General features: G+C 68.6%; 111 protein-coding genes and 1 pseudogene (2 of these 112 running past the window's edge). 50 read left to right on the forward strand and 62 right to left on the reverse strand.

All coding sequences use genetic code 11. The annotated features are described in order from the left end of the window. A protein-coding gene (locus tag MLJ35_RS13725; protein ID WP_243384812.1) for a menaquinone biosynthesis decarboxylase crosses the window boundary here: on the reverse strand, positions 1 to 43 show its 5' end (the start). It extends 1427 nt beyond the left edge of the window; 43 of the gene's 1470 nt are visible here — the first part of the coding sequence; the start codon lies at positions 41 to 43; the stop codon falls past the left edge of the window. A gap of 185 nt (positions 44 to 228) precedes the next feature. On the opposite strand from MLJ35_RS13725, the gene rplU reads away from it, so the two are divergent. The 6 genes from rplU (at position 229) to MLJ35_RS13755 (ending at position 4346) form a co-directional block, all read left to right on the forward strand. Continuing rightward, the gene (rplU, locus tag MLJ35_RS13730) at positions 229 to 540 is read left to right on the forward strand and encodes a 50S ribosomal protein L21 (RefSeq protein ID WP_243295560.1); all 312 of its coding nucleotides are present in this window, start codon (positions 229 to 231) and stop codon (positions 538 to 540) included. A 75-nt stretch (positions 541 to 615) separates the two neighbouring features. After that, the gene (rpmA, locus tag MLJ35_RS13735) at positions 616 to 876 is read left to right on the forward strand and encodes a 50S ribosomal protein L27 (protein ID WP_026852683.1); all 261 of its coding nucleotides are present in this window, start codon (positions 616 to 618) and stop codon (positions 874 to 876) included. Between the two features lie 174 nt (positions 877 to 1050). Beyond that, the gene (obgE, locus tag MLJ35_RS13740; protein WP_243384813.1) at positions 1051 to 2073 is read left to right on the forward strand and encodes a GTPase ObgE; all 1023 of its coding nucleotides are present in this window, start codon (positions 1051 to 1053) and stop codon (positions 2071 to 2073) included. Continuing rightward, entirely contained in the window at positions 2070 to 2687 is a 618-nt protein-coding gene (gene nadD, locus MLJ35_RS13745; protein WP_243384814.1) for a nicotinate (nicotinamide) nucleotide adenylyltransferase, read from the forward strand. Before obgE ends, nadD begins: the two co-directional genes overlap by 4 nt. Positions 2688 to 2705: 18 nt before the next feature. Beyond that, positions 2706 to 3080 carry a ribosome silencing factor gene (gene rsfS, locus MLJ35_RS13750; protein ID WP_243384815.1) on the forward strand — a complete coding sequence of 125 codons (375 nt, stop codon included), beginning with the start codon at positions 2706 to 2708 and terminating at the stop codon, positions 3078 to 3080. Positions 3081 to 3092: 12 nt separating this feature from the next. Continuing rightward, positions 3093 to 4346, forward strand: coding sequence for a Glu/Leu/Phe/Val family dehydrogenase (locus tag MLJ35_RS13755; RefSeq protein WP_243317401.1), 1254 nt, complete (start codon positions 3093 to 3095; stop codon positions 4344 to 4346). A gap of 48 nt (positions 4347 to 4394) precedes the next feature. Here the strand turns inward: MLJ35_RS13755 and MLJ35_RS13760 are convergent, their stop codons facing one another. From MLJ35_RS13760 to MLJ35_RS16035, 10 genes are all read right to left on the reverse strand, one after another. Continuing rightward, the gene (locus MLJ35_RS13760; RefSeq protein ID WP_243384816.1) at positions 4395 to 5546 is read right to left on the reverse strand and encodes a DUF4382 domain-containing protein; all 1152 of its coding nucleotides are present in this window, start codon (positions 5544 to 5546) and stop codon (positions 4395 to 4397) included. A 141-nt stretch (positions 5547 to 5687) separates the two neighbouring features. Beyond that, complete coding sequence (locus MLJ35_RS13765) at positions 5688 to 6503, reverse strand: NADH-quinone oxidoreductase subunit B family protein (RefSeq protein ID WP_243384817.1); 816 nt, start codon at positions 6501 to 6503, stop codon at positions 5688 to 5690. Continuing rightward, entirely contained in the window at positions 6500 to 8014 is a 1515-nt protein-coding gene (locus tag MLJ35_RS13770; RefSeq protein WP_243384818.1) for a hydrogenase large subunit, read from the reverse strand. The genes MLJ35_RS13765 and MLJ35_RS13770 overlap by 4 nt, the downstream gene beginning before the upstream one ends. Continuing rightward, entirely contained in the window at positions 8011 to 9468 is a 1458-nt protein-coding gene (locus MLJ35_RS13775; RefSeq protein WP_243384819.1) for a proton-conducting transporter transmembrane domain-containing protein, read from the reverse strand. Before MLJ35_RS13775 ends, MLJ35_RS13770 begins: the two co-directional genes overlap by 4 nt. 3 nt (positions 9469 to 9471) lie before the next feature. Then, positions 9472 to 10107 carry a hypothetical protein gene (locus MLJ35_RS13780; RefSeq protein ID WP_243384820.1) on the reverse strand — a complete coding sequence of 212 codons (636 nt, stop codon included), beginning with the start codon at positions 10105 to 10107 and terminating at the stop codon, positions 9472 to 9474. Positions 10108 to 10109: 2 nt separating this feature from the next. Then, positions 10110 to 11012 (reverse strand): respiratory chain complex I subunit 1 family protein, encoded by a 903-nt coding sequence (locus MLJ35_RS13785; RefSeq protein ID WP_420843046.1) that lies wholly within the window; start codon positions 11010 to 11012, stop codon positions 10110 to 10112. A 25-nt stretch (positions 11013 to 11037) separates the two neighbouring features. Then, positions 11038 to 12990 (reverse strand): proton-conducting transporter transmembrane domain-containing protein, encoded by a 1953-nt coding sequence (locus tag MLJ35_RS13790; RefSeq protein WP_243384822.1) that lies wholly within the window; start codon positions 12988 to 12990, stop codon positions 11038 to 11040. Beyond that, positions 12987 to 14957 carry a proton-conducting transporter transmembrane domain-containing protein gene (locus tag MLJ35_RS13795; RefSeq protein WP_243384823.1) on the reverse strand — a complete coding sequence of 657 codons (1971 nt, stop codon included), beginning with the start codon at positions 14955 to 14957 and terminating at the stop codon, positions 12987 to 12989. The genes MLJ35_RS13790 and MLJ35_RS13795 overlap by 4 nt, the downstream gene beginning before the upstream one ends. Positions 14958 to 15177: 220 nt before the next feature. Continuing rightward, positions 15178 to 16341 carry a DUF4382 domain-containing protein gene (locus MLJ35_RS13800; protein ID WP_243384824.1) on the reverse strand — a complete coding sequence of 388 codons (1164 nt, stop codon included), beginning with the start codon at positions 16339 to 16341 and terminating at the stop codon, positions 15178 to 15180. 134 nt (positions 16342 to 16475) lie between these two features. Continuing rightward, positions 16476 to 18965: a hypothetical protein gene (locus MLJ35_RS16035; RefSeq protein WP_275976556.1), complete on the reverse strand. Its 2490-nt coding sequence runs from the start codon at positions 18963 to 18965 to the stop codon at positions 16476 to 16478. A 19-nt stretch (positions 18966 to 18984) separates the two neighbouring features. Here MLJ35_RS16035 and MLJ35_RS13810 point away from each other — a divergent pair, with 19 nt between their 5' ends. Beyond that, positions 18985 to 20250, forward strand: coding sequence for a type II secretion system F family protein (locus MLJ35_RS13810; RefSeq protein ID WP_243384825.1), 1266 nt, complete (start codon positions 18985 to 18987; stop codon positions 20248 to 20250). A gap of 206 nt (positions 20251 to 20456) precedes the next feature. Here the strand turns inward: MLJ35_RS13810 and MLJ35_RS13815 are convergent, their stop codons facing one another. Genes MLJ35_RS13815 through MLJ35_RS13825 form a run of 3 tightly spaced genes read right to left on the reverse strand, consistent with a single transcriptional unit; the run spans position 20457 to position 22794 of the window. After that, the gene (locus MLJ35_RS13815) at positions 20457 to 21599 is read right to left on the reverse strand and encodes a murein hydrolase activator EnvC family protein (RefSeq protein ID WP_243384826.1); all 1143 of its coding nucleotides are present in this window, start codon (positions 21597 to 21599) and stop codon (positions 20457 to 20459) included. Between the two features lie 4 nt (positions 21600 to 21603). Then, positions 21604 to 22344, reverse strand: coding sequence for a hypothetical protein (locus MLJ35_RS13820; protein WP_243384827.1), 741 nt, complete (start codon positions 22342 to 22344; stop codon positions 21604 to 21606). Between the two features lie 45 nt (positions 22345 to 22389). Beyond that, positions 22390 to 22794, reverse strand: coding sequence for an arginine repressor (locus MLJ35_RS13825; protein WP_243323911.1), 405 nt, complete (start codon positions 22792 to 22794; stop codon positions 22390 to 22392). A 163-nt stretch (positions 22795 to 22957) separates the two neighbouring features. Between MLJ35_RS13825 and MLJ35_RS13830 the strand changes: the two genes are divergently transcribed. From MLJ35_RS13830 to MLJ35_RS13875, 10 genes are all read left to right on the forward strand, one after another. Beyond that, positions 22958 to 24100 (forward strand): aspartate aminotransferase family protein, encoded by a 1143-nt coding sequence (locus MLJ35_RS13830; RefSeq protein WP_243384828.1) that lies wholly within the window; start codon positions 22958 to 22960, stop codon positions 24098 to 24100. A 14-nt stretch (positions 24101 to 24114) separates the two neighbouring features. Continuing rightward, entirely contained in the window at positions 24115 to 25104 is a 990-nt protein-coding gene (locus MLJ35_RS13835) for an N-acetylornithine carbamoyltransferase (protein WP_243384829.1), read from the forward strand. Between the two features lie 188 nt (positions 25105 to 25292). Beyond that, positions 25293 to 26225 carry an acetylglutamate kinase gene (argB, locus tag MLJ35_RS13840; RefSeq protein ID WP_243384830.1) on the forward strand — a complete coding sequence of 311 codons (933 nt, stop codon included), beginning with the start codon at positions 25293 to 25295 and terminating at the stop codon, positions 26223 to 26225. Next, positions 26222 to 27283 (forward strand): M20/M25/M40 family metallo-hydrolase, encoded by a 1062-nt coding sequence (locus MLJ35_RS13845; RefSeq protein ID WP_243384831.1) that lies wholly within the window; start codon positions 26222 to 26224, stop codon positions 27281 to 27283. Before argB ends, MLJ35_RS13845 begins: the two co-directional genes overlap by 4 nt. A gap of 20 nt (positions 27284 to 27303) precedes the next feature. After that, positions 27304 to 28674 (forward strand): argininosuccinate lyase, encoded by a 1371-nt coding sequence (gene argH / locus MLJ35_RS13850; protein WP_243384832.1) that lies wholly within the window; start codon positions 27304 to 27306, stop codon positions 28672 to 28674. 124 nt (positions 28675 to 28798) lie between these two features. Next, a complete protein-coding gene (argG, locus tag MLJ35_RS13855) occupies positions 28799 to 29986 on the forward strand; it encodes an argininosuccinate synthase (protein WP_243384833.1) in 1188 nt (395 codons plus the stop codon). Between the two features lie 89 nt (positions 29987 to 30075). After that, on the forward strand, positions 30076 to 31128 hold the full coding sequence (locus MLJ35_RS13860; protein WP_243384834.1) for a hypothetical protein: 1053 nt from the start codon (positions 30076 to 30078) through the stop codon (positions 31126 to 31128). Between the two features lie 115 nt (positions 31129 to 31243). Further along, positions 31244 to 32242 (forward strand): N-acetyl-gamma-glutamyl-phosphate reductase, encoded by a 999-nt coding sequence (gene argC, locus MLJ35_RS13865; RefSeq protein WP_243384835.1) that lies wholly within the window; start codon positions 31244 to 31246, stop codon positions 32240 to 32242. A gap of 433 nt (positions 32243 to 32675) precedes the next feature. Continuing rightward, positions 32676 to 34052, forward strand: a complete 1377-nt coding sequence (locus tag MLJ35_RS13870) for a M20/M25/M40 family metallo-hydrolase (protein WP_243384836.1) — start codon at positions 32676 to 32678, stop codon at positions 34050 to 34052. A 215-nt stretch (positions 34053 to 34267) separates the two neighbouring features. Continuing rightward, on the forward strand, positions 34268 to 35614 hold the full coding sequence (locus MLJ35_RS13875; RefSeq protein WP_243384837.1) for a Fic family protein: 1347 nt from the start codon (positions 34268 to 34270) through the stop codon (positions 35612 to 35614). Between the two features lie 54 nt (positions 35615 to 35668). Here the strand turns inward: MLJ35_RS13875 and MLJ35_RS13880 are convergent, their stop codons facing one another. Further along, entirely contained in the window at positions 35669 to 36457 is a 789-nt protein-coding gene (locus MLJ35_RS13880) for an SDR family oxidoreductase (protein ID WP_243384838.1), read from the reverse strand. A gap of 100 nt (positions 36458 to 36557) precedes the next feature. Here MLJ35_RS13880 and MLJ35_RS13885 point away from each other — a divergent pair, with 100 nt between their 5' ends. Genes MLJ35_RS13885 through MLJ35_RS13905 form a run of 5 tightly spaced genes read left to right on the forward strand, consistent with a single transcriptional unit; the run spans position 36558 to position 40778 of the window. After that, positions 36558 to 37439 (forward strand): SPFH domain-containing protein, encoded by an 882-nt coding sequence (locus MLJ35_RS13885; RefSeq protein WP_275976557.1) that lies wholly within the window; start codon positions 36558 to 36560, stop codon positions 37437 to 37439. Positions 37440 to 37445: 6 nt separating this feature from the next. Next, a complete protein-coding gene (locus MLJ35_RS13890; RefSeq protein WP_243323885.1) occupies positions 37446 to 37625 on the forward strand; it encodes a type II toxin-antitoxin system antitoxin in 180 nt (59 codons plus the stop codon). Further along, positions 37622 to 38368, forward strand: coding sequence for an ABC transporter ATP-binding protein (locus MLJ35_RS13895; RefSeq protein ID WP_243384840.1), 747 nt, complete (start codon positions 37622 to 37624; stop codon positions 38366 to 38368). The genes MLJ35_RS13890 and MLJ35_RS13895 overlap by 4 nt, the downstream gene beginning before the upstream one ends. Next, positions 38365 to 39972 carry a hypothetical protein gene (locus MLJ35_RS13900; RefSeq protein WP_243384841.1) on the forward strand — a complete coding sequence of 536 codons (1608 nt, stop codon included), beginning with the start codon at positions 38365 to 38367 and terminating at the stop codon, positions 39970 to 39972. Before MLJ35_RS13895 ends, MLJ35_RS13900 begins: the two co-directional genes overlap by 4 nt. Further along, a complete protein-coding gene (locus MLJ35_RS13905) occupies positions 39969 to 40778 on the forward strand; it encodes a hypothetical protein (RefSeq protein WP_243384842.1) in 810 nt (269 codons plus the stop codon). Before MLJ35_RS13900 ends, MLJ35_RS13905 begins: the two co-directional genes overlap by 4 nt. Positions 40779 to 40823: 45 nt before the next feature. On the opposite strand, the gene MLJ35_RS13910 is transcribed toward MLJ35_RS13905, so the two are convergent. Beyond that, positions 40824 to 42173, reverse strand: a complete 1350-nt coding sequence (locus MLJ35_RS13910; RefSeq protein ID WP_243384843.1) for an outer membrane protein assembly factor BamB family protein — start codon at positions 42171 to 42173, stop codon at positions 40824 to 40826. Between the two features lie 258 nt (positions 42174 to 42431). Between MLJ35_RS13910 and MLJ35_RS13915 the strand changes: the two genes are divergently transcribed. The 3 genes from MLJ35_RS13915 to MLJ35_RS13925 all read left to right on the forward strand — a co-directional run bounded on the left by MLJ35_RS13915 (position 42432) and on the right by MLJ35_RS13925 (position 46692). Further along, positions 42432 to 43592 carry a sensor histidine kinase gene (locus tag MLJ35_RS13915; protein ID WP_243384844.1) on the forward strand — a complete coding sequence of 387 codons (1161 nt, stop codon included), beginning with the start codon at positions 42432 to 42434 and terminating at the stop codon, positions 43590 to 43592. 92 nt (positions 43593 to 43684) lie between these two features. Further along, positions 43685 to 45007 carry a serine/threonine-protein kinase gene (locus MLJ35_RS13920; RefSeq protein ID WP_243384845.1) on the forward strand — a complete coding sequence of 441 codons (1323 nt, stop codon included), beginning with the start codon at positions 43685 to 43687 and terminating at the stop codon, positions 45005 to 45007. A 350-nt stretch (positions 45008 to 45357) separates the two neighbouring features. Continuing rightward, on the forward strand, positions 45358 to 46692 hold the full coding sequence (locus MLJ35_RS13925) for a serine/threonine-protein kinase (RefSeq protein WP_243384846.1): 1335 nt from the start codon (positions 45358 to 45360) through the stop codon (positions 46690 to 46692). Between the two features lie 245 nt (positions 46693 to 46937). Here MLJ35_RS13925 and lpdA read toward each other — a convergent pair whose 3' ends face one another. From lpdA to MLJ35_RS13940, 3 genes are all read right to left on the reverse strand, one after another. Further along, positions 46938 to 48341: a dihydrolipoyl dehydrogenase gene (lpdA, locus tag MLJ35_RS13930; protein WP_243384847.1), complete on the reverse strand. Its 1404-nt coding sequence runs from the start codon at positions 48339 to 48341 to the stop codon at positions 46938 to 46940. A gap of 117 nt (positions 48342 to 48458) precedes the next feature. Next, positions 48459 to 48836 (reverse strand): VOC family protein, encoded by a 378-nt coding sequence (locus MLJ35_RS13935; protein WP_243384848.1) that lies wholly within the window; start codon positions 48834 to 48836, stop codon positions 48459 to 48461. Between the two features lie 45 nt (positions 48837 to 48881). After that, positions 48882 to 50033 carry an acyl-CoA desaturase gene (locus tag MLJ35_RS13940; RefSeq protein WP_243384849.1) on the reverse strand — a complete coding sequence of 384 codons (1152 nt, stop codon included), beginning with the start codon at positions 50031 to 50033 and terminating at the stop codon, positions 48882 to 48884. 88 nt (positions 50034 to 50121) lie between these two features. Here MLJ35_RS13940 and MLJ35_RS13945 point away from each other — a divergent pair, with 88 nt between their 5' ends. The 7 genes from MLJ35_RS13945 to MLJ35_RS13975 all read left to right on the forward strand — a co-directional run bounded on the left by MLJ35_RS13945 (position 50122) and on the right by MLJ35_RS13975 (position 58653). Beyond that, positions 50122 to 51426 carry a dicarboxylate/amino acid:cation symporter gene (locus tag MLJ35_RS13945; protein ID WP_243323852.1) on the forward strand — a complete coding sequence of 435 codons (1305 nt, stop codon included), beginning with the start codon at positions 50122 to 50124 and terminating at the stop codon, positions 51424 to 51426. 108 nt (positions 51427 to 51534) lie between these two features. Then, positions 51535 to 53130, forward strand: coding sequence for a phosphoglycerate dehydrogenase (serA, locus tag MLJ35_RS13950; protein WP_243384850.1), 1596 nt, complete (start codon positions 51535 to 51537; stop codon positions 53128 to 53130). A gap of 121 nt (positions 53131 to 53251) precedes the next feature. Continuing rightward, complete coding sequence (locus tag MLJ35_RS13955) at positions 53252 to 53899, forward strand: HAD family hydrolase (RefSeq protein ID WP_243384851.1); 648 nt, start codon at positions 53252 to 53254, stop codon at positions 53897 to 53899. A gap of 109 nt (positions 53900 to 54008) precedes the next feature. Continuing rightward, complete coding sequence (gene moaC / locus MLJ35_RS13960) at positions 54009 to 54509, forward strand: cyclic pyranopterin monophosphate synthase MoaC (RefSeq protein ID WP_243323842.1); 501 nt, start codon at positions 54009 to 54011, stop codon at positions 54507 to 54509. A 159-nt stretch (positions 54510 to 54668) separates the two neighbouring features. Beyond that, the gene (locus tag MLJ35_RS13965) at positions 54669 to 55736 is read left to right on the forward strand and encodes a LysM peptidoglycan-binding domain-containing M23 family metallopeptidase (RefSeq protein WP_243384852.1); all 1068 of its coding nucleotides are present in this window, start codon (positions 54669 to 54671) and stop codon (positions 55734 to 55736) included. Between the two features lie 146 nt (positions 55737 to 55882). Next, positions 55883 to 57817, forward strand: coding sequence for a hypothetical protein (locus MLJ35_RS13970; protein WP_243384853.1), 1935 nt, complete (start codon positions 55883 to 55885; stop codon positions 57815 to 57817). Between the two features lie 20 nt (positions 57818 to 57837). After that, positions 57838 to 58653 carry a purine-nucleoside phosphorylase gene (locus tag MLJ35_RS13975; RefSeq protein ID WP_243384854.1) on the forward strand — a complete coding sequence of 272 codons (816 nt, stop codon included), beginning with the start codon at positions 57838 to 57840 and terminating at the stop codon, positions 58651 to 58653. A gap of 197 nt (positions 58654 to 58850) precedes the next feature. Here MLJ35_RS13975 and acs read toward each other — a convergent pair whose 3' ends face one another. Both acs and MLJ35_RS13985 read right to left on the reverse strand, forming a co-directional pair. Further along, complete coding sequence (gene acs, locus MLJ35_RS13980) at positions 58851 to 60797, reverse strand: acetate--CoA ligase (RefSeq protein WP_243323834.1); 1947 nt, start codon at positions 60795 to 60797, stop codon at positions 58851 to 58853. A gap of 285 nt (positions 60798 to 61082) precedes the next feature. After that, positions 61083 to 62744, reverse strand: coding sequence for an MFS transporter (locus tag MLJ35_RS13985; protein WP_243384855.1), 1662 nt, complete (start codon positions 62742 to 62744; stop codon positions 61083 to 61085). Between the two features lie 534 nt (positions 62745 to 63278). Here MLJ35_RS13985 and MLJ35_RS13990 point away from each other — a divergent pair. Together MLJ35_RS13990 and MLJ35_RS13995 are read left to right on the forward strand one after the other, a co-directional pair. After that, positions 63279 to 64019 carry a metallophosphoesterase family protein gene (locus MLJ35_RS13990; RefSeq protein WP_243384856.1) on the forward strand — a complete coding sequence of 247 codons (741 nt, stop codon included), beginning with the start codon at positions 63279 to 63281 and terminating at the stop codon, positions 64017 to 64019. Positions 64020 to 64021: 2 nt separating this feature from the next. Then, positions 64022 to 65479, forward strand: coding sequence for a serine/threonine protein kinase (locus MLJ35_RS13995; RefSeq protein ID WP_243384857.1), 1458 nt, complete (start codon positions 64022 to 64024; stop codon positions 65477 to 65479). A gap of 57 nt (positions 65480 to 65536) precedes the next feature. Here MLJ35_RS13995 and rplQ read toward each other — a convergent pair whose 3' ends face one another. From rplQ to MLJ35_RS14165, 34 genes are all read right to left on the reverse strand, one after another. Next, a complete protein-coding gene (gene rplQ / locus MLJ35_RS14000; RefSeq protein WP_243288421.1) occupies positions 65537 to 65929 on the reverse strand; it encodes a 50S ribosomal protein L17 in 393 nt (130 codons plus the stop codon). Between the two features lie 10 nt (positions 65930 to 65939). Then, complete coding sequence (locus tag MLJ35_RS14005; protein ID WP_243288422.1) at positions 65940 to 66911, reverse strand: DNA-directed RNA polymerase subunit alpha; 972 nt, start codon at positions 66909 to 66911, stop codon at positions 65940 to 65942. Between the two features lie 9 nt (positions 66912 to 66920). Then, positions 66921 to 67553, reverse strand: a complete 633-nt coding sequence (gene rpsD, locus MLJ35_RS14010) for a 30S ribosomal protein S4 (protein WP_243323823.1) — start codon at positions 67551 to 67553, stop codon at positions 66921 to 66923. Positions 67554 to 67568: 15 nt separating this feature from the next. Next, complete coding sequence (gene rpsK / locus MLJ35_RS14015; protein WP_026852731.1) at positions 67569 to 67976, reverse strand: 30S ribosomal protein S11; 408 nt, start codon at positions 67974 to 67976, stop codon at positions 67569 to 67571. A 12-nt stretch (positions 67977 to 67988) separates the two neighbouring features. Then, complete coding sequence (gene rpsM / locus MLJ35_RS14020; RefSeq protein WP_026852732.1) at positions 67989 to 68357, reverse strand: 30S ribosomal protein S13; 369 nt, start codon at positions 68355 to 68357, stop codon at positions 67989 to 67991. A 9-nt stretch (positions 68358 to 68366) separates the two neighbouring features. Then, positions 68367 to 68483, reverse strand: coding sequence for a 50S ribosomal protein L36 (gene rpmJ, locus MLJ35_RS14025; RefSeq protein ID WP_026852733.1), 117 nt, complete (start codon positions 68481 to 68483; stop codon positions 68367 to 68369). An 18-nt stretch (positions 68484 to 68501) separates the two neighbouring features. Then, complete coding sequence (gene infA, locus MLJ35_RS14030; RefSeq protein ID WP_026852734.1) at positions 68502 to 68720, reverse strand: translation initiation factor IF-1; 219 nt, start codon at positions 68718 to 68720, stop codon at positions 68502 to 68504. Further along, positions 68717 to 69376 carry an adenylate kinase gene (locus MLJ35_RS14035; RefSeq protein WP_243384858.1) on the reverse strand — a complete coding sequence of 220 codons (660 nt, stop codon included), beginning with the start codon at positions 69374 to 69376 and terminating at the stop codon, positions 68717 to 68719. The genes infA and MLJ35_RS14035 overlap by 4 nt, the downstream gene beginning before the upstream one ends. Next, positions 69373 to 70728 carry a preprotein translocase subunit SecY gene (gene secY / locus MLJ35_RS14040; protein ID WP_243323815.1) on the reverse strand — a complete coding sequence of 452 codons (1356 nt, stop codon included), beginning with the start codon at positions 70726 to 70728 and terminating at the stop codon, positions 69373 to 69375. The genes MLJ35_RS14035 and secY overlap by 4 nt, the downstream gene beginning before the upstream one ends. 6 nt (positions 70729 to 70734) lie before the next feature. Beyond that, positions 70735 to 71196 (reverse strand): 50S ribosomal protein L15, encoded by a 462-nt coding sequence (rplO, locus tag MLJ35_RS14045; RefSeq protein ID WP_243295504.1) that lies wholly within the window; start codon positions 71194 to 71196, stop codon positions 70735 to 70737. A gap of 3 nt (positions 71197 to 71199) precedes the next feature. Next, positions 71200 to 71397: a 50S ribosomal protein L30 gene (gene rpmD / locus MLJ35_RS14050; protein ID WP_043483639.1), complete on the reverse strand. Its 198-nt coding sequence runs from the start codon at positions 71395 to 71397 to the stop codon at positions 71200 to 71202. Position 71398: 1 nt separating this feature from the next. Continuing rightward, on the reverse strand, positions 71399 to 71926 hold the full coding sequence (gene rpsE / locus MLJ35_RS14055) for a 30S ribosomal protein S5 (protein WP_243288429.1): 528 nt from the start codon (positions 71924 to 71926) through the stop codon (positions 71399 to 71401). Between the two features lie 9 nt (positions 71927 to 71935). After that, positions 71936 to 72298 carry a 50S ribosomal protein L18 gene (gene rplR, locus MLJ35_RS14060; RefSeq protein ID WP_243288430.1) on the reverse strand — a complete coding sequence of 121 codons (363 nt, stop codon included), beginning with the start codon at positions 72296 to 72298 and terminating at the stop codon, positions 71936 to 71938. A 9-nt stretch (positions 72299 to 72307) separates the two neighbouring features. Then, on the reverse strand, positions 72308 to 72844 hold the full coding sequence (gene rplF / locus MLJ35_RS14065) for a 50S ribosomal protein L6 (RefSeq protein WP_243288431.1): 537 nt from the start codon (positions 72842 to 72844) through the stop codon (positions 72308 to 72310). A 48-nt stretch (positions 72845 to 72892) separates the two neighbouring features. Further along, complete coding sequence (rpsH, locus tag MLJ35_RS14070; protein ID WP_243384859.1) at positions 72893 to 73288, reverse strand: 30S ribosomal protein S8; 396 nt, start codon at positions 73286 to 73288, stop codon at positions 72893 to 72895. A gap of 12 nt (positions 73289 to 73300) precedes the next feature. Next, positions 73301 to 73486, reverse strand: coding sequence for a type Z 30S ribosomal protein S14 (locus tag MLJ35_RS14075; protein WP_026852743.1), 186 nt, complete (start codon positions 73484 to 73486; stop codon positions 73301 to 73303). An 18-nt stretch (positions 73487 to 73504) separates the two neighbouring features. Further along, a complete protein-coding gene (gene rplE / locus MLJ35_RS14080) occupies positions 73505 to 74068 on the reverse strand; it encodes a 50S ribosomal protein L5 (protein ID WP_243323813.1) in 564 nt (187 codons plus the stop codon). Positions 74069 to 74400: 332 nt separating this feature from the next. After that, entirely contained in the window at positions 74401 to 74676 is a 276-nt protein-coding gene (gene rplX, locus MLJ35_RS14085; RefSeq protein ID WP_243384860.1) for a 50S ribosomal protein L24, read from the reverse strand. Continuing rightward, positions 74676 to 75044, reverse strand: a complete 369-nt coding sequence (rplN, locus tag MLJ35_RS14090; protein WP_026852746.1) for a 50S ribosomal protein L14 — start codon at positions 75042 to 75044, stop codon at positions 74676 to 74678. Before rplN ends, rplX begins: the two co-directional genes overlap by 1 nt. A gap of 9 nt (positions 75045 to 75053) precedes the next feature. Beyond that, positions 75054 to 75311, reverse strand: a complete 258-nt coding sequence (gene rpsQ, locus MLJ35_RS14095) for a 30S ribosomal protein S17 (protein ID WP_026852747.1) — start codon at positions 75309 to 75311, stop codon at positions 75054 to 75056. 8 nt (positions 75312 to 75319) lie between these two features. Further along, complete coding sequence (gene rpmC, locus MLJ35_RS14100; protein WP_026852748.1) at positions 75320 to 75520, reverse strand: 50S ribosomal protein L29; 201 nt, start codon at positions 75518 to 75520, stop codon at positions 75320 to 75322. 5 nt (positions 75521 to 75525) lie between these two features. Beyond that, positions 75526 to 75945 (reverse strand): 50S ribosomal protein L16, encoded by a 420-nt coding sequence (gene rplP / locus MLJ35_RS14105; protein WP_243317344.1) that lies wholly within the window; start codon positions 75943 to 75945, stop codon positions 75526 to 75528. A gap of 9 nt (positions 75946 to 75954) precedes the next feature. Next, a complete protein-coding gene (gene rpsC / locus MLJ35_RS14110; protein WP_243288436.1) occupies positions 75955 to 76602 on the reverse strand; it encodes a 30S ribosomal protein S3 in 648 nt (215 codons plus the stop codon). Positions 76603 to 76604: 2 nt separating this feature from the next. Continuing rightward, positions 76605 to 76958, reverse strand: coding sequence for a 50S ribosomal protein L22 (rplV, locus tag MLJ35_RS14115; RefSeq protein WP_043483641.1), 354 nt, complete (start codon positions 76956 to 76958; stop codon positions 76605 to 76607). Positions 76959 to 76960: 2 nt separating this feature from the next. Beyond that, a complete protein-coding gene (gene rpsS, locus MLJ35_RS14120) occupies positions 76961 to 77245 on the reverse strand; it encodes a 30S ribosomal protein S19 (RefSeq protein ID WP_026852752.1) in 285 nt (94 codons plus the stop codon). 11 nt (positions 77246 to 77256) lie between these two features. Then, on the reverse strand, positions 77257 to 78078 hold the full coding sequence (rplB, locus tag MLJ35_RS14125) for a 50S ribosomal protein L2 (RefSeq protein ID WP_243384861.1): 822 nt from the start codon (positions 78076 to 78078) through the stop codon (positions 77257 to 77259). Positions 78079 to 78151: 73 nt separating this feature from the next. After that, on the reverse strand, positions 78152 to 78427 hold the full coding sequence (locus MLJ35_RS14130) for a 50S ribosomal protein L23 (protein ID WP_026852754.1): 276 nt from the start codon (positions 78425 to 78427) through the stop codon (positions 78152 to 78154). After that, a complete protein-coding gene (gene rplD, locus MLJ35_RS14135; protein ID WP_243288438.1) occupies positions 78424 to 79059 on the reverse strand; it encodes a 50S ribosomal protein L4 in 636 nt (211 codons plus the stop codon). The genes MLJ35_RS14130 and rplD overlap by 4 nt, the downstream gene beginning before the upstream one ends. A 1-nt stretch (position 79060) precedes the next feature. Beyond that, the gene (rplC, locus tag MLJ35_RS14140; RefSeq protein ID WP_243317342.1) at positions 79061 to 79687 is read right to left on the reverse strand and encodes a 50S ribosomal protein L3; all 627 of its coding nucleotides are present in this window, start codon (positions 79685 to 79687) and stop codon (positions 79061 to 79063) included. Between the two features lie 15 nt (positions 79688 to 79702). Continuing rightward, positions 79703 to 80029: a 30S ribosomal protein S10 gene (gene rpsJ, locus MLJ35_RS14145; protein ID WP_043483643.1), complete on the reverse strand. Its 327-nt coding sequence runs from the start codon at positions 80027 to 80029 to the stop codon at positions 79703 to 79705. 336 nt (positions 80030 to 80365) lie between these two features. Further along, positions 80366 to 82474 (reverse strand): elongation factor G, encoded by a 2109-nt coding sequence (gene fusA, locus MLJ35_RS14150; protein WP_243295499.1) that lies wholly within the window; start codon positions 82472 to 82474, stop codon positions 80366 to 80368. A gap of 106 nt (positions 82475 to 82580) precedes the next feature. Continuing rightward, positions 82581 to 83051, reverse strand: a complete 471-nt coding sequence (gene rpsG / locus MLJ35_RS14155) for a 30S ribosomal protein S7 (protein ID WP_243323809.1) — start codon at positions 83049 to 83051, stop codon at positions 82581 to 82583. Positions 83052 to 83063: 12 nt separating this feature from the next. Then, the gene (gene rpsL / locus MLJ35_RS14160; protein WP_026852760.1) at positions 83064 to 83462 is read right to left on the reverse strand and encodes a 30S ribosomal protein S12; all 399 of its coding nucleotides are present in this window, start codon (positions 83460 to 83462) and stop codon (positions 83064 to 83066) included. Between the two features lie 180 nt (positions 83463 to 83642). Beyond that, positions 83643 to 83915 (reverse strand): FmdB family zinc ribbon protein, encoded by a 273-nt coding sequence (locus tag MLJ35_RS14165; RefSeq protein WP_243384862.1) that lies wholly within the window; start codon positions 83913 to 83915, stop codon positions 83643 to 83645. 127 nt (positions 83916 to 84042) lie between these two features. Here MLJ35_RS14165 and rfaE2 point away from each other — a divergent pair. Continuing rightward, positions 84043 to 84468, forward strand: a pseudogene (rfaE2, locus tag MLJ35_RS14170) (D-glycero-beta-D-manno-heptose 1-phosphate adenylyltransferase); the annotation flags it as partial. Between the two features lie 83 nt (positions 84469 to 84551). Further along, complete coding sequence (locus MLJ35_RS14175) at positions 84552 to 85127, forward strand: outer membrane beta-barrel protein (protein ID WP_243384864.1); 576 nt, start codon at positions 84552 to 84554, stop codon at positions 85125 to 85127. Between the two features lie 62 nt (positions 85128 to 85189). Here MLJ35_RS14175 and MLJ35_RS14180 read toward each other — a convergent pair whose 3' ends face one another. Then, positions 85190 to 87349, reverse strand: a complete 2160-nt coding sequence (locus MLJ35_RS14180; RefSeq protein WP_243384865.1) for a glutamine synthetase III family protein — start codon at positions 87347 to 87349, stop codon at positions 85190 to 85192. A gap of 592 nt (positions 87350 to 87941) precedes the next feature. Between MLJ35_RS14180 and nadA the strand changes: the two genes are divergently transcribed. From nadA to MLJ35_RS14205, 5 genes are all read left to right on the forward strand, one after another. After that, entirely contained in the window at positions 87942 to 88910 is a 969-nt protein-coding gene (gene nadA, locus MLJ35_RS14185) for a quinolinate synthase NadA (protein WP_243384866.1), read from the forward strand. A 427-nt stretch (positions 88911 to 89337) separates the two neighbouring features. Beyond that, positions 89338 to 90909, forward strand: coding sequence for a sensor histidine kinase (locus tag MLJ35_RS14190; RefSeq protein WP_243384867.1), 1572 nt, complete (start codon positions 89338 to 89340; stop codon positions 90907 to 90909). A gap of 127 nt (positions 90910 to 91036) precedes the next feature. Next, entirely contained in the window at positions 91037 to 91837 is an 801-nt protein-coding gene (locus MLJ35_RS14195; RefSeq protein ID WP_243384868.1) for a c-type cytochrome, read from the forward strand. Between the two features lie 96 nt (positions 91838 to 91933). Then, positions 91934 to 92647, forward strand: a complete 714-nt coding sequence (locus MLJ35_RS16170; protein ID WP_243384869.1) for a response regulator transcription factor — start codon at positions 91934 to 91936, stop codon at positions 92645 to 92647. Between the two features lie 25 nt (positions 92648 to 92672). Then, complete coding sequence (locus MLJ35_RS14205) at positions 92673 to 94001, forward strand: class II 3-deoxy-7-phosphoheptulonate synthase (protein ID WP_243384870.1); 1329 nt, start codon at positions 92673 to 92675, stop codon at positions 93999 to 94001. On the opposite strand, the gene MLJ35_RS14210 is transcribed toward MLJ35_RS14205, so the two are convergent. Beyond that, the gene (locus MLJ35_RS14210; protein WP_243384871.1) at positions 93998 to 94450 is read right to left on the reverse strand and encodes an SRPBCC family protein; all 453 of its coding nucleotides are present in this window, start codon (positions 94448 to 94450) and stop codon (positions 93998 to 94000) included. The two genes, MLJ35_RS14205 and MLJ35_RS14210, sit on opposite strands and share 4 nt — an antisense overlap. Before the next feature lie 119 nt (positions 94451 to 94569). On the opposite strand from MLJ35_RS14210, the gene MLJ35_RS14215 reads away from it, so the two are divergent. Then, positions 94570 to 95685: a serine hydrolase domain-containing protein gene (locus MLJ35_RS14215; RefSeq protein WP_243384872.1), complete on the forward strand. Its 1116-nt coding sequence runs from the start codon at positions 94570 to 94572 to the stop codon at positions 95683 to 95685. 4 nt (positions 95686 to 95689) lie between these two features. Here MLJ35_RS14215 and MLJ35_RS16050 read toward each other — a convergent pair whose 3' ends face one another. Next, complete coding sequence (locus MLJ35_RS16050) at positions 95690 to 96439, reverse strand: hypothetical protein (RefSeq protein ID WP_275976559.1); 750 nt, start codon at positions 96437 to 96439, stop codon at positions 95690 to 95692. A gap of 7 nt (positions 96440 to 96446) precedes the next feature. Further along, positions 96447 to 96842 (reverse strand): acyl-CoA thioesterase, encoded by a 396-nt coding sequence (locus MLJ35_RS14225; protein WP_243323760.1) that lies wholly within the window; start codon positions 96840 to 96842, stop codon positions 96447 to 96449. Positions 96843 to 96893: 51 nt separating this feature from the next. Between MLJ35_RS14225 and MLJ35_RS14230 the strand changes: the two genes are divergently transcribed. Both MLJ35_RS14230 and MLJ35_RS14235 read left to right on the forward strand, forming a co-directional pair. Further along, positions 96894 to 97262: a thiol-disulfide oxidoreductase DCC family protein gene (locus MLJ35_RS14230; RefSeq protein ID WP_243384873.1), complete on the forward strand. Its 369-nt coding sequence runs from the start codon at positions 96894 to 96896 to the stop codon at positions 97260 to 97262. A 10-nt stretch (positions 97263 to 97272) separates the two neighbouring features. Next, positions 97273 to 98619 (forward strand): type II CAAX endopeptidase family protein, encoded by a 1347-nt coding sequence (locus MLJ35_RS14235; RefSeq protein ID WP_243384874.1) that lies wholly within the window; start codon positions 97273 to 97275, stop codon positions 98617 to 98619. Between the two features lie 42 nt (positions 98620 to 98661). Here MLJ35_RS14235 and MLJ35_RS14240 read toward each other — a convergent pair whose 3' ends face one another. Continuing rightward, complete coding sequence (locus tag MLJ35_RS14240) at positions 98662 to 99882, reverse strand: serine/threonine-protein kinase (RefSeq protein ID WP_243384875.1); 1221 nt, start codon at positions 99880 to 99882, stop codon at positions 98662 to 98664. Positions 99883 to 99957: 75 nt separating this feature from the next. On the opposite strand from MLJ35_RS14240, the gene efp reads away from it, so the two are divergent. The 4 genes from efp to MLJ35_RS14260 are packed head-to-tail and all read left to right on the forward strand — an operon-like array spanning position 99958 to position 103495. Beyond that, complete coding sequence (gene efp / locus MLJ35_RS14245) at positions 99958 to 100533, forward strand: elongation factor P (protein WP_243323751.1); 576 nt, start codon at positions 99958 to 99960, stop codon at positions 100531 to 100533. Further along, entirely contained in the window at positions 100530 to 101666 is a 1137-nt protein-coding gene (gene rsgA / locus MLJ35_RS14250; protein WP_243323745.1) for a ribosome small subunit-dependent GTPase A, read from the forward strand. The genes efp and rsgA overlap by 4 nt, the downstream gene beginning before the upstream one ends. A 10-nt stretch (positions 101667 to 101676) precedes the next feature. Next, positions 101677 to 102681, forward strand: coding sequence for a lysophospholipid acyltransferase family protein (locus MLJ35_RS14255; protein WP_243384876.1), 1005 nt, complete (start codon positions 101677 to 101679; stop codon positions 102679 to 102681). 55 nt (positions 102682 to 102736) lie between these two features. Beyond that, the gene (locus MLJ35_RS14260; RefSeq protein WP_243384877.1) at positions 102737 to 103495 is read left to right on the forward strand and encodes a hypothetical protein; all 759 of its coding nucleotides are present in this window, start codon (positions 102737 to 102739) and stop codon (positions 103493 to 103495) included. A 23-nt stretch (positions 103496 to 103518) separates the two neighbouring features. On the opposite strand, the gene MLJ35_RS14265 is transcribed toward MLJ35_RS14260, so the two are convergent. Both MLJ35_RS14265 and MLJ35_RS14270 read right to left on the reverse strand, forming a co-directional pair. Beyond that, on the reverse strand, positions 103519 to 104295 hold the full coding sequence (locus MLJ35_RS14265) for a YiiX/YebB-like N1pC/P60 family cysteine hydrolase (RefSeq protein WP_243323739.1): 777 nt from the start codon (positions 104293 to 104295) through the stop codon (positions 103519 to 103521). Between the two features lie 18 nt (positions 104296 to 104313). Beyond that, positions 104314 to 105762 carry an NADH-quinone oxidoreductase subunit G gene (locus MLJ35_RS14270; protein WP_243384878.1) on the reverse strand — a complete coding sequence of 483 codons (1449 nt, stop codon included), beginning with the start codon at positions 105760 to 105762 and terminating at the stop codon, positions 104314 to 104316. Positions 105763 to 106044: 282 nt separating this feature from the next. Here MLJ35_RS14270 and purH point away from each other — a divergent pair, with 282 nt between their 5' ends. Together purH and alaS are read left to right on the forward strand one after the other, a co-directional pair. Further along, the gene (purH, locus tag MLJ35_RS14275) at positions 106045 to 107589 is read left to right on the forward strand and encodes a bifunctional phosphoribosylaminoimidazolecarboxamide formyltransferase/IMP cyclohydrolase (protein WP_243384879.1); all 1545 of its coding nucleotides are present in this window, start codon (positions 106045 to 106047) and stop codon (positions 107587 to 107589) included. A 112-nt stretch (positions 107590 to 107701) separates the two neighbouring features. Beyond that, a protein-coding gene (alaS, locus tag MLJ35_RS14280) for an alanine--tRNA ligase (protein ID WP_243384880.1) crosses the window boundary here: on the forward strand, positions 107702 to 109524 show its 5' portion. It continues 799 nt past the right edge of the window; only the first 1823 of its 2622 coding nucleotides appear in the window; the start codon lies at positions 107702 to 107704; its stop codon lies off the right edge, out of view.

The raw sequence follows: 109524 nt of genomic DNA on the forward strand, positions 1-109524 counted from the left end.
CGGCCTCGAGCTGCTTGAGGAAGGTCTGGAAATCACGGCCCATGGGAATCTCCGGACCCCGATCATCCCATCCGGGCTCGGCCGCCGGAACCCTATCCCCTGTCATTCAGGAATTTCCCTTGAGGGGACAGGGATTTTCCCGCATACTGATGGGCCTTGCCCTGGCCGTGGGCTCCCAAGTGCGTCCGATGGACCGCCGCCCCCGCGCCCCAACCGAATGAGGTTTCCATGTTCGCAATCATCAAGACCGGCGGGAAGCAGTACCGCGTCGCCGAGGGCGATATCCTCCGCGTGGAGCTGCTGGAGAAGGATCCCAAGCAGGCCGTGACCTTCGAGGACGTGCTCCTCATCGACAAGGACGGCGACCTGAAGGTGGGCCAGCCCACCGTGAAGGGCGCCAAGGTCGAGGCCGAGGTCATCACCCACGACCGCGCCAAGAAGGTGATCATCTTCAAGAAGAAGCGCACCACCACCTACCAGCGCACCCAGGGCCACCGCCAGGGGTACACGGAAGTGCGGATCAAAGCTATTAAGGCCTGAGCCATTTCGCTTCGCGAAATAGCTGGTGAGAACGACATCCATTTCTTCCGATTTCAAAATTGAAGAGGTACTTCCATGGCTCACAAAAAAGGCGTCGGTTCCAGCCGCAACGGTCGTGATTCCCATTCCCAGCGCCTGGGCGTGAAGGAGTTCGGTGGCGAGGTCGTCACCGGCGGCTCCATCCTCGTCCGCCAGCGCGGCACCAAGTTCAAGGCCGGCATCAACGTCGGCATGGGCAAGGACCACACCCTCTTTGCCAAGATCGACGGCAAGGTGCGCTTCCAGGACAAGGGGCAGTCCGGCCGCTTCATCCACATCGACCCGATCGAAGGATGAATGCTGTCCGGGGGTGTGCGCTGCGCGCCTCCATCTGACGCCACGCGGCGCGTGGCTCCCACTCGCCCGCAGGGCTCGTGGAGATGGAGCCTCCCCCCGAGACCCCCGCGCATAGGCCGGGCGTAGCCCGGCCTATGCTTATGCCTCCCCGATCTTCCGCAATCAAAGGCCCACATGTTCCTTGACCACGTCCAGCTCCGCGTCGTCGCCGGCCACGGCGGGTCCGGCGCCATGAGCTTCCGCCGCGAGAAGTTCGCCCCCGAGGGCGGGCCGGACGGCGGCGACGGCGGCAAGGGCGGCTCGATCTTCCTGCGGGCCAACCGGGCCCTGAACACCCTCAATCCCTACCGCCAGAAGCGCGACTTCGCCGCCGACCGCGGGCGCCAGGGAGAGGGCTGCATGCGCCACGGCAAGGATGGTCTCGACATCACCCTGGACGTGCCCCTCGGCACTCAGGTGAAGGACGCCGACACCGGCGAGGTGCTGGCGGAACTGCTGGCCCACGGCCAGGATGTCTGCGTGGCCCGCGGCGGGCGCGGCGGCCTGGGCAACACGCACTTCAAGAGCTCCACCAACCGCACGCCCCGCCATCACCAGCCCGGCGAGGAGGGCGAGGAGCGCACCCTCGACCTGGAGCTGAAGCTCATCGCGGATGTGGGCCTGGTGGGCTTCCCCAACGCCGGCAAGAGCACCCTGGTGAGCCGCCTGAGCGCGGCGCGGCCCAAGATCGCCGACTACCCCTTCACCACCCTGGAGCCCCAGCTCGGCGTGGTGAGCCTGGACCGCTTCGGCGGCGACCTGCTGGACAGCTGGGTCATCGCCGACATCCCCGGCCTCATCGAAGGCGCGGCAGGCGGCGCAGGCCTCGGCATCCAGTTCCTCCGCCACGTGGAACGCACCCGCATGCTTCTCCACCTGGTGGATCTGTCCGATCCCATCACGGAGCCCGCGGAGGCCGTGCGCGTCATCGAAGGCGAGGTGGAGGCCTTCAGCTCCGTGCTGGCCGCCAAGCCCCGCTGGCTGGTGGGCACCAAGCTCGACGCCCTGCAGGACGACGAGCGGCGGACCGCCTTCGAGACCCTCTGCGCCGGCCGCGGCCAGAAGCCCATCTTCATCTCGGGCGTCACGGGCGAGGGACTGCGCGAGTTGGCCTTCGCGGTCGATGCGGCCCTCAAGGACAAGGACGCGGCCCAGTGAAGCGCGTGGGCCTGCTCGGTGGGGCGTTCAATCCCCCCCATGAAGGTCACCTGAAGCTGGCGCGGCTGGCCCTGGAGCACCTCGGGCTGGATGAACTTCGCTTCGTGCCCACGGCCATCAGCCCCCACAAGCCCGACCCCGGCGGCCCCGCGCCCGGAACCCGCCTGCACCTCCTGGACGAGGCACTCCGCGCCTTCGATCCGCGCTGCGCCGTCGAGACCGCGGAGCTCGAGCGGGGTGGCGCCAGCTACACCGTGGACACCCTGGAGACGCTGTCCGCCCGGGAGCCCGGCACGGCCTGGATCCTCGTCATGGGCAGCGACCAGCTGGCGGGCTTCGCCACCTGGCGGCGCCCGGAGCGGATCCTCCAGCTGGCCTCCCTGGCCGTGGCCCTGCGCCCCGGCGCCCCGGCGCACGTTCCGGCCTTTCCCGGGCTGCGACCGGCCTCGGCCTGGTCCGGCGGGACCGGCGAGCTGGTCTGGCTCCCCTCCACGGACACGGACCTCGCCTCCACGGAGCTCCGGCACCGTCTGGCGGCGGATCCTGCCCAGGATCCGGGCGGCATCCCGCCCCAAGTTCTCGCTGCCATCCGCGCGGAAAACCTGTATCGTTAGCCCTGTTTCGGAGCCCGCATGACCCTTGATTCCCGGCTCGCGACCGTCGTCGAAGCCGCCCGGTCCAAGAAAGCCTTCCGCATCCGCCTCCTGGACGTGAGGGACATCGCCAGCTTCACCGACACCTTCGCCTTCATGAGCGGGGGCAGCGACCGCCAGAACCGCGCCATCGCCGAGGCGGTGGAGGATGCCCTCAAGCTCACCGGAGAGCGCCCCATCTCCCGCGAAGGCGAGGCCAACGGCAACTGGGTGCTCCTGGACTACGGGAACCTGGTCGTCCACGTCATGGACGAAGAGACCCGCCGCCACTACAACATCGAGGGGCTCTGGAGCGCCGGCCGCGAGCTGGAAGTGCCGGCCGAGACCCATCCCGCCCAAGAAGCCCGTCCGTAGGAGATGCCCTCCATGCTGACCAACCAGACCAACGCCTTCGAGGCCATGCAGGCCCGCCTCCGCGTCGCTTCCCAGCTCTACGGCCTGGATGACGCACTGTTCAAAGTCTTCATGGCCCCCAGCCGGTCGATGATCGTGAGCCTCCCCGTGCTCATGGACAACGGGCAGTGGGAGGTCTTCACGGGCTACCGCGTGCAGCACAACATCGCCCGCGGCCCCGCCAAGGGCGGCATCCGCTACGACCTGAACGTCACCCTCGACGAGGTGAAGGCCCTTGCCGCCTGGATGACCTGGAAGTGCGCCGTGGTGGACGTGCCCTTCGGCGGCGGCAAGGGCGGCATCGTGTGCGACCCTTCGCGCCTGAGCCTGGGCGAGAAGGAGCGCCTCACCCGCCGCTACATCGCCGAGATCATGGACATCCTCGGACCCGACCGCGACGTGCCCGCGCCCGACATGGGCACGGACGCGCAGACCATGGCCTGGGTGCTGGACACCTACTCCATGCACGTGCGCCGCACCGAGAACGCCATCGTCACGGGCAAGCCCCTGGGCCTGGGCGGCAGCCTGGGCCGCAACGAGGCCACGGGCCGCGGGATCCTCATCACCGCCCGTGAGGCCATGCAGCGGCTGGGCAAGCCTCTGGCCGGCGCCACGGTGGCCGTGCAGGGCTTCGGCAACGTGGGCAGCCAGGCCGCCCGCCTGCTGCACGAGGCCGGGGCGCGCATCGTCGCCATCAGCGACATCCAGGGCGCCGTGCGGAATGACCGCGGCCTGGACATCCACGCCCTCCTCAAGCATGTGGCCGAGGCCCGCACCGTCGTGGGCTTCCGGGGCGCCGAGCCCATGGACCCCAACGCCGTCCTTGCCCATCCCGTGGACATCCTGGTGCCCGCCGCCTCGGAGAACCAGATCACCGAGGCCAACGCCGCCCAGGTCCGCGCCAAGGTCATCGTGGAGGGCGCCAACGGCCCCACCACCCCCGAGGCCGACCCCATCCTGCTGGAGCACGGTGTCCTCGTGGTGCCGGACATCCTGGCCAACGTGGGCGGTGTCACCGTCAGCTACTTCGAGTGGGTGCAGAACCGCCAGGGGTTCTACTGGCGGGAGCGCGAGATCAACGAGCGCCTGGTGGACTACATGACCCACGCCTTCCAGGCCACTTTCGCCACCACCGACAAGTACAAGACCAACCCCCGCATCGGCGCCTACATCCTGGCCCTGGACCGCGTGGCCCAGGCCATGAAGTACCGCGGATTCTACGCCTGAGCTACGGGAAGGGGCGCCGGGGCCCCCCTTCCCCTATTCAGGTCGGCCTCACAGCCCCAGGTTCACCGTCAGCGTCAGCCCCGCCGTCACGGTGGCCGGCTGGACGGTGGAGGTGGTCACGGTGGTGGTGCCGTCGGCATTGAGGGTGGTCCGCACGGCCTGCACGCTGTAGGCCCCAGCGGGCACCGAGGCGAAGCCGTAGGTCTCCCCGGAGGTGCCCACGGTGGCCATGCCGCTGTCCACGATGAAGGCGAAGCTGCCCGAGCCCGTGGACAAGGTCTGGAGGAGGTTCACCACGTCGCTCTGGCTGCTGGTGGCCACAGGCGTCAGTCCGCCGGACACACCGCCGGTGGCCGCGTCCGCGGTGAAAGCCGCGCTGTAGGTGAAGACCGGCGTGGCCGCGCTGAGCGCAAAGGCATCGCTGGCCTTGGCGTCATAGGCCTTCGGCGTGGTGGTCCCCAGCACGGGCTGGCTCACCACGTAGTAGGTGGCTCCCACGGGCAGGAGGTCCAAGGTGTACGCGCCGGTGGCGTCCGTGGTGGTGCTGCGGGCGATCCGGGCGTTCCCCGCGGTGTCCAGGGTCTCCGCATAGACCACGGCGCCGGCGAGGCCCGTCGACGTCGCGGCATCCGTCAGCTTCCCGGAGATGGAGCCCGTCACGATCTTGTCGTAGGCCCAGACCGTGGGACGGAGGAGGTACTGGTTCGACATCCCGGCCTGCACCACCTGGATGGAATGGGCCGCGTCGAAGTCGATCCACACGTCCTTCGTGGTGCCGGCCGCCACGTCGAAGCTCACGATGAGCTTGACGCCCGACTGGAGGCCCGAAGGCACGGTGAGGGGCTGGACGCTGCCATCCGCCAGCTTCACGGTGTTCCCCGCGCCCAGGACCAGCCGCATCTGCTGGTAGTGGCCCGCGGGCAGGGTCGTCCCCGAGGCCAACATCTCGCTCACGCCGCCGGTGAGGCTCAGCAGGTTGTAGGTCTTGTCGGGGGTTCCAAGGGTGATCCAGCCTCCATTGCCGCTGATCTCCACGGACTGGATGTGGACGTTCACCTCCTGGTAGCCCGTGATGGGGCCATCCACCAGGTGGACGTTCATGGTGCCGGTGCTGGAGCCTGACGAGCCCCCGCAGGCCATCAGGAACGCCAATCCCAGGGTTGCCAAAACAACGATGGTGAGTCCACGCCAACGGCTCATGGTTGCCTCCTCGGGAGTTATTGAGTCCCGAAACCATTCTTTGGTTGAAGGGCGGAACGCCTTCGCCATGGCCAAGTGGCAAGAATATGAATGTTTATACAAAATCATGAACGGCGATAAAAATCGGAGCCCGCCGAGTGCCTATTTTTGTGACGTTTCGTCCCCATCCAAAGGCGTAGTTCCATCTCGACCATTGGTTCCGATCCGCCCCAGCAGGCGGAGCAGGCCATCCAGGATGGTCAGCGGGTGCGGCGGGCAGCCGGGGATGAAGAGGTCCACGGGCACCACGCTCGCGGCGCCGCCGAGCTGCTCCTCCTGGCGGAAGAAGGGCCCGCCGCCGATGGCGCAGGCCCCCACGGCGATGACGAGCTTGGGCCCCGGGATGGCGTCGTAGGTCTTGCGGACGGCCAGCGCCATGTTCTTCGTCACGGGCCCGCAGAGGAGCAGGCCGTCGGCATGGCGCGGCGAGGCCACGTACTGGATGCCGAAGCGCCCCAGATCCCAGGCCAGGGTGCCCAGCACGTTCACGTCCACCTCGCAGCCGTTGCAGCCGCCGGCGCTCACCACCCGGAGCTTGAGCGAACGGCCGAAGAGCCGCTTCAGCTCCCCATCCAGGGCCGCCGCCAGGCGGTATTCCTCCGCCGGATCCGCCACCAGCTCCTCCCGGCGCCGGGTGGCGAGGCGGTGCTCCTGCGTGAATTCGATGGCGCCCTCGGGGCAGGCCTCGGCACAGTCGGGGCAGAAGAGGCAGCGGCCGAGATCCAGGCGCGGACCTGTGGGGCTGAGCGTGATGGCCTCGGTGGGACAGGCCTCCGCGCAGGCCCGGCACCCGTCTGGGCAGCGCTCTGGGTGGATCTGCGGACGCCCCCGAAACCGATCAGGCAGGGCGGGCAACGCCTTCGGATAGGGCAAGGTGCGGTACCCCTGGCGCCAGCGGGAGAGCAGGATGTGGATCATAGGTCGTGCCCGCAGTAGGAGAGGTTGAAGCTCTTGTTGCACAGGGGGAAGTCGGAGACCTGCTCGCCCCGGAGGGCCAGGGCCAGGCCGAACCAGTTGTGGAAGGAGGGATCCACGATCTTGTAGCGGGCGAAGCGGCCCTGGGCATCGGTCCAGGCCAGGTGCAGCACCTCGCCGCGCCAGCCCTCCGTGAGCGAGACGCACAGGTGCTCCGGGGCCCTCGGCGGCAGGGGCCGGGGTCCGGGGTCGGCTTCGCGTTCCGCCAGCGAGGCCAGGGCCGCGGCGAGGAAGCGCGAGCTCTCGCCCAGCTCCAGCCAGCGCACCCAGGCCCGGGAGTGCACGTTGCCGCTCTCGGCCTGTGCCACGGAGAGGGGGCGAGTCCCGTAGGGTCCGAACGGATGGTCGCGGCGCACATCCCGATCCAGGCCGCTGGCTCGCGCCGCCACGCCCACCAGCCCGATCTCGCGGGCCTGGTCCGGATCCACGCGGCCCGCCGCCTCGAAGCGGATCATCACGGAGGCGGCGCCCCAGAGCAGCTCCACCGCGTCCTCCGTGTCCGCCCAGGCTCGCTCCAGGCGCGGCCGCATGGCGGCGGCCCGCGCCGGCTCCAGGTCCTGCCGCAGGCCTCCGGGGCGCAGCCAGTCCCGGCCCAGGCGGCTGCCGCAGCCCTCGGCGCTCAGGTTCAGCCAGTCGCCGCGGATGCGCCCGCAGAAGGAGGCCGTGGGCAGGAAGCCCACATCGCCCGACAGGGCGCCGAGGTCGCCCACGTGGTTGGCGGCGCGCTCCAGCTCCAGGGCCACGCCCCGCACCAGGTCCACGCGCTCGGGTACCTGGACGTCCGCCAGGCCCTCCAGCAGGCGGCAGTAGGCCCAGGCGTGGGCGATGCTGCTGTCCCCGGCGGCGGTCTCCGCCTGCTTGAGGCTGAGGGGATGGGGCCCGCCGATCAGGGCCTTCTCCAGTCCCCGGTGCTGGTAGCCCAGGGCGATCTCCAGGTGGAAGACCCGCTCACCGTGGCACTGGAACCGGAAGTGGCCGGGCTCGATGACGCCCGCATGGACGGGCCCCACGGCCACCTCGTGGACCTCCTCGCCCTCCACGCGGTAGAAGTCCGCCACGCCGGGAATGGGCGCCCCGCCCCGGTTCCACGGATCCGGCGCGCCGGTCCAGGGGAGGTGGAAGCGCACGGGCTTCAGCCAGGGGTGGCCTTCGGGGACGATGCCGGTCTGCTCGGCGATCTCCCGCTCGAAGAGGTGGGCCTGGGGACAGTCCGGCGTGAGGGCGGGATAGCGGGGCGCGTCCAGCTTCGTGCGGAGGACGCGGAGCGCGTGCCCCGCATCGTCGGCGAGCACCGCCATGAGCTGCAGATCGAAGCCGGCGCACAGGCAGGCGAGGCGGTCCCCCTCCTGCACGCGCCGCAGGATGGCCTCGCGGAAGTCGCGGATGGGCAGGTCGGGCACCTCCCGCAGGGGCAGGCGCTGACCGTTGCGAAGGATCGGCAAGTCGAGGCTCATCGCCGCGCCTCCCTTCCGATGGAGGGAACGCCATCGACCGAAGCGCCCGCCTGGTCGAGCATGGCCTGGACGGGCCGGGGCAGCCAGATGCCCAGGACCAGGGCCAGGCCGAGCGCCACGATGAGGGGCGCCGTGGTGGCCGGCGCGTCCTTGTAGGGTGTGCGGACGCGCTGGGCGCTGGGCGTGCCGAAGACCACCTTCACCACCGTCTCGCTCATGGCGAGGAAGATGCCGCCCAGCAGGATGAGGAAGGCCGCGCCGCCCACCACATGGCCCGTACCCAGCGCGCCCGCGGCGATGCTGAACTCGCTGAGGAAGGGCGCGAAGGGTGGCATGCCCGTGATGGCCAGGAAGGCCAGGAGGAAGAGCCAGCCCGACACCGGCGTGCGGCGGAGGGCGCCGGTGACGAAGGGCAGCTGCTTGCTGGCGTAGCTGCGGTGGATGTTGCCCGCCGACAGGAAGAGCACGCTCTTCACCAGCGCGTTGGCCGCCAGATGGAAGAGGGCGAATTTCGCCGCCAGGCCCCCGATGCCGATGCCGAAGACGAGGATGCCCATGTGCTCGACGCTGGAGTAGGCGAGCATCCGCTTGATGTCTGTCTGCCGGATCATGAACACCAGGGCCCAGGCCATGGAGAGCATGCCGAAGGCCACCAGCAGCTCACGGGCGAAGGCCCCCTCCCCCGCCGCCGCCACCACGCCGTAGATCCGAAGCAACGCGAGGAACGCGCAGCTGGTGACGCCGCCGGCCAGGAGCGCGCCCACCAGGCCCGGGGTCTCGCCGTAGGCGTCCGGCTTCCAGGTGTGCAGGGGCGCCAGGCCCATCTTGGTGCCGTAGCCCACCAGCGTCAGCACGAAGCCCGCCCGCAGCCAGGGCCGCGACAGGAGCGAGGCGTTCTCCACGAGCCGCGTGTAGCGCAGCGGCTCCTCCAGCCCGCCCATGTGGGCCGCGTAGGCGATGAACAGGGTGCCCAGCAGGGCCAGGGCGATGCCCACGGAGCCGATGACCAGGTACTTCCAGGTGGCCTCCAGCGAGCGCCGGTTCTGGTTGAAGTAGATGAGGGGCGCGGTGACCAGGGTGGTGGTCTCCATGGCCACCCAGGCGATGCCCGGGTGGCGGGCCTGGGCCAGCAGCGAAGCCAGGCCCAGGAACCCCAGGAGGCAGGTGGAGAGCACGCGGTGGTCGCGGTCCGGGCGCAGGGCCAGGTAGGCCGGGGCGTAGAAGGCGCAGATGCAGAAGAGGAGGCTGATGACCAGCAGCACCCAGCCGCCCAGGGCGTCGAGGCCGAACCAGGCGGTGGCCGGCAGGGCCCGCCACCCCGCCAGCGCCACGAGCAGGATGCCTAGATGGAGGACGCCCACGGCCGGAAGGATCCAGGCGCGGAGGGCGGGAGACGACACGGCGAAGGCCAGGGCCGCGGCCAGGAGGGGGACGAGGATGAGCAGCCAGGCCATGGGTCAGTCCTTCAGCTCGGCCAGGTGCCGGGTGTCGGTGGAGTCGAAGGCCACGCGGATGTGGTTGATGACGATGCCCATCACGAAGATGCCCACGAAGAGGTCGAGCAGGATCCCGGCCTCCACCAGGACCGGCATGTCCTCCACCAGCAGGAGGCCGAAGAGGTAGATGCCGTTCTCCAACACCAGGTAGCCCACCACCTGCATGAGGGCCTTCCGTCGCGACACCAGCAGCAGGAAGCCCGTGAACAGCGTCGCCAGCGAGGCCGGCACCATCAACACATACTCCGTGCCCGGCTTGAGCGGCAGGTTGTGGGCCAGGAGCAGGCTGAGGCCCGTGCCCAGCGCGCACAGCAGGAGCGACACGGTGTAGCCGATGGTGGGATCCACCTCGCGCTTGATCTGCACCTGCTTCAGGGCGCGGCGGAACAGGAAGGGAATGAGCCAGCCCTTCACCGTGACCGCCGCGACGGCGAGCAGGACGATGTGGAAGTGGCGGCCCAGGCCCATGGCCAGCGGCATCAGGCCCAGCAGCACGCCCTGGAGCACGGCGAACTGGATGGCCTTGGCCACGCGGCTGGTGGCCACGAGGCTGAAGTTGGACAGCATGGTGAGGGCGATGAGCAGGTCGGGCAGCATGACTACACCAGCATCAGGAGGAAGGCGAAGGCGGTGGCCAGCACGCCGGCCACGAGGAACTGGGGGACCTTCGTCATGCGGAAGCGGGCCATGGAGCTCTCCACCACGCCCACGGCCACGGCCAGGCCCGCCAGGGCCGCATAAAACGCCAGCCAGTTCTGCCAGGCGTGGGGCGCCCGAGGAAGGGCCGGCGTGAGGATGAGGGTGCCCAGCACCAGGAGCTTGAGGCTGGCGCCGTAGAGCACCAGGGCGAAGGGCCGACCCGAGTGGTCGAGCACCATCACCTCGTGGATCATGGTGAGCTCCAGGTGGGTGTTGGGATCGTCCACGGGGATGCGCGAATTCTCGGCCAGGTAGACGATCACCCAGCCCGCGAGGATGAGGATCAGGGGCCCCGTGAACCGCGCCGTGAGGCTGCCCGGGAAGGCCAGCATGGTGCTCAGCGAGAGGCTGGACGTCGCCTTGGCCAGGGCGGCGAAGCCCAGGAAGAGGGCGGGTTCCGCCAGGGCCGAGAAGGTCGCCTCCCGCGCCGCGCCCATGCCCTCGAAGCTGGAGCCCGTGTCCAGGGCCGAGAGGATCGTGAGAAAGCGGGCCAGCCCGAAGAGGTAGGCGAAGAGGATGACGTCGCCCTCGAAGGAGACCGGCGCGGGTGTGTGGCCGAAGGGGACGAGGCAGGAGGCCACCAGGCCCGCGGCCACGCCCCCCACGGGACCGGCGAGGAACACCCACGTGGTGGTGCGGCTGAAGACAGCCCGCTTGCGGGCGAGCTTGGCCAGGTCGTAGTAGAGCTGGAGCACCGGTGGCCCCTGCCGGCCGGCCATCAGGGCCTTGGTCTTGGCGATGAGGCCGGGCAGCAGGGGCGGCAGCAGCAGCACGGTGAGCCCGTGCAGCAAGAACTGGAGCATCGTCGGAAGAAGGGATCGGAGCATGTCAGGCCACCATCCAGACCAGGAGCGCGAGCAGGGTGAGCAGGACGTAGAGCAGGTAGACGGGCAGCGCCCCGCCCTGGGCCACGCGGAGGAGGCCGGCGCCCCGCACGATGAGCTGGAGCGCGGGCGAGGCCGTGCGATCCAGGACCGGATCCGGCACCTGGCTTTCGTACCGCGCCAGCCGAGGGAACCAGCCCGCGATGCGGGGCAGGTGCGCCACGGGGCGCAGGGCCCAGCGGAGACCCCGGGTCAGGCCGTCCGCGAAGGAGGAGGCGGTGTACTGCATCCGCGCGTCCGCTGCCGCATAGCCGCAGTCCCAGGTGGGCAGGTCCCTTCCCTGCGGCACCAGACGGAGCCAGCGCCCGAGCAGGAGGGCCAGGAGCCCCAGGATCACGGCCGCCCAGGTGAGCATGCGCAGAGGGGCCAGCACAGCAAGCGCCTCGCCGCCTGGCGCTGCACCCATGACATCAGCCACCCGTCCCAGGGCGGGCGCCAAAAAGACCGGGGCCACGCCGATGGCCAGGCAGGCCAGGGCCAGCAGGCCCATGGGCAGGAGCATGGTGCGTGGCGCTTCCACCGCCTGTGCCACCGACCGGGTCCGCGGCAGCCCCAGGAAGACCGCCCCGAAGGCTTTGGCGAAGCAGGCCAGGGCCAGGGCCCCGATGAGGGCCAGGGACACGAGGGTCACCAGCGGCCAGGTTTGCCGTCCCAGCCCGAGCTGGAGTCCGAGCCCCCGGAACGCCCCCAGGTAGATCAGCCACTCGCTGACGAAGCCGTTGAGGGGCGGCAGCCCGCAGATGGCCCAGGACCCGGCCAGGAACGCGGCGGACGTCCAGGGCATCGTCCGCCCCAGGCCGCCCAGGCGCTCCAGGTCTCGGGTACCCGTGGCGCGCAGCACGGATCCCGCCGACAGGAACAGCAGACCCTTGAACAGGCTGTGGTTCACCACGTGGAGCAGGGCCCCGGCATAGCCCAGGGTCTGCATCGCGGGATGACCCGTGGCCTTGCCCAGGGTGCCCAGCCCCAGGCCCAGCAGGATGATCCCGATGTTCTCGATGGAGTGGTAGGCCAGCAGGCGCTTCAGGTCGTGCTGGCCAAGGGCGAAGGCCACCCCGAGGATGCCGGACAGGGCGCCCAGCCCCACCAGCATCCCGCCCCACCAGGCTGGCGGGTCAGGCACCCAGGAGAGGAAGCGCACGATCCCCAGGATGCCCATCTTGAGCAGCACGCCCGACATCAGCGCGGAGACATGGCTGGGAGCGGCGGCGTGGGCCGGCGGCAGCCAGAAATGCAGCGGCAGGGCGCCCGTCTTGAAGCCGAAACCCAGCAGGAACAGCGCGAAGAGGGCCGTGCCCCCGCGGGTGGCCGCCAGTCCCGCCGGAAGCGCGGCGAAGGTCGAATGACCCTGGACCTTGGCCAGCAGCGCGAAAGCCGCGAACAGGAACAGGGTGCCCGTATGGGTGGCGGCCAGGTAGATCCAGCCCGCCCGGTGGGTCTCGGGCTCGCGGTCTTCGGCCATCACCAGCACGAAGGCGGCGATGGCCATGCCCTCCCAGGCCAGCAGGAAGGTCAGGGCGTGGGACGCCATCACCAGCATCAGCAGCGAGGCCGTCAGGAGCCCGTAGACCAGGCGCAGGATCGGCGTGTGGCCCCGGTGGCCCTCCCAGTAGCCCAGGCTGTAGAGCCCTCCGCAGAACGAGAGCAGCAGCACCGGAATGGAGAAGAAGGCCGCGAGCGGATCCAGCACCAGGAGCCCCGGCGATCCCAGCGCCGCCGTGCGGAGCAGGAGGGTCCCGCCGGTCCCGCCGGCGAGCACGGGCAGGGCGGCCGTCAGGCCCAGGACCGCCGCCAGGCCCAGCAGGCCCGCGGCCGCCTCCCCGCCCCGCCGCCGCAGGAACAGCCCCGGCACGCCGGAGACCGCCGCGACCAGCAGGGCGAGGAGGCAGAGGCTCATCCCAGCAGCCTCCCCCTCAGCAGCATCCAGAGGAAGGTTCCCAGGAGGGTCAGCAGCACGTAGAGGAGGTAGACCGGGAGGTGACCCTGCTGGAAGCGTCGAAACCGGAGCAGGCGCTCCGCCACCCGGACCACCCGCGGTTCCAGGAACACCTCGCCCACCGGGTCCCGGAAGGCCTGGCGGAAAGAGGCCCCGGCGGGGAACAGCCCCCGGAAGCGCGGCCTCCGTGCGCGCAGGCCCGGCTGGACCGGGGCCCAGGCATCCGCGAAGGAACTGCCGGTGTACTGGGCCCTTGCCACGGGCGCGGCATAGCCGCAGTCCCACGTGGGAAGGTCCGCCTCCGGCGCGTCGGCCTGTCGGTGGAGCCAGGCGAGGCCCACCCCGACGAGGGCCAGAAGCCCCAGCTCCACCCCGGCCAGCAGGCGGAGGTCCACGCGGAGGCCCACAGCCAGCGGCGCCGGCGGCCAGGGTGTCCCAGGCACCACCGCGGCGATCACCCGGTCCAGCAGGGGCAGCAGCAGGAAGGCCCCCAGGCCCACTGCCAGGCAGAGCCCCGCCAGGACGGCCATGGGCAGCAGCATGGAGGCGGCGGGGTCGTGGGCGTGATCCGCAAGCCCACTCCGGGGCGAGCCCAGGAACAGGGTGCCGAAGAACCGGGCGAAGGCCACGGCCGCCATCCCTCCCACCAGGGCCAGGGCCACCAGGCCCAGGGCTGAGGACCAGGGATAGCCCCGGCCCAGGGAGGCGAAGAGGCCCCGGTAGAGGAACCACTCGCTGAGGAAGGCATTGAAGGGCGGCAGGGCCGCCACCGCCAGCACGGCCGGGAAGACGGCCAGGGCCGTGCGGGGCATCCGCCGCGCCAGGCCGCCCAGCGCCTCCATGTCCCGGGTGCCCGTGGCGTGCAGCAGGGCCCCGGCTCCGTAGAAGAGGAGGCTCTTGAACACCGCATGGTTCCACACGTGGAAGACCGCCCCGCCGAAACCCAGGGCCATGAGCCAGGGATCGTGGGTGGCCCGGCCCGTCCAGCCCAGGCCCACGCCCATGGCGATGATCCCGAGATTCTCAATGCTGGAGTAGGCCAGCAGCCGCTTGTAGTCGCGCTGGGCCAGCGCGTTCCCCACCCCGTAGAGGGCGGTGAGGGCGCCCAGGGCCAAGAGCATCCCGCCCACGCCCCGGGGGATGTCCGGCAGCAGGCTCGACACGCGGAGAATGCCGTAGATGCCTGTCTTGAGCATCACCGCCGAAAGGATCGCGGAGACGTGGCTGGGGGCGCTGGCATGGGCCGAAGGCAGCCAGAAATGCAGGGGGAGCACGCCCATCTTGAACCCGAAGCCCGCCACCGCCAGCAGGAGGATGCCGCCTTCGAACCAGGGCGAGGTGGCGGTGGGGAGCACCGTCCACAGCAGCCCGCCGGAACGCTGGGCCAGCAGGATCACCATCGCGGTCAGGAGCAGGGTGCCCGTGTGGGTGCAGGCCAGGTAGACCCAGCTGGCGCGGCGGACCTCCGGCTTCTCGTGCTCGGTGCCCACCAGGAAGAAGGCGGACACGGCCATCAGCTCCCAGGCCACCAGGAACACCAGGCCGTGGCGGGCCAGGAAGAGCAGGGTCATGGCCGCCACCAGCAGGCCGTAGAAGAAGCGCAGGGAGCGGCCCGAGCCCCAGGCCAGCTGCAACGGCCAGTAGCGCTGCCCATAGATCAGGCCCAGCCCACCCACCAGGTGGAGGGGCAGCAGGAAGGCCGCGGACAGGGCATCCAGCTCCAGGCGGGCCGGGAAGCCCCAGACCCGGAAGTCCAGACCCGAGACCGCCCCCCCGAGCAGGAGGTGGAGCGCCGCGCCCAGGGCCAGGAGGCTGCCCGCGAGGCCGAGGCCCGTGGCCAGGCGTTCCGGCGCGCGCGGCACGGCCGAGATCAGGGCCCCCGCGAACCAGCACCCGGTGGACGCGAGGACCAAGGCCACATCCAGCATCTGCACGCTCCGGGTTCAGGAAACGAGCCCGGCGGCTCAGGTTTTGGCTGGGGCACCCGGATGGGGGCTCGTCATCAGATGGGCCGGGGTCGGTTGGGCCCATGCTACTCCCAAGCCGGGCGTGTCTTCAAAACCGATGCGGCCCCTGCCTCCCACCCGCGGGCAAGGCAAGGCCCGGAGACCCCGTGTCCGCGGGCCTCCGGGCCTTGAGGCGGGGGGATCAGAGCCCCAGGTTCACCGTCGTCGTCGTGCTCGCGGTCACGGTGGCCGGCTGCACGGTCGAGGTGGTCGTGGTGGTGGTGCCATCCAGGTTCAAGGTGTTCCGCACGGCCTGGACACTGTAGGCCCCGACCGGAACGGTGGTGAAGTCGTAGGTCTCCGTGGAGGTGCCCACGACGGCCATGGTGGTGCGCACGATGAAGCTGAAGCTGCCCGAGGACGTCACCAGCGACTGGAGCAGGTTCACCTGGTCGCTCTGGCTGCTGGTGGCCAGCGGCGTGAGGCCGCCGGACACGGTGCCCGTGGAGGCGTTCGCGGTGAAGGCCGCGCTGTAGGTGAACACGGGGGTCGAGGCCGTCAGGGCGAAGGCCTCGCTGGCCTTGGCGTCATAGGCCTGCGGGGTCGTGGTCCCCACCAGCGGGTGGCTCACCACGTAGTAGGTCGTGCCCACCGGCAGCAGGTCCAGGGTGTAGGCGCCATTGGCGTCCGTCACGGTGCTGCGGGCGATCCGGGCGTTCCCGGAGCCGTCCAGGGTCTCGGCATAGACCGTCACGCCGGGCAGGCCCGTGGAGGTGGCGGCGTCCGTCAAGGTGCCCTGGATGGAGCCCGTGGCGATCTTGTCGAAGGCCCAGATGGTGGGACGCAGGATGTACTGGCCGGACATCCCGGCCTGCACCACCTGGATGGAGTGGGCGGCGTCGAAATCGATCCAGACATCCTTCGTGGTCCCGGCCGCCACATCGAAGTTCACGATCAGCTTGATGCCGCTCTGCATGCCCGAAGGCACCTTCAGGGGCTGGACGGATCCGTCGGCCAGCTTGACGGTGTTGCCGGAGCCAAGCACCAGCCGCATCTGGCTGTAGTGGCCCGCGGGCAGGGTCGCGCCGGTGACCAGCGTCTCCTCCACGCCGCCCACGAGGCCCAGCAGGTTGATGGTCTTGTTGGGCGTGCCCAGGGTGATCCAGGTGCCGTTGCTGTTGATCTCCACGGACTGGATGTTGACGTTGATCTCCTGGTAGCCGGAGATGGGTCCGTCCACCAGATGCACGTTCATGCTTCCGCTGGCGACATTGCCGCCGCTGCCCGAGCCAGAGCTGCTGCACGCCAGCAGGAAGGCGAGGCCCAGACCGGCCAGCGTCAGGAAGGTTGCGCGCCATTTCAGCATGGTCACCTCCGATCTCATGCCCCGGATAAGGACATCAGGACAGCCATCATGGTCCCGGAGGGGGCGGCCCGCAATTTAAAAAACGAGTTTTAAGGCCAATCAAATAAAGATATAGATCTTTGGGTCTAACTTTCTTAGAACACCCTGAGCAGAGCGACGTACCCGTTCACGGTGCGGACGCCCGCGATGTCGCTCTGCACGCCCACGCCCAGATCCACGCGCACGGCGGTGAAGAGCCAGAAGCCCGGCAGGTCCCCTGTGACGCCGACGCCGCCCATGCCGTAGGTCTTCTGGTCGTCGAGGCTGCGGGCCCGGGCGTACTCGAGGCTGAGGGACAGGCGCAGGTTGGGCCCCGTGGGGATGGCGAGGGCCGTCTTGGCGTAGGAGAGCCGGTCCGCCGTGATGGCGTTGGCCCGGATGCCCGCGATGCGAACCACGCCGCCCAGACCGCCCACATCCAGCGCCTTGAAGCGATCGAAGGCGCGACCCGAGGCCCACCCGGCCTCGCCGTGGAACCAGAGCCCGGGCGACAGCTCGCGATCCAGGCCCAGGCTGCCGCCCCAGCGGCGGAAATCGCCCCCGTCGGGAACCTCCTGGAGATCCGCGGCCAGGCCGTAGGTACCCTCGGGACGGCGGCCCCAGCCGTGGTAGGCCCGCACCTGGAAGCCCCGGAAGAGCCAGGAGCCCTGGAGGGTGCCGAGGCGGGTCAGGCCCGAGGGCGGCAGCTGGTAGCCCGGCGTGCGGTACTTGCTGTCCCCCTCGCTGAAGTCGTCGTACTCGAAGTCGCCGCGGCCCTCCAGGCGGAAGCCCAGGCCCAGGTCCCGCCCCAGCTCCAGGCCCATCTTCCCGAAGCGGCGGCCCACGCCGTCCCGGTCCGAGAGCCGCCCGTTCACCACGGGACGCTCCGTGCCCTTGAGGAGCAGGGCCGTGGCATCGGCGCTCACGTCGAAGCTGCCCAGGCCCCGGGGGATGGCCAGGCTGGCGGTGTTGAAGAGGATCGCCGTGAGGGCGTTGAGCTGCACGCCCTTCCCGAAGGCGTTGTAGTCGAAGTAGAGGAGGCCGCCCAGGGGCGCCACCGGCGGCGTGAGGCCGGGGTCCGCCAGCACCACCGCGGCCAGGGCGCGGCCGCTGCTCTTGGGCTTCTCCTCGATCTTCCGCGTGCCGTCGCCCTGCCTGGTGAAGTAGCGGGCCCCCTCGGGCGTCACCTTGAGCATGGTGGCTCCCGAGGCCCGAGCCGCGGCGCGCGCCGCCTCGAAGCCCTCGCCGTTCACCTGGAAGTCGCGGTAGGTGAAGCGGCGCTGCACCTGCACCACGCCGCCGGCGCTCACCCAGCGCTCGAAGGTCTGCACCGAGACGGGCCGCCACAGGCCCGGCGCCGCCTCGCCGTAGGTGAGGATCTCCCGCTCGCTCTTCACGGTGCCCGGCAGGTCCGTACGCTCCCGCCGCTCCACGAGAATCCGCCCGGTGGCCTCCTCCACCTCCAGGTCCCCGGCATACAGCAGGGGATCCGCGTCCACCGGCTCGAAGCGCAGCCGCCGCCGACCAGGGCCCGCGGCGCCGGCGTCCCGGTAGCGGTAACGCTCGGTCATGCCGAGGGCCACGGGCAGGGACATGGACTGGCGGCTTTCGATGAGGGGCAGCTGCACCTCACCGTCGAGCTTGGCGGTGACGCCGTTGAAGCGGACGGCCTTCTGGAGCAGCTCCGGCCATTCTCCGGCCTGCTCGAAGTAGCCGAAGCTGAAGCCCAGGTCTCCGCCCCGCCCGGAGGGCGTCTGGAGGTGCAGATCCAGCTCCGCCTTGGCCTGGACGGTCCGCGCCATGGCGCGGGACCGGAGCTGGGCCGCCCGCACCTTGGCCAGCAGGGCCCCCACGTCGTAGGCCTCGGCGGCGCTGACGGCCACCTCCGTGCGGTCCTTGGGCAGGGGCACCGACGACCAGGCGCCGCCCGCGAAGGTCCAGCGGCGCATGGCCCCGGCGCGGTTCCGCAGGGTGAGGTCCCCGAGCCCGCCCTCCACGTCCGTGAAGCCCGCGGGCAGAGTCTCCGCCAGCCGGGCCCCGGGGCCGCCGGCGGGCACCACCACCCGCCCCCCGTCGCCCATGAGGACGGAGACCAGGGCGCCGGGGTCCGAGGGCAGCCAGAGGGTCCAGGGCCGGCCCGGGAAGCTGTCCTGGGCCCGGGTGAGCTGCGCCCGCCACTTCGCCGGGTCCAGGTTCAGGTCCGCGGGCACCAGGGCGCCGCCATCGACGGCCCCCCAGGCGGTCTCGTCCAGAAGGGGCGCGGCCTCGGGATCGAAGGCCACGTAAAGGCGCTGGGTCGGCGACTGGGCCTTGAGGGCCTGGGCCGCCGCCAGCAGGAGGGGAAGCCGCCCTTCACCGGAGGGCAGGCGCAGCCGCACGGCGGAGGCCTCCTTCAGGCCCGCCACCAGGGCGGTCCAGCGCTGCCGGGCCGCCTCCACCTGGGTCGCGTCCCGGTTGTCCCGGGGCACCAGGAGCGACCCGTCCACGGCGCGCAGATCCAGGATCGCCGGTTCCGCCACACCCGTGCGCAGGGGCGCCGAGGCCGGCGCCTGGGCTGCCAGGGTGAAGGTCAGGATAGGCAGCGCAAGAAGCGGGCGAAACGGCACGAGGCCTCCGGAGGATTCCATGAGGCTATCCGGTCGGGGGCGGAGCCTCCAGACTCCGGACTTCCTTTCCCGCTATCCTCAAAGCTCCCAGGTGCCCATGCGATTCACGGTCCGGCTCACGCACTCCAATGGCGACGTCCTCGTGCGGGACTTCGAGGCGGAGAGCGTCGATGCGCTGCGGGCCCGCGTGCTGGCCGAGGGCGGCTTCCCCCTCGAGATCACCCGCACGGACACCGCCTTCCGCAGCCGCACCCAGCTCAAGACCGAATCCCTGGTGCTCTTCAACCAGGAGCTGCTGGCCCTGCTGAAGGCCGGCATCCCCCTGCTGCAGTCGCTGGAGCTGCTGGTGGGCCACGGCAAGGATCCCCAGCTGCGCCGCGCCCTGGCCCACGTGGTGGAGCTGGTGCGGGAGGGCATGTCCTTCTCCGACGCCCTGGAGCAGGCCGGGGCCTTCCCGCCGGTCTACCGAAGCAACGTGGTGGCGGGCGAGCGCAGCGGCACCCTGCCGGAGGTTCTGGCCCGCTGGCTGTCCTTCCAGAAGTTCGCGCAGAGCAGCCGCCGGCGCATCATCGAGGCCCTCTTCTATCCCGCCTTCCTGGTGCTGGTGCTCATCCTGGCCCTGGGCGTGATCTTCAACGTGGTGCTGCCGCGCTTCGCGGAGTTCTACGCCGGCGGCGACATCGAGATGCCCCTCGTCACCCGGATCCTGCTGGGCATGGGCAAGGTGGTCAGCTCCACCCTCTGGCTCCAGGGCATCCTCCTCGCGGGGCTCGCGGTGCTCATCCGCTGGATGGCGGCCTCGGAAGCCGGGCGCAAGCTGGCGGAGCGCCTCCTGCTCCTGCTGCCCAAGGTCGGCACCCTCTACCGCATGTACCACTCCAGCGTGTTCTCGCGCACCCTGGGCGTGCTGCTCTCCGGCGGCCTGCCGGTGGTGCAGGCCCTGGAGGTCGTGCAGCGCACCAGCCCCAGCGAGCGCCTGAAGGGGGGCCTGGCCGTGGTCACCGAGAAGGTGCGCGCCGGCAGCAGCCTGCACCTGGCCCTGGAGCAGGCGAAGATCCTGGACCCCCTGGCCGTGGAGATGGTGCGCGTGGGCGAGCAGAGCAGCGCCCTGCCCGAGATGCTGGACCACGTGGCCGACTTCTTCGACCAGGAAGTGGAGAAGGCCACCACCGCCGTCACCAGCCTCATCGGCCCCGTGCTCATCCTCTTCATGGGCGTCGTCGTCCTCGCCCTCCTGCTGGCCATCTACGTGCCGCTCTTCAACGCCAGCAACGTGGTGCGCTAAGTATCCTCCGGGGGTTCCGCGCTGCGCGCACACCCCCGGACCCCCGCGCTCGGCACGGCAAGGCCCTGCCTCGCTTTAGATCTTCCACGCCCGGCCGAACCTACCGCACGACAGGATGAGAAAGCGGATCCCCGGCTCAGCCGAGGATCCGCGCGGGGGCCCGGGGGTGTTCGCGCAGCGGAGCGGAGCGTGGAACCCCCGGATCCTCACCGATACTTCGACTTCAGCCACTTCTGCGGGTCCTGCGGCTGCGCCTGGTGGCGGATCTCGAAGCCCAGGCGGGGGCCGTCCACGGTGTCGCCCACGGCGCCCACCCGCTCGCCGGCCTTGAGCACCTGGTCCTTGGCCACCTGCAGGCCCTGGAGGTGGGTGTAGAGGGTGAACCAGCCGCCGCCGTGCTCGAGGATGACCATGGGGCCGTAGCTCTGGTAGTAGTCCGCGTAGACCACCTTGCCGTCGGCCACCGCCGCCACCGGAGCGCCGCTGGCCGCCGCGATGAGCAGGCCGCTCTGCACGGTCTTGGTGTGGAAGCGGGGATGCAGGTGCTCACCGAAGCTCTGGGCCAGGGAGCCCTCCACGGGCTGGGGCAGGCTGCCGTGCAGGGAGGCGAAGGCCACGGCGGATTCGAAGACCTCGCCCTTGGGCTTGGCCAGCAGACCCGCCAGCAGGCGCTCCAGCTGGATGGCCTCTTCCGCGAGCTCCGCCTGGACCTGCCGCTGGGCCGTCTCGTCCCTCTGCAGGCCGTCGAGGAAGCTGTTGAGCTTGTCCTCCTGCAGGCGCAGCGCCGCCTGGAGCTGGGCGGCCTCCTGCTCCTCCCGGGCCAGCCGCGCGAGCACCTCCCTGAGGGACTTCTCCTTGGCGGCGAGGTCGCCCTGCAGGCGGTGGATCTGGTCCAGGCGCTTGCGCTCCTGCAGCCGCGCCCAGGCCAGGAGGCGGCCGCGCTCCAGCCAGGCGTCGGGGTCCTTGAAGGTGGTGTAGACCCCCAGGTCGCCCAGGGGCCCCAGCGCCTGCATCCAGCGCACCTGCTTGCGGAGGTCGCCCTGGAGCTTCAGCACCTCGCCCTGGATGCGGGCCTGCTCGCGGCCGATGATCTGGACTTCGCTCTGGGCCTGGTCCCGGCGCAGCCGCGCGCCGTCCACCTGGGCCTTGGCCCGGTCGCGCTGGAGCGCGATGCCCTGCATCTCCACCAGCACGCCCTTGCGCCGCTTCTTCAAGGCCTCCAGCTGCTGGTCCACCTGGCCCAGGCGCCCCTGGATGGCCGCCAGTTTCTGGCGCAGCTCCGCCGGATTCTGGGTCCCCTGGGCCGCCAGCACCGGCGGCAGGAGCAGCAATCCGACGGCGGGGCGCATCCGCTTACTTCCGCCCCCCGGCCGGCAGCAGCATGGCCAGCGTGCCCAGCACCAGCGGGCCGCCGATGGACAGGGGCAGCGCCAGCGGCGAGAAGGGGTCCGAGGGGAGCTGAGCCATGGGCAGCAGCCGCACGAAGATCTCCAGCACCTTCACCTGGCCCGCGCTCCAGCCCAGGTCCTGGCCGAAGTCCAGGAAGAAGCTCAGGCGCGGACCCAGCTCGCGGAGCAGCAGCGTGAGCAGCAGGGCCAGGCCGGCGCTGGACTTCAGGAGCCGCGACAGGAGCACCGCCCACAGCAGCATCTGGAGGCCCAGCAGGAGGCCGTGGAGGTCCGCCCGCAGCAGCTCCGGCGGCCAGGCCTGGCCGATGAGCCGCCAGCTCAAGGCCCACACGGGGAGCAGCGCCACCTGGGAGAGGAACAGCCCGTGGGCAAAGCCCAGGCCCGTGCCCGCGAAGAAGCCCTTGAGCCGTTCGCCGCGGGAGGCCGCCGCAGTCCACTGGCTCACGGGACCGAAGGCGCCCAGCAGCACCACCAGGGACACCAGCCAGTACATGACGCCCTGCAGGCCGCCCAGCGCGTAGTCCTTCAGCGAGTCCGCCCCCAGGGGGACCGCCGTGCCGAAGACCACCACCTGCGACCCGTCCGGTCCCTGCTGGCCCCGGATCGCCATGAACACCAGCCCCGCGAGGAACAGGCAGACCAGCGTCCAGCCAATGCGCAGCTTCGAACTTCCGAAACGGTCCATGCGAACTCCCAGACGGTCAGGAGGTCAGTCTAGCGGCTGAAGCCCCTACCGCGCCGCTACCACCCGCGCGAGGTGGGCCTTCACCTCAGCCAGGCGCTCCGGCAGCACGGCCACGAAGACCGTGTCGTCACCGGCCAGCGTGCCCATCTGGCCGGGAACGGGATCGGCGTCGAGGCTGAGGCCCAGGGCCTGGGCGAATCCGGGCGCGGTGCGCAGCACCAGCAGGTTGGGCGGAACCTCGGTCAGGGTGACGTCCGGAAGAACCTGGGTGGCGGCCTCCACCCGGCGGTAGCGGCCCTGGACCTTCTGAACTCCCAGGCGCTTGAGGCGCCGGGACAGGGTGGACTGGGTGAGCTCGTGGCCCTCGGCGGACAGCTTCTCCAGCAGGTCCGTCTGGTCCGCGATGGGGTGGGCCTCCAGCAGCCGGAGGATGAGCTGATCCAAATCCATGCACGGATGTTGCATGAAATTGCATGGAATAGCAAGAAATTTACCGAGCCTATCCTCAAAAGTCCTGAAATAGTTCTTGCTTCACGGAATTCATTCTGTGCATATTATGCAATTGATTGCATGGTTATGCATCCCCATGCGCGCATATGCACAGGATCTCCGCATGCTGCCCAGCCCCGCCGTCCCCGCCCTCCTGCCCACCTACGCCCCCTACCCCTTCCCGCTGGTGAAGGGCGAGGGCGACCGGGTCTTCGACGACCGGGGCCAGGCCTGGTGGGACTTCTACGGCGGCCACTGCGTGTGCGCCACGGGCCACAGCCACCCCAAGGTGGTGAAGGCCGTGGCCGACCAGGCCGCCTCGCTGCTCTTCTATTCCGCCGCCGCGGCCCTGCCTGTGCGGGACGCCGCCGCCGCGAAGATCACCGCCTTCTCGGGCATGGACTCGGTCTTCTTCTGCAACAGCGGCGCCGAGGCCAACGAGAACGCGCTCAAGGTCGCGCTGCTGCTCACGGGCCGCAAGACGCTCGGCGCCTTCGACGGCGGGTGGCACGGGCGGACCACCCTGGCCCTCTCGGTGACCGACGACCCCAAGATCACCCAGCCCTTCGCGGACAGCCTCACCCCCTGCCTGCGCCTGCCCTTCGGCGATCTGGCGGCCCTCGACACGGCGGACTTCTCGGACGTGGCCGGTGTCATCCTCGAGCCCATCCAGAGCATGGCCGGCATCAAGACCGCCTCCCGCGAGTGGTTCCGTGCGCTCCGCGCCAAGTGCGACGCTTCGGGCACCCTGCTCATCTTTGACGAGATCCAGACCGGCATGGGCCGCATGGGCACCCCCTTCGCCGCCCAGTTCTACGGTGTGCGGCCCGACCTCATGACCTCCGCCAAGGGCCTCGCCTCCGGGGTGCCCATGGGGGCGCTCCTCATGACCGCCGCCGTGGCCTCCAAGCTCAAGGGCGGCGACCTGGGCAGCACCTTCGGCGGCGGCCCCCTGGCCTGCGCGGCCCTGCTGGCCACGGTGGACGTCATCGAGACAGAAGGGCTGATGGCGCGGGCTTCCGAAGCCGCCGAGCAGCTTCGGAAGGAGCTGAAGGGATCTGTGGTCGAGGCCATCCAGGGCGAGGGGCTGCTCCTCGGCCTCCGCACGCCCCACGCCGCGGCCCTCAAGAAGCACCTGATGGCCCAGCACATCCTCCTGGGCGGCTCCGGCGATCCCCAGGTGCTGCGCCTCATGCCGCCCCTCAACGTCAGCGGCGAGGCCCTCGAGGCCCTCGTCGCCGCCATCCAGTCCTTCGCCAAGCCCTGAATCCGGGAGCCGACATGAAGCACTTCACCCGCATCGCCGACCTGGGTCCCGCCGGAGTGGCGGAGATCCTCAAGACCGCCGCGGCCTGGAAGAAGGAGCGCCCCGGCGCCATCTTCGCGGACCGCATCCTGGGCATGGTCTTCTTCAACCCCAGCCTGCGGACCCGGGCCAGCTTCGAGGCGGCCATGCTGCGCCACGGCGGCCACGCCATCGTGCTCGAAGTGGGCGCCGGCACCTGGAAGCTGGAGGACCGGGACGGCGCGGTGATGGACCAGGACCGGGCCGAGCACGTGCGCGAGGGCGTGCCCGTGCTGGGCCGGTACGCCGACGCCCTGGCCGTGCGGACCTTCAGCCACGGCGACGGCGACGACGTCGATGAGCTGGACCCCGTCATCAACGCCTTCCGGCGCTTCTCCACCGTGCCCGTGCTGAGCATGGAGAGCGCCCGGGAGCACCCGCACCAGGGCCTTGCCGACCTCCTCACCATCCAGGAGGCCCACGGCACCACGAAGGTGCCCGTGACCCTCACCTGGGCGCCCCACATGAAGCCCCTGCCCAAGGCCGTGCCCAACTCCTTCCTGCTGACGGCCGCGGCCTGCGGGGCGGAGATCCGCGTGGCCCACCCCAAGGGCTACGAGCTGGCGCCGGAAGTGCGCGCCGAGGCGGAGAAGTACGCGGCGGCCACCGGCGGCAAGGTCATCTACACGACCGACCAGGACGCCGCCCTGGAGGGCAGCGCCGCCGTCTACGCCAAGGCCTGGGGCCCCTCCACCACCTCGGGCCTGGAGGCCGCGCCCATGGCCGACCTCTCGACCTGGATGCCCACCGCCGCCCACATGCAGAAGGCCGCGAAGGAGGCCATCTTCACCCACTGCCTGCCCGTGCGCCGGAACCTGGAAGTCCACGACAGCGTCCTCGACGGCCCCTGGAGCCGTGTCGTGGACGAGGCCGAGAATCGCTTCCACGTGCAGCGGGCCGCCATCGACCACTTGCTGAATCGTTGAGGCCAGCACCTGTCTGGCGCTCCCAAAGAATCACAACCAAGACACCAAGAACTGCAACAGCCTTGGCTCCCCCATTTTTCTTGGTGTCTTCTCGGTATCGGCGCTGCCGATACACAAGGCCAAAAGACATCTGGTGCCTTGGTGGTTTTCATTGCTCTCTTCTTCACGCTGATGCCTCCGGAGTTCCCATGCCGCTCTCCCCCAATCCCTACGCCGCCCTCAAGGAAGCCTCCCGCTATGTCCGCCTGTTCCGCGGCAAGACCTTCGTGGTGAAGGTGGGCGGCGAGGTCCTCGCCGAGCCCAAGATCCGCAAGGCCTTCTGCGAGCAGATCGCCCTGCTGTGGTCCTTCTCCATCCGGGTGGTGGTGGTGCATGGCGGCGGCGCGGAACTGGACGCCGTCTGCGAGGCCATGGACATCCCGGTGCAGAAGGTGGCGGGCCGGCGGGTGACGAGCCCCGAGGTGCTGGACGCCGCCAAGATGGTCTTCGCAGGCCAGGTGCACATGGACCTGCTGGCGGAGCTGCAGGCCGCGGGTGTCCCTGCCGTGGGCCTCACGGGCCTCGATGCCGGCCTGCTGAAGGCCACCAGGCGCCCCCCCGTGCCCGTGGTGCCCGACGGCGCCACCGAGCCCCAGCTGGTGGACTACGGCCTGGTGGGCGATATCGACGCCGTGGATCCCCATGTGCTCAGCCACCTGCTCGAAGGAGGCTTCGTGCCGGTGGTGGCGCCGCTTTCCGGGGGGGAAGACGGCGCCATTTACAACACCAACGCGGACACCATTGCCGCCAGCCTGGCCACGGCCCTGGGCGCCGAGAAGCTGTTCTTCCTGCTCTCCGTGCCGGGCCTGCTGAAGGACGTCAAAAAGGCCTCGTCCCTCATCCCCCACGCCACCCTGGAAGAGCTGTCGACCTTCGAGGCCAAGGGCATCATCAGCGGGGGCATGCGGCCCAAGCTGGCCGCGGTGAAGTCCGCCCTCCAGGGCGGCGTCTCCAGCGCTCACCTGGTGAGCGGCGTCGCGCCGGACGCCCTGCTGGCGGAGATCTTCACCAACGAGGGCAGCGGGACGATGATCGTGGCGGGGATCGCCTCCGGCGCCGCCCCGGCCGGGACCAAGCCATGAGCCCCGCGGAGCTGCTCACGCTCCTGGTGGGCACGCCCAGCGTGTCCGGCGAGGAAGGTCCCCTCGCGGACCTGGTGCAGAACCTCGTCTCCACGCAGGGCTTCGAAGTCCGGCGCCAGGGGAACAACCTCTGGTTCTCCTTCGGGAAGAAGGGCGGGGCCCGGCTCCTGCTCAATTCGCACCTGGACACCGTGCCCCCCAGCGCCGGCTGGGAAGGCGACCCCTTCACGCCCGTCTGGCATGGCTCCCGCCTCCAGGGCCTGGGCGCCAACGACGCCAAGGGCTGCGTGGCCGCCATCCTGCTCTCGGCCTTCGAGCTGTCGAAGCAGGATCTCGGCGGCGAGGTGGTGGTGGCCCTCACGGCCGAGGAGGAGACCGGGGGCCAGGGCATCGCCACCATCCTCGACCCGCTCGGTCTCTTCGAGGGTGCGGTGGTGGGCGAGCCCACGGGACTGCGGATCTGCGCCGCCCAGCGGGGCATGCTGCTGCTCAAGTGCACGGCCCGGGGCCAGAGCGGACACGTGGCCAACGCCCAGATGCTGGGCGCCGAGAACGCCATCCACAAGGCCGCCCGGGACATCGCCAAGGTGGCCGCCATGGACTTCCCGGCCCATCCGCTGCTGGGCAGCCAGAAGGCCCAGGTCACCCAGATCAGCGGCGGCCTGCGCCGCAATCAGGTGCCCGACGCCTGCGAGTTCTTCATCGACCTCCGCACGGGCCCGGACCAGGACCACGACGCCTTGTGCGCCGACTTCCAGCGGCAGCTGGAGAGCGAGGTCGCCATCCACTCCAAGCGCTACCTGCCCAAGGGCACAGATCCGGGCCACGCCATCGTCCGCGCCGCCCTCCAGGCCGCGAAGAAGGCAGGTCCCGTGGGCTCCGGCACCACGTCCGACTGGGCCTTCCTTGGCGGCATCCCGGCGGTGAAGGCCGGCCCCGGCGACACCTTCCGCAGCCACAGCCCCAACGAGTACCTGACCATCCAGGAACTCGAGGCCGGCGCGGACTTCTATGCCAAGCTCGTCCCCGCGTTCTTCAAGATGCAGGTGCAGCCATGAGGCCGGACCCTAGATCCCGGATGGCGCATGCGCCATCTGGGGAAGCCACCACCCTCTGGGCGAAGGACATTCCCCTTGACGCGGCCATCCACCGCTTCACCGTGGGCGAGGATCCCGAGACAGACCTGGCCCTCCTGGCCTGGGACGCCCTGGGCAGCGCCGCCCACGCGAAGATGCTGGCCGCCACGGGCCTCATCCCCGAAGCCGATGCCGTCTCGCTGGTCCGCGGCCTGCGCCGCATCGCCAACCTGGCCAAGCAAGGGGCCTTCCCCATCCCGCCCCACATGGAGGACGGCCACACGGCCATCGAGGCGGACCTCACCCGGCACCTGGGCCCCGCGGGCGGGCGCATCCACCTGGCCCGCTCCCGCAACGACCAGGTGATCCTGGCCCTGCGCCTCTACCTGCGGGACAAGCTGGTGCGCCTGGGACTCCGGGTGGCGGACCTGGCGGAGGGCTTCCTGGCCTTCGCGAAGGCCCACCAGGACACGCCCCTGCCGGGCTACACCCACCTGCGCCGGGCCATGCCCAGCACCTTCGGCCTCTGGGCCACGGCCTTCGCCGAGGGGCTGCTGGAAGAGCTGGAGGCGCTGCAGGGCGTGTACGGCCGCCTGGACCGCTGCCCCCTGGGATCGGCCGCGGGATTTGGCGTGCCCCTGCCCATCGACCGGTCGCTCACGGCGAAGCTGCTGGGCTTCTCGAAGGTGCAGCGCAGCCCCATCGATGTGCAGAACAGCCGGGGCCGCCACGAGGCTGCCGTGCTGCAGTGGGCCGCCTCCGTGGGCGGCGTGCTGGAGAAGTTCCTGTGGGACGTCTCCCTCTACAGCACCGAGGAGTTCGGCTTCCTCAAGCTGCCGGACGCCTTCACCACCGGCTCGAGCATCATGCCCCAGAAGAAGAACCCCGATGTCGTCGAGCTGGCGCGCGGCCGCTGCCGGGAACTGCGGGGCGCCGCGGGCCTGGTGGAGCAGCTGGCCTCGGGCCTGCCTTCCAGCTACCACCGGGACTTCCAGCTGCTGAAGCAGCCGCTGATCACCACCCTGCGGCACGCCGAGGACCTCTTCACGGTGCTGACGCCCCTGCTGCCCGCCCTCCAGGTGAAGGCCGAGGCCGCCGCAGACGCCTCCAGCGACGAGCTCTACGCCGCCCACCAGGCCTACGTCCTCGTGCAGGGCGGCCTGCCCTTCCGCGAGGCCTACCGCAAGGTGGCCCAGCAGATCCAGGACGGCACCTTCGCCCCGGACCGCACGGCCCTCACCGCCACCCACCTGGGCGGCGCCGGCAACCTGGCCCTGGACGCCCTCCAAGCCGACCTCACCACCGCCCGAGGGTGGATCGAGGCCAAGCAGAACCTCCATGCCCAGGCGGAGGCTTCGCTATGGGCAGGCTAGACACCATCGCTTCTGTTGATTCACCGCAGAGAACGCGGAGAGCGCAGAGGAAAACCTGTCTTTCTCTGCGTTCTCTGCGTTCTCCGCGGTTGGCGTGTTTCTTTCCCACCCTGAAAGGTCTCCCATGAGCAAGCTCGCGGTCCTCGCGTTCTCCGGCGGTCTCGACACCTCCTTCTGCGTGCTCTACCTCAAGGAGCAGGGCTATGACGTGGCCACGGTCACCGTGAACACGGGCGGCTTTTCTCCGGAGGAGCTGGCCCGCATCGAGGCCGCCTCGCCGAAGCTGGGCGCCGTGAGCCACACCACGGTGGACGCCCGGGCCGGGCTCTTCGACGGCTACCTGCGCTACCTGGTCTACGGCAATGTGCTGCGGGGCCAGATGTACCCGCTGTCCGTGTCGGCCGAGCGGGTCTGCCAGGCCAAGGCCGTGGCGGAGCTGGCCAAGGACATGGGCGCCGCCGCCATCGCCCACGGCTCCACCGGCGCCGGCAACGACCAGGTGCGCTTCGACGTGGCCTTCCGGGCTCTGGCGCCCGAGCTGGGCCTGCTCACCCCCATCCGCGACCTGGCCCTCTCCCGGACCGAGGAGATGGCCTACTGCGCCGACCGGGGCGTGATCTTCCCCCCGAAGACGAAGGACTACTCCATCAACGAGGGCATGTGGGGCACCAGCGTGGGCGGACGGGAGACCCTCGACCCATGGACCTCCCTGCCCGAGGCGGCCTTCCCCGGCGGCGTCATCGGCAGCCTGCCGCCCAAGCCGCTCGTCATCGGCTTCGAGCAGGGCGTGCCCGTCTCCCTGGACGGCAACAGCATGGACCCCGTCACCCTCATTGCCCAGCTCAACGCCGTGGGCCGGCCCTACGGCATCGGCCGGGGCGTGCACCTGGGCGACACCATCCTGGGCATCAAGGGTCGCGTGGGCTTCGAGGCCCCGGCCGCGCACCTGCTCATCGGCGCCCACCGGGAGCTGGAGAAGCTGGTGCTCAGCGGCAAGCAGCTCTTCTGGAAGGAGAGCCTCGGCAACCTCTACGGAAGCCTCCTGCACGAAGGCCACTTCTTCGACCCCCTGGCCCGCGATCTCGAGGCCTTCCTCGCCTCCAGCCAGGACCGCGTGAGTGGCGAGGTGCGCCTCACCTTGCACCCCCGCGCCTTCGTGGTGGAGGGCGTGCAGTCCCCCTACTCCCTGATGGACCCCCGCATCGCCACCTACGGCGAGGCCAACAAGCTCTGGACCGGCGCGGAAGCGGCGGGCTTCGCGAAGCTCTTCGGCGTCCAGCAGGTCCTGACGTTGAACGCCAAAAGCAACTGATCACCACCAAGACACCAAGGCACCAAGAACTGCAAAAGCCTTTGTCTTTACTTGGTGCCTTGGTGGTGAATCTTTCTTAGGAAGGCCCCATGAGAATCCATGTGGACAAGCTCGCCTCGGTCACCCGCAACCTGCGGCTGGGCCGGACCCTCACCCTCGGGCCGGAGATCCTCCTGGAGGAGGGTTCGGTCATCGCCTGCCGCATCCGCGGCGAGAAGACCACCTACAACCAGCTGGAGGATCCCCACGGGCGCATGAGCACCCTGCATGACGGGGACATCGTCGTGGGGGCGCTGGGCCACCGCAACGCGCTGCAGGGCTACGAGGGCGTCATGCCCGAGTCCCTGAAGCCCGGCGACACAGTGAATCTGCTCAACATGGGCGGCGTGCTCGGCACGTGCCTCTCCCACAATCCCGACGTGGGCAAGCCCTTCGAGCTGGAGGTGCTGGGCCAGGTGCTCGTCTTCCCCGAGTTCCAGTCCCGGGCCGGCCAGCCCGCCCACATCCGCATGGGCGCCCTCAAGGGCACCAGCCTCTCGCCCCACTGCCCCGTGGTCTACGTGGCGGGCACCTGCATGAACGCGGGCAAGACCGCCGCCGCCTGCGCCGCCATCCGCGTGCTCAGCCGGGCGGGCTACCGCGTGGGCGGCTGCAAGCTCACGGGCGTCTCGCTCATGCGCGACGCCCTGGCCATGCGCGACTATGGCGCCGAAGTCGCCCTGGACTTCACGGACGCCGGCAGCGTCTGCACGGACGCCGGCTCCGCCGCCGCCATGTCGCGCATCATCTTCTCGGAGCTGGCGACCCACGGCGTGGACGTCATCGTGGCGGAGACCGGGGACGGCATCATGGGCGAGTACGGCGTCCAGTCCATCCTGTCGGACCCCGACCTGAAGGCCCTGGGCGGCGCCTTCCTCCTCTGCGCCAATGACCCCGTGGGCGCGGCGGGCGGCGTGCAGTACCTGAAGTCCGCCTTCGGCATCCAGACGGACCTGGTGGCCGGCCCCGCCACGGACAACCGCGTGGGCGAGCGCTTCGTGGCCACCCTCGGCCTCCCCGCCCGCAACGCCCGCGCCGACGCCGACGCCCTCGGCAAGTTCGTCCTCGGCCTCGTCGAGCCCAAGATCTCGGCGAAGGTCTAATAACCATTAACCGCAGAGAGCGCAGAGATCGCAGAGGGAAAGAACAGGCCATTCGTTGCAGTTCTCTGCGCCCTCTGCGTTCTCTGCGGTTAGATTTCTTGTCCCAGGACCTCCCATGACCTCAGTCGATGTCCTCATCCTCGGCGCGTCGGGCTACGGCGGGGGGGAGCTGCTGCGGTGGCTCTCGAACCATCCGGCGGTGGCCTCCCTGCGCGGCACGGCCCGCAGCCACGCGGGCAAGCCCTTCCACGCCCAGCACCCCAACCTGCGGGGGCTGGTGGAGGGCAGCTTCGAAGCCACACCCGATTGGGCGGCGCTCGCGAAGAGTGCGAACCCGGTCCTCTTCTCGGCCCTGCCTCACGGCGAGCTGGGGAAGCTCTGGCCGGAGATCGAGGCGGCGGGGAAGGATCACGACCTCCTGAAGCGCCTCCTCGTCATCGACCTCTCCACGGACTTCCGCCTGGATCCCGCCTGGGTCTACGGCCTGGTGGACTGGAAGCCCGAGCGCATGAAGGGCGCCCGGCGCATCGCCAACCCAGGCTGCTTCGCCACGGCCCTGCAGCTGGCCCTGCTGCCGCTCGCCGCGTGGAAGCCCGCCTTCGTGGCCGTCACCGCGGCCACGGGCTCCTCGGGATCGGGCGCCGCGCCCAGCGAGACCACCCACCATCCGACGCGCGCCGCGGACTTCCGCGCCTACAAAATGCTCAGCCACCAGCACGAGGCCGAGGTGCTGCGCACCCTGGCGGCGGAAGGCTGGGAGGCGCCCCTCAGCTTCGTGCCCCAGAGCGCGCCCATGGTGCGGGGGATCTTCGCCACGGCCCAGTTCCCGCTTCCGGCAGGCGTGGATGCCGCCGCGCTCAGGGCCCACTACGAGGCCTTCTACCGGGACCGCTTCTTCGTGCGGGTGGTGGACGGCTCGCCCCGGGTGGCGGCCACCACGGGGAGCGCCTTCGCGGACATCGCCGTGGCGGCCAGGGGCGGCCACGGCGCCGTGATGGTGGCCCTGGACAACCTCGGCAAGGGCATGGCGGCCCAGGCCGTGCAGAACCTCAACCTGGCCCTGGGACTGCCGGAGTGGACCGGGCTGAAGGTGGCGGGGGGCTACCCGGGCTGAACGCGACAGGCCGCAAAGATTTATTCGCCACCGATTTCGGTGATTGCAGTGATGAAAGAGGATGTCCTGTCCCAATGCAGCATGGGCTCCATGGGGGGTGGGCCGGGCCCCCCCCCCCGCGGGCCCGCCGCGCCGGGCCCCCCACGGGGGGGGGGGGGGGCGGCGCGCCCGGGGGGGGCGGCCGCCCCCCCCCCCCCCCCCCTATGACTTCCGGCAAAGCCGGAAGCGGCCCTCGGCCGGCCCATGCGGGACCCATCCCAGGCGCCATCGGTGAAATCACTGAAATCGGTGGCTAGAGAAGTCTTTTGGCTTGAATCGGTGGCAAAAAGCCCGCCCATTGGATCGCGCCACATCCCCCATCGTCTACCCCTAGATCCCTTAATAGACAAGACTTCCGGTTGTGGGATGATGATTGACCCTTTCCGGAGCGTCTATGAATCCGTCCCTTCTCACCCGTGAAGCCCTGGGGCAGTTCGCCAGCGCGAGCCGTTCGGCCTTCGAAGCGGAGCTGAAGACCCTGGTGGAGATCCCCTCCATCAGCGCCGACCCGGCCCGGCAGGGCGACGTGCGGCGCGTGGCCGAGGCCGCGCGGGCGCTCTTCGAGCGGCACGGGGGCAAGGCCGAGATCCTGGAGACCAGCGGCAACCCGCTCATCCACGGATGGTTCGGGGAGGATCCGAGCTGCTCGACCATCACGGTCTACAACCACATGGACGTCCAGCCCGCCAACGAGCCCGAGTGGACGGCGGAGCCCTTCACCTTCGTGGTGGACGGCGACACCTACCGGGGCCGGGGCAGCACGGACGACAAGGGCCCGGCGGTGACGGCCTTCTTCGGCGCCCTGGCGGCCCGCAAGGCAGGCGTGCCCCTCAACATCCACTTCCTGTGGGAGACCGAGGAGGAGATCGGCTCGCCCAGCTTCGAGGGCGGCCTGAACCGCCACAGGGACCGCCTCAAGACCGACGCCATCGTGGTGAGCGACACGGTCTGGATCACCCGCGGCAAGCCCAGCACGCCCGCCGGGCTGCGCGGCCTCAAGGGCTTCCGCCTCACGCTGGAGACGGCGGACCACGACCTGCACAGCGGCGTGGTGGGCGGCGCGGCGCGCAATCCCCTGGCCGAGCTCATCAAGGTGGTCGCCGCCATGATGGACGGCGAGACCGGCAAGGTGAAGATCCCCGGCTTCTACGACGAGGTGGTGAAGCCCTCCAAGCAGGAGCTGGAGGAGTGGGCCCACGCGGGCTTCAGCGTGGAGACCTTCAAGAAGGACCACATGATCACCGGCATGCGCACGGAGGATCCCATCAAGGTCATGAAGCGCGTGTGGGGCCGGCCCACCATGGAGGTCCACGGCGTCGTGGGCGGCTACACGGGCCCCGGCATCAAGAGCGCCGTGCCGCCCCGGGCCGAGGTGAAGCTCTCCTGCCGCCTGGTGCCGGACATGGACGAGCACACCACCATCGAGCGCATCCGCGCCTTCGTGAACGAGCACTTCCCCGACGTGCAGTTCCACGAAGAGCACGGCCTCGCCCCCTTCAAGGGCCACGTCACCGGCCCCTACGCCGAGGCCATCAAGGATGCCTACCGCTTCGCCTTCGACGCCCCCTGCTCCTTCACCCGCGAGGGCGGCAGCATCGGCGCCGTGAAGACCATGGAGGACATCCTGGGCTGCGAGGTGTTCTTCCTGGGCCTCAGCCTCCCCAGCCACGGCTACCACGCCCCCAACGAGAACTACGACTGGGAGCAGGCCTCGGGCGGCATCGCCGCCTTCGCCCACTACTTCGAGACCGTGAGCTCGTTCAAGGGGTGAGGGCTGTTCCCTGCGAAAATCGCCGGCCGATGGCCGGCGATTTTTGTTGAATAAGGCCCTGCATCAGCGACCACCGATGGACCGTCCCCGGACGTTTGTTTGATGTGTCAATTTGCTACTAATTGGTTTCAGTTTTAGTTTTTCATGGACACTCACCTCGTCCCGCTCTAACCTACTAACGAATTCCTAATTGGATTATCAATTAGTAGGTACCCATGAAACTCCCTCACCCTCCTCCAGATCTATCCAGCCTCCTTTCAATCATTGGACCTGGAGATATCCAGAAGATCCTTGAGCTCCAGCCGGGCCCCCTGGTCAAGGACGTCTACCTCCACTGGGAGGAATTGAGGCATCGGGATCCCCCGGAGGGTCTGAACCACGAGCTTTGGTGGCTGGGTGTCAAGTGGGCTCGGCAGGCCCTCCTGAAGCCCCTGCCGCTGCTGGACAAGAAAGGGCGTCCCTTCTTCTTCGGCGTCCCCGAGCCTGTCCAGATCGACCTGCACCACATCGACCAGGATGCGGCCGGCGAGATCAAGTCCGCCACCGAGACCGCCACCCCCGCCACCCGGGACAGGTACCTCCTCAAATCGGTCATCGAGGAGGCCATCACCTCGAGCCAGTTGGAAGGGGCTTCGACCACCCGGAGGGTGGCCGCCGAGATGCTCCGATCCGGCAGGGCTCCGAAGGATCGAAGCGAGCAGATGATCTTCAACAACTTCCTGGCCATGCGCGCCATCCAGGGCTTCAGGAACGAGCCCATGACCCCGGCGCGGCTGCTGGAGATCCACCGCCTGGTGTCCGAGCGCACCCTGGACGACCCCCGGGACGTGGGAAGGCTGCGCCAGTCGAACGACATCCACGTGGTGGATAACGACGACGGCACCATCCTCCACCAGCCGCCCGACCACCATGAGCTGCCGGAACGCCTGGAGCGGCTCTGCGCCTTCGCCAACGCTGGAGAGGATCAGCGCCCCTTCGTGCATCCGGTCCTTCGGGCCATCCTGCTGCACTTCATGATCGGGTACGATCACCCCTTCGCGGACGGGAATGGAAGGACCGCCCGGGCGCTCTTCTACTGGTCCATGCTCCGGAGCGGGTACTGGCTGGCCGAGTTCATCTCCATCTCGCACATCCTCCGCAAGGCGCCGGCCCAGTATGGGCGGGCCTACCTCTTCACCGAAACCGACGGCGGGGACACCACCTACTTCCTGATCCACCAGCTGGCCACCATGCGGAAAGCCATCCAGAGCCTCCACGACTACCTGGCAAGGAAGGCTAAAGAACAGCGGGGTATGGAGCGCCTGCTGGCAGAGTCCCCCGCGCTGCGCATCAGGCTCAACCACCGCCAGAAGACCCTGCTCACCCATGCGCTGAAACACCCCGGCGCGGGCTACCGCATCGAGGACCACCAGAAGGCGCACGGCATCGTCTACCAGACCGCCCGGACCGACCTATTGCAGCTGGCAGAACTCAGCCTCCTCGAGAAGATCAAGGACGGGCGTGCGTTCCTCTTCGTCGCCCCCGATGACTTGGCGATCCGGATGTCCCGCCTCGAACCATAAATCGTTCAAGGCTGTTGCCTGCGAAAATCGCCGGCCAAAGGCCGGCGATTTTCGTCAGAACGTCCCCTGCACCAGCCCCCCATCCACCAGCAGGCTCTGGCCGGTGACGTAGCTCGCGGGGGTTCCGCAGAGGAAGGCGATGACGGCGCCGACCTCGCCGGGGTCGCCAATGCGGGCGGCGGGAATGGCGGCGGCGGTGCGGGCGAAGTACTCGTCCATGGAGATGCCCTCGGCGGCGGAGCGCACCTCGGCCAGGTGGGTCTGGCGGTCGGTCATCACGTGACCCGGCAGGACGGCGTTCACCGTGATCCCGTCCGCGGCGGTCTCCTGGGCCAGGGTGCGGGTGAGGCCGGAGAGGCCGGCCCGGAGCGTCGAGCTGATGGTGAGCAGGGGCGTGGGCTGCTTGGCCACCAGGCTGGTGATGTGGACGATGCGCCCCCACCGGGCCGCCCGCATGCCGGGCAGCACGAGCCGCGAGAGGCGCACCACGTTCATGAGCGTGGAGTCCACCCCGGCGGCCCAGTCGTCATCGGAAAGCCCCGAGAACCCGGCCGCCTTGGGCCCGCCTGTGTTGGTCACGAGGATCTGCACGGGCCCCAGGGCCACGGCCGTGGCCTGGTGCCAACGGGCCAGGTCCTCGGCCTTGGCCACATCCGCGACCAGGGCCAGGGCGGGCACGCCCAGGGCCTCCAGCTCGGCCTTCACCGCCGCCAGGGACTCGCCGCCCCGGCCGCAGACCGACACGGCGCAGCCCTCGGCCGCCAAGGCCAGGGCCGCGGCCCGCCCCAGCCCCTTGCTGCCGGCCGCCACCATCGCCACCTTGCCGTGAATGCCCAGATCCATGGCCGCCCCCCGCCCCCAGCATAGGCGATCCACCCCCGGGTGGGTCCCGGGGCCCGAGGGGACTTGACGCGACATCAAAGTGATATCACATTGATTGCCCATGGAGGTTCCCGTGCTCAAGGAACGCACCGCATTCGCCCTTCCCGGACTGCCCGTCCTGCTCCTGGCCCTGCTGGCCATTCTCGGGGCGGGCGGCCTCACCATCCACGCCGCCGTCATCGAAGAGCCCTCCCGTCTGGTCTTCACCGTGCCGGTGATCGTCCTGGGCCTCTTCACCCTGACGGGGCTCTTCGTGGTGAATCCCAACGAGGCCGTGGCGCTGCAGCTCTTCGGCGACTACCGCGGCACCGTGCGCCAGGAGGGCATGGCCTGGGCCAACCCCTTCCTCAGCAAGCGGAAGATCAGCACCAAGGTCCGCAGCTTCGAGAGCCAGCGCCTGAAGGTGAACGACCAGGACGGCAACCCCGTGGAGATCGCCGCCATCATCGTGTGGCGCGTGGTGGACACCGCCGAGGCCCTCTTCGAGGTGGAGGACTGCGAGAAATACGTGACGGTGCAGAGCGAGGCGGCCCTGCGGGCCCTGGCCTCCCACTTCCCCTACGACGCCCACGAAGCGGGCCAGCTCTCCCTGCGCGGCAGCACGGACGAGGTGGCCGCCAAGCTCAAGCTCGAGCTCCAGCGCGTGCTGGCCCAGGCTGGCGTGGAGGTGCAGGGCGCCCGCATCAGCCACCTGGCCTACGCCCCCGAGATCGCCCAGGCCATGCTGCAGCGCCAGCAGGCCAGCGCCATCATCGCCGCCCGCCAGAAGATCGTGGAGGGCGCCGTGGGCATGGTGGAGATGGCCCTGGAGATGCTGGCCGAGAAGGGCACGGTGCAGCTCGACGAGGAGCGCAAGGCGGCCATGGTCTCCAACCTCCTGGTGGTGCTCTGCAGCGAGCGCGCCGCCAACCCCGTCGTGAACGCGGGCACTCTGTACCATTAGGGTTCCATGGCCGAGCGCAAGCCCTTCCTCCTCCGCACCGACCCGGCGCTGCTGGAAGCCCTCCAGCGCTGGGCCGACGAGGAGCTGCGCAGCCTCAACGGCCAGATCGAGTACCTGCTGCGCCAGGCCCTCCAGCGCGAGGGCCGGCTCAAGCCCCCACCTGTGAAACGGAAGCCACCCGAATGACCCCCGCCCTGCACCTGGAAGCCCTCACCAAACAGTTCGGCGAAAAGGTCGCCGTGGACCGCCTCGACCTCGCCCTGGAGCCCGGCGCCTTCCTGGGCCTGCTGGGCCGCAACGGCGCCGGGAAGAGCACGACGCTGAAGATGGTCACGGGCCTGCTGAAGCCCACGTCGGGCCGCATCCGCGTGCTGGGCCTGGATCTCGAGGCCGATCCCCTGGCCGTGAAGCGCCAGATCGGCGCCATGCCCGAGGACATGGCCCTGCTGGACATGCTCACGGGCCCCCAGTACCTGCGCTTCGTGGGGCGGATGTACGGCCTGCCGGACGCGCTCATCGACGGCCGCCGGGAGGAGCTGTTCGACGCCCTGGACCTGGATCCCGGCCCCAAGACGCTCATCGCGGACTACAGCTTCGGCATGAAGAAGAAGGTGGCCCTCTGCGCCGCGCTCATCCACGGGCCCCAGGTCGTGTTCCTCGACGAGCCCTTCGAGGGCATCGACCCCGTCACCAGCCGCACCATCAAGGACATCCTCCAGAGCCTGCAGCAGCGCGGCGTGACGCTGGTGCTCACCAGCCACATCCTCGAGGTGGTGGAGAAGCTCTGCCCCCTCATCGCCATCCTGGACGAGGGACGGCTCAAGGGCTTCGGCCCCCTGGACGAGCTGCGCCGCGGCGGCGAGAGCCTGGAGCAGCTCTTCGTGGGGCTCGTGGGCGGCGGGCAGAAGGGGGCGCTCTCGTGGTTGTGAGCCCCTTCCGCGCCCTGCTGGCCTCCCACGGGCAGGCCACCTGGAACCGTTCGGCCCGGGAGCTGGGCCGGCAGGGGGCCTGGATCCTGGCCCTGGTGGTGGGGATCCTCGCCGCCTTCGCGGCCCTGGGCCTGATCCTGGGCGGCGGGGCCCTGGGCTGGCTGCTGGGCGGCCGCCTGGACCGGCCCGTGGCTGTGACGATCCTCGGCGCCGTGCTGGCCTTCTTCGGCTTCGGGGGCGGCCTCATCGGCGGCGTGCTGGGCGGCGCCCGCGAGCTGGCCTGGGAGGCCTACCGGGGCTTCCCCCTGCGCCTGCGCACCCTCTACCTCGCCGAACTGACGGCAGGCCTGGTGGACATGCTGCCGCTGACGATGGGCCTGGCCCTGACCGGGCTGCTGCTGGGCATCGGCCTGGCCGCACCCCGCACCCTGCTCCTGGTGCCCCTCGTCCTGCTCGAGACGCTGCTGATGATGCTGGCCCTCCAGCTCCTCGTGGGCGGCCTGGCCTCGGCCCTGGTCAAGCGCCTCCGGGTGGCCCTCACGGCGCTGGCCGTCCTGGCGTGGCTGGGCTCCACCCTGATGTCCCCGGGCCTGTCGAAGCGCGGACCGGGTGTCGCCGCCAGGCCTGCGGCCCGTCCCCTCCAGGCCGCTCAGGTCGAGAAGGTCCAGGCCCTGGGCCGGGGCGCGGCCCGGGTGCTGGGTGCCCTGCCGACCGATGCCGCCGCCCGGAGCCTGGCCCAGGCGCGGGCGGGCCACTGGGGCGCGGCCCTGGCCCTGCACCTCTACCCGCTGGCCCTGCTGGCCCTGGTGATGGGGCTGGGCGCCCGGATCATGGCGCGGGAGGCCAGCGGAACCGCCGCCGCCCCGCGGACCCGCGGGCCCCACCGGCTGTGGAGCTTCCGACACCCCGCGGAGGGCCTCGGGCGGCTCCACTTCCAGACGATCATGCGCAGCCACCTGGGCCGCTTCGCCTTCCTCATGCCCCTCATGACCGTGGTGCTGCTGAAGGGCCCCTTCGCCCAGTTCAAGGCCAACCCACTCTGGACCGTGCCCGCGGCCTTCGCCTACCTGTCCCTGGTGGCGAACAACTTCGTGTTCAACCAGTTCGGCCTGGACCGGCACGGCGTGAAGGGCCTGCTGCTCCTGCCCGTGGGGCCGGAGGACCTGCTCAAGGGGAAGCTGCTGGGCCTGGCCGCCCACCAGGGGCTCCAGGCCCTGGTCCTCGCCGGCCTGCTGATGCTGCTGGACCACGCGGGCCCCATCCCCCTCCTGGGCGGCATCCTGCTCATGGGCTGCATCTTCCTGGCCCAGACCGCCGTGGGGCAGTGGACCTCCACCTGGGCGCCGCGGCCCATGGCCATGGACAGCCTCAAGAACAACAGCATGCCCCTCGCCCTGGGCCTGCTGAGCATGGGCACCTCGGCCGTCTGGGCCGGCCTCTTCGGCGGCGCCTACGCGCTGCTGGCCTGGATCTCGCCGCGGCTGCTGGTGCCGGGCATGGCGCTGCTCTTCGGGCTGGTGCTCACGGCCCACCTGCTCCTGCTGCCCGCCGCGGCCGCGGCCCTGGACCGCCGCCGGGAGAAGCTGGTGGAGGCCCTCGGATGAACCCCGAGGCGCTGCGCCTCGCCGCGGAGCTGGGGGGATCGCTGTTATCTGCCCCCGGGGGCGGCAGCCTGGTGCTCGTGGAGCGCATCCAGGCCCACGGCCTGCCCCAGGCGCTGGTGCTGGGGCGGACGGCGGAGGACCTGCGCGAGCCCCTGGAAGCCGCCGACGCCGTCCAGGCCCGGGGCCTGCCCTTAAACCTGCTGGGCCTCGTGCCCGCGCCCGGAAGCGACCTGGCCGCCGCCCTGGACCTGCACCACCGCCGCCTCGGCGCCCTGGTCTGCGCCCTGGACGCGGGCCTGCCCTGGCTGGACGGCAAGCCCATGCTGGTGCGTCGCCTGCCGGGCCGCATCGCGCGCGGCCTTCCCGTGGCCCTGGAGAAAGCGCCCATGGGCCCCCTGGAGAAGGCGGAGCTGAAGGGCTTCCTGGCGGACTGGGACAAGGATCGCCGCAAGATGACCTTCCGCCGGCCCGAGTGGCGGGAGGCGCCTGATCACGAGCAGCACGGCGGCTTCGAGACGGACCTCTGGCCCGGCGTGCCCCTGCCCGAAGGCGCGGAGCTGCGGGTGCCGCCCCTGGTGCTGCCCGAGGCCACCGCCCTCACCAACGCCCTGCGCACGGCCCTGCGGGCGGCCACGGGCCAGCCCGTCCCTTTCCTGCCCCTGCCCGGCGACCCCGCGCCCCTCCACGCCCTGCGCGCGCTCACGCCCGAGGCCACGGCCTTCCGCGGGCCGGCCCGAGCCTGGGAGCTCGCCTTCGAAGGCCTCTCCCGCCTGCCCGCGCCGCCGCACTTCTGCGCGCGCTGCTGAACGGGGCGCCAGGGCTTCCTGGCCCCAGCGCCCCTTCCCGGTGGTTCAGCGGCCTTCCACCTGGAGCGTGTAGGCCTCGCCGGTGCCCTTGACCACGGTCACCAGCTGGTCCCCGAGGTCCTTCACGTTCCTGAGCTCGCCGGGGAGGCGCCGCTCCTGCACGACTTTACCCTGCTTCACGTCCAGCACCTGGAGCACCGTCTCCTTCTTCGCCTTGTCCCAGGAGCCCACCACGGCGCGGCCCTGGAGCACCACCGGGTCCATGAACCGGCCCCAGGGACCGCTGAGGAAGCCCATCTGGAAGTCGCCGGCCGCCGGGATGGCCGCCTCCGCCTTGCCGGTGGCCAGGTCCACCACATGGATGCGGTTGTCCTTGTCCAGGTGGACCGCCTTCCCGTCCACCACCACGGGCCAGGCGGTGCCCTTCTCCTTGAACTCCCACAGCTTCTTCCCGCTGGCCAGGTCCAGGCAGGTCAGGCGGCTGCCGCCGAAGGAGCCCCACTCGAGGCCCACCACGCGGCCGTCGGCCAGGCCCAGCACGCTGGGGCCGCCGATGTCGAAGGTCCACCGGCTATTCCCCGTGGCGGGGTCGAAGGCGTACAGGGTGCCGCCGGACATGCTGTTCTGGGACCGGTAGTGGCCGGAGGACATCAGCAGAGTGTCCCCCGCCAGCTTGAAGAACCACTGGTTGTCGTTGCGGGTCGAGGCCTTCCACACCTGCTTGCCGGTGGCCAGGTCCAGGCCGTAGCAGGCCGCCACGCCGCCGATCAGCACCAGGTTCTTGGCCACCACGGGCTGGTTCTCCACGCCGTCCTCGGCTTCGAAGGACCAGCGCAGCTTCCCGTCCTTGCGGTCGTAGGCGTAGAGCTTCCCCGTGCGCCCCCGGAAGAGGCTGCCCCCGGAGGTGCCGACCAGCACCAGGTCGCCGGCCACCACCGGATTCCGGAACCCGCGCCGCACCACCACCACGTTGCCGTGGCCGAACGTGCCTTCCCCTTCCTTCTCGATCGGCACCTTCCACAGGGCCTGGCCCGTCTGGGCGTCCAGGCAGCTCAGCTCGTATTTGGCGTTGATGAGGAAGAGCAGGCCGCCCTCCTCCGCCACCGGCAGGTCCGCGGGCACCGACCAGACCTCGCGGCCGTCCGCCAGGGCCCGGCGCTTCACATCGCCGCCGTAGCGCACATAGACCGCCTCCTTGCCCAGGGCGAAGAACGGCGCGGCCCCGGTCTCCTTGAAGGACCACAGCGGCTTGTCGGCCAGGGCCGGGGCAGGTGTCGGGGTTGACGCCGGGGTTGACGCCGGGGCCGGCGCTGGGGTTGTCGCCGGGGCCTGGGCGAGGAGGCACGGCGCCCCCAGGAGGGCGGCGAGCGCCGGGATGCAGAGCGAGCGGGACATGGGAACCTCGAGAGGGCGGGCCTCGGAAGCGGCGCCGGATGGAAAAAGCTGGGCTGGGATCCGGATAGGCTACCTTCAGATCCCCGAAATGCCAACCCGATGCCTGGGTTCCGCAGGCCGGGCCACGCCATGCCTTCGGGGCCCGGCCGCTCAGATACGATGCCGGTTTTATATGAAGGCACCCCTTAGAAAAATGAGTATATTTACCTCAACTAGGTCGTTTCGAACCAATCTTCCAGCCAGAAGGGGAGGAGGGCCATGGTACTCGCCAAGCGGTTGCCGGCCCGGCCCACCCGGTCCACCTGGTTCGCGCCGGCCCGGCGCGCGCCCTTGCGCACGCTCCAGAGGGAGGCCGAGGCCTGTCTGGAGAATCCGGTCGCGCAATTCCTCGTCGCCTCGCTGGACGGCCTGGTGCTCCTCCTGGACCGGCACCGGCAGGTGCTGGCGGTCAACGCCCCGGTGCAGGCCCTGGTGGGGGCTTCCGCCGAGGCCCTCCTGGGCCGCCGCCCCGGCGAGGTCTTCGGGTGCGTCCACGCGGAGGAAGGCCCGGGGGGCTGCGGCACCAGCCGGGCCTGCGCCCACTGCGGCGCGGTGCTGGCCATCCTGGAGGGCCAGCGCACCGGACGCCCGGCCCGCTCCGAATGCCTCCTCATGCTCCGCAGCGGCGACACCACCCAGTGCGCCGAGTTCGAGATCGCCGTCAATCCCCTGCGCGTGGGCCGCCACGAGCTGCAGGCCGTCCTCCTCCACGACGTGAGCCCCACCAAGCGGCGGGACGCGCTGGAGCGCCTCTTCTTCCACGACATCGCCAACCTCATGCAGGGCATCCGCGGCTGGACGGACCTGCTGTGCGCCGGGGACGCCAGCACCCCCCAGGTGGCCGACAAGCTCGCGCGCCTCACGAGCCTCCTGGACCGCGAGCTCCACAGCTACCGCGCCATGGTCCAGGCCGAGCACGGCAACCTGCGCCCCAGCCTGCGCGAGGTCCTGCCCCTGGAGATCCTCCAGGACGTGCGGGACCTGCTGGCCCGCCACGCCGTCGGCGGGAGCCGGCCCGTCCTCCTCCGCGCCGCCCCGGCCGGGCCCATCCGCACCGACCCCGAGCTGCTCTCCCGGGTGATGCTCAACCTGGCCCTCAACGCCGCCGAGGCCATCCGCCCCGGCGAGCCCGTCACCCTCTCCGTCCATCCCGTGGGCGACCGGATGCGGTTCCTGGTGCACAACCCCGGCGAGATCCCCAAGGACATCCGCAGCCAGATCTTCCTCCGCTCCTTCAGCACCAAGGGCGGCAGCGGCCGGGGCCTGGGCACCTACGCCGTGAAGCTCTTCGGGGAGAAGGTGCTGGGCGGCAAGGTGGGCTTCACCACCGGCCCGGCCGGCACCACCTTCTGGATCGACCTGGACCCCCTCCCGGCTTAAGCGGTCCCTGAGCGATCCCCGGACGACCTCCGGACGACCCCCGGGCGGGGCCGGGACGGTAAGGTAGGGGAAACCTCCCCGTCGAGACCCCCATGCCCGACCGCATCGGCAAGTTCGAGATCCTCCGCACCCTGGGCCAGGGAGCCATGGGCGAGGTGTTCCTGGCGCGGGACACCACGCTGGGGCGCGAGGTGGCCCTCAAGACCATCCGGCCCCAGGCGGACGCCGAGGCCCTGGGCGACCTGAAGGCCCGCTTCGCGCGGGAGGCCCAGTCCGCCGCCGGGCTGCACCACCCGAATGTGGTGACCATCTACGAGTTCGGCGAGGCGGACGGCCTGCTCTACTTCGCCATGGAGGTGGTGGAGGGCCCCAGCCTGGAGAGCCTCCTGCGCCGCCAGGCCCTGGCGCCCCGGGCCTTCCTGGAGGCCATGGCCCAGGTCTGCGACGGCCTCCAGGCCGCCCACCAGAAGGGCATCGTCCACCGCGACATCAAGCCCGCCAACATCATGATCGCCCGCGAAGGCGAGCGGCCCGTGGCCAAGATCCTGGACTTCGGCGTGGCGAAGTCGCTGGGCCAGGAGGCCACCCAGACGGGCATGGTGGTGGGCACCCTGGCCTACATGGCCCCCGAGTACCTGAGCCGGGGCCAGGCCACGCCCTCCGCCGACCTCTTCGCCGTGGGCGTCATCCTCTACGAGGGCCTGGCGGGGCACCGCCCCTTCCAGGGCGACACCAACGGCTCGCTCATCTACTGCATCCTCCACGAGCCCACCCCCGACCTGGACCTCGAGTCCCTCGACGGCCTGAACCCCGCCCTGCGGGACCTGGTGACCCGGGCCCTGGCCAAGGATCCCCTGGCGCGTTTCGGTTCGGCGAAGGAGCTGGGCGAGGCCCTGCGCGCCGCCCTGGACCCCGCCTGGCGGCCGCAAGATCAACCAACGGTGGCCCTGCCCCACCCCGCGAAGACCACCGCCAAGACCGGGCCCCGGCGCCGCTGGGCCTGGGCCCTGGGGCTGGCGGGCCTGCTGGCCGCGGGCGGCGCCGCCTGGTGGGCCCTGCGCCCGGCCCCGCCGAGGAACGCCGCCCTGGACGACGCCGCCCTCAAGGGGGCCGAGGCCCTGGTGGACAGCGACCCCCTCAGCGCCCTGCGCGTCATCCGGGGCGTGCTGGCCCAGGCCCCGCCCGGCCAGCCCGTGGACCCCGACGCCCTGGCCCTCCTGCTGGTGGTCCAGTACCGCGCCAAGGACCTGGAAGGCTTTCTCGCCACCCTCAAGGACGCCGAGGCCCGCCACGTTCCCGCCGCCGACCTCCTCCAGAACCGCCGCTACAAAGCCATGCTCACCCAGGACCGCAAGGCCGGGCGGCTGCCGGCGGAGCTGAGGGCGCGGCTACTGAAGGGGGAGTACGGGGGGTGAGACTGGTTGGGGTGGAACTACCGTTCAGGGTAGAAATTCGACCGTTCGGCTGATTCACTTGGGCATACAGGATGAGTGTGTCTTCATGGGAGTGACCCAAGGACCTTCTATCCGTCGACGGTTCAGGTCGCACCTCTTTTCGCCTGTTTCAACATGCTCATTTATCTCGCCACCCTTTATTTAATGAGTAGCTACATTCCTATAGCCGCTAATTAGCCAATCGTTACCCTTTCTTTTACTCTTACCAACCAAGTTCCAGCTACACGTCAGACTCTTCGTTATTCAGGCCCTTGCTCATACTCAGTCGATAAAGCTTTATTTCGTAAAATCACTAATATAAGGAAGATTTTATGAGTACAGTCGCTAAAAAACCAGAACGTTATCATTTCGAAGCAAAACCACATGGGTCAGGAGGTTTTGGGAAAATCATTAAAGGGCACGATAACGATCTTGAGCGAGATATTGCAATCAAAGTTTTAAGCGATGAAAAGGGGATTTTCTCCGCATCTTCTATTGAAAGATTTAGACGTGAAGCTAGAATTCTTGCAAAATTATCGCATCCAAATATTCCAGCCATATATGATGTAGTTCTCAATGATGATGCGAAGAATTTTTTAATCATCTTTCAATTTGTTGGTGGTCAAAATCTTCGACAAATTATTGATTCTGAAGGCAAATGTAGACTTCCTGAAGTTCGTGTTTGGTTCCACCAACTCGCATCAGCTATTGAATATGCTCACTCGATGGGCGTTATCCATAGAGATATTAAACCAGAAAATGTTATTATATCACAAGATCGCGAGAATGCTTGTCTCGTAGATTTTGGGATTGCATTATCATCGGAAGATTCGAAAAAATTGACTGATTATGGTTATGCTATTGGAACTCCGGGCTACATGTCGCCTGAGCAACTTGCAGGCAAGGAAATAGATTCAAAAACTGATCTTTATTCTTTAGGTGTCACCTTGTACGAAGCGCTTGCGGGTAAGGCGATCCCCGTAGGCGATTATGAGGAATTATCTACAGTTGATGAATCAATCCCGCCACAAATTGATGAGCTCATTCAAGAATGTCTTGCACCGGCCGAACGAAGGGTTCCCTCAGCTAAAGCCTTTAGTACACGTCTTGCGACTTCACTTCGAGTCACTCGTTCACTTTCTGAAGTTCTAGCGCATGGTCGCTTACATGAGGTTGCAGGTGCCATTGAACAATTAGATGCAGATGATTTTTCACGTCTACCAAAAGGCCAACGAGCACTCATTCTATTGAAGTGTGAGGATGTTGTCGATTCAGGCGAGGAAAGCCTGAGATCAGCAGGAATTAGTTTCCTTGATACCCTTCTACGCATTGGAATTCATCTTTCAAAAGAAGATTATCGAAAAATTGTCAAGCCATCTATTGATTGGGCATACGAACAATCCTCGTTTGGGAGACAAGGTAATAGTACACTTCAACTAGCGCTCGAGCGGGCTGCTGGGGATGCAAGACCTGATTCTCATTCCGTTCTCGCTGAAGAGTTTATTCAGTTTATAAAAGATAAAAAATTAGAAAGTAAACCCAATTGGTACCTTCAAGTTTTGCGAAATTTTCTCAACTCCCTGCTCGCTAATCAAATTTGTGATACCTACGTTACCGAACTCAGCGGAATAATGAGAGAAGTCAATCGAATTCAAAGGGCTCGCTAATTCCATTAAATAGTTGAAAATTAGAGCATTGTTGCTGGCACCTAAACTTCCGGTTAATTTGGATATCATCTGCAATGCCTCCCGCTCTTTCGATTTCTCGCTTTCTCGGCCCGGTTTATCGTACCCCTACGTGCGTGGCTGGCTAGCTCCACTCAGTAATATTAAAAAATCTAGCCTACATACCAAAAATCGCCCATTCGGGCGATTTTTGGTATGCCCGCGCCCCAACCGGGCGCGATCCCACACTACATATTCAACGCCCGCCCATACACCGCCCGCGCCGCCTCGGGGAACACTTCGTTCAGGCTGGGGTGGGGATACATCGTGTTGATGAGCTCGTCCACGGTGAACTCGCCGCCCATGAGGGCCACGCTGGAGGCGACGAGCTCGGTGGCCTTGGGGCCGAGGATGTGGATGCCGAGGATCTCGCCGTACTTCTTGTCGGCCACGATCTTGATGAAGCCGTGGGGCTCGCCCACGATGTTGGCCTTGGCCATGGGGGCGAAGGGGAAGGTGCCCACCTGCACGTCGTAGCCCTTGGCCTTGGCGGCCTTCTCGTGGAGGCCGATGGTGCCCACCTCAGGATCGCAGTAGGTGCAGGCGGGGAAGCGGTCGTAGCGCACGGGGTGGGGATGCACGTCCTTGCCCAGGCTCTGGGCGGCGTGCTCGGCGGCCACGATGCCCTCGTCGCTGGCCACGTGGGCCAGCCAGGGGGTGCGCACGATGTCGCCGATGGCGTAGAGGCCGGGCTCGCCGGTCTGCATGAACTTGTCGATGACGACGCAGCCGCGGTCCACCTGGGCCTTGGTGGCCTCCAGGCCGATGCCCTCCACCATGGGCGCGCGGCCCACGGCCACCAGCAGGTGGCTGCCCACCACCTCGCCGGGGGTCTCGCCTTCGAGGAAGCACACCACGCCGTCCTCCCGCTTCTCGATGCGGGTGATCTTGGTCTTGGTGCGCACGTCCATCTTGTAGGTCTTCTTGAAGATCTTGGCCAGCTCGAGGCCGATCTCCTCGTCCTCCAGGGGCAGGATGGTGTCCATGAACTCCACCAGGGTGACCTTGGAGCCCAGGCGGCTGAAGACAGACGCGAACTCCACGCCGATGGCGCCGGCGCCCAGGATGACCAGATGGCTCGGCAGCTCCGTGAGATCCAGGATGTGGTCGCTGTTGAGCACCCGGACGCCATCGGTCTCCAGGCCGGGGATGGGCTTGGGGGCCGAGCCCGTGGCCAGGATGATGCGCTTGGCCTCGTGCACTTCGCCCGCCACATCCACGCGCCCGCCGCCCAGCAGCTTGCCGAAGCCCTTGAGCACGGTCACCTTGTTCTTCTTCATGAGGAACTCGATGCCCTTGGCGTTCTTCAGGACGATGCGGCCCTTGCGCTTGACGATGGTGGCGAGGTTGGCCTTCAGGCTCTTGGCGTCCACGCCGTCGATGCCGTAGTCGTCGGCCACCTGCATCTGCTCGAAGCGGTGGGCGCTCTCCAGCCAGGTCTTGGCGGGGATGCAGCCGCGGTGGAGGCAGGTGCCCCCCAGGCCCGCATCCTTCTCCACCAGGGCCGTGGCCAGGCCCAGCTGGGCGCCGCGGATGGCGGCGATGTAGCCGCCGGGGCCGGAGCCGATGACGAGGAGGTCGAAGGAAGCCATGGATGCTCCAAAGAACGAAGGTTCATGATCCCACAGCTGCCGGTCCGGCGGTCTGCGCCGAGATGGCGCCGAGGTGGCGCCGAGGTGGCGCCGGGGCGGCCCCTGACTGGATCGGGGCTATTTCAGCGAGTGGAATCCGATCAGGTTGCCCTCGGTGTCCAGGGCCAGGGTGATGAAGCCGTAGGGCCCGATGGACATCTTGGACCGGTGGATGCGGCCTCCGTGGGCCGCCACCCGGGACTCCTCCACGGCGCAGTCCTCGCAGGCGAAGTAGACCAGGGTGCCGCTCCCCCCGCAGGGCACGCCCTCCAGGTGCACCAGGGCCCCGCCGCAGCCGGGCTTCTCGGGATCCCCCCCGAAGGTCCACATCTCGATGCCGGGGGCCTCCAGGCGCGTCAGCTCGGTGGACAGCACGCCCTCGTAGAAGGCCTTGGCCCGGGGCATGTCCTTGACGTAGATCTCAAACCAGCAAGCGGCATTGGCATGGCCTCGCATGGTCCCTCCAGGGTCAGGCCTATATCAAGTCAGGTGTATCCCAGGTCAGGCGTACACCAGGGCGGACCGCACTTCCAGGCGGGCGGCCTTCCACTCGGCCCAGGCGGCCCGCAGCTCGGCGCGGTGCAGGGCCAGGGCGGCCTTCCGCTCGGCCTTGGCCTCGCGCCAGGCTTCAGCCTTCGCAAGGCCCTTGGCCCGCCACTCGGCCTTCTTCGCCTGCCAGGCCTCGTGCCGGTCATGCAGGGCGGCCAGGGCGGCGTCCAGCTTCTGGTGGGCGGCGGCCAGGCGGTCGCGCATGGGGTGGGCGCTGCCGGGGCTGGCCAGGGCCAGGCGCTCGCGCAGGCGCTTCTCCTCCATGTGGAGGCGGGCCCGGGTCATGGCGGCGGCGGACACGCGGCGGAACTGGCCCACGAGGCCGAACCAGCCCAGGACGTTCAGCAGCCACTTGGTGGTGTCCCACTGGTACCAGAGGGCGCCGTTGCGGTAGTCCCACTGCCAGAGGTGGTGGAAGTTGTGGTAGCCCTCGCCGTAGGTGAGGGGGGCCAGGATCCAGTTGTCGCGGGCGGTGTTGGCGTCCGTGTAGGGCCGGCTGCCGAACATGTGGGCGGCGCTGTTGATGAAGAAGGTGGTGTGGTGCGTCACCACGATGCGCAGCGCCACGCCGAAGACCAGGTGGCCCAGGAGGTTGCCCGTGGCCAGGCCGATCACGAGGGGGATGGTGGTCACCACGGCGCCGATGAGGAAGTGGTGCCGGTGCTGCCAGCGCACGAGCGGATCCTTCTCCAGGTCGGCCACGCCGGCGATGGGCAGGCCCTTGGCCTCCATCACCCAGGTCCAGTGGGCGTACCAGAAGCCCTTGCCGATCTGGTAGGGGTCCTTCTCGGTGTCCACGTGCTGGTGGTGCACCCGGTGGTCGCTGGCCCACTTGAGGGCCGAGTTCTCGAAGGCGGCGGCGCCGAAGCAGAGGAAGAGGAAGCGCACGGGCCAGGAGGCCTTGTAGGCCCGGTGGCTGAAGAGCCGGTGGTAGCCGCCGCTGATGGCGGTGCCCACGGCGGTGATCATGGCCAGGAACACCAGCCCTTCGCTCCACCGCAGGCCCGAGGTGGCCAGCCGCCAGGGCACCAGCACCAGGGCCAGGGCCAGGGTGCCCGTGAGGAAGAGCGTGTTGAGCAGGTTCCAGCGCTTGGATGGGTTCATTCCATAGACTCCAAAATGAAGCTCAATTCTACCGGAGGACTGTCACAGGAACCCCATGCCAAACTGGCTTTTCCCCCATGAGGTTTCTGTGACCGTCAAACGACCCTGGTACCGCTCCAGCACCTTCTGGATCTTCATGGGCCTGATCCTGGGCGTGATCCTGGGCGGCTCCCTGCCCCAGGACCAGTACCCCTGGGCCTACGACACCTTCCGCTTCCTCTCCAAGGCCTTCATCAGCCTCATCAAGGGCCTCATCGTCCCGCTGCTGATCTCCACCATCATCGTGGGCATCGCCCAGACCGGGGACATCCGGGCCGTGGGCCGCATGGGCGCCAAGGCCCTCCTCTATTTCGAGGTCATCACCACCCTGGCCCTCTTCATCGGCCTCTTCGTGGCCAATTGGCTGCAGCCCGGGGCCCACCTGCCCATGGACATGGGCGCCCACACGGCCGTGGCCGCCGCGAAGGCCAAGACGGGCTGGGAGATCGCCCTCCACATGTTCCCGTCGAACCTCATCCAGCACGCGGCAGACGGGGACATCCTGCCGGTGGTGATCTTCGCGACGATCTTCGGCATCGCCCTCACCAAGGTGGGCGAGCGGGGACAGCCCGTGCTGGCCTTCTTCGACGGCGTGGCCCAGACCATGTTCAAGTACACGGACTTCGTCATGACCCTCACGCCCCTGGGCGTCTTTGGTGCCATGGCCTACAACGTGAGCCACATGGCCGCCGGCCACACGGTGAACGGCACCCTCATCAAGGGCTGGCCCGCCGTCTTCCACCTGCTCAAGCAGTACAGCCTGCTGGTGGGCAGCCTCTACCTGGCCCTCACGCTGCTGTTCGTGCTGGTCTTCGCGCCGGTGGCCTGGATGGCGGGCGTGCGCATCCTGGGCTTCGTGAAGGCCATCAAGGATCCGGCGCTCACGGCCTTCAGCACCGCCAGCAGCGAGGCGGCCCTGCCCAAGCTGCTCGAGGAGGTGGTGCGCTTCGGCGTGCCGCGCCAGGTGGCCAGCTTCGTCATCCCCACGGGCTACAGCTTCAACCTGGACGGCTCCACCCTCTACCTGGTGCTGGCCAGCCTCACCATCGCCCAGGCGGCGGGCATCCACATGAGCCTGGGCCAGCAGCTGCTCATGGTCTTCACCTTCATGCTCACCAGCAAGGGCGTGGCGGGCGTGCCGAGGGCGACCCTGGTGATCATCGCCGGCACCTGTGGCAGCTTCGGCCTGCCGGGCGAGGCGGGCATCGCCATGCTGCTGGCGGTGGACGAGATCATGGACATGGCCCGCACCACGGTGAACGTCATCGGCAACGGCCTGGCCAGCGTGGTGGTGGCCCGGTGGGAGGGCGTCTTCGGCACGGACCCGGAGCTGCTGCCGGACCAGGAGGCCTGATCATCGTCTACCGGGAGTAGGCGCCCGATTCCTTGTCTTGAAAGCCTTTCGCCGGTACCCTGGTGGATTCCCAATGCGGCGCTGCATCAGGATCCGACCGGGGGTTCCATGAAGATCATCGTGACCGACGAGGTGACCGGCGAAGGCCTAGCCCTGCTCCAGCGCGATCCGCGCGTCACGCTCGACGTGAAGCTGGGGCTGTCCCGGGAGGCGCTGCACGCCTGCATCGGCGGCTACGACGCCATCATCACCCGCAGCGGCACCACCGTGGACAAGGCCCTGCTGGACGCCGCGACGAACCTGAAGATCGTGGCCCGGGCCGGCGTGGGCATCGACAACGTGGATGTGGACTACGCCAGCTCCAAGGGCGTCATCGTGGTGAACGCGCCCTTCGGCAACACCAACAGCGCCGCCGAGCACACCCTGGCCTTGCTGCTCTCCGCCTGCCGTCACGTGCCGGCGGCGGACGCCAGCCTCAAGGCCGGGGAATGGAAGCGGGCGAAGTTCACGGGCGTGGAGCTGAAGGGCAAGACCGCCGGCGTCATCGGCCTGGGCAAGGTGGGCGGCCGGGTGGCCACGCGGCTCAAGGCCTTCGAGTGCGAGGTGCTGGGCTGCGATCCCTACGTCAGCGCCAAGCGGGGCCAGGACCTGGGCGTGCGCCTCACGGACCTGGACGAGCTCTGCCGCACCTGCGACATCCTCACCGTGCACACGCCCCTGAACGACGAGACCCGCGGCATGATCGGCCCGGAGCAGCTGGCCCTGATGAAGGAGGGCGTCATCCTCCTCAACGTGGCCCGGGGCGGCATCCTGGACGAGCCCGCCCTGCTGGCGGCCCTGGAGTCGGGCAAGGTGGCCCTGGCGGCCGTGGACGTCTGGTCCGAGGAGCCGCCCAAGTCCGAGGTGCTCAAGCGCCTCATCGGCCACGAGAAGGTGGTGGTCACGCCCCACCTGGGCGCCAACACCCAGGAGGCCCAGGTGAACGTGGCCATCGACGTGTCCCGGGAGATCCTCAACTACCTGGACCGGACGCCCCTGGAGAACGCCGTGAACCTGCCGCGCTTCGATCCGGCCGTGATGGACCAGATGCGGCCCTACTTCAAGCTCGTGGCCGTGCTCAGCGAGTTCGGCCTCCAGCTGGTGAAGGGCAGCCTGGACCGCGTCACCTTCGGCTTCTCCGGCGCCATCGCCCACCACGACTGCTCGCCCCTCACCGTGAGCGGTCTGGCCGCCCTGCTGGACCGGGCCACGGACCAGCCCGTGAACATGGTCAACGCCAACCTGGTGGCCGAGCGCATGGGCCTGGTGGTGGAGGAGCGCAAGTCCACCGACGGCGGCGCCTTCTCGAACCTGGTGACCCTCACCCTGGAGGGCAGCGGCAAGACCCGCGTGCTGTCGGGCACCCTCTTCGAAGGCACCCCCCGCATCGTCCGCCTGCGGGACTACGCCATGGACTTCATGCCCGAAGAGCACATGCTCCTCCTGAGCTACCTGGACCGCCCGGGCATGATCGGCCGGATCGGCACGCTGCTCGGCCAGCACGACGTCAACATCGCCTTCATGAACCTGGGCCGCCGGGAGAAGAAGGGCGAGGCCATGGTGGTGCTCTCCGTGGACTCGCCGGTGCCGCCCGCCGTGGTCGCCGAGCTCCAGCAGGCCACGGAGGCCACCTTCGTCCGGGCCCTCCACCTGCCTTCGGCCTGATGCGGTCCAGGGGGGACCGCCTGCTCGCTGACGCTCGCGATGTCCCCCCCGGAGCCCCCCACCGCATGGCAGGGCAAAGCCCTGCCATGCGGTCTGCCATCATGAAAGTAGGGAGGCCTCTTTGAAACTCATCGCCTGGGACTTCGACGGCACGCTGGTGGACAGCCGCCCCCTCATCGAGGCCGGCATGGCCCACGCCCTGGACGCCCTGGGCCAGCCCCGCTCGGTCATGCACGAGTGGCTGAAGTACGTGGGCCTGCCCGTGGAGGCGGGCATCCGCAACACCTTCGGCCCCCTGGGCCTGGACGACGACACGGTGCTCAAGGCCTACCGCAGCTTCGGCCACGCGGAGCACGAGCACCTGATGCAGCCCTTCGAGGGCATCCCCGAGCTGCTGGAGGAGCTGCGGGGGCGCGGCCAGCGCATGGCGGTGGCCACCTCCAAGCGCCGGGTCCCCCTGCTGCGCCAGATGGCCCGCTGGGGCTGGGAGGCCTGGTTCGATCCCATCATCACCCCCGACGAGGTCACCCACGGCAAGCCCCACCCCGAGAGCCTGGAGAAGATGCAGGCCCTGACCGGCCTGGCCCCGGAGGAGATCCTCATGGTGGGCGACACGCCCTTCGACCTGGACATGGCCCGGGACGCCGGCGTGCCCAGCGTGGCCGTGGGCCACGGCTTCTACTCCCAGGAGGCCCTGGCCGCCTGCGGCCCCCGGGCCTACGCGCCGGACACGGCGGCCCTGCGGGACATCCTTCTGGCCTATCTATGATCCGGGGGGGACCGCCTGCTCGCGGGGCTCGCGATGTCCCCCCCGGAGCCCCCCGCCTCGATCTCAGGCCAAATCTGAGGTCGAGGCCATCCTCAACCCAGGAGCCGACATGGCCAAGCTGACGCACCTCGATCCCGAAGGCCGCCCCAAGATGGTGGACGTGTCGGCCAAGGCTGTGACGCGGCGCATGGCCGTGGCCGCGGGCTACCTGGAGCTGGACGCCCCGGCTGCCGAGGCCCTGTCGAAGGGCGGCGGTCCCAAGGGCGATCCCTGGTCCGTGGCGCGGATCGGGGCGGTGGGCGGCGTGAAGCGGGCCTCGGACCTGATCCCCCTGGCCCACCCCCTGGCCATCGAGGCCGTGGATGTGGTCCACCACTGGGACCCGGACTTGCGGCGGGCCTGGCTGCGGGTGGCCGTGAGCTGCGAGGGGCGCACGGGCATCGAGATGGAGGCCCTGGCCGGCGTGACCGTGGGCCTACTGGTGCTCTACGACATGCTCAAGGCCGTGAGCCACGGCATGGCCATCGGGCCGGCTCGTCTCCTCCGCAAGGAGGGGGGGCGGCGGGGCACCGTGACCCTGCCCTGGGAAGGGTGCCCCTGGGCGCCCTGAGCCTGCCACGCCAGTTGGAAAACATTTGCATATGCAAGGTTCCAGGACCCCGCTAGGATTGGGGACTGGACTGTTCCTTATTCCATCGCGACCGGGGTCACGACCCCCCCAAGGAGGCCTAGCGAAGCAGGCTTTTCCGTTCCAGCCGGGAGTTTTTTCATGCGTCATGCCGTCTTGACCCTTGTTCTCGCGTCCCTCAGCCTCGGCCTCCAGGCCGCCCCGAAGCGGACCTCCAAGAAGACCTCCTCCAGGCCCGCCGATGATGGTGCCGTCCACATCGTGCGCAAAGGCGAGACCGCCGCTGCCATCGCCCGCGCCCATGGCATGAGCCTGGCCGACCTGGCCGCCCTGAACCCCGGACGGAAGCTGTCCAAGCTGTCCCTGGGCGCCCGCCTGAAGGTGCGCGCGTCCGCGGCCTCGGCGCGCGCCGCGGCCGCGGATGCGGACGAAGCGCCCGTCCAGGCCCTCCCGGCCGTGCCCCGGCCCGCCCTCGCCGCCCTGCCCGCGCCCGCCGTCGTGCCTCCGGCGCCCATGCCCCACCTGGAGCGCCTGCTGCCCTACCAGGTCCGCGCCGTGACCCCCGAGGCCCGGACTGGCGCGACCTCCGGCCACCTCGAGGCGCACCTGCCTCCCGACAACCCCTCCCAGCTCCTGGCCCGGATGCAGCCGGTCATGCCGCCGGTCAGCGAGGCCGAGCTGAACGCCCTGCTGCCCACCTTCACGCCCGCCGATCCGGAGCACCTTGACCTGCTCTGGCCCGTGGAGACCCGCACCATCAGCTCCGCCTGGGGCCCCCGGATGCGCACGAAGGTCGTGCGGGTGAAGAACCAGCGCAAGAAGCGGGTCCGCTACAAGGGCCGGCACCGCGGCATCGACCTCAACGCCCCCGCCGGCACGGCCGTGTTCGCGGCCATGGACGGGCAGGTGGTGATGGCCGGGAAGCACAAGCAGTACGGCAACTTCGTGGTGGTGGATCACGGGAACGGCGTGGCCACCCTCTACGCCCACCACCAGCTGAACCTGGTCCATGAGGGGGACATCGTCCGCCGGGGCCAGAAGATCGCCGAGGTGGGCCGCACGGGCAACGCCACGGGTCCGCACCTCCACTTCGAGCTCAAGATCGATGGCGTCCAGCGGAACCCCCTGCCGGTCCTCAACGACGAGGAAGAGGTCTCCGCCGAGCTCGCCGCCCAGAACGCCCTGCTGGGGACCGGCGCCAAGCGCTGATCCGCGACTCCCATCAGGGAGGTGCCAGGCACGCTGAACCTCCGCGCCACCCGCGGCACTGGAAGGAAGCGCCCCACCGTGTCCCGGCGCGGGACCGGCCGCGGACGCCATGCTAGACTTGATCCTTTCGCCGTTCTGAGGTGGTCATGCCGTTGTACCGAGCTACCCTTCGGGCCCTGGGGGCCGTCGTGCTTCTGGCCTCGGCGCTGGCCTGCGGGGGGAAGAAGAGCGGGGATACCGCCACCGCCGCCACCACCATCACCGTCTCGGGCACCGTCACCTACAGCCGGGTGCCCCTCGCCACGGACGCCAATGGCGTGCCCACCGGACTGGTGGACAGCACCGTGGCGGCGAACCTCAAGTCGATGCCCGCCCGGTACGCCAAGATCCGGGTCTACCAGCGCAACGACCAGCTCAACCCCGACGGGGTGACCAAGTCCACCGCCTGGACCCTGGTCTCATCCAAGGATGATTCGACCTACACCGACGCCAATGGGGCCTACGCCGTGACGGTGGCCAAGGACAAGCCCCTGATGGTCGAGCTCCTGAGCACCTTCGACGGGGGCGGAACCCCGGTGAACCTGATCGGCGACCCGGCCGGCATCAACAGCACCGTCCCCCAGTCCACCCGCCTCCGCTACGCAATGCGCAAGGCCGTGGATGGCACCGCCCCCTCCGGAGACCCGACCCCCTCGGCCCTCCCGGCCGGAGACAGCGTCGTCAACTTCACGGTCGGGCTCTCGGATGCCTGGTGGCTGGTCGATCCGACCCTGATTTCCGGCTACCTCATGGGTCCCGAAGGGGCCCACCCCGTCCTTGAGACCAGCCTGTCCGGCAGGACCACGGGCACCGGAAGCCGTGTCCTCGCCATCGGCGACACCGTCGCCAGCTACCGGAACACCTTCGGGACGGCCACCCCGGGCGGCGTCCTCGACCTCCACTATGCTCCGGGCGTATCGGAACCCCGCGGCTCCTTCGTGGAATTCGACCATTCCGTCTACCCTCTGGCCTTCGACTACCTCCGCCAGACCTTCCACTATTTCGGATCCATCCAGGGCGGCCCGACCAACGACGATGCGTGGGACGAAGGCGTCATCCTGCCCCTGATCGCCCGCGGCGCCCTCTACGCCAGCGGATCCGGCCGGACCTTCTCCATCCCCCGGGCCCCCCTGTTCCCCGTCGGCGCGGCCCTCGCGGACCTGAGCCCGGACATGGCGCGCATCGAAGGCCTGGCCGGGGCCATGGCCGCCGATGTCCTGAAGTCCCCCTACCTCGCGGACACCCAGGGCACCGGCCTCGCCGCCCCCGTCACCGACATCCGGGACCTGAGCGGGCTGACCTCGGCCCAGATCACCCCCTACGCCGCCCCCGCCCTCCGCGCCCTCGCCTGGGAGATCATCCTCAAGGCGAACAGCCTCACCAGCCCGGGGACGTCCACCGATTGGGCCAAGATCGATCCCCTGGCCGCAGCCAGGCTCTTCCTGGCCCCCGGCAGGACGAACTCTGACGGGCTCCGGGATTCAGAACCGCTCAACATCTATTCCCAGGTCGCCCGGCTCAAGGAGTCCAAGACCGCGGCCGAACCGGTCGATCTCGCGGCGATCTTCACGGATTCGACCCTGGGCGCCCTCACGACGCCCTTCGGCATGCCCTGGCCTCGGCCCACCACGGGGCCCCTGGCTTCCTTCGTGGTGAATTGGGGCACGGATCCCAACGCGCTCACCACCCCGCTGGCCCCCTTCACCCTCAGCATGGCCAAGGCCGTCCTGGTGCGGGGCAGCTATCCGAACCGGTCCGAAGACGAAGTGTTCTACAGCGGCTTCAACCTCAGCGCCGACCGTCGCTACGTGATCGGCGTGAGCATCTCCCCGGCCCTGGCGGCCGGGAGCGAGGTGGATCTGGACCTGCCCTACATCGACCGGAGCTTCGCCTTCACCGGCGCCGGCGGCACCACGGAGGCGCTCACCCTCCCCGCCTACCGGACCCCTCCGGCCTACCATCCGGTGCGGGTGCGGCTGAAGAGCCCGGGCGCCATCCAGCCCGACGTGATCGTGACCGTGAGCTTCACGCCCAGCCTCTAGTCCTCCGCCCAGGAGACGCCATGACTGCCGCTTCCGCCCTCCAGGCTCTGCAGGCCCGGGCGCCCTTCGTTCCGGATCTCGCCATCGTCCTGGGTTCAGGCCTGGGCGCCCTGGCGGAAAGCCCCGAGGCGAAGGCCGGCGTGGCCGTCCCCTTCACGGACCTCCCGGGCTTCCCGGCCCCCACGGTGGCCGGCCACGGCGGCAAGCTGGTCTTCTGCGAGTTCGAGGGCCGGAAGATCGTCCTCCAGGCGGGACGCTTCCACTTCTACGAGGGCCATCCCATGCCCCTCGTGGTCACGCCCATGCGCCTCTACGGGCGACTCGGTGCGAAGGCGGTGCTCCTCACCAACGCCGCCGGGGCCCTCAACCCGGCCTTCGGCGTGGGCGAGCTGATGGCCCTCACGGACCACATCAACCTCTTCGGCACTAACCCCCTCATCGGTCCCAATGTGGAGCCTGGTCCGCGCTTCCCGGACATGACGGCGGTGTACGACCCGGCCTTCCGGTCCCACTTGCTGGCCTGCGCCCATCGGCTGGGACAGACGCTCCGCGAAGGCGTGTATCTCGGCCTGACGGGCCCCAGCTACGAGACCCCTGCCGAGATCCGGGCCTTCCGTGTCATGGGCGCCGACGCCGTGGGCATGAGCACCGTCCCCGAGGCCATCGTGGCCCGGCACGAGGGCATGCGCGTGGCCGGAATCTCCTGCCTCTGCAACATGGCCGCCGGCCTCCTGCCCCAGCCCCTCACCCACCAGGAAGTGCTGGAAGCCGGCGCCGCCGCCGCGGGTCGCTTCGAGGCGCTGGTGCGGGCGTTCGTGCGGGACCTTCCGCTGTAGCGCGCTCTGAACCCAGATTGAGAACAAGAAGAAGCCCGGCTTTGCCGGGCTTCTTCGCGGGGGCTTGGGAAGAAGCTCCGTCTCCACGAGCCGTCAGGCGAGTGCGAGCCACGCCCCGCGTGGCGTCAGGCGGAGGCGCGCAGCAAGCCCTGAGCTCCCTGCCACGCACGCGTGGCAGGGAGAACCTCCGGATGGCATCAATTCTGACTCTTCTGGTGCTCTTCGACGAGCCGGTTGACCACGTCGGGCTCGGCCAGGGTGGAGATGTCGCCCATGCCGTCGTACTCGCTGGAGGCGATCTTGCGGAGGATGCGCCGCATGATCTTGCCGCTGCGGGTCTTGGGCAGGCCCGAGGCGATGTGGATGACATCGGGCGCCGCGAAGGCCCCGATGACCTGCCGCACCTGCTCCTTGAGGGCGCCGACGAGCTGCTGGTTGTCGGCGAAGCCGTTGTTGAGCAGAACGTAGCAGTAGATGCCCTGGCCCTTGATGGGGTGCGGGTAGCCCACCACCGCGGCTTCCGCCACGGCCTCGTGGGCCACGAGCGCGCTCTCCACCTCGGCGGTGCCGAGGCGGTGGCCGCTGACATTGATCACGTCGTCGATGCGGCCGGTGATCCAGTAGTAGCCGTCCTCGTCCCGCCGGGCGCCGTCCCCGGTGAAGTAGTAGCCGGGATACTGGGTGAAGTAGGTCTCGCGGAACCGCTTGTGGTCACCGTGGACCGTCCGGGCCTGGCCGGGCCAGGGGGCGCCCAGGCAGAGGGCTCCCTCCACGCCGTTGCCCTCGATGGGCACGCCCGTGGAGGGATCCACGATGACGGGCTTCACGCCGAAGAAGGGCAGGGTCGCCGAGCCGGGCTTGGTGGGGGTGACGCCGGGCAGGGGGGTGATGAGGATGCCGCCGGTCTCGGTCTGCCACCAGGTGTCCACCACCGTGCAGCGGCCCTCGCCCACCACGTCGTGGTACCAGCGCCAGACCTCCGGGTTGATGGGCTCGCCCACGGTGCCGAGGATGCGCAGGGACTTGCGGCTGTACTTGTGGATCCAGCTGTCGCCCGCCTGGGCCAGGGCGCGCAGGGCCGTGGGGGCCGTGTAGAGGATGTTCACGCCCAGGTCGTCCACCACCTGCCAGTAGCGGCCCGCGTCCGGATAGAGCGGCGTGGACTCGAAGATCACCGTGGTGGCGCCATTGGCCAGGGGGCCGTAGACGATGTAGCTGTGCCCCGTGACCCAGCCGATGTCGGCGGCGCACAGGTAGATGTCGTCCGGGTGGTAGTCGAAGACCAGCTTGTGAGTGAAGGCCGCGTAGGTGAGGTAGCCCCCGGTGGTGTGCAGCAGGCCCTTGGGCTTCCCGGTGCTGCCGGAGGTGTAGAGGATGAAGAGGGGGTCCTCGGCGCCCATCCATTCGTTGGTGCAGGTGGAGCGCTGCCGCGCGGCCTCCTCGTCCAGCCACAGGTCCCGGCCGGGCTGCATGGGCACGTCGCTGTCCGTGCGGCGGGCCACCAGGACCGTCTCCACCAGGGACATGCCCTCGATGGCGCGGTCCACGGTCTTCTTGAGGGGGACCTTCTTCCCGCCGCGCAGGCCCTCGTTGGCGGTCACCACGACCTTGCAGCGGGCATCCACGATGCGATCCCGCAGGGATTCCGCCGAGAACCCGCCGAAGACCACGGAATGCACCGCGCCGATGCGGGCGCAGGCGAGCATGGTGTAGACCAGCTCGGGGATCATGGTCATGTAGACGCAGACCCGGTCGCCCTTCTTCACGCCGTGCGAGAGGAGGACGTTCGCCACGCGGGCCACGTGGTGCTTGAGGTCGCGGTAGGTGATGTGGGTGTAGACGCCGGGCTCGTCCTGGGCCCAGATGATGGCGTCCTTGTCGCCCAGGTGCGGCAGGTGGCGATCCACGCAGTTGAAGCAGGCGTTGAGGCGCCCGCCCAGGAACCAGGAGAAGTCCACCTCGTTGTAGTCCGCGTCGAAGACGGACTGCCAGGGATGGAACCAGGTGAGGGACTTGGCCTGCTCGCCCCAGAACCACTCCGGGTTGTCCAGGGACAGTCGGTACAGGCGGTGGTACTCCTCCATGGTCTTGATGTGAGCCCGCTCCCGGATGTGGGGCTTCACGGGGTAGAGGTCTTCGGACATGGGTCGGCTCCGTGCCAGAGGGTGAGATGAAGGCGGGAATTGGCGGAGGAGCGTGTGGATGCCGGTGGAGGCCTGGATCTCCACGCAGGTCCGTCAGGCTGTGAAAGACACTGGAAGGGGGGAGGAGGCGATCATTCTCCGGCCCGCCCCGCCCCTTGTCCAGCACTCGTTACCTCGGGTAGAGCCTCCAGTCAGGTGCCCAGAACCCAAGAGGTGGGGTCGGGCGAAGTCCCCTCCGCCCGACCCCATCTGCCTTCCCGACGGCCCGGCCGCCGGGAAGTCCGATCAATGCTGGTAGGTGGTGATGTCGCGGTCCTTGGTTTCCTTCAGGAAGAGGGCCCCGATCACCACGGTCATGAGGGCCACGACGACGGGATACCAAAGCCCGAAGTAGATGTTGCCCTTCAGGGCCACGATGGCCGTCGCGATGAGGGGCAGCATGCCGCCGAACCAGCCGTTGCCGATGTGGTAGGGCAGCGACATGGAGGTGTAGCGGATGTTCGTGGGGAAGAGCTCCACCAGGAAGGCGGCGATGGGCCCGTAGACCATGGTCACGTAGATGAGGAAGACAAACAGGATCAGGAGGGTCATGGGGTAGTTGACCTTGGACTTGTCGGCCTCCTTGGGATAGCCGAGGTCGTTCAGGGCCTTCTTGAGGGCGCCTTCCGAGGCCGCGCTCCAGCCTTCCACGCGGGTGGTGGTGACCTCGCCCGTGGTGGCGTTCCTGCCCTGGATGGTGGCGACCACCATCTTGCCGGCCTCAGGCGCCACCTTGGTGAAGTTGAGGCCCTGCTTGCCGAAGAAGTCGTTCACGCGGTCCAGCTCCGTGAACTTGCTCCAGGGGCCGACGAAGAGGTTGAAGGTCTCGTCCTTGGGATTGCCGGCCACCGTGATCACGGTGCTGTTCTGGAAGGTCTCCAGGGCCGGGTTCACGTAGTGCGTCAGCTGCTTGAACAGGGGGAAGAAGGTGAGGGCGGCGATGAGGCAGCCCGCCAGGATGATCTTCAGGCGGCCGATCTTGTCCGACAGCCAGCCGAAGAAGATGAAGAAGGGCGTGCCGAGCAGCAGCGACGCGCCGATGAGCATGTAGGTGGTCTGGTAGTCCAGCTTCAGGGTGATCTGCATGAAGAACAGCGCGTAGAACTGGCCGGTGTACCACACCACGCCCTGGCCCGCGGTGGCGCCGAGGAGGGCGAGCAGCGCGTACTTGTTGTTGGGGTACTTCAGGAAGCTGTCGCTGAGGGGGGCCTTGGAGGTCTTGCCCTCCGCCTTCATCTTGGTGAAGATCGGCGACTCGTGCAGCTTCAGCCGGATCCAGACGGACACGCCGAGCAGGATGATGGACACGAGGAAGGGGATGCGCCAGCCCCAGTTGGCGAAGGCTTCCTTGGTCATGGTGCCGCGGCAGGCCATGATGACCCCGAGGCAGAGGAAGAAGCCCACGGTGGCCGTGGTCTGGATCCAGCTCGTGTTGTAGCCGCGCCGGTCATGGGCGGAGTGCTCCGCCACGTAGGTCGCGGCGCCGCCGTACTCACCGCCAAGGGCCAGGCCCTGCAGGAGGCGCAGGGTGACCATGATGATGGGCGCCAGCCAACCCACCGTCTCGAAGGTGGGCAAAAGGCCCACGCCGAAGGTGGAGAGGCCCATGACCATGATGGTCACGAGGAACGTGTACTTCCGCCCGATCAGGTCGCCGATGCGCCCGAACACCAGGGCGCCGAAGGGACGGACCAGAAAGCCCGCCGCGTAGGCGGCGAAGGCGGACAGCAACGCGGCCGTGTCGTTCCCCTTCGGGAAGAAGAGGTGCGCGAAGAATGGCGCCAGCGTGGCGTAGAGGTAGAAGTCGTACCACTCGAACACCGTCCCCACGGATGAGGCGACGATCACCATGCGTTCTTCCTTGGTGAGCGGGGTCTTGGTGGCGATTTGCTCGGTTGCGATGGCCATGTTGTGTTGCCTCCTTGAAAGTTCCTTCGGTTGAAGCTGGGCGTTCAGTGGTCCTTCTCGTGGTCGAGCCGGATGGCAGCTCAGGTACGGAACCTTTCGAAATCCCCTTTCGTGAGGCCGGGCTGAGCCGGGATGGTGGTCTGAGTACGCCTGGATGGCTCCAGGCCCGAAAGCGACGGATCGTTATGGGGTTCGCGGTGGACATGCCCCGCGGAACAGGTTGGATTGGGTTGGCTGACCACTAGCTAACGCACTCCTTTCCTCCGGGTCAAGCAAGTCCATGTCCGGAGACCGATATTTTTTAGTCGGGAAAATTTGCCGTAAATCCGGTCTTAAGGTGACCTTGTGATCGTCTTCCAACCACGCGGCGTGCGGGGGAAGACATCAGTCGCGACCCTGCCGACAGGGGTTGTCAGATTCCGCGCCTCCGCACCACGGCGCCGCGGCACGGACCTGCGGGGCGAGAGAACCGGACTCTGACGCGTCCAAGCCCCTATCATGGTTCCTGACCCTCCATTCCTTCCGGATGCCCCCATGCGCCTCGCCCTTCTGGCGGATATCCATGCCAACCGGCTCGCGCTGGAGGCCTGCCTGGAGCACGCCCAGGCGCGCGGCGCGGAGCGGCTGGTCTTTCTCGGCGACTACGTGGGCTACGGTGCGCAGCCGAATGAAGTGCTGGAGCGCATCCAGGCCGAGGTGAGCCGGGGCGCCATCGCAGTGGCGGGCAACCATGATCAGGCCGTGGCCGATGAGCAGGAATCGATGACCACGGACGCCGAGACCGCCATGGCCTGGACCCGCGGCCAGCTCGGCCGCGAGGCCCGCGAGTTCCTGGCCAGCCTGCCCCTGCGCTTCGAGGACGGCCCCCGCCTGTACGTGCACGCCAGCCCGCAGACCTACCCCCCGTGGCTCTACATCCGCGAGGGCCGCGATGCCCGCCGGGCGCTGGAAGCCAGCCGGGCCCAGATGGTCTTCTGCGGGCACACGCATGTTCCCGCCCTGCACGGCATCACCGCCACGGGCCAGCTGGTCTCCTTCAAGCCCGTCCCCGCCGTGCCCATCCCCCTGCCGATCCACCGCCGCTGGCTGACCGTGGTCGGCTCGGTGGGCCAGCCCCGCGACGGCCATCCGGGGGCGGCCTACGCCATGCTGGACACGGCCTCGTCCGAGCTCACCCATTTCCGGGTGGCCTACGATATCCAAGCCACCGCGACCTCCATCCTGCAAGCGGGCCTCCCGCGCGCCCTTGCAGCCCGTCTCCGGAAAGGGCTCTGACCATGCCGCAGACGGCCATCGCACCCGGAACCAACCTCGACGGTTTCCTCGTTGGGGAGCGGATCCACCAGGGCGGCATGGCCTCGCTCTGGACCGCGTCCCATCCCGGGTTCGACTTCCCCCTGCTGGTCAAGGCGCCCGTGCTTTCAGAAGGCACGGATCCCGCCGCCATCGTCGGTTTCGAGATGGAGCAGATGATCCTTCCCCGCCTATCGGGCCCGCACGTGCCCCGGTTCATCGCCACGGGGTCCACCGGCTTCCAGCCCTACCTGGTGATGGAGCGGATCCCCGGTCCCAGCCTCCTGCCCATGCTGACCCGGCTCCCCTTGGCCGGCCCGGAGGTGGCGGCCCTGGGCGCCCGCATCGCCACGGCCCTGGACGATCTCCACCGCCAGCACGTGGTCCACCTGGACGTGAAGCCCTCCAATCTCCTCACGCGGCCCACCGGGGAGATCGTGCTCATCGACTATGGACTCTCCCACCACGAGGAGCTGCCCGACCTGATGGGCGAGGAGTTCCGCCTGCCCTACGGCACGGCACCCTACATGGCTCCGGAGCAGGTGCTCGGCCTGCGCCGCGACCCTCGCAGCGACCAGTTCGCCCTGGGGGTGCTCCTGTACTTCTTCCTCACAGGCGTGCGGCCCTTCGGTGACCCCCAGCGCCTTTCCGGCCTGAAGCGACGGATCTGGCGCGATCCGGTGCCGCCCCGCCGCCTCCGCCCGGACTGCCCGCCCTGGCTCCAGGAAATCATCCTGCGCTGCCTGGAGGTGCACCCCGCCTGGCGGTATCCCACCGCGGCCCACCTGGCCCTGGCCCTCCGCCATCCGGATCAGGTGAAGCTCACGGCGCGCTCGGAGAAGCTCCAGCAGGACCCTTTCACCACCGTGCTCCGGCGCCGCTTCACGGATCGCGAGCTGGCGCTTCCCGGGGGGAAGACGCCCAGCCGGAGCGACGGCGATGCGCCGATCCTCGCCGTGGCCGTCGATCTCTCCCCGGAGGCGGCGCCCATCGCCGGCATCCTGCGCAGCATGGTGGCCCACATGCTCCCCGCCCTTCCCGGCGCGCGGGTGGCCTGCCTGAACGTGTTCAAGCTGGGGCGGATCACCCTGGACGAGCAGGTGGACGCCGAAGGCAGGAACCGCCACCTGCAGCGGCTCGTGGAGCTGCGCCACTGGGCGGAGCCCCTGGGCCTCGAGGAGGGGCGGATCAGCTTCCACGTCCTGCAGTCGCCGGACCCCGCGGGGGCCATCCTCCAGTACGTGAACGCCAACCACGTGGACCACGTGGTCATCGGCGCCCGCGCCAGCTCCCTGCGGCGGACGCTCCTTGGCAGCGTGTCCAGCCAGGTGGCCGCGCAGGCGCCCTGCACCGTGACGGTGGTGCGGGCACGGCGGCTGCGGGGGGCCGACTTCAAGGACGAACCCGAGGACAAGGGTGAGGGCACCTGGACCGTGGGCTGAGGCCGTACATGGGAACGCCCCGGCGGGCCGGGGCGTTCCCATGGCTGCAGCGGAATGCTACTCGGCGTCCTCGGCCTTCGGCTCGGGGAGGGTGTAGTCCACGAACTCGATGAGGGCCATGTCGGCCGCGTCGCCGAGGCGATGGGCCATCTTGAGGATGCGGGTGTAGCCGCCGGGACGGCTCTCGAACCGCTTGCGGAAGTCGGCGCCGAAGAGCTTCTGCACGGCGTCCTTGCTCCCGAGGCGGGCCATCGCCAGGCGGCGGTTGGCGACCGAATCGGTCTTCGCGAGGGTGATGAAGGGTTCCACGAAGCTGCGAAGCTCCTTGGCCTTCACCAGGGTGGTCTCGATGCGCTCGCTCTGGATCAGGGCGGTCGCGAGGTTCTTCATGAGGGCCTTGCGCTGGTTGGTGGTGCGGCCCAGGCGCTTGCCGGAAACGTTGTGACGCATGGGGGGCTCCTTACACTTCCTGCTCGAGCCGCATGCCGAGGGAGAGGCCGATGCGAGCGAGCTCGTCCTTGATCTCCTGGAGCGACTTCTTGCCGAAGTTCTTGGTTTTCATCAGTTCAGCCTCGGTCCGCTGGACCAGCTCGCCGATGGTGGTGATGTTGGCGTTGCGGAGGCAGTTGTTGGCGCGGACGGAGAGCTCGAGCTCCTCGACGGACTTGCCCAGCCAGGTGTTGGCGGCTTCGGCTCCGAGGGTCGCAGCCCCCATCTCCATCTCGGTGAAGTCCTCGTCCTGGCGGGCGAACACGAGGAAGTGGTCGCGCAGGATGAGGGCCGCGTCGGAGACGGCTTCCTTGGGGTTGACGGCGCCGTTGGTCCAGACCTGGAGCGTGAGCTTCTCGTAGTCGGTGCTCTGGCCCACGCGGGCGGGTTCGACGATGTAGTTCACGCGGATGATGGGGCTGTGGTTGGCATCCATGGGGATGAAACCCAGGCCCAGGCTCTCGTCGTGGTTGTGGTCCGCGGTCACGAACCCGCGGCCCAGACGCACCACCATCTCGATCTCCAGCTCGCCCTCTTCACCCAGGGTGGCGATGTGGATGTTGGGATCCACGACCTCCACGTTCTGGTTGCAGCGGATGGCGGCCGAGGTCACCGTGCCCTCGCCCTTGGCGGAGATGGTCACCGTCTGGGGCTCGGGGCTGTGCAGCTTGAACGGCACTTCCTTGAGGTTCAGGAGGACATGGGTGATGTCCTCCCAGACGCCCGGAAGGGTGGTGAACTCGTGCATGACGCCCTTGATGCGGACGTTGGTGACAGCCGCCCCCTGGATGCTGCTGAGCAGCACCCGGCGGAGGCTGTGCCCCACGGTCGTGGCGAAGCCACGCTCGAAGGGGTAGGCCACGAATTCTCCGTAGGAGTCCGTGAGGGACCCGGGGGTCACCTCCGCGAATCGCGGCCTCTGGAAATCGCTGAGGTTCAGCATCCTGCCCCCTTACTTGGAATACAGTTCAACGATCAGCTGCTCGTTGATGTCCAGGGTGATGTCCTCGCGGGTCGGCGCGGCGAGCACCTGGCCCTTGAAGGCGGCGGCGTCCAGGGAAAGCCACTTGGGAATGCCACGGCCGGTGGAGGTTTCGACGGAGGTCTTGACGCCGTCGTTCTCGCGGGCGCGCTTGCCCAGCTCCACCGCCTGGCCAGGCTTGACCTGGAAGGAGGGGATGTCCACCCGCTTGCCGTTGACCAGCACGTGGCCGTGCATGACCATCTGGCGCGCGGCGGTGCGGCTGGGCGCGAAGCCCAGGCGGTAGACCACGTTGTCCAGGCGGCTCTCGAGGAACCCGAGCAGGTTGTGGCCGGTGACGCCCTTCTTGGCGTCGGCCTTCTCGAAGTAGTGGCGGAACTGCTTCTCGAGCACACCGTAGATGCGCTTCACCTTCTGCTTCTCGCGGAGCTGCAGGGCGTAGCCGGTGGGCTTCTTGATCTTCCCCGCGCCGTGCTGGCCGGGGATCTTGCCCTTGCGGGTCTCGAAGGAGCACTTCTCCTTGAAGCAGCGCTCGCCCTTGAGATAAAGCTTCATGCCCTCGCGGCGGCAGAGGCGGCAAACGGCGTCTGTGTAACGTGCCATGTCTCTCCTCCTCTCTTAAACCCGGCGCCGCTTGGGCGGCCGGCAGCCGTTGTGGGGGATGGGGGTGACGTCGCGGATGCTGGTCACCTGGATGCCGGCGGCGTTGAGGGCGCGGATGGCGCTCTCACGGCCCGCACCGGGGCCCTTGACGCGGACGTCCACCGAGCGGACGCCCTGCTCCTTGGCGGCCTCGGCGCAGACGCCGGCGGCCACCTGGGCTGCGAAGGGCGTGCCCTTGCGGGTGCCGCGGAAGTTCTGGTTGCCGCTGGAAGCCCAGCAGAGCATGTTCCCCATCGGATCGGAGATGGAGATGATGGTGTTGTTGAAGGACGCCTGGACGTGAGCCACGCCGTGGGGGACGTTCTTCTTTTCCTTCTTCTTGACCACCTTCTTGCCGGCGGTCCGGGTCTGAGTCTTGGCCATGGTCTCCTCGCCTTACTTCTTCTTGCCGGCCACGGTGCGCCGCTTGCCCTTGCGGGTGCGGGCGTTGGTGTGCGTGCGCTGACCACGGACGGGTAGACCCTTCCGGTGGCGCAGGCCGCGGTAGCAGCCGATGTCCATGAGCCGCTTGATGTCGAGGGCGATGTTCTTGCGGAGGTCGCCCTCCACAGTCTCCTCGGCGGTGATGACGCGGCGGATGCGGCCGACCTCGTCCTCGGTCAGGTCGCGCACCTTGGTGCCGAAGTCGACCTTCGCGCGGGTCAGGATGCTGTGAGCCTTGGCCCGGCCGATGCCGTAAATGTAGGTGAGCGCAATCTCGATGCGCTTTCCGATGGGCAGATCAATGCCAGCGATGCGTGCCATCGTGTCTCCTTAACCCTGACGCTGCTTGTGCTTCGGGTTCTTCTTGCAGATGACCCGGTTGATGCCTTCGCGGCGCACCACTTTGCAGTGCTCGCAGAGCTTCTTGATGGAGGGCCGGACTTTCATGGTTTCCTCTCGTTTCGGTTACTTGAATCGGTAGATGATGCGGCCGCGGGTCAGGTCGTAAGGGGTGACCTCGACGAGGACCCTGTCGCCGGGAAGGATGCGGATGAAGTTCTTGCGCATCTTCCCGCTGATGTGCGCCAGCACCTGGTGCTTGTTTTCCAGTTCGACCCGGAATACCGCGTTGGGCAAGGCCTCGACCACTGTGGCTTCGAGCTCAATGGCTTCTTCTTTGCTCAAGCGCGTTCTCCGAAGACGTGACGCAGCGATTCAAACACCAGCTCCGGGGCGCGATTGCCATCCACGCTCTGGAAGGTCGGCCGATGCTTGTAGAAGCCCAGGAGCGGCTGGAAGGTCGAGTGGAACTCGCCCATCCGGCTCCGGAAGGCTTCTGCGGTGTCGTCAGAACGGTGCTTCAGGGGACTTCCGCACACATCGCAGACACCGGCCTGCTTGGGGGGCTTGGATTCCAGATGGTAGATGGCGCCGCAGGCGTTGTTGCTGCAGACGCGCCGGCCCACCACGCGGGCCTCCAGCACATCCTGGGGGACATCGACCAGCACCACGTGACCCGTCTTCATGCCCTTGGAGGAGAGGAAGTCTTCCAGGGCTTGAGCTTGCTGAAGGGTGCGTGGGTAGCCGTCGAACAGCACGTCGGAGGTCTCGTCCAGCAGCCGCGCGAAGACAAGGCCATTGACGGTGTCGTCGTCCACCAGTTTTCCCTCGGCCATGATGGCTTTCGCCCTCAGGCCGATCTCCGTCCCTTTCGAGACGGCATCTCTCAGAATGTCACCGGTTGAGAGGTGAGTCAAAGAGAATGTTTCCACCAGGCGCTTGGCCTGGGTGCCCTTCCCGGAGCCCGGGGCCCCGAGGAGGATGTTCGCGGTCAGACTCATGCCTCACCCCTGCGGGTGGAACGGCCGCGGATGCGGCCCTTCTCCAGGAATCCGTCGTAGCGGCGCATGACCAGCAGGCTTTCCAGCTGGGCCGCGCTGTCCATGGCCACGCCCACCACGATCAGCAGGCTGGTGCCGCCGAAGTAGAAGTTGAGGCCCTGGATGTTGTTGGTGATGAGCAGGGGCACGATGGAGACCAGGGCCAGGTAGATGGCGCCCACGAAGGTCAGCTTGGACAGGATGCTGTCCATGAAGACACTGGTCTCCTTGCCGGGGCGGATGCCGGGGATGTAGCCCCCGGACCGCTTCATGTTCTCGGCGGTCTCATCGGGATTGAAGACGATGCTGGTGTAGAAGAAGGAGAAGAAGACCGTCACCCCCACGAAGACCGGCGTGTAGATCCAGAAGTGGGTCTGGGGGCTGAGGTAGGCGGCCGCCTTGGCCAGCCACTCCCAGCGGGTGAACTGGGCGATGGTGGCGGGGAAGAAGATGACGGAGCTGGCGAAGATGACGGGCATCACGCCGGCGGTGTTCACCTTCAGGGGCATGTAGCTGCTGCGCTGGCTGGACATGCCGGCCGAGTCGGCCCGGCGGGCGTAGTGGATGGGGATGCGCCGGTAGGCGTTCTCCACCAGCACCACGGCCAGCAGCACCACGGTCATGGCGCCGATGAGCAGGATGAAGATGCCCGGGGGCGGGACGTTCGGCGCGTTCTTCAGGGACTGGGTGATCATCACCGACAGGGTGGTGAGGGCCTGGGGCAGGCCCGCCACGATGCCGGCGAAGATCAGCAGGCTGATGCCGTTGCCGATGCCGCGCTCGGTGATCTGCTCGCCGATCCACATGACGAAGATCGTGCCCACGGACAGCGTGAAGGCCGCCAGGAACCGGAAGGCCGTCGGCGAGATGGCGTTGGTCACCACCTCGAGGCCGGGTGCGTTCTGGCTCTGGGCCAGGGAGGCGATGCCCATGCCCTGGATGAAGGCCAGGGCCACGGTGAGGTAGCGGGTCCACTGGGTGATCTTCTGCCGGCCGGCCTCGCCTTCCTTCTTCTGGAGGTTCTCCAGGTAGGGCACCACGGCCCCCATCAGCTGCAGCACGATGCTGGCCGTGATGTAGGGGGCGATGCCGAGGGCGAAGACCGAGAACTTCTTGAACGCACCACCGGAGAACAGGTCGACCACGTCGAAGAGCCCGCCGCCGCCGCGCTTGAGCGCGGCAGCCAGGTTCTCGGCGTTCACCCCCGGCACGCTGACGTGCACCCCCAGGCGGTAGATGGCCAGGAGGATGAGGGTGAAGAGGAGCCGCTTGCGCAGCTCCGGGATTGCGAAGAGGTTCTTGAGGCGGTTCATCGGCCGTTACTCGGCAGACTTCGCGCAGGGCTCCTGGATCGTGCCACCCTTGGCCAGGATGGCTTCACGGGCGCCCTTGGTGATGCGGTCGGCGACGACGTTCACCTTGGCGGTGAGCTCGCCGCTGGCCAGCACCACGATCTTCTCGACGCGGGAGTTGACGAGCTTCTTGTCCCGGAGGGCATCCAGGCAGACCGTCTCGCCATCCTTGAAGTGGATGGAGATGAGGCTGAGAGTGATCTCCTTGGTCTCGGGAGCGAAGATGTTGGTGAATCCGCGCTTGGGCAGACGGCGGACGAGGGGCATCTGGCCGCCCTCGAAACCGCGCTTGCTGCGGTAGCCGGACCGGGACTTCTGGCCCTTCTCGCCGCGGCCGGAGGTCTTGCCGAGGCCGGAGCCCTTGCCGCGGCCCAGGCGCTTGCGGGTCTTGGTGGCGCCCTCAGCGGGCTTGAGTTCGTTGAGCTTCATGACCTACCCCTTCACCTGAACGTCGATGAGATGCGGGACGAGCTTGACCATCCCGTGGACGTTGGGGGTGTATTCGCATTCGCGGGTATCGCCGGGGCGCTTCAGACCGAGGGTCTGCATGAAGGCCCGGTGCTTGGGAGTGGTGCAGATGATGGAGCGCTTGAGGGTCAGCACCACCTGCTTGCCGATGAACTGCGACATGTTAAACCTCCGCCTGGTCCAGGCCCCGGTTGGTCAGGACCGTGTAGGGATCCATGAGGTCCTTCAGCCCTTCGAACGTGGCACGCACCACGTTGTGGGGGTTGGAGGAACCCAGGCTCTTCGTCAGCACGTTGTGGACGCCGGCGGCCTCCATGATGGCGCGCACCGCGGCGCCGGCGATGATGCCGGTGCCCTCGGGGGCCGGCTTCAGCAGCACGCTGCCGGAGCCGAAGATCCCGGTCACCGGGTGCGGCAGGCTGCCGTTCGAGGTGAGGGGAACCTTGATCATGTTGCGCTTGGCGCTCTCGATGCCCTTCTTGATGGCGGAGGGCACTTCCAGGGCCTTGCCGAGACCGAAGCCGACCTTGCCGTTGCCGTCGCCCACGACCACCAGCGCGGAGAAGGAGAAGTTCTTGCCCCCCTTCACCACCTTGGTGACGCGGCCCACGTAGATGACCTGGTCCTTGAATTCCCCGGCTTCGGGGTTGTTGCGGGTTTCCTTGTTGTCCTTGAGCTCTGCAGTCGCCATGGTGATCCCCTAGAACTGGAGCCCGGCTTCGCGGGCGCTGTCAGCCAGCGCCTTGACGCGGCCGTGATAGACGTAACCGTTCCGGTCGAACACCACTGCGGTGATGCCCTTCTCCTTCAGCCGGGCGGCGATGCTGGCGCCGACGGCCTTGGCGGCCTCGATGTTGGCGCCGTTCTTGAGCTTCTCGCGCAGGTCCTTCTCGAGGCTGCTGGCGGAGGCCAGGGTGATGCCCTTGCTGTCGTCCACCGCCTGCACGTAGATGCGCTTCAGGCTCTTGTAGATGGTGAGGCGGGGCCGCTCAGGCGTGCCGCTCACGCGGCCGCGGATGCGGGCCTTGGTCTTGTCACGCCGAATGTTGATATCGTTCGCCATGGGTTCCCCTTACTTCCCGGTCTTGCCGGCCTTGCGGCGGATGACTTCGCCGGTGTACATGACGCCCTTGCCCTTGTAGGGCTCGGGCTTGCGGAACTTCCGGATGTCGGCGGCGACCTGGCCCACCAGCTGCCGGTCGATGCCGGTCACGACGATGTGGGTGGCCTTCTCGACGGCCATCTGGATGCCCGCGGGAGCCTCGTACTTGATGGGATGGCTGTAGCCGAGCTCGAGGTTGAGCTTGGCGCCGTCCATGGCGGCCTTGTAGCCGACGCCGACGATGTCCAGCTCCTTCTTCCAGCCCTCGGTCACGCCAGTGACGGCGTTGCCGAGCAGGGCGCGGGTCAGGCCGTGGTAGGCACGGGTCTGGGGCTCATCGTTGACGCGGGTGAGGTTCACGGAGTCGGCCTGGACTTCGAGGGTGATCCCGGCGGGGATCGGGCAGGTGAGCTTGCCCTTGGCGCCCTCGACGACGGCCTCGGACCCGGTGACTGTGACCTTCACGCCCTTGGGCAGCGTCACGGGCTTCTTTCCGATTCGAGACATGGTTGATTCCTTAGATGAGGGCGGGGATGCCGCCCATTTCAGGATGGGTTACCAGACGTGGGCGAGGACTTCGCCGCCGACGTTCTGCTTCTTGGCGTCCTTGCCCGTCAGGAGACCCTTCGGGGTGGACAGGATCGCGATGCCGAGGCCGCCATGGACGTCGGGGATCTCCTGGGCGCCGGAGTAGATGCGCAGGCCCGGACGGGACACGCGGCGCAGGCCGTGGATCACGTTCTCCTTGTCCTTCACGTACTTGAGGTTGAGGATGAGGTACGCGCGGCCCTCATGCTCCACCTGCTTGAAGGAATGGATGTAGCCCTCCTGCTTCAGGATGCCGCAGAGGCCGGCCTTGATCTTCGAGGCGGGCACCACCACGGCATCGTGACCGGCCATGATGCCGTTGCGGATGCGGGTGAGGTAGTCAGCGATGGGATCGGTATGCATGGTCCCCTCTCCTTACCAGCTGGACTTCTGGACGCCCGGCAGCTCGCCGTTGAGGGCGAACTTGCGGAAGCACAGACGGCAGAGTTCAAACTTGCGCATGAAGCCCCGGGGCCGGCCGCAGCACTTGCAGCGGTTGCGGTGCTGGGTCGAGAACTTCGGCTTGCGCGAATCCTTGACGATTTTGGAAATCTTGGCCATCGGTATGATCTCCTTAGCCTATTTGCGGAAGGGCATACCGAGGTGGGCCAGCAGGGCCCGCGCTTCGGCGTCGTTCTTGGCGGTGGTCACGAAGGTGATGTTCATGCCCTTCATCTTGTCCACCTTGGAGTAGTCGATCTCCTGGAAGATCAACTGGTCCTTGAGGCCCAGCGTGTAGTTGCCGCGGCCGTCGAAGGACTTGGTGGGCACGCCGCGGAAATCGCGGACGCGGGGAAGGGACAGGGTCACCAGGCGGTCGAAGAACTCCCACATGCGGGGACCGCGCAGGGTCACCATGCAGGCGATGGGCATGCCGGCGCGCAGCTTGAACTGGGCGACGCTCTTCTTGGCCTTGCGCACGACGGCCTTCTGGCCGGCGATGGCGGTCAGCTCGTCAACAGCCACGTCCAGGACCTTGATGTTCTGGATGGCGTCGCCGACGCCCATGTTGATGACGATCTTCTGCAGGCGGGGCACCTGCATGGCGGAGGAGAAGGCGAACTCCTCCTTGAGCTTCGACACCACCTCCTGGTGGTAGCGAGCCTTGACGCGGGGCTCCGCGTGGTCCTGCTTGGCAGTCATGGATGCCTCCATTTCCGTGGGGCGGCTACGCCCCAGGGGTTCGGGAGGGCGGGGGGGCTTGGGACGGCGGTCCGGCCCGTTTCCCCCCAACCTCAGTTGTCATGGCGCGGGATGCGCCGTGGATTCCCGCCCCGCGCACGGGACAGAACGAAGATCTTCCCATGAACGAAGGGCCCCTGGGAAGGGAAAGTCTTGGATTTCAAGCCCGATTCCAACGATTGGCAGTGCCAGTTCGACCGATTCGGGAAAGCCCGAGGAGGCTTTGCCTCCGAGGGCGTGGGGGCCCGGGGGTGTGCGCGCAGCGAAGCGGAGCGCGGGACCCCCGGAGAACGTTAGGCCCGCTTGCGCGTGCCCTTGCCAGTCTTGGCGTCGAGGAGCATGACGTTGGAAGCGTGGATGGACGCCTCCTTCTCGACGATGCCGCCGCCCTCGCCGGTCTGGGGATTGGGCTTGGTGGCCTTCTTGATCATGTTGACGCCGGCGACGACCACCCGGTTGGTGGCGGGGCTGACCTTGGAGACGGTCCCGGTCTTGCCCTTCTCCTTGCCGGCGATGATGACGACCTGATCGCCCTTCTTGAGCTTCATCTTGGTGGTGGTGGCTTCCATTACAGCACCTCAGGGGCGAGGGAGACGATCTTCATGTACTTCCGCTCGCGGAGCTCGCGGGCCACGGGGCCGAACACGCGGGTGCCGACGGGCTCGCCATCCTTCTTGATGATGACGGCGGCGTTCTCGTCGAAGCGGATGTAGGAGCCGTCCTTGCGGCGGTAGGCCTTGCGCTGGCGGACGATCACGGCCTGGACGACGGCCTTCTTCTTGACCGTTCCGCCCGGGATCGCTTCCTTGACGGAGGCGGTGATCACGTCGCCGAGCTGGGCGATCTTGCCCACACCGCCGCCCAGGGGCAGGATGCAGCAGATCTTCTTGGCGCCGGAGTTGTCGGCGACGGTGAGCATGGTTCCCATCTGGATCATGTGAGCTCCTTACTCGCCGGCCTTCTGGACGATCTCGAGGACCGTCCAGCGCTTGCGCTTGGAAAGGGGGCGGGTCTCCACGATCTTGACCACGTCGCCGATGCCGCAGGCGTTGGTCTCGTCGTGGGCCATGAACTTGGCGGTCTGCTTGACCGTGCGGTGGTAGAGGGGGTGCTGGAACTTGCGCTCCACCTTCACCACCACGGTCTTGTCGGCCTTGTTGGAGACCACGACGCCGTTGCGAATCATCTTGTTTTCGAGGCTCATGGGATCTCCTAGGCCAGCTTGGTCGCCAGGGCGGTTTTGACGCGGGCGAGCTCACGGCGAGTCTTGCGGATCTCAGCGGTGTTCTCGACCTGGCCCACGGCGTGCTGGAAGCGGAGGGTGAACCGCTTGGCGGCCAGCTCGGCCTCCAGCTGCGCCAGTTCCTCGACGCTCTTGCCGGTCAAATCGGAAAAGGGATTCTTCTTGGTCATGGCGATCACTCCTCCGGCGGCGTGCGGGTGACGATTTCAGACGCCACGGACAACTTCATCTGGGCCAAACGCAGGGCCTCGCGCGCCACCTCGTCGGTCACCCCCTCCATCTCGAAGAGGATGCGGCCGGGGCGGATCACCGCCACCCAACCGTCCGGAGCCCCCTTGCCGGAGCCCATGCGGGTCTCCGCGGGCTTCGAGGTGGTGGGACGGTCCGGGAAGATGCGGATCCAGATCTTGCCGCCGCGCTTGATGTGGCGGGTCATGGCGATACGGGCGGCCTCGATCTGGCGGTTGGTCAGCCAGCAGTGCTCCGTCGCCTTGAGGCCGTAGTCGCCGAAGGCGAGATCGTTGCCGCGGGTGGCGACGCCGCGGGTGCGGCCTTTCTGGGTTTTGCGGTTCTTGACCTTCTTGGGCATCAGCATGGGGTCACCTCAGCGCTTCACGGTCTCGGCAACCTGGTCGCCCAGGTTCACCCAAACCTTGATGCCGATGATCCCGTAGGTCGTGCGGGCCTCGGCGAAACCGTAATCCACGCCCGCGCGAATGGTCTGCAGGGGCATCTGACCGGAGAGGTAGTCCTCGGTCCGGGCGATCTCGGCGCCGTTCAGGCGGCCGGAGACCTTGATCTTGAAACCCTTGGCGCCGAAGCGGATCGCGGCCTCCTCCGCCTTGCGCATGGCGCGGCGGAAGGCGATGCGGCGCTCGAGCTGCTGGGCCACGCCCTCGGCCACGAGCTGGGCATCGACCTCAGGCTTCTTGATCTCCTGGATGTCGACGGACACGGGACGGTTCAGGCGCTTCTGGAGATCCTCGCGCAGCTTGTCGATCTCGGCGCCCTTGCGGCCGATGACGATGCCGGGTCGGGCGGTGAAGATGCGCACGGTGACCTTGTCCGCGGCGCGCTCGATGTCGATCTTCGAGATCATCGCGTTCAGGCTGTGCAGCTGCTTCTTGAGCTCGCGGCGCAGCTTGATGTCCTCATGCAGCAGCGTCGAGTACTCGCGCTTGGAGAACCACTTGCTGTGCCAGTTCTTCTGGTGGACGAGGCGGAACCCGTAGGGGTGGACCTTCTGACCCATGACTACTCCTCCCCGGCCGCAGAAAGCTGGATGGTGATGTGGCAGGTGCGCTTCTGGACCCGGTAGGCGCGGCCCATGGGCGCAGGGCGGACCCGCTTCATGCGGAAGCCCTCGTCCACGAAGGCGGTCTTGACCATCAGCTCGTCCGGGTTGACGGACGGGTTCTTGTCGATGGCATTGGCCACGGCGGAATCCAGGAGCTTGCGGATGGGGGCGGCGGCGTACTTCTTGGCCTGCGCGAGCACCCACTGGGCCTCGCCGACGTGCTTGCCGCGGATCATGTCCACCACGAGGCGGGCCTTCTGGGCCGAACCGCGCAGGTGGCGAACGGTGGCGCTGGAAACGATCTCAGCCATCGCTACTTCCCCTTCGCCTTGGTGTCGGCCTTGCCAGCGTGACCCTTGAAGGTGCGGGTCAGGGCGAACTCGCCCAGCTTGTGGCCGATCATGTTCTCGGTGACATAGACAGGAATGAACTTGTTGCCGTTGTGCACGGCGAGGGTCAGTCCGATCATCTGCGGGACCACGGTGGAGCGGCGGGACCAGGTCTTGATCACGCGCTTGTCGTTGGCCGCCTGGGCGACTTCCACCTTCTTCTGGAGGTGGGCGTCAATGAACGGGCCTTTTTTCAGGGAACGTGCCATTGTCGGGCCTCCTAGTTGATCCGCTTGACGATGAACTTGTCCGTGCGACGGTTGCCGCGGGTCTTGTAGCCACGGGTCGGCTGGCCCCAGGGCGTCACAGGGTGACGGCCGCCGGAGGTGCGACCCTCGCCGCCACCGTGGGGGTGGTCGACGGGGTTCATGACCACGCCGCGGACGGTCGGGCGGATGCCCTTCCAGCGGGTGCGACCGGCCTTGCCGATCTGGATGTTCTCGTGCTGCAGGTTGCCGACGGTGCCGATGGTCGCGTAGCAGTCCAGGTGGATCTTGCGGATCTCGCCAGAGGGCATGCGGAGCTGGGCGTAGTCGTCCTCCTTCGCCACGAGCTGGGCGAAGGTGCCGGCGGCGCGGGCGATCTGGCCGCCCTTGCCGGGCTTCATCTCGATGTTGTGCACCGTGTTGCCCACGGGGATGTTCCGCAGGGGCAGCGCGTTGCCCACCAGGATGTCGGCGTTCTTGCCGGCCACCACGGTGCGGCCCACTTCCAGGCCATCGGGGGCCAGGATGTAGCGCTTCTCGCCGTCCGCGTAGACCAGCAGGGCAATGCGGGCGGTGCGGTTGGGATCGTATTCGATGGTGGCGACCTTGGCCGGCACTTCGAGCTTGTTGCGCTTGAAGTCGATGATGCGGTACTGGCGCTTGTGGCCGCCGCCGATGTGGCGGGTGGTGATCCGGCCGGTGTTGGAGCGGCCGCCAGTGCGGTTCTTCTTGGCAATCAGGGAACGCTCAGGCGTATCCGTCGTGATTTCCTCGAAGCCGAACTTGGACATGCCGCGCTGACCGGGGGTCGTGGGCTTGAGCTGCTTGATGCTCATGGGTGTCCTCTTGCCTCAGGGTTGAAAGGGGCGGGCGATAGTGGGCAAAGCTTGTCCGTCCGCCATGGATCGCCTACTCGGACGCGGGAGCGCCCTCGGCGAGTTCGACATATGCCTTCTTGCGGGGGCTGGAGGTCCCCACGAAACGGCCGAGGCGCTTGGTCCGGCTGGGGATCCGCACAGTGCGGACGCTCTTCACCTTGGACTGGAGCAGGAGCTCCACGGCCTCTTGGATCTGGTGCTTGGTGGCCCAGGTGGCCACCTCGAACACCTGGATGTTCTTCTCCCGCAGGATCTGGCCCTTCTCCGTGAGGAGGGGCTTGCGGATCACGTCGAAGATCTTGGTCATGGCTTCACCACCTCCTGGAGGGCCAGGACGGCTTCCTTGGAGAAGATCACCTGGTCGTACTTGAGGAGCTCATAGACGTTCACGCCCAGGCTCTCGACGGTCTGCAGCTTCGGGTTGTTGCCGGCGGCGCGGGAGAGCTTCTCGCTGGCCTCGGTGCCCACCAGAAGGGCGGAGCCGGTGACGCCGAGCTTGCCCAGAGTCTGGATCAGGGCCTTGGTCTTGTGGGACTCGACCTCCCAGCTCTCGACCACCAGCATCTGGCCGCTCGCAAGCTTGGCGGACAGGGCGTTTCGCAGAGCGGCGCGCCGGGCCTTCTTGGGGAAGGCGTAATCATAGGAGCGGGGGTGGGGGCCATGAACCGTGGCGCCACCCTTCCACAGCGGGCTGCGGATGGAGCCCACGCGGGCGCGGCCGGTGCCCTTCTGCTTCCAGAGCTTCTTGCCGGAGCCGCTGACCTCCCACTTGTCCTTGGTCTTGGCGGTGCCGGAGCGGCGCTTGGCCAGGAAGTGGCGCACCGCTTCCCAGATCAGGTGCTCGTTCAGGTCCTCGAGCTTGAACACCTCGGGCAGGAGGTCGACGGTGCCGACCTGCTTGTTGTCGAGGTTGACGACGGGGTGCTGGAACGCTGCCATCCTAGGCCTCCTGCTTGATGACGATGTACCCACCCTTGGGGCCGGGGACGGCGCCCTTGATGAGCAGCAGGTTGTTCTCGGCGTCCACCTTGGCGATCTCCAGGTTGCGCACGGTCACCTGGGCGTCGCCCATGTGGCCGGCCATGCGCATGCCGGGGAAGACGCGGCTGGGGTAGCTCGACTGGCCGATGGAGCCGGGAGCGCGGTGGAACATGGAGCCGTGGGTCGCGCGGCCGCCGGCGAAGTGGTGCCGCTTGATGACGCCGGCGAAGCCCTTGCCCTTGCTGATGCCGGTGACGTTCACCTTGGTCTTCGCCTCGAAGGCGCTGGCCAGGACGCTGTCGCCGGGCTTGGACGTGTCAGCCGCGTCCACCTTGATCTCGCGCAGCACGCGGACCGGAGCGACGCCCTGCTTCTCGCAGTGGCCCTTCTCGGCCTTGGAGGCGCGCTTGCCGCCATTGGGGTCCACGTAGCCGATCTGCACGGCCTCGTAGCCATCCTTGGCGGAGGTCTTGCGCATCACGACCACGCAGGGGCCGGCCTGGATGACGGTCACGGGGACGATCTGGCCCTGCTCATTGAAGATCTGGGTCATCCCCAGCTTCTTGCCGATGATTCCTTTGGACATGTATTCTCCCCCCCTCTACCGGTTGCCCTGACGGCTGAAGACCTTGATCTCCACGTCGACGCCAGCGGGCAGGTCCAGGCGCATGAGAGTGTCCACGGTGTTCTGGGTCGGGTTCAGGATGTCGAGCAGCCGCTTGTGCGTGCGGATCTCGAACTGGTCCCGGCTCTTCTTGTCCACGTGGGGGGAACGGTTCACGGTGTACTTGTTCGTCCGGGTCGGCAGGGGGATGGGCCCGGCCACCTGGGCGCCCGTGCGCTTGGCGGTGTCCACGATCTCGCGGGTGCTCTGATCGAGCAGACGGTGGTCGAAGGCACGCAAACGGATGCGGATGTTGTCTTTCATGCTCACTCCATTGGGACGGGGACCGTCCATAGACGTGGGGCGCTGACCGCCCATGTAAATCCGTCCCAACGACAGGGACAGGGCTGATCAGCATAACAAAAGCCGCTGCAAATTCAACGGCTTTTTGAGAGAACGCACGACCTCCCGGAGGAGGAAGCGGGTGGATCAGGAGGCCCGGCAACCCGAAGGTTCGATGGACGGCCTCACCCCCGGAGGGGGCTAAGACTTCAGGTAAAGCAAGAAATGACTAAAACTGAAGGCAACGAGAGCCGGTTTTACCGGATCGAGTTGCGGGGGTGTGCGCGCAGCGTAGCGGAGCGCGGAACCCCCGCTACGCTACTTGGCGCCCTTGACCTTGGCGATGATTTCTTCCGCCACGTTGCGGGGAGCCTCTTCGTAGTGCGAGAACTGCATGGTGTAGGTCCCGCGGCCCTGGGTCATGGAGCGCAGGGTCGTGGAGTAGGCGAACATCTCGGCCAGGGGCACCTTGGAGGTGATGACCTTGGAGCCGGAGCGCTCCTCCATGTTCTCGATGCGGCCACGGCGGCTGTTCAGGTTGCCGATGACGTCGCCCATGTAGTCCTCGGGGGTCTCGACTTCGACCGCCATGATGGGCTCGAGGATCACGGGGCTGGCCTTCTCGCAGCCCGCCTTGAAGCCCATGGATCCGGCAATCTTGAACGCCATTTCGTTGGAGTCCACTTCGTGGAAGCTGCCGTCGTAGATGGTCACCTTGATGTCCACCACGGGGTAGCCCGCGAGGACGCCGGAGTGCATGGCCTCCTGGATGCCTTCGTCGGTGGGCTTGATGTATTCCTTGGGAACCACGCCGCCCTTGATCTCGTTGATGAACTCGTAGCCCTTGCCGACCTCGTTGGGCTCGACGATGAGCTTGACGTGGCCGTACTGGCCGCGGCCGCCCGACTGGCGCACGAACTTGCCCTCGGACTCCACCCGCTTGCGGATGGTTTCGCGGTAGGCCACCTGGGGCTTGCCCACGTTGGCCTCGACCTTGAACTCGCGCATCATGCGGTCGACGATGATCTCGAGGTGCAGCTCGCCCATGCCGGCGATGATCGTCTGGTTGGTCTCGGGATCGGTCTTCACCTTGAAGGTGGGATCCTCCTGGGCCAGGCGGGCCAGGGCGATACCCATCTTCTCCTGGTCGGCCTTGGTCTTGGGCTCGATGGCGACCTGGATCACGGGATCCGGGAAGTCCATGGACTCGAGCACCACCGGGTTGTTCTCGTCGCAGATGGTCTGGCCCGTGAGCACGTCCTTCAGGCCCACGGCGGCGCCGATGTCGCCCGTGCGGACCTCCTCGATGTCCTCGCGCTTGTTGGCGTGCATCTGGAGGAGGCGGCCGATGCGCTCGCGGCGGCCCTTGTTGGCGTTGTAGACGCCGGAGCCCGCCGGAAGGATGCCGGAGTAGACGCGCAGGAACGCCAGGGAGCCCACGAAGGGATCGGCCATGATCTTGAAGATGAGGGCGCTGAAGGGCTCGTTGTCGTCGGCCTTGCGCTCCACCTCGTTGCCGTCGCTGTCCATGCCCTTGATGGCGGGAATGTCCAGGGGCGAGGGCATGTAGCTCACCACGGCGTCGAGCATGGGCTGGACGCCCTTGTTCTTGAAGGCGGAGCCGCAGGTCATGGGCGTGAAGGCCAGCGACACGCAGCCCTTCCGGATACCCTCGCGCAGCTCGGCCTCGGTCAGCTCCTCGCCGCCCAGGTACTTCTCCATGAGGTGCTCGTCGGTCTCGGCGACCATCTCGACCATCTTCTCGCGCCACTCCTTGGCGGTTTCCACCAGGTCAGCGGGAATCTCGCCGTAGAGGGTCTTGAAGCCCTTGTCGGCATCGTCGAAGGTGACGGCCTTCATGAGGATCAGGTCCACCACGCCCTTGAAGTTCTCCTCGGCGCCGATGGGGATCTGGATGGGGCAGGGGCGCGCCTTCAGGCGGTCCTGCATCATCTTGACGACGCGGAAGAAGTCCGCGCCGGTGCGGTCCATCTTGTTCACGAAGGCCAGGCGGGGCACGCCGTACTTGTCGGCCTGGCGCCACACGGTCTCGGACTGGGGCTGCACGCCGCCCACGGCACAGAACACGGCCACGGCGCCGTCGAGCACGCGGAGGCTGCGCTCCACCTCGGCCGTGAAGTCCACGTGGCCCGGGGTGTCGATGATGTTGATGCGGTGCTCCACGCCCTTCAGCTGGCCGGTCTGAGGCGTCCAGGCGGCCGTGATGGCGGCGGAGGTGATGGTGATGCCCCGCTCCTGCTCCTGCACCATCCAGTCGGTGGTCGCGGCACCCTCATGCACCTCGCCGATCTTGTGGATCTTGCCGGTGTAGTAGAGGATGCGCTCCGTCGTGGTGGTCTTGCCGGCATCGATGTGCGCCATGATGCCGATGTTCCGGTAGCGCTCGAGGGGGGTCTGGCGGGCCACAGCGGCCTCCTGAAAGGATCAATGCAGAAACGGAGTCGGGACGTGCTTCAAAGACCTTCGCGGAAGGAGCCGCCGGGTTGGCGGCTCCTTCCGGTCGGATGGGCTGCTACCAGCGGAAGTGCGCGAAGGCCTTGTTGGCCTCGGCCATCTTGTGGACGTCGTCCTTCTTCTTGATGGCGGCGCCGCGGAAGTTCATGGCGTCGAGGATCTCGCCGGCCAGCTTGTCGCGCATGGTGCGCTCGCCGCGGGAGGAGGAGTAGATCTTCAGCCAGCGCATGGCCAGGGACTGGCGGCGGTTCTGGGGAACCTCCACGGGCACCTGGTAGGTGGCGCCGCCCACGCGGCGGGACTTCACTTCCACCGAGGGCTTGATGTTGTTGAGGGCCTTCTGGAAGGCCTCCAGGGCCTCCTCGCCGGACTTCTTGGCGACGATCTCCAGCGCCCCGTAGAGGATGCGCTCGGCGGTGGCCTTCTTGCCGCGCTCCATGAGGATGTTCACGAACTTGGAGACGACGAGGCTGTTGTAGACGGGATCCGGGAGGATCTCACGCTTGGCGGGTGCGTTGCGACGGGCCATGTTTCACCTCCCCTACTTCTTCTTGGCCGGCGCGGCGCCAGCCTTGGGGCGCTTGGCGCCGTACTTGGAACGGGACTGGTTGCGGCCCGCGACGCCGGTGGCGTCCAGGGTGCCGCGGACGACGTGGTAGCGCACGCCCGGCAGATCCTTCACGCGGCCGCCGCGGATGAGCACGATGCTGTGCTCCTGCAGGTTGTGGCCCACGCCCGGGATGTAGGTCGTGCACTCGATGCCGTTGGTGAGGCGCACACGGGCCACCTTGCGAAGCGCGGAGTTCGGCTTCTTGGGGGTGGTGGTGAACACGCGGGTGCACACGCCACGCTTCTGCGGGCAGGCGTCGAGCGCGGGGCTCTTCGTCTTGTTCTGGAACGTCTTCCGCCCGAGGCGGATCAGCTGATTGATGGTAGGCACACCATCCTCCAAGGAAGGCACCGGTGGATCCGGGCCTGGGCCCGAGAGGTTCGCCGCGATGGAGGCTCCGGAGAACGTCGGACGGATGAAATCCTGCGCCGGCCCACGGGGCCGGAACCATCTAGGTTATCGGAATGGCCAGGGAAGTCAACGCACCAGGCGTAAACCTGGAGAGGGGCCTCACCCGGCCAGGGGGCACCCGCAGCCGCCAGTGGCGCAGCCATGGCCGCCCTTGGGGGCCTCCGGGGCCGAAGCGGAAGATGTGGCGGGGGCGGAGGCGGCGCCCTTGTACCACCCCCCGCCGGTCAGGGCGAAGGCCGACACGGACACCTGCCGCCTCATGCCGCCGGGCTCGCCGCAGGCCGGGCACGCATGCGTGTCGGGGGCGGACATGCTCTCCAGCTTCTCCTCAGGCTGGCCACAAGCTTCACAACGGTATTCATAGAGCGGCATGGCAGACTTCTCCTGGGACTTCTCCCTGAACCTTTCATTTTATCCCGGTCTTCAGATGCCGTCACCGACCCGTTTCTTCCAGAGCCCTGAAGCCTTTCTCCAGGCTGTCCCCCGTCCGGGAAGGCTGTGTTTCACCAACGGCTGCTTCGACCTGATCCACCCCGGCCACGTGCAGTACCTGGCCGAGGCCCGCGCCCTGGGCGACTTCCTCGTGGTGGGCCTCAACAGCGACGCCTCCGTGGCGCGCCTGAAGGGGCCGGGCCGGCCGCTGCAGGACGAGGCCGCCCGGGCGGCCATCCTCCTGGCCCTGCGCAGCGTGGATGCGGTCGTGCTCTTCAGGGAGGACACGCCGCTGGAGCTCATCCGCGCCCTCCAGCCAGACGTGCTGGTGAAGGGCGGGGACTACACGCCGGACAACGTGGTGGGCCGCGAGATCGTGCAGGCCCGCGGCGGCAGGCTCGTCCTCCTGCCCTTCCTCCCCGGCCACAGCACCTCGCGCATCGAGCAGCGGATCCTCAGCGGGCGCGGCGTCACGCTCGAGCCCCGCGCATAGATCCTTCGGATGATCCAATTGTGACAGTACCTCGCTAGGCTGGGACTGGCCTCACACCGGGGCCCGTCATTGTCGGAGGTCTCATGCGTCACCGCGTTGCCCTTGCCCTCGCCCTTCTGGGCCTGCCCCTCGCCGCCCAGGACATCACTGGCGGACTGCAGACGGGGCTCTCCCTGCCGGTCGGGGACCTGAAGGACAAGACCGATTTCGGCACCAACCAGTTCTTCGGCGCCCACATCGGCGGTCACCTGGACTTCAACATCACCTCCCACCACCAGGTCCGCGCCCAGCTGACCTACCACAGCCTTCCCGGCTCCGGCTGGGGCGGTCCGGATGATGTCAACAACGACTTCAAGATCCTGCAGATTGGTGCCGACTGGGTCTACAGCTTCCAGAGCCCGAACCAGGGCTGGTACACCATCGCCGGCGCCTCCCTCAACAGCGTCAAGGACGATTACAGCGGAAACGGCTTCAGCGGCAGCGCCAGCCAGAGCGGCAAGCTCGGCATCCGCGGCGGCGGCGGCTACACCTTCAACAAGATGTTCTCCCTCGAAGGCAGCCTGAACCAGGTCTTCGTGGACAAGAACGGCAACGATGGCTTCGGCTTCGACACTGCCACCTGGGTTCAGGTCAGCGCGGTGTTCCGCTTCGGCCGATAGGCACCTCCCACCTACGAAAACGGGCCGCGATCGCGGCCCGTTTTCGTGAGGACTGGAAAAAGCTAGAGCAGGGGCGACAGCAGCTGCCAGTACTTGGGCAGGGGCCAGAGGTCGGCGTCGCAGGCCTCTTCCAGGAGGTCGAGCACCTCCCTCAGCGCGTGCTTGGCCTCGTTCACCTTCTGCCCGAAGGCCTCGGTCCTTGCGTGCAGGTCCTCGATGGCGTCCGCCTCGGCCAGGGCGGCCTTCATGGCGGAAAGGCGCGACTGGGCCTCGCCCGCGAGGGTGGCCTGGGCCTGCAGCGAGGCCTTCAGCGTGTCGGGCACTGCGATGCCCGCGGCAGCCAGCCGGCCGAGGCTCTTGGCCCGGGCTCCCAGGTCCGCCGTGATGGAAGGCAGGATCTGGGTCTCCGCCATCTCCCGCAGCACCTGCGTTTCGATGGCGATGGCCTTCTGGTACTGCTCGTGGCGAATGTGGATGCGGGACTCCAGCTCACCTTCGGACAGGATGCCCGGCTTGGAGAACACGGACTTGGCCGCGGGGTTCTCCCAGATATGCAGGGCCGCCACCGTGTCCTTCGCGTGGGGAAGGCCCCGGCGCTCGGCCTCCGCCTTCCATTCGTCGGAGTAGCCGTTGCCTTCGAAGCGGATGGACTTGGTCTCGATGATGGCTTCGCGCACCACGGACAGGACGGCAGCGCGGTGCTCCTTGCCGGCCTTGATCTCCGCCTCCAGCTTGGCGTTCAGCCCTTCCAGCGCCTCGGCCACCGCGGCGTTGATCACCGTCAGCGGCAGGGCGATGGGCTGGCTGGAGCCCACGGCGCGGAACTCGAACTTGTTGCCCGTGAAGGCGAAGGGGCTGGTGCGGTTGCGGTCCGTGGCGTCCTTCTCGATGCGGGGCAGGTTGCCGATGCCGAGATCCAGGATGCGCTGGGAGGAGGCGTCGGCGGCGGCGCCCTTCTCGATGGCGTCAAGGATGTGGCTCAGCTGGGCGCCGAGGAACACGGACATGATGGCGGGCGGCGCTTCGTTGGCACCCAGGCGGTGGTCGTTGCCGGCGCTGGCGATGGCGGCGCGGAGCAGGCCACCGTGGGTGTGGATGGCCTTCAGGGTGGCGCTGAGGAAATAGAGGAACTGCAGGTTCTCCTCGGGGGTCTGGCCGGGCTCCAGCAGGTTCTGGCCCTCGTCCGTGGCCAGGCTCCAGTTCACGTGCTTGCCGCTGCCGTTGACGCCGGCGAAGGGCTTCTCATGGAGCAGGACCGCCAGGCCGTGGCGCTCGCCCACGGACTTCAGGATCTCCATGAGCAGCTGGTTGTGGTCGCTGGCGATGTTGGCGGCCTCGTAGATGGGCGCGATCTCGAACTGGTTGGGGGCCACCTCGTTGTGCCGGGTCTTGGCGGGAATGCCGAGCTTGAAGCACTCCAGCTCGACCTCCTGCATGAAGCCGAGGACCCGCTCCTTGATGCTGCCGAAGTAGTGGTCCTCCAGCTCCTGGCCCTTGGGGGGCTTGGCGCCCTGGAGGGTGCGGTTGGCGAACATGAGGTCCGGCCGCTGCTGGGCCAGCTCCAGGTCCACGGCGAAGTACTCCTGCTCGGGGCCGCACTGGGCCACCACCGCGTCGGCGGCCACGCCGAAGTGGGCCAGGCCCTCGATGGCGCGCTTGGACACCACCTCCATGGAGCGCAGCAGGGGCACCTTGTGGTCCAGGGCCTCGCCGTGGTACCCCACGAAGGCCGTGGGAATGCAGAGGGTCTTGCCGATGGGACCTTCGATGAGGAAGGCGGGGCTGGCCGGATCCCAGGCGGTGTAGCCGCGGGCCTCGAAGGTGGCGCGCAGGCCGCCCGAGGGGAAGGAGCTGGCGTCGGGCTCGCCCTGGATGAGCTGGCTGCCGCTGAATCGCTCGATGACCTGGCCCGGCTCGTCCCAGGAGATGAAGGCGTCGTGCTTCTCGGCGGTGGCGCCAGTCATGGGCAGGAACCAGTGGGTGAAGTGGGTGCAGCCCTGCTCCAGCGCCCAGTCCTTCATGGCCTGGGCCACGCTCTTGGCCACCTCGGGCGACAGGGCCTCACCGCGCTTCAGCGCCTGGCGGTAGGCCTTGTAGACATCCTTCTGCAGACGGTCGCGCATGGTCCGCTCGCTGAAGGTGTTGCAGCCGAAGTACTGGCTGATCTTGGTCTGGTCCAGCCGTGAGATGCTGGAAGTGTCTGGCGCCGGCGCCTTGGCCATGTGTCCCCCCTTTGGACGGTGGTGAAAGATGACTGTAAATACAAAAGGACCGACGTCCGCCCCTCGGGGGCAGCCATCGGATTCCCATGTCCACCTGGATCCTGCGATCCATCCCCAGGGTAGCGGAATCCCCCTTGTGGCGACAGATTTTCCCGCCTGCGAACGGGCTCTTTTTCTCCTGGGGGATCTCCAGAGGCGGCAGGAAGGGACCCCCCGCCCCGCCGCCCTGGCCTGGGAGCGGGCGGCCTTCGCCGCCGTCTTCGACGACCCGGGTCCCGGACAGCGGATCCGCCGGTTCCTTGAGAAGGCCTAGGGTCTGTTTTCAAAATGGATGCGAGCCGCGACGGCGGCCAGCCGCGCTCATGGCAAGGCGGCGGCCGAAGGGCGATGCGGGACATCGTTCGAGGCCGGCAACGCAGCCAGGGGCGTGGCTGGCCACCGTCCCGGAGGGCAAGGGGGGCGCCCAGCGCGATACTGCGTCAAGCTCCTCACCGATAGTGCCGTGATCGCCTTCGTCGCTTTCCTCGTCTCGCTTGGGCGCGCCCCTTGCGCGGCCACACCCCACTTTGAAAACAGACCCTAAAATGGAGCCATGGACCTGACCGCCCCCTACGTCCCCGACCTCGAAAGCATCCCCGCGGGCCTCGACCTGCCCGCCGAGATCCGGCGGCTGAAGGCCGAGCGGCGGGCGGTCCTCCTGGCCCACTACTACCAGGAGCCCGAAATCCAGGACCTGGCCGACTTCGTGGGCGACAGCCTCCAGCTCAGCCAGCAGGCCGCCAAGGCCGATGCCGACGTCATCGCCTTCTGCGGCGTCCACTTCATGGCCGAGACCGCCAAGATCCTCAACCCCGGCAAAACGGTCGTGATCCCCGACATGGACGCCGGCTGCAGCCTGGCGGACCGCTGCCCCGCGGACCACTTCGCCGAGTGGCTGAAGCAGTACCCCGACCACGACGTGGTGAGCTACATCAACTGCTCTGCCGGCGTGAAGGCGCTCAGCACCGTCATCTGCACCAGCAGCAACGCCGTCCGGGTGGTGGAGAGCCTGCCGAAGGACCGCAAGATCGTCTTCGCCCCGGACCGCCACCTGGGCAAGTGGGTGATGCAGCAGACGGGCCGGGACATGGTGCTGTTCCCCGGGTTCTGCATCGTGCACGAGCAGTTCACGGCCAAGCGGGTGGCGGCCCTCAAGGCCCAGCATCCCGAAGCCAAGCTCATCGCCCACCCCGAGTGCGACGCCACCGTGAGCCAGCTGGCGGACTTCGTGGGCTCCACGGCCGCCCTGCTGAACTATGTGGCCAAGGACAGCGCCAAGGCCTTCATCGTGGCCACCGAGGCCGGCATCCTCCACCAGATGCGCCAACGGCGACCCGACGCCGACCTGATCCCTGCCCCGGCTGACAGCGGCTGCAACTGCAGCCTCTGCCCCTACATGAAGCTCAACAGCCTGGAGAAGCTCTACCTCTGCCTGCGGGACCTCCAGCCCGAGATCCGCCTGGACGAGGCCACCCGCCTGAAGGCCCTGAAGCCCCTGGAGCGGATGCTGGCCCTGGGTTAGAGCGCCTGGCAAAACCCCCACGAGGCCGCGCGAGGGTCGCCGGGCGAGCGAGGCGAGGAACACGAGGGAGGCTCCGGCTCCACGAGCCGTAGGCGAGTGGGAGGTACGCAAGGCGTGCCGTCAGACGGAGGGCGTAGCGGCATCGCCCTCCACCTGGTGGGCCCTGCCCCGCAGGGCCCTCCCGCTCGTTCCTCGCGGAGGTGGAGCCTCCCCGCCGGCCCTCGCCCGGAGGGAGAAAGCCAGGTGGGCGCCCCGCGGCGTCAGGGCCCTTGGACGATGTCCCGCATTGCCCTGCGGGCCCCTCCTTGCGGTGCATCCCACCTGGCTTTCTCGCGGCCCCGTCGGGGATTTGTTAGGCACTCTTAGGCACCCGGAAGTGGCCGGCGGCCGCTAAGCTGGCTGTCACCCCCCTTCCCGCCGAGCCCCCATGCCACGCCATCGCACCTCCCGCTTCCGCGTCCTCCATCCCGGCTTCGGAACCTCCCGGTGGCAGCGCCTCCAGCAGCAGAGCGGCATCGTCCTCCTGGTCCTGGCGGGCCTGTTGACGGCGGGGGTGCTGTATTTCGCCCCCCGGTACTACCTGATGGATCAGATCGGCAACGCCCAGCAGGCCTACATGGAAGCCCACTGGGTGGACTTCGAGGCGGTGGAGCGGCACTGGAAGAGCCTGCCGATCCTCCACAGCATCCAGCGGGGCGATGAGGAGGATGTCAGCCAGTTTCTCGCCGACCAGCCCCTGGTGGTGGCCCTGCTGGATCGCTTCGAGGGCCGCCACCTCTGGGTCCGCGAGGGCGACCACCTGGTCCCCGCCCGGGACCCCGCCCAGACCCAGCAGTACCTGGGATGGATGACCCACGCCGAGATGGCCCAGCGCTTCGAGTGGAACCCGCCGCGGGAGCAGGATCCCGACTTCGGGAAGGTGGCCACGGTGGTCCTGCTCTCAGACCGCTGGCTGGTGATCAAGCGTTGGCGGCCCGGGTCCCCGGACGTGGAGCGCGAGCTGGGCATCGCCCTGGCCCCGCGCCGGGCCCTGCGCATGGGGCTCCTCCGGGAGTCTGACGCCACGCGGAAGGATCTGAAGCCCCAGCCCTGGGGGGCCCAGCCCAACCTCCAGGCCGATCCCCAGCGGCTCATCGTCCTGCCCCTGGGCTCCATCACCAAGACCAACGCCTTCGGAGAGGGCTGGTCCCTGGGCGGCGTGGCCTTCGACGACGACCAGGCGGCTTTTCGTCGGACCCTCAAGTCCCAGCGGCGCCTGGTCTCCGGCGTGGCCCTCTCCGTGGGGCTGGCCATGCTGCTGGGCCTGTGGCTGCGGCATAGGACCCGGCGCAAGGCCGAGCTGGACGCAGACCGCATGGCCTCCATGACCCACAGCCTCAAGACGCCCCTGGCCATCCTCAAGTTCCGCTGCGACTCCCTGCGCCTGGGCCGCCTCAGCCCCGAGCGGGCCGACGAGGAGCTGCTCAAGATCGGCGAGGAGGTGGATCACCTCACCACCATCATCGAGACCGGCCTGCGGGTCATCCGCGGCGGGGGCGCCTCCGGTCCCCACGGCCTGGCCACCCCCGCCTGGATCCGTGAGGTGGTGGAGGACCTGCGCCCGGGATTCGAGGTCGAAAACCGGCCCCTGGAGATCCAGCTGGCGGAGGCCTCGGGGCGGGCCCCGCTGCCCTCCCTGCGCTCGGCCCTGCTCACCCTGGTGGAGAACGCCCTGACCCACGGGCGCGGACGGGTCACCCTGGAATCCTGGCGGACCCGGCGGCGCCTCTGCCTCCGGGTCACCGACGAGGGGGACGGGCTGGAACCCCACCAGCTCAAGGCCCTGGGCAAGCCCTTCCAGCGCCTGCGCTCCAAGGGGAAGGAGGGGTTCATGCGGGAGGGGCAGGGGCTCGGCCTGAGCCTCCTGGTGCAGGTGGCGGAGCAGGAAGGCTGGGGCCTCTCCTTCACGTCGGCTCCCGGCGAGGGCCTCTCGGCCCTTCTGGAGGTGCCGGTCGCCTGAACGGCCGGTCCCGCCTCCACTCGGTTTCCACCCGCCTGGCACCTTCAGAGATGACCAGGATCACGGGGCACGGTTCCTCCCGGGGCCTACCATCAGGCGGGCGGCACCCGCCCTGATGGGGGAAGTCATGACGCGTTCATGGATGGGCCTCGTGGTTCTCAGCCTGGGCATGGTGGCCGCCGAGCCGCCGAAGCCCGTCCAGGTGCCCTTGAAGGCGCCCCAGGAGGGGACCATCCCCCCGGGACCCGTCGGCGAGGCGATCCGCCTGGGCCAGAAGATCTTCACGAACACCCCCAAGTACGCGCCGGCCTATTCCGGGAATGCCCTCAGCTGCAGCAGCTGCCACCTGGACGCCGGGAAGGCGCCCCACGCCGCGCCCATGGTGGGCCTCTGGGCCGTTTTCCCCACCTACCTGCCCCGGGCCGGGCGCGTGGGAACCATGGAGGACCGCATCAATGGCTGCTTCCTGCGCTCCATGAACGGCAAGCCCCTGCCGACCAACAGCGAGGAGATGCGCGGCCTGCTCGCCTATGTCTGGTGGCTGTCCAGGGACGTCCCCGTGGGGGCCGAGGTGGTGGGTCGGGGGAATCCCCCCCTGCAGGCCCTCGCACCCGCGGATCCGGAACGCGGCAAGGCGATCTACGCCCGGGCCTGCGTGGTCTGCCACGGGGAGGACGGCCAGGGCTCCGCGGATATTCCGCCGCTCTGGGGTCCCCGGTCCTTCAACCTCGGGGCCGGCATGGCCCGCACCAGCAAGGCCGCGGCCTTCGTGAAGGCCAACATGAGCGGACTCGGCGGAACGGAGCCCCTCACCGCCCAGGAGGCCTGGGATGTGTCCGCCTACTTCACCCATCAGCCCCGGCCGGATTTCCCCGGGAAGGTGAACGACTGGCCCCGGGGCGGGAAGCCCGCGGACAGCCGGTACTGATGGAATATCCGTACTAGGAAATTGCAGCCAATCCGACTTGCCTTTCCAAGGCAATGCTCGCATCGTGGATGAAGCACGATCCTTGAGCGAGATGCCGTGATCCACATCCTCGTGGTGGAGGATGAGCCCTCCCTCTGCCAACTCCTCGTCAACAACCTGAGCTTCGAAGGCTACTCCGTGGAGGCCGTGGAGGATGGTGTGCCCGCCCTGGCGGCCCACACGGCCCGGGCGGCGGACCTCATCGTGCTGGACCTGATGCTGCCCCAATTGGACGGGTTCGAGGTCCTCCGAACCCTCCGGGACCGGCGGGACCACGTGCCCGTGCTCCTCCTCACAGCCCGGGGCGAGGAGGCGGACCGGGTGAAGGGCCTGAGCCTGGGGGCCGATGACTACCTGGTGAAGCCCTTCTCCGTGCTGGAGCTCGTCGCCCGGGTGAAGGCGATCCTGCGCCGGACCCGCCCCGTGGATCGGCCGACCTTGCTGCGGTCCGGCCCCTTCCGCTTCAACCTCCCGCGCCTGGAGGCCCGGCGGGAAGGCAGGCCCCTGGAGCTGACTCCCCGCGAGTTCCGCCTGCTGGAGATCCTCATCACCCACGCGGGCCGGACCCACAGCCGCAAGGAGCTGCTGCAGCTGGCCTGGGAGCCGGACGCCCGCCCCAGCGCCCGCACGGTGGACGTCCACATCGCCAACCTGCGCCGCAAGCTCGGAGAGGAGCTCGGTTCGCCCTGGATCACCACGGTCGGCGGCGAAGGCTACCGGTGGATCACCCCCGTGGAACCGGAGGCCGGCGGGGCCGCGTCGAACGGGTAGACTGGACCTTCGTCCCCGAGGTCCGATGGCGCCCTGGAACCCCCACAGCTGGCAGCGCTTCCCCGCCGCGCAGCAGCCGGCCTACGACGATCCCTCCGAGCTGGAGGGCGTCCTGGCGCGGCTCCGCCGCATGCCCCCCCTGGTGGTGCCCCAGGAGGTGGACCGCCTCCGGGGCCTGCTGGCCGAGGCCGCCGCGGGCCGGCGCTTCCTCCTCCAGGGCGGCGACTGCGCGGAGCAGTTCAAGGACTGCACGGCGGAATCCATCGCGGGCAAGCTGCGGGTGCTGCTCCAGATGTCCGTGGCCCTCACCCACGGCGGGCGGAAGCCCGTGGTGCGGGTGGGCCGCATCGCCGGCCAGTTCGCCAAGCCCCGCAGCAGGCCCACGGAGATGGTCCGGGGTCGCGAGCTGCCCAGCTACCGCGGCGATCTCGTGAACGGCCTGGAAGCGGACGAGGCGGCCCGCCGCCCGGATCCCGGCCGCATGCTGGAGGCCTACTTCCACGCCTCCGCCACCCTCAACCACCTGCGGTCCCTGGCGGCCGGCGGATACGCGGACCTGCACCACCCCGAGCGCTGGGAGCTGCCGGGCGAGGCGGGCCGGGTGCCCGAGTACCGGCGCACCCTGGACCAGGTGCGCGAATCCCTGGACTTCCTGGAGGCCCTGGGCGGCGTGCAGCGGGAGGCCCTGGAGCGCATCGACTTCTACACCAGCCACGAGGCCCTGCTCCTGCCCTATGAGGAGGCCCTCACCCGCTGGGTGGGCGAGAGCTCCGCCTACTACAACCTGGGGGCGCATACCCTCTGGGTGGGCGAGCGCACCCGCCAGCTGGACGGCGCCCACGTGGAGTACCTGCGCGGGATCCGCAACCCCATCGGCGTGAAGGTGGGCCCCAGCGCCACGCCCGAGCACCTGGCGGCCCTGCTGGACCGCCTCGACCCCGACCGGGAACCGGGTCGGGTCACCCTCATCTCCCGCTTCGGCGCCGCGAAGATCCAGGCGGCCCTGCCACCGCTCCTGAAGGCCGTGCGGGCCACGGACCACCCGGTGCTCTGGAGCTGCGACCCCATGCACGGCAATGGCGCCGAGAGCGCCCAGGGCCTCAAGACCCGCGACTTCGGCGCCATCCTCTCGGAGCTGCGCCAGGCCTTCGAGCTCCACCGGGCCCACGGCTCCCACCTGGGCGGCGTCCACATCGAGCTCACGGGCGAGGCCGTCACCGAGTGCACTGGCGGCAGCGAGGGCCTCTCCGAGGCGGACCTGGCCAAGGCCTACGAGACCGGCTGCGACCCGCGCCTGAACGGCACCCAGAGCCTGGAGATGGCCTTCCTTATCGCGGAGATGATGCGGGGCTAGGCTCCGTCAGGGATCTCCGCCTCCACCAGCTGGGCCAGGAGCGCCAAGGACTCCTGCCAGCCCAGGTAGCAGGCCTCAGGCGGAATCACCGCCGGGATGCCCGCCTGCACGATGTCCACCTCCGTGCCGACGGACACGGCCTTCAGGGAGATGGCCGTTTCCATGGTCCCGGGCAGGTTCGGATCGTCGAAGGTGTCCGTGTGCCGGATGCGTGCGCCTGGCACCAGCTCGAGATACTCGCCTCCGAAGCTGTGGCTCTGCCCCGTCCCGAAGTTCGTGAAGGACATCCGGTAGGTGCCGCCGACCCTTGCCTCCAGGTGGTGGACCTTCCCCGTGAACCCGTGGGGCGGGAGCCACTTCACCAAGGCGTCCGGGTCCAGGAAGGCGCGGTAGACCTTGTCGGGACCGGCACGGAGCACGCGGTGGAGATGGACGGTGTTCGTGGACATGGTCGCTCCTCGGCCAGCGGCCCGCAGGATAGCGCCGATGGGTTTGTCGTGACACCCATTCCGGACCAATTCAACCGCGGTTCCCATCCCGGGGTCGGTAGGCTGGATGGGGAGGCACGATGCGGCACGGATGGTCGATCCTGGGACTGGCCCTGCTCCTGGCCTGCGGGGGCGGAGGATCCACCTCCACCCCACCGCCCGCCGCCGACCCCTGGGCCGCGGTGACGGCCGCCGTCCAGGCTGCCCAGCCCCAGTTTCCGGGCGGACTGTGCGTGGAGGTGGCCACGCCAGACGGCGTGGTGTACTCCCGGTCCTTCGGCGGCTTCACGAACCAGGATTCCGTGTTGGTGGCTTCCGGCTCCAAGTGGGTCACCAGCACCGTGATCCTCCGTCTGGTGGCCGCGGGGGCCTTCCCCCACGGCCTCGACACGAAGACCAGTGAACTGCTCGCGGACCCCGGCGGCGCCCCCTGGGCCGGAAACATGGGCCAGATCACCCTGCGCCACCTGCTCAGCTTCACCTCGGGCATCAGCGGGGACGACGCCGCCTCGGAGAACGTGCTGATCAGCCTCCGGGCGGCCGTGGACCAGATCTACAGCGACTTCGCCGCCACCGCCTCGGCGCCGGGCAGCTACTTCTACTACGGCAGCACCCACATGCGCATTGCCGCCCGCATGGCGGAGGTGGCCACAGGCAAGCCCTGGGCCCAGATCTTCGCAGAGCAGCTGCATGACCCCATGGGCTGGTCCCCCGACAGCATCTACAGCGGCGGCGGTCCCAATCCCAACCCTGCCGGGGGCCTGCGGTGCACCGGCCTGGAGTACATGCGCTTCCTGATGATGCAGCTGCGCGGCGGGCGGGATGGCTCGGCAGTCTTCCTGTCGCCCTCCCTGGTCTCGGACCAGCGGACCGACGGCTACGGCCCCGCCACCACCCTCGCCTACAGCCCCTACCAGGATGCGGCCGGGTGGACCTACCACTATGCCCTCGGCAACTGGCTGGAGACCGCCGGTGGCACGCCGCCGGCCCCGGGGTCGCCCGTGATCCGCTACTCGAGCACCGGCACCTTCGGCTGGGCCCCCTGGGTGGCCGCCGACGGAACCTTCGCTGGCCTGGTCATGACCAAGCAGGCGGCGGGCACCATCCTCCCCTCCGAGACCCTCAAAGCCCAGCTGGACCCCCTGATCCGCGTCGCCCTCGCCCAGCATCCGCCGGTGATCCGGACCGTGCCCTGAGGGCTCAGTGCACGGTGGGGTGGATGCCCTCCGGGCCGGCCCGAAGGATCAGCGTTTCGAAAGCCGTGCCCACCAGGACCTCGGCTCCCGGCAGCAGCTCCTGCAGGGGCTTGAGCTTCGGCACCGGCAGCAGCAGAGCCTCGCCCGGGCGAAGGGTCGGCAGCTCCAGGCCCTCCCAGGCCCCGAGGGGCGTGCTGCGGCGGGCGGCCCCCGCCCGCAGCTCGAGGCTTCCCTCCGGCCAGGCGTCCACCATCCAGGCTCCCAGCAGGACGCTTCCCCCATCCTCCAGGGCCAGGCAAAACCCCGCGGCGCCCCCGCCCGCCAGGCCCAGGACCGCCAGACCGGGACGGGGAAGTTCCATCAGCTCCGCCCCGGGCCCCCTCACCTGGAAGCGGTCGAGGGCGGTCCCGTCGGCCCGGTGCAGCGCCGCGGGCCGGGGCAGGCAGGGCAGCAGGTTCACGGATTCCGGAAGTGGAGCCAGGGACTCCGGCAGGGTGCCGCGGCGGTCCCACTTCTCGGCGTAGGCCAGGGTCTGCTTGGCCCGGGCCAGGGCTCGGGCTCCGCCTTCCAGCAGGCGCCGGAGGCTTCCGGGCATCAGGGCCTCGGCCAGCCGCTCCGGATCACCTTCCCCCAGCTTGCGGAGGCGCATGGCCTCGATGCGGTTCAGGTCCGCCAGGCGGCCCGACGCCAGCCGGCCCACGAGCGTCCGGCGTTCCAGGGGCCCCTCGGCCCAGGCGGCGGTGCCGAGCAGCATCCGCGGATCAGACCTGGGCTTCGAGCCAGGCACGGGTGGTGCCCGAGAGCGGCTTGGGCCGGTTGGTGGCGAAGTCCAGCATCACCTGCACGCTTTTCCCCTCGGCGAACACCGGGCCGCCCAGGCCCTTGGTGAGGCGGTAGCCCAGGTCGAAGGAGCTGTTGCCCACCCGGGCGCAGTGGAGTTCCACCCGGACGTCGTCGCCCAGGAGGATCGGCATGCGGTAGTCCACCTCGATGCGCGCGATGAGGAAGCCTTCGTCCGTGAAGGCCCGGCCGCCCAGGAAGCTGCGCCACCACTGGAAGCGCCCCTGCTCCATGAAGCTCACCACCACCGCGTTGTTCACGTGGCCCATGGCGTCCAGGTCGCTGAATCGCACCTCGATGGGATGGGAGAAGGGCATGAAGCCTCCGGACCCTCAACCTTACCGCCAACCGTGGCATGATGCGTCCCGATGCCCGCGCCCCTGCTCCTCGCCTACGACCCGGCCTGCACCCTCTGCTGCCGCATGGCCCTCTGGCTGGCCCGGCGGGACCGCCGGGGGCTCCTGCACATCGCCTCCCTGCGCGATCCGGACTTGCTGGCCCTGGGACCCGAGCTGGCCGGGCGCCCCCTGGAGGCGGAGATCCACGGCCTCGACCTGGGCACCCGCCAGGTCTGGGCGGGGGCGGACCTCCTTCGGCCCATCGCCCGGCGCCTGCCGGGCTGGCGCTGGGCCGCACTGCTGCTGGCGATCCCCGGCCTCCCCCGCCTGCTGAACCGGGTCTACCTGGGGGTGGCGGCCCGACGGTTCCGCCGCACCGGCCGGCCGCCCTTCGCGTAGCCTGGGAGCCATGGATTCCACCCCTCCAAGCCCCTGGCACCCGGACCGCCGCTGGGCCGATCCCCTCATCGCCTTCCTGGCCCTCCTCGCCCTGATGGCCGCGGGTCTCACCCTTCGCGTCCGCCAGGAGGGGAATCACCGCCCCTCGGGCCGGACCACCCTCCAGGGGCAGATTCTCGAAGCCGGCCTGGCCGGATCCCACCTGCTGCGGGGCACCCCCATCCCGCCCCAGGAATGGGCCAAGGCGCGAGGCGGACTGACGGATCCGTGGGACCGGTCCCTGCTCGCGGTGCTCATGGCGGAACTGGGCGACCCCGTCGGGGCGAGGGAGCTCGTCCAGACCAGCCTCCCCGCCGGCGCCGCGGGAACGCGCTTCCGGCGGACCTTCGAGGCCGCCTACGAAGGCGCCCCCGTCCCGGACGCCGCCACGCGCGCGGAGGTCCAGCGGCGGCTGGGGAACGGCTACACGGCCCGCCTGCTGGAGGCCCGGCTCCGGGACCGGGAAGGGGGACCAGGCGCCGGCGACCTCCTGCGCGCCCAGGCCCGCGGCCTGCTGATCACCCGCCTCGCGGCCCTGGGGGGCCTCGGGCTGCTGGTGACGACCCTCGCCGCGGGGGGCCTCGCGGTGGGCATCTACCTCTGGGCCACGCGCCGGCAGCCGCCTGCCCGGCCCCTGCCCGCCTGGGGCCTGTCGGGACGGGCGGCGGCCTTGGTCTTCCTGGGCTGGTTCATGGCCTTCTTCGCGGCGGGCAACCTGGCAGGGCTGCTCCTCGCGCCCTGGCCCTCCCTGCGCTGGGCGGTCGTGCCCCTGGGCACCCTCCTTCATGCGGGGGTGGGCCTGCGGTTGCTGGGCTGGGCGGAAGGCCTCTCCTTCTCCGGACTGTGGCGACGGATGGGGCCGAGTCCGACCCGCCGCGACCTGGCCTGGGCCGTGGCCTTCCTCGCCCTGGCCGTGTTCCTGGTGCTGGCGGTGGCCATGGCCACGAGCGTGGTGCTGAAGCCGGAGCAGAACCCCCAGCGGGACCTGCAGGAGCTGCTCCGGGGTCTGACGGGCTGGGGCCCCACCCTGGTCATGTTCCTCGTGGTGGCGGGCGTGGCCCCCGTTTTCGAGGAGTTCCTCTTCCGCGGGTTCCTGTTTCCCGTACTGGCGCGGGGGGGCCGCGTCACCCTCGCCCTGGTCGCCTCGGCCCTGCTCTTCGGGGCCATCCACCTCCAGCCCGCGGGCCTGCCCATCCTCAGCACCCTGGGCCTGGTGCTCGCCCTGGCCGTGCGGCGCGCCGGCAGCCTCTGGCCCGCCATCCTCGTCCATGCCTGCTGGAACGGATCGCTCTTCCTGCTGATGCGGGCCTTCTCCTGAGGCCGCCCGGAGCTGTTCCTGACGCCGTCCGGGGCCGTCCTCTCAGAACTGGAGCCGCGACAGGGCAGGCGCCAGCCACCAGAAGAGCTGGAGGACGATGAAGGCCAGGACGATCCACTTCAGGACCTGGCCCCAGTTGGTGCCCGGACCTTCGGAACCGGCCTGGCGGCCGGCGCGCTTCCGGGTGGAGAGGTAGGATTCCACCGGGTCCTCGGCCAGGGCGATCTTGAGGGGCGCCGTGCCCCGGGCGCGGGACTCGTGGGATCCGGACTCCACAGCCGGTGTGGGCTCGACCTGCCGGAACCGCGCCGTGGAGACGCTTCCGGTGCCGTCCTCATCCTGCCCAAGGAACGTGAACAGGCGGGCCCGCATGCTGACGGGGCCGGGCAGGGCGTCGATCAGCTCTTCCATGAACTCGGGCAGCGTGGTGTAGCGGTCGTCCGGATCCGCCGCCAGAGCCCGCCGGAACACGGCGGCCATGCGGGGAGACACGTCCGCCGGGATGGACACGGGCTCCTGGAGGATGTGGAGGATGATCTCGGCGAGGCCGCCCCCCGGGTGCGGCAGCTTGCCGGTGAGGAGCTCGAAGGCCGTGGCGGCGAAGCTGTAGCGGTCCGAGGCCGGCGTGCCCTCGCTGCCCCGGAGCACTTCCGGAGGCGCGTAGGCCGGGGAGCCCAGGAAGTCGCCGGAGGAGGTCAACCGGAGCGCCAGCGTCTGGGCCAGCGCGGCGCCATCCCCCTCCATGAGGGGCATGTCCAGGGACTGGTCGGAACCCGGACCCAGGTGGCCCAGGGTGCGCGCGATGCCGAAGTCCATGAGCTTGGCCCGGCCCTCTTCGCTCAGCAGGATGTTGTCCGGCTTCACGTCGCGGTGCACGATGGCGCGGCGATGGGCGGCCCGCAGGGCGCGGGCGGTCTGGATCAGGACGCGGGCGCTGGTTTCCGTGTCCAGGTCCCTGTCCTTGATGTGGCGGCCGAGGCTCTTCCCTTCCACGTACTCCATGGCGAGGAAGGGCCCCAGGTCCTCCTCCACGCCGACATCGAAGACCGTCACCAGGTTCGGATGGTTCAGCTGGGCGCTGATCTCCGCCTCGCGCCGGAAGCGCAGGGTGGCCTGGTGCCGCGCGGCGCCCGCGACCCGCACCACCTTGATGGCCACGCGCCGCTTGAGCAGCGGATCCTCCGCCAGATACACAGTCCCCATGCCGCCCTGTCCGAGGGGCCGCAGGACCTGGTACCTGCCGATGGTTCTTGGATCTGCCATGGAACTGAAATTCTAACCACGAGACCCCTCTCCGAAGCCGGGCTAGAATGGAGGATTCGACAATCCGGAGTGCCCATGGCCGCCCTTCTCGAAGCCATCGAAATCAAGCGCAAGATGTTCTTCGAACTCGAAGACACGCCCTACCATTGCCTGGATGTGGAAATTTCGACCCCCACGGCCCGGGGCGGCCAGACGCTGGTGCGCATCAAGATGCGAAACCTCCTCACCCGAGCCGTCTTCGACAAGACCTTCAAGGCCGGGGACAAGTTCAAGGAACCGGATCTGGTCCTCACGCCCGCCAGCTACCTCTACAGCGACGGGGAGGGCTCCCACTTCATGGACCAGGAGACCTACGAGACCCACACCCTGGGCGCCTCCCTCATGGGCGACGCCCTCGACTACCTCACCGAAGGCCTCATCGTCCAGATCCAGAAGTTCAACGGCAACCCCATCGGCCTGCAGATGCCCGGCCAGGTGGAATTGTCCGTCACCTACACGGAGCCCGGCGCCCGCGGCGACACGGCCAGTGGCAACGTCACCAAGCCCGCCAAGCTGGAGACCGGCATCGAGATCAAGGTGCCCCTCTTCATCAAGGAGGGCGAGAAGGTGAAGGTGAGCACCGAGACCGGCGAGTTCGCAGGCAGGGCATGACCCGCAAGTTCCGCCTCGGCCAGAGCCGCGAGGCCCAGGATCTGGACCACCGGGAGGCCTATTCCCGCGAGCGGGCGGCGGACAGCAAGCGGCGCCAGCGCCACGCGGAGCGCCTGGAGACCGGCATCGAGGCGCACGACCCCGAGGCCCTGCTGCGCCTTCCGGATCCCGCGCCCTGGATGCATCTGCCCGAGGCCACGCTCATCCAGCGCCACAGCCAATGGGTGGACCTGGAGCTGGCGGATCGCACGGTGATGCGGGCCACCCTGAGCGGCAAGCTCAAGGGCGTGCGCCTGGTCTGCGGCGACCGCGTCCGCTACTCGGCCGTCCCCGTCGAGCTCGATGACCCCAGGGCCCCCGCCTCCCCATCCGTCCGAGGCGACGGGGGCTCCCCCGAAGCCCAGGTGGTGGCGGTGATGCCTCGCAAGAGCCTGCTCAAGCGGGGCGGCATCGACGATCGCGAGCCCTGGCAGCTCATCTGCGCCAATGCCGACGAGCTCTGGATCTGCGCGGCGGTGGTGGATCCGCCCCTGCGCCCCGGCCTCCTGGAGCGGGCCCAGGTGCTGGCCCTGGACGCGGGGCTCGCCTTCCGCGTCATCGTCACCAAGCGGGACCGGGCCTCGAAGAAGGACACCCTGCCCGAGTTGGATCCGCTGCGCGGCCAGCGGGTCTCCATTCATGAGACGTCCGCCCTCAGGGGCGAAGGCCTGGAGTCCCTGCGCGACCTCCTGCAGGGCAAGGTGGTGGTGCTGCTGGGCCACAGCGGCGTGGGCAAGAGCACCCTCGTGAACGCCCTGCACCCGCAGGCGGCCCTGAAGATCGGCGGCCTCACGAAGTTCGGCACCGGCAAGCAGACCACCACGGCCGCCCGCTGGCTGGCCCTGGAGGGGGGCACCCTGGTGGACACCCCGGGCATCCGCACCTTGAGCGTGCGCGGCTTCGACCGGGCCCTGCTCGCGGAGGTCTTCCCCGAGTTCCCCGCCGAGGTGCTGGAGGATCCCTGCGCCTTCGACGCCGAGGACGACGCGACGCTGGACCGCCTCGACCTCGAGTACCCCGAGCGCCTCCAGAGCCTCCAGCGCCTGTGGCTGGAGATGGAAGACCGCAACCCCAACCAGAACGTGTGGCGCTAGGAGGCCGGGGATGCAGGACCGGATGCAGTCCGACTCCAGGCTCCTGGGCCTCGTCTACGGGGCGGTCTTCGGCTCGCTGTTCCCCCTGTTCCACTTCGCGGCCCGCTCCTTTGCCCGGCGCGAGCGGGGCCACGAGATCGCCGACCAGATCGCCCACGCCTTCCTGACGCTGCGCCCCAAGTACCTGGAGGCCATCCTGGGCAACGCAGCCCAGATGCTGGGGCTGCGCCCCACCCACCCGGAGGTGGACCGGATCGCCCGGGACATGGTGCGCCAGCATGCCCGCGCCTGGGTGGACTTCTTCTACTACGGCCAGCGCGCCCCGGAGGAGGCCCTGGCCCAGTTCACCTCCCTGGAGGGTCTGGAGCACCTGGACGCGGCCATGGCCGAAGGGCGGGGTGTCATCCTCCTCACGGCCCACGCGGGGAACTACGAGCTGGGCGGGCTGCTGCTGCGGGCCCGGAACCTGAAGATCCACACGGTCTACAAGCCCGACCGCTTCGAGGCGGTGGAGCGGTTGCGGGAGCAGATGCGCGCCCAGGGCGGCGTGGTGGGCGTCCCCGTGGATGGCATCGGCTTCTCGACCCTGCCCCTGGTCAGGCTGCTGCGGGAAGGCTCCCTGGTGGGCATGCAGGGCGACCGGGACTTCAGCCTGAACGGACTGCCCATCCCCTTCTTCGGCCGGGAGGCGCCCTTCCCCCGCGGCCCCTGGGAGCTGGCGGCCATGACCGGGGCGCCCATCGTGACCTCCTTCTTCTACACGGACGAGGCACGGCGCTTCCATGCCCGGTTCGGCGAGCCCATCCGGGTCCTGGGCCGCAGGGGTGAGCGTCAGGCCGCCATCGAAGCGGGAATGCGAACCTATGTCTCCACCCTGGAACAGTTGATCCGCGAGCATCCCAGCCAGTGGTACTGCTTCTATCCCTTCTGGGACGACCCGATCCGGGCCTCCGGCCCCAGGGACCTGGGGCAAGCCACCTCTGCGGAGCCTTTGTCGACGGTCATAGGTGTTTGACCGTAAGCTTCAAGGTCCCGTGGCCTCTTCCCGGTTCCTACAAGGAGTCCCATCCATGCGCAGCGCCCTCCCCGTCCTGCTCATCACCGCGGCCATCATCGGCTGCAATTCCAACAAGTCCCAGGCTCCCGTGGTCGCCGCCCCCATCCAGGGCCAGACCGCCGCGCCCGGTGCCGCACCGGCCGCCGCGCCTTCCGCGGGCCTGTCCGTCACCGGAAAGCTCCTGGAGCGCATCGCCGCCTCGCCCTACTCCTACCTGCGCATCCAGACCGCCCAGGGCGAAGTCTGGGCCGCCGTGCCGGAGACCAAGGTCGATAAGGGTGCCGAGGTCACGGTGACCGGGGCCATGATCATGCGGGACTTCGAATCCAAGACGCTGAAGCGGACCTTCGCCCAGATCTATTTCGGCACCCTGGCCGGCAGCGGCCCGGCTGGGGCTCCCGCTGGCGACCCACATGCCTCTGCTGGCCAGGCGGCGGCCGTGGAGGTGGGCAAGGTCGAGAAGGCCTCGGGGGCGGATGCCCGCACCGTCGCCGAAGTCTGGGCCCAGAAGAGCGCCCTCAAGGGGAAGACCGTCACCGTGCGGGGCAAGGTCGTGAAGTACAACGCCGGCATCATGGGCAAGAACTGGCTGCACCTGCAGGATGGCAGCGGTGACGCGAAGGCCGGCAGCAACGACATCACCGTCACCAGCAATGACCCGGCCGCCAAGGGCGACACGGTCACCGTCACCGGCGTGGTGCGCACCGACAAGGACTTCGGCTCTGGCTATTCCTACGTGGTCCTCATCGAGGATGCCAAGGTGCGGAAGTAGGCCTCAGTCCTCAGGATTAGGCTTCAATTTTCGGCAAGCGGGCGCCCCCAGGCGCCCGCTTTTTCGGGTGGGGCCAGGTTGACCTTCAGCACCTCGAAGTTGGCGCTCAGGTCGAAATCCCGGGGCATGATGTAGCTCGGGTGCCGCGCGATCACCTGGTGCGAATGGGAGGCGGACGCGTCGCCGACCAGGGGTTGCACGGGGAAGCCCACCCGGTAGAAGGCCTTGGCGATGAGGGCGGAGCAGATCACTTCGCGGCTGCTGGAGCTGCCCAGGTACAGGGGGCGCCGCCGCCAGCGGGCCGGCAGCAGGTGGACGGGGGTGAGGTAGCGTCCCAGGTCGAAGATGTTGCGCCGGTCGTAGCGCAGGCCCAGGTGCCGGAGCATCTCGGCTACCACCTGCTCCAGGTCCCCGGGCGAGAGCCCCTGGGGGCGGCAGACCCTCAGGTTGTGGTCCGCATACCAGGCTACGGGGAACACCCGCACCCCTTCGGCCATGTCGCTCTCCAGGACCAGGTGGGCAGCCTCGGCCCCGAAGCGATCCAGCGCCGACTCGGCATGGGGACCGCCCCGGCGCAGCAGGGCATCGCCGATGTACATGGCGGCGTGGCTCCATGAACTCTGGCTGAGGCTCATGATCATGCGGCTGATGCGGGACTTGCCCTCCACCAGCACCACGTCGCCGGGGCGAAGCCCGGCCCGGAGCCGCTCCACATCGTTGGGCACCCGCCGCTGGTAACTGGGCAGCTCCGCCGTGAGGTAGCGGACGAGGCCCCTGGTCAGCGCGTCATGGAGGAACATGGTTCCTCCTTTTCTCCGCTAGACGGCGGCGGGAACGGCGGCCAGCTCCTTCACCCAGGCGGGCAGGGTGCGGACGCCCTTGGGCGCCTGCAGGGCCTTCTGGTAGCGGCGGAGCTCGCCCTCGTGGTTGACGATGAAATCGCTCTCTTCGGCGTAGCTGGTGATGGGCAGCCAGGCCGTGGCCATGCGGCCCAGGTCCGAGGCCTCCACCTCGAAGGCCAGGCTGAAGGCCGCGGCCTTGAGGATCTGGCCCAGCAGCTCGGCCTCCTTGGCGCTGGTGAAAGCAGCGTCGTGCAGGAGGACGACAGCCTTGACCTCGCCCTTCTGGACCTTGGCCTGCAGCTCTTCCAGCGCGCCGAAGCGGTAGCCGCGCTCCGTGAAGCCCCGGCGGTTCAGGATGCCGTCCTCGCTGGTCTGGTACTTGGGCAGCACGGCGGGAATGGTCTTGTCGCCGCTGCCGTAGCGCAGGCCTTCGGAGGCTGCCAGATCGCCCAGGCGCTGGGCGGTGTCGCAGCCGAAGGTGCCCTGGCCGATGACCGCGACGGGACCCGCGGCCTGGAAGGCCTCGCGGATGGCGTCGAGCGAGGCCGGCGCGCCCTTCAGCAGGGGCGCGGGAGCCCCGTCCTGCCGGTTGTAGTGCACGTAGGCGTAGCGCTCCGCGTCACTGATGAAGTGCGTGGTCTCCTTGCCCTCCAGGGGCCGGGGCCGGAAGCGGTGGATCTGGTTGCCTTCGTGGTCGATCCAGATGGGGCTGCCCAGCGCCGAGTGGCGGCTGATGGAGGGCGTGTTCTTGAGGTACCAGACGCGCTTGCGGAAGCGGAAGTCGCGGCTCGTGAGGGCGCCCACAGGGCAGAGGTCCACCACGTTGCCCGCATACGGATTCTGGTCAAGGGACTTGCCCGTGTAGGTGGTGACTTCCAGGCGGGAGCCGCGCTGGGCCACCGTGAGCTCGTAGCCGCCGCTGATCTCCTTGGTGAAGCGCACGCAGCGGGTGCAGTGGATGCAGCGGTTCTTGTCGATGACGATCTTGGCGCCCAGGTCCTCGTAGCGGTAGCGCCGCTTCACCTCGGCCATGCGGGAGTCGCCGCTGCCGTAGTGGTACGAGTAGTCCTGGAGCTTGCACTCGCCCGCCTGGTCGCAGATGGGGCAGTCCAACGGGTGGTTCATCAGCAGGAATTCCATCACGCCGGCCCGGGCATCGGCCACGGCGGGCGTGTTGGTGAACACCTCCATCACCACGGCCTCGGGGTTGTCCTTGGGCGCGGGCGGCACGGTGGTGGTGCAGCTCGTGGCGAGCTTGGGCTGGCCCTTGATCTCCACCAGGCACATGCGGCAGGTGGCCACGGGCGTGAGCGCCGGGTGGTAGCAGTAGTGGGGGATGTCGATGCCCACGGTGCGGCAGGCATCCAGCACCAGGGTGCCGGGGTTCACGCTCAGTTCAACGTCGTTGATCTTGATCGTCGGCATGGGCCCACTCCAGGCCTTCCAGGATGGGGCTTGGGGCGCTGGAGGTAAAGGTGGACGCCCCAGCCCCTTCCGGCGGCCCAGGTCCTTCCGGGTGCCCGAAAGTCCAGGAAATCCGCCAGATCCGGCCGGCGGCGGCCCCCTGTGGCGGGAGTCACATTCGGGACGGACGCCTGCTGCCGGCGCCCTGGAAGCCGGTGGGGCAGGACCTCAAGGCCACCGGGGACATCCAGCCCTTCCGGATGGGGCCACGGCATGAAAAAATCAAGGGTTCAGGGGGCGGACATGCCTACGGCATTGATCTCGGTGTACGACAAGACGGGGCTGCTGCCCCTGGCCAAGGGACTGTTGGCGCAGGGCTGGCGCATCCTGGCCACCGGAGGGACCCTCCGCGCCCTGCAGGAGGCCAAGCTGGAGGCCCAGGAGGTGGCCGCCTACACCGGCGCCCCGGAGTGCTTCGACGGCCGGGTGAAGACCCTGCACCCCCGCATTCACGGGGGCCTGCTCTACCGCCGGGACTTGCCCGAGCACGTGGCGGACGCCAAGGCCCAGGGCATCGATCCCATCGATCTGGTGGTGATCAACCTCTACCCCTTCGAGGCCACCATTGCGCGCGAGGGCGTCACTCCGGCCGAGGCCATCGAGCAGATCGACATCGGCGGCCCCAGCATGATCCGCAGCGCCTCCAAAAACCACGCCTCCGTCACCGTGCTCACCAGCCCCGACCAGTACGAGCCGTTCCTCGAGAAGCTCAAGGGCGGCGCCTGGGGGCTGGAGGACCGCCGCCGCTGCGCCCTGGAGGCCTTCCGCCGCACGGCCGCCTACGATGCCGCCATCGCCGGCTGGATGGAGCGGGAGCTGGCCCACGGCAAGCCCTCCGAGCTTCCCCACCACCTCTGCCTGAACCTGGTGCAGAAGCAGGGCCTGCGCTACGGCGAGAACCCGCACCAACCCGCGGCCTTCTACGTGGAGCCCGGCCGCAAGGTGGAGGGCATGGCCGCCTGCCACCAGCACCAGGGCAAGGAGCTCAGCTTCAACAACCTGCTGGACGCCGACGCCTGCGCCAAGCTGGTCTGGCAGTTCCCGGCCCCAGCCTGCGTCATCGTCAAGCACAACAACCCCTGCGGCGTGGGTCAGGGGCCCCATGCGCTGGAAGCCTTCATGCGCGCCCAGGCCGGCGACCCCGTCAGCGCCTTCGGCGGTATCGTGGCCTTCAACCGTCCCGTGGGCGTCGAGGTGGCGCGCGTCATGGCCCAGACCTTCTGGGAGGTGATCCTCGCGCCGGCCTTCACCGGCGAGGCCCTGGAGGTCTTCGCGGCCAAGAAGCAGCTCCGCATCCTGCAGACCCCTGACCACTGGCCCCAGGCCGCCGAGGGTCTGGACACCCGCTCGATCGGCGGCGGCTACCTGGTCCAGCACGCGGACGACGGCTTCGTGCCCTTCGAGGACTGGGAGGTCAAGGCCAGCGGGTCCGGCACCAAACCCCGGGCCGAGGACCTCATGCTGGCCCAGCGCGTGGCCAAGGCCGTGAAGTCCAACGCCATCGTGCTGGTGAAGGACGGTGCCACGGTGGGCATCGGCGCGGGCCAGATGAGCCGCGTGGATTCCGTGGAGATCGCCTGCCGCAAGGCCGGCACCAAGTCCCGCGGATCCGTGCTTGGCAGCGACGCCTTCTTCCCCTTCGCCGACGGCCTCGAGCTGGCGGCCAGCCACGGCGTCACCGCCTTCGTGGAGCCCGGCGGCAGCCTCCGCGACAACGAAGTCATCGCCGCCGCCCAGAAGCTCGGCGTGTGGCTCTTCTTCACGGGCATGAGACACTTCCGGCATTGATGTTGTCCGGGGGTTCCGCGCGGCGCGCACACCCCCGGAGCCCCCACGCGCGACACGGGCAAAGCCCGTTCCGCGCTTTTTCTTTCCGATCGTCCGATATCTTGGATCACCTATGAAAACCTCCGAGCTCCGCCAGCGATTCCTGCAGTACTTCGAGCGCCAGGGGCACCGTCGGGTGGCCTCCAGCGCGGTCATCGGGCCGGCGGACGATCCCACGGTGATGTGGACGAACTCGGGCATGATCCAGTTCAAGGACGTGTTCCTGGGCAAGGAGAAGCGGGACTACACCCGTGCCACCACCAGCCAGAAGTGCCTGCGGGCCGGCGGCAAGCACAACGACCTGGACCAGGTGGGCTTCACGGCCCGCCACCACACCTTCTTCGAGATGCTGGGCAACTTCAGCTTCGGAGACTACTTCAAGGCCGACGCCATCCGCTACGCCTGGGAGTTCGTGACGGGCCCCGTGGAGAAGGGCAACCTGGGCCTGGATCCCTCGAAGCTCTGGATCACCGTCTTCGAGGGCGCCGACGGCGTGCCCGCGGACACGGAGGCGGAGGAGCTCTGGAAGGCCGCGGGCGTGCCCCCCGACCGCATCATGCGCTTCGGCAAGAAGGACAACTTCTGGCAGATGGGCGACACCGGCCCCTGCGGTCCCTGCTCGGAGATGCACTACGACCGCGGCGCCCATATTCCCGGCGATGCCACGCCCAACGGCGAGGGCGACCGGGTCATGGAGATCTGGAACCTGGTCTTCATGCAGTACGAGCGCGACGCCAAGGGGGTGCTCGCCCCGCTTCCCCGGCCCAGCATCGACACGGGCATGGGCCTGGAGCGCACCGCCAGCATCCTCCAGGGCGTGGACACCAACTACGAGATCGACCTCTTCGAGCCCATCTTCGAGGCCATCTGGAAGGTGGCGAAGGTCAAGGCCGACGGGCGTCGGGAGCATGCGAACCGAACCGCCTCCCAGGTCATCGCCGACCACATCCGCGCCGCCACCTTCATGTGCTACGACGGCGTGGTGCCCAGCAACGAGGGCCGCGGCTACGTGCTGCGCAAGATCGTGCGCCGGGCCCTCCGTTTCGGCCGCAAGCTGGGCATCGAGGGGCTCTTCTTCGCGGACCTGGCGCCCGCCGTGGCCCAGGCCATGGGTGACCAGTACCCCGAGCTGCTGGGCGAGCTGCCGCGCATCCAGAAGTCCCTGCGCCATGAGGAGCGGCAGTTCAGCCAGACCCTCTCCACCGGCCTGAAGATCCTGGAATCCAGCGCCATCGCGGACGGCGCCCTGGCGGGCTCCGACATCTTCCGCCTCTACGACACCTACGGCTTCCCCGTGGACCTGGTGGAGGACTGGTGCCGGGAGCGGGGCATCCGCGCCGATCTCGACGGCTTCCAGCAGGAGCTGAGCGCCCAGCGCCACCGGGCCCGGGCCGCCATGAAGTCCCACGACCTGCGCCTGGCCGGCGACCTGGCCGCGCTGGCCGACCTGCCGCCCACCACGTTCACGGGCTACGAGCACCTGGAGGGCCAGGCCCATGTGGTGGCGCTCTTCGACGCCGCCAACCGGCGCGTGAAACAGCTCACGGGCGCCGGCTCCGTGCTGCTGGACCACACCCCCTTCTACGCCCAGTCCGGCGGGCAGGTGGGCGACACGGGCCAGCTCCGCTTCGAGGGCGGGCTCGCCGAGGTGCTGGACTGCACGGCCCCCGCCCAGAAGCGCCACCTCCACAAGGTCGAGGTGACCGGCACCCTGCTGGAGAACATGGCCGTCATCGCCCACGTGCACCCCATCCGCCGCCGCCGGGTCCGGGCCCACCACACAGCCACCCACCTGCTGCATGCCGCCCTGCGGGAGGTGCTCGGCACCCATGTGAAGCAGGCCGGCAGCGTGGTGGACGAGCATCGCCTGCGCTTCGACTTCACCCACTTCGCCCC

This window comes from Geothrix alkalitolerans, assembly GCF_022808885.1.
Taxonomy (GTDB): domain Bacteria; phylum Acidobacteriota; class Holophagae; order Holophagales; family Holophagaceae; genus Geothrix; species Geothrix alkalitolerans.

What these genes read in the sequence shown, in the direction of transcription:
- rplU (WP_243295560.1), top strand. Translation starts at nt 229, where the DNA reads ATGTTCGCAATCATCAAGACCGGCGGGAAGCAGTACCGCGTCGCCGAG.
- rpmA (WP_026852683.1), top strand. Translation starts at nt 616, where the DNA reads ATGGCTCACAAAAAAGGCGTCGGTTCCAGCCGCAACGGTCGTGATTCC.
- obgE (WP_243384813.1), top strand. Translation starts at nt 1,051, where the DNA reads ATGTTCCTTGACCACGTCCAGCTCCGCGTCGTCGCCGGCCACGGCGGG.
- rsfS (WP_243384815.1), top strand. Translation starts at nt 2,706, where the DNA reads ATGACCCTTGATTCCCGGCTCGCGACCGTCGTCGAAGCCGCCCGGTCC.
- MLJ35_RS13755 (WP_243317401.1), top strand. Translation starts at nt 3,093, where the DNA reads ATGCTGACCAACCAGACCAACGCCTTCGAGGCCATGCAGGCCCGCCTC.
- MLJ35_RS13760 (WP_243384816.1), bottom strand. Translation starts at nt 5,546, where the DNA reads ATGAGCCGTTGGCGTGGACTCACCATCGTTGTTTTGGCAACCCTGGGA.
- MLJ35_RS13765 (WP_243384817.1), bottom strand. Translation starts at nt 6,503, where the DNA reads ATGATCCACATCCTGCTCTCCCGCTGGCGCCAGGGGTACCGCACCTTG.
- MLJ35_RS13770 (WP_243384818.1), bottom strand. Translation starts at nt 8,014, where the DNA reads ATGAGCCTCGACTTGCCGATCCTTCGCAACGGTCAGCGCCTGCCCCTG.
- MLJ35_RS13775 (WP_243384819.1), bottom strand. Translation starts at nt 9,468, where the DNA reads ATGGCCTGGCTGCTCATCCTCGTCCCCCTCCTGGCCGCGGCCCTGGCC.
- MLJ35_RS13780 (WP_243384820.1), bottom strand. Translation starts at nt 10,107, where the DNA reads ATGCTGCCCGACCTGCTCATCGCCCTCACCATGCTGTCCAACTTCAGC.
- MLJ35_RS13785 (WP_420843046.1), bottom strand. Translation starts at nt 11,012, where the DNA reads ATGCTCCAGTTCTTGCTGCACGGGCTCACCGTGCTGCTGCTGCCGCCC.
- MLJ35_RS13790 (WP_243384822.1), bottom strand. Translation starts at nt 12,990, where the DNA reads ATGAGCCTCTGCCTCCTCGCCCTGCTGGTCGCGGCGGTCTCCGGCGTG.
- MLJ35_RS13795 (WP_243384823.1), bottom strand. Translation starts at nt 14,957, where the DNA reads ATGCTGGATGTGGCCTTGGTCCTCGCGTCCACCGGGTGCTGGTTCGCG.
- MLJ35_RS13800 (WP_243384824.1), bottom strand. Translation starts at nt 16,341, where the DNA reads ATGCTGAAATGGCGCGCAACCTTCCTGACGCTGGCCGGTCTGGGCCTC.
- MLJ35_RS13810 (WP_243384825.1), top strand. Translation starts at nt 18,985, where the DNA reads ATGAGGCTATCCGGTCGGGGGCGGAGCCTCCAGACTCCGGACTTCCTT.
- MLJ35_RS13815 (WP_243384826.1), bottom strand. Translation starts at nt 21,599, where the DNA reads ATGCGCCCCGCCGTCGGATTGCTGCTCCTGCCGCCGGTGCTGGCGGCC.
- MLJ35_RS13820 (WP_243384827.1), bottom strand. Translation starts at nt 22,344, where the DNA reads ATGGACCGTTTCGGAAGTTCGAAGCTGCGCATTGGCTGGACGCTGGTC.
- MLJ35_RS13825 (WP_243323911.1), bottom strand. Translation starts at nt 22,794, where the DNA reads ATGGATTTGGATCAGCTCATCCTCCGGCTGCTGGAGGCCCACCCCATC.
- MLJ35_RS13830 (WP_243384828.1), top strand. Translation starts at nt 22,958, where the DNA reads ATGCTGCCCAGCCCCGCCGTCCCCGCCCTCCTGCCCACCTACGCCCCC.
- MLJ35_RS13835 (WP_243384829.1), top strand. Translation starts at nt 24,115, where the DNA reads ATGAAGCACTTCACCCGCATCGCCGACCTGGGTCCCGCCGGAGTGGCG.
- argB (WP_243384830.1), top strand. Translation starts at nt 25,293, where the DNA reads ATGCCGCTCTCCCCCAATCCCTACGCCGCCCTCAAGGAAGCCTCCCGC.
- MLJ35_RS13845 (WP_243384831.1), top strand. Translation starts at nt 26,222, where the DNA reads ATGAGCCCCGCGGAGCTGCTCACGCTCCTGGTGGGCACGCCCAGCGTG.
- argH (WP_243384832.1), top strand. Translation starts at nt 27,304, where the DNA reads ATGGCGCATGCGCCATCTGGGGAAGCCACCACCCTCTGGGCGAAGGAC.
- argG (WP_243384833.1), top strand. Translation starts at nt 28,799, where the DNA reads ATGAGCAAGCTCGCGGTCCTCGCGTTCTCCGGCGGTCTCGACACCTCC.
- MLJ35_RS13860 (WP_243384834.1), top strand. Translation starts at nt 30,076, where the DNA reads ATGAGAATCCATGTGGACAAGCTCGCCTCGGTCACCCGCAACCTGCGG.
- argC (WP_243384835.1), top strand. Translation starts at nt 31,244, where the DNA reads ATGACCTCAGTCGATGTCCTCATCCTCGGCGCGTCGGGCTACGGCGGG.
- MLJ35_RS13870 (WP_243384836.1), top strand. Translation starts at nt 32,676, where the DNA reads ATGAATCCGTCCCTTCTCACCCGTGAAGCCCTGGGGCAGTTCGCCAGC.
- MLJ35_RS13875 (WP_243384837.1), top strand. Translation starts at nt 34,268, where the DNA reads ATGAAACTCCCTCACCCTCCTCCAGATCTATCCAGCCTCCTTTCAATC.
- MLJ35_RS13880 (WP_243384838.1), bottom strand. Translation starts at nt 36,457, where the DNA reads ATGGATCTGGGCATTCACGGCAAGGTGGCGATGGTGGCGGCCGGCAGC.
- MLJ35_RS13885 (WP_275976557.1), top strand. Translation starts at nt 36,558, where the DNA reads ATGGAGGTTCCCGTGCTCAAGGAACGCACCGCATTCGCCCTTCCCGGA.
- MLJ35_RS13890 (WP_243323885.1), top strand. Translation starts at nt 37,446, where the DNA reads ATGGCCGAGCGCAAGCCCTTCCTCCTCCGCACCGACCCGGCGCTGCTG.
- MLJ35_RS13895 (WP_243384840.1), top strand. Translation starts at nt 37,622, where the DNA reads ATGACCCCCGCCCTGCACCTGGAAGCCCTCACCAAACAGTTCGGCGAA.
- MLJ35_RS13905 (WP_243384842.1), top strand. Translation starts at nt 39,969, where the DNA reads ATGAACCCCGAGGCGCTGCGCCTCGCCGCGGAGCTGGGGGGATCGCTG.
- MLJ35_RS13910 (WP_243384843.1), bottom strand. Translation starts at nt 42,173, where the DNA reads ATGTCCCGCTCGCTCTGCATCCCGGCGCTCGCCGCCCTCCTGGGGGCG.
- MLJ35_RS13915 (WP_243384844.1), top strand. Translation starts at nt 42,432, where the DNA reads ATGGTACTCGCCAAGCGGTTGCCGGCCCGGCCCACCCGGTCCACCTGG.
- MLJ35_RS13920 (WP_243384845.1), top strand. Translation starts at nt 43,685, where the DNA reads ATGCCCGACCGCATCGGCAAGTTCGAGATCCTCCGCACCCTGGGCCAG.
- MLJ35_RS13925 (WP_243384846.1), top strand. Translation starts at nt 45,358, where the DNA reads ATGAGTACAGTCGCTAAAAAACCAGAACGTTATCATTTCGAAGCAAAA.
- lpdA (WP_243384847.1), bottom strand. Translation starts at nt 48,341, where the DNA reads ATGGCTTCCTTCGACCTCCTCGTCATCGGCTCCGGCCCCGGCGGCTAC.
- MLJ35_RS13935 (WP_243384848.1), bottom strand. Translation starts at nt 48,836, where the DNA reads ATGCGAGGCCATGCCAATGCCGCTTGCTGGTTTGAGATCTACGTCAAG.
- MLJ35_RS13940 (WP_243384849.1), bottom strand. Translation starts at nt 50,033, where the DNA reads ATGAACCCATCCAAGCGCTGGAACCTGCTCAACACGCTCTTCCTCACG.
- serA (WP_243384850.1), top strand. Translation starts at nt 51,535, where the DNA reads ATGAAGATCATCGTGACCGACGAGGTGACCGGCGAAGGCCTAGCCCTG.
- moaC (WP_243323842.1), top strand. Translation starts at nt 54,009, where the DNA reads ATGGCCAAGCTGACGCACCTCGATCCCGAAGGCCGCCCCAAGATGGTG.
- MLJ35_RS13965 (WP_243384852.1), top strand. Translation starts at nt 54,669, where the DNA reads ATGCGTCATGCCGTCTTGACCCTTGTTCTCGCGTCCCTCAGCCTCGGC.
- MLJ35_RS13970 (WP_243384853.1), top strand. Translation starts at nt 55,883, where the DNA reads ATGCCGTTGTACCGAGCTACCCTTCGGGCCCTGGGGGCCGTCGTGCTT.
- MLJ35_RS13975 (WP_243384854.1), top strand. Translation starts at nt 57,838, where the DNA reads ATGACTGCCGCTTCCGCCCTCCAGGCTCTGCAGGCCCGGGCGCCCTTC.
- acs (WP_243323834.1), bottom strand. Translation starts at nt 60,797, where the DNA reads ATGTCCGAAGACCTCTACCCCGTGAAGCCCCACATCCGGGAGCGGGCT.
- MLJ35_RS13985 (WP_243384855.1), bottom strand. Translation starts at nt 62,744, where the DNA reads ATGGCCATCGCAACCGAGCAAATCGCCACCAAGACCCCGCTCACCAAG.
- MLJ35_RS13990 (WP_243384856.1), top strand. Translation starts at nt 63,279, where the DNA reads ATGCGCCTCGCCCTTCTGGCGGATATCCATGCCAACCGGCTCGCGCTG.
- MLJ35_RS13995 (WP_243384857.1), top strand. Translation starts at nt 64,022, where the DNA reads ATGCCGCAGACGGCCATCGCACCCGGAACCAACCTCGACGGTTTCCTC.
- rplQ (WP_243288421.1), bottom strand. Translation starts at nt 65,929, where the DNA reads ATGCGTCACAACGTTTCCGGCAAGCGCCTGGGCCGCACCACCAACCAG.
- MLJ35_RS14005 (WP_243288422.1), bottom strand. Translation starts at nt 66,911, where the DNA reads ATGCTGAACCTCAGCGATTTCCAGAGGCCGCGATTCGCGGAGGTGACC.
- rpsD (WP_243323823.1), bottom strand. Translation starts at nt 67,553, where the DNA reads ATGGCACGTTACACAGACGCCGTTTGCCGCCTCTGCCGCCGCGAGGGC.
- rpsK (WP_026852731.1), bottom strand. Translation starts at nt 67,976, where the DNA reads ATGGCCAAGACTCAGACCCGGACCGCCGGCAAGAAGGTGGTCAAGAAG.
- rpsM (WP_026852732.1), bottom strand. Translation starts at nt 68,357, where the DNA reads ATGGCACGCATCGCTGGCATTGATCTGCCCATCGGAAAGCGCATCGAG.
- rpmJ (WP_026852733.1), bottom strand. Translation starts at nt 68,483, where the DNA reads ATGAAAGTCCGGCCCTCCATCAAGAAGCTCTGCGAGCACTGCAAAGTG.
- MLJ35_RS14035 (WP_243384858.1), bottom strand. Translation starts at nt 69,376, where the DNA reads ATGAGTCTGACCGCGAACATCCTCCTCGGGGCCCCGGGCTCCGGGAAG.
- secY (WP_243323815.1), bottom strand. Translation starts at nt 70,728, where the DNA reads ATGAACCGCCTCAAGAACCTCTTCGCAATCCCGGAGCTGCGCAAGCGG.
- rplO (WP_243295504.1), bottom strand. Translation starts at nt 71,196, where the DNA reads ATGAAGCTCAACGAACTCAAGCCCGCTGAGGGCGCCACCAAGACCCGC.
- rpmD (WP_043483639.1), bottom strand. Translation starts at nt 71,397, where the DNA reads ATGTCGCAGTTCATCGGCAAGCAGGTGGTGCTGACCCTCAAGCGCTCC.
- rpsE (WP_243288429.1), bottom strand. Translation starts at nt 71,926, where the DNA reads ATGGCGACTGCAGAGCTCAAGGACAACAAGGAAACCCGCAACAACCCC.
- rplR (WP_243288430.1), bottom strand. Translation starts at nt 72,298, where the DNA reads ATGGCGAACGATATCAACATTCGGCGTGACAAGACCAAGGCCCGCATC.
- rplF (WP_243288431.1), bottom strand. Translation starts at nt 72,844, where the DNA reads ATGTCTCGAATCGGAAAGAAGCCCGTGACGCTGCCCAAGGGCGTGAAG.
- rpsH (WP_243384859.1), bottom strand. Translation starts at nt 73,288, where the DNA reads ATGCATACCGATCCCATCGCTGACTACCTCACCCGCATCCGCAACGGC.
- MLJ35_RS14075 (WP_026852743.1), bottom strand. Translation starts at nt 73,486, where the DNA reads ATGGCCAAGATTTCCAAAATCGTCAAGGATTCGCGCAAGCCGAAGTTC.
- rplE (WP_243323813.1), bottom strand. Translation starts at nt 74,068, where the DNA reads ATGACTGCCAAGCAGGACCACGCGGAGCCCCGCGTCAAGGCTCGCTAC.
- rplX (WP_243384860.1), bottom strand. Translation starts at nt 74,676, where the DNA reads ATGGAAGCCACCACCACCAAGATGAAGCTCAAGAAGGGCGATCAGGTC.
- rplN (WP_026852746.1), bottom strand. Translation starts at nt 75,044, where the DNA reads ATGATCCAGATGGGAACCATGCTCACCGTCGCCGACAACTCCGGCGCC.
- rpsQ (WP_026852747.1), bottom strand. Translation starts at nt 75,311, where the DNA reads ATGAGCCTCGAAAACAAGATGATTCGCAACGGCGTCGTGGTCTCCAAC.
- rpmC (WP_026852748.1), bottom strand. Translation starts at nt 75,520, where the DNA reads ATGACCAAGAAGAATCCCTTTTCCGATTTGACCGGCAAGAGCGTCGAG.
- rplP (WP_243317344.1), bottom strand. Translation starts at nt 75,945, where the DNA reads ATGCTGATGCCCAAGAAGGTCAAGAACCGCAAAACCCAGAAAGGCCGC.
- rpsC (WP_243288436.1), bottom strand. Translation starts at nt 76,602, where the DNA reads ATGGGTCAGAAGGTCCACCCCTACGGGTTCCGCCTCGTCCACCAGAAG.
- rplV (WP_043483641.1), bottom strand. Translation starts at nt 76,958, where the DNA reads ATGGCTGAGATCGTTTCCAGCGCCACCGTTCGCCACCTGCGCGGTTCG.
- rpsS (WP_026852752.1), bottom strand. Translation starts at nt 77,245, where the DNA reads ATGGCACGTTCCCTGAAAAAAGGCCCGTTCATTGACGCCCACCTCCAG.
- rplB (WP_243384861.1), bottom strand. Translation starts at nt 78,078, where the DNA reads ATGAGCATCAAGCAGCTCAAGCCCACGACCCCCGGTCAGCGCGGCATG.
- MLJ35_RS14130 (WP_026852754.1), bottom strand. Translation starts at nt 78,427, where the DNA reads ATGACCAAGATCTTCGACGTGATCCGCAAGCCCCTCCTCACGGAGAAG.
- rplD (WP_243288438.1), bottom strand. Translation starts at nt 79,059, where the DNA reads ATGGCAGCGTTCCAGCACCCCGTCGTCAACCTCGACAACAAGCAGGTC.
- rplC (WP_243317342.1), bottom strand. Translation starts at nt 79,687, where the DNA reads ATGTCCAAAGGAATCATCGGCAAGAAGCTGGGGATGACCCAGATCTTC.
- rpsJ (WP_043483643.1), bottom strand. Translation starts at nt 80,029, where the DNA reads ATGAAAGACAACATCCGCATCCGTTTGCGTGCCTTCGACCACCGTCTG.
- rpsG (WP_243323809.1), bottom strand. Translation starts at nt 83,051, where the DNA reads ATGGCCCGTCGCAACGCACCCGCCAAGCGTGAGATCCTCCCGGATCCC.
- MLJ35_RS14165 (WP_243384862.1), bottom strand. Translation starts at nt 83,915, where the DNA reads ATGCCGCTCTATGAATACCGTTGTGAAGCTTGTGGCCAGCCTGAGGAG.
- MLJ35_RS14175 (WP_243384864.1), top strand. Translation starts at nt 84,552, where the DNA reads ATGCGTCACCGCGTTGCCCTTGCCCTCGCCCTTCTGGGCCTGCCCCTC.
- MLJ35_RS14180 (WP_243384865.1), bottom strand. Translation starts at nt 87,349, where the DNA reads ATGGCCAAGGCGCCGGCGCCAGACACTTCCAGCATCTCACGGCTGGAC.
- nadA (WP_243384866.1), top strand. Translation starts at nt 87,942, where the DNA reads ATGGACCTGACCGCCCCCTACGTCCCCGACCTCGAAAGCATCCCCGCG.
- MLJ35_RS14190 (WP_243384867.1), top strand. Translation starts at nt 89,338, where the DNA reads ATGCCACGCCATCGCACCTCCCGCTTCCGCGTCCTCCATCCCGGCTTC.
- MLJ35_RS14195 (WP_243384868.1), top strand. Translation starts at nt 91,037, where the DNA reads ATGACGCGTTCATGGATGGGCCTCGTGGTTCTCAGCCTGGGCATGGTG.
- MLJ35_RS14205 (WP_243384870.1), top strand. Translation starts at nt 92,673, where the DNA reads ATGGCGCCCTGGAACCCCCACAGCTGGCAGCGCTTCCCCGCCGCGCAG.
- MLJ35_RS14210 (WP_243384871.1), bottom strand. Translation starts at nt 94,450, where the DNA reads ATGTCCACGAACACCGTCCATCTCCACCGCGTGCTCCGTGCCGGTCCC.
- MLJ35_RS14215 (WP_243384872.1), top strand. Translation starts at nt 94,570, where the DNA reads ATGCGGCACGGATGGTCGATCCTGGGACTGGCCCTGCTCCTGGCCTGC.
- MLJ35_RS16050 (WP_275976559.1), bottom strand. Translation starts at nt 96,439, where the DNA reads ATGCTGCTCGGCACCGCCGCCTGGGCCGAGGGGCCCCTGGAACGCCGG.
- MLJ35_RS14225 (WP_243323760.1), bottom strand. Translation starts at nt 96,842, where the DNA reads ATGCCCTTCTCCCATCCCATCGAGGTGCGATTCAGCGACCTGGACGCC.
- MLJ35_RS14230 (WP_243384873.1), top strand. Translation starts at nt 96,894, where the DNA reads ATGCCCGCGCCCCTGCTCCTCGCCTACGACCCGGCCTGCACCCTCTGC.
- MLJ35_RS14235 (WP_243384874.1), top strand. Translation starts at nt 97,273, where the DNA reads ATGGATTCCACCCCTCCAAGCCCCTGGCACCCGGACCGCCGCTGGGCC.
- MLJ35_RS14240 (WP_243384875.1), bottom strand. Translation starts at nt 99,882, where the DNA reads ATGGCAGATCCAAGAACCATCGGCAGGTACCAGGTCCTGCGGCCCCTC.
- efp (WP_243323751.1), top strand. Translation starts at nt 99,958, where the DNA reads ATGGCCGCCCTTCTCGAAGCCATCGAAATCAAGCGCAAGATGTTCTTC.
- rsgA (WP_243323745.1), top strand. Translation starts at nt 100,530, where the DNA reads ATGACCCGCAAGTTCCGCCTCGGCCAGAGCCGCGAGGCCCAGGATCTG.
- MLJ35_RS14255 (WP_243384876.1), top strand. Translation starts at nt 101,677, where the DNA reads ATGCAGGACCGGATGCAGTCCGACTCCAGGCTCCTGGGCCTCGTCTAC.
- MLJ35_RS14260 (WP_243384877.1), top strand. Translation starts at nt 102,737, where the DNA reads ATGCGCAGCGCCCTCCCCGTCCTGCTCATCACCGCGGCCATCATCGGC.
- MLJ35_RS14265 (WP_243323739.1), bottom strand. Translation starts at nt 104,295, where the DNA reads ATGTTCCTCCATGACGCGCTGACCAGGGGCCTCGTCCGCTACCTCACG.
- MLJ35_RS14270 (WP_243384878.1), bottom strand. Translation starts at nt 105,762, where the DNA reads ATGCCGACGATCAAGATCAACGACGTTGAACTGAGCGTGAACCCCGGC.
- purH (WP_243384879.1), top strand. Translation starts at nt 106,045, where the DNA reads ATGCCTACGGCATTGATCTCGGTGTACGACAAGACGGGGCTGCTGCCC.